The organism is Variovorax jilinensis (assembly GCF_030316885.1).
In the GTDB taxonomy this organism is placed as follows: domain Bacteria; phylum Pseudomonadota; class Gammaproteobacteria; order Burkholderiales; family Burkholderiaceae_C; genus Variovorax; species Variovorax jilinensis.
Window position 1 is genome coordinate 393,519 of record NZ_JASZYQ010000003.1, and the last position, 112,131, is coordinate 505,649.

Below are 112,131 nucleotides of genomic sequence, written 5' to 3' on the forward strand. Positions count from 1 at the left end.
AAGCCGAACATCACGAGCACGTAGGCACTGCTGCGCACCATGCGCGCCGAGATCCGGTTCTGCACGATGTGACGCTTCCAGAAATCGAGCGCGGCGGCCGGCATGCCGTGGCCTCCCTGGGTGGCACGGCCGGTGCGCGGCACGAAGGCGAGCGAGAACATGCAGGCGAGACGCTCCCACCACGGGAGCGCGCGGTCGACCGCGCGCTGCTCCGCGACCAGTTCGCGCCGCGTGCGGCCGAGCCGGAAGCGGCGGCTGATGTCGTCGAGGTTGCGGTCCAGCATGGTCCAGCAGCGCGACAGCAGATACAGGCACAGCAGCAGCGTGAACAGCCGGATGCCCTCGGTCGGCCACAGGCTGATGCCCTCGAAGGCGACCAGCGGCTTGCCGTCGCGCGTGAGCCAGTCGGCGAAGTCCTTCCATTGCGTTGCCATGCCGTACGGCAGCGCCACCTGCAGCAGCAGCAGCGCCACCGCCAGCGCGCCCCAGCGCAGCAGGCGCACGGACGGCTGGGGCGAACCGGTGAGAAAGCGCGCCAGGCCCGCGCGCCCGGCGCGATTGAAGAGCAGTGCCGGCGCCCACAGCGCGGCCACCGCGAGGCTCATCAGCAGCACGAGCAACGGCCGGCGCGGTTCGGGATAGCGCGGCGAGCCGCCCGGATGGATGCGTTCGCAGGCGACCCAGTCGCGCTCGACGCAGGGCCGGTCGTCGGGCTCGCTGAAGTCGAAGGCCGCGGTGCGGCCGATCTCGAAGATGCGCGGGCGCTCGAACCATTTGCGGACCTCGGCCTGCGAGATGCCGCCCTGCACCAGGTCGTCGGCGGCGCCGCCCGGCGCGCTGGCGCCCGCCCGCTGCGCATCGTCCATCGCGAGCCGGGTGGCAAAAAATGCCGAGGTCTGGTAGCTGTCGCGGAACGGCGGCGCGCCGCCCTGCAGGCGCGACACGAGGCCGAGCCCGAAGTTCGAGGCCACCAGCAGGTTGCGGGTCCAGGCCTGCTCGCGCGGATGCAGGAAGCGGGCATCGAGATCGGTGGTGAAGAAGATCGCGTTCGGAAATTCCGGCTGCAGGGCCTGCAGCACCAGCAGCTTGTCGTGCACGTCGTTGCCGAGCACGCCGATGGCGCGCAGGCCCAGGCCGTCGGAGCTGGTCTTGCGCACGCGCGCATCCTGCACGTGCATCTGCACCGCCAGCCGGCGCAGGTAGTCGAACTGGCTCTGGCCCTCGGCGCGCTCGACGAAGGTGCCGTCCTTGCGGCGCGTGGCGGCGTCCTTGTCGGACGGCGCCTTGGTGCCGTCGCCCTGCCCGGCTGCGGCATCGCCACCGCCGCTCGCGGGCAGCTGGCCGTCGAGGCCGCGCACGTAGTTGAAGCGCTCCACGCAGAAGCCGTTGCGCTCCTTCGTCGGCATGAAGGCGCGCCGCAGGCTGCGGCTGTAGAGCGTGTCCCACTCGGCCACCACCGCGATGTGGCTCGGCGCCGTGCCCTCGCGCGCGGTGCGGGGGCGGCAGACGGCCACGTAGCCGCCCGCGCTCTCGCCATTCGCATCGGGCTCGAGCGGGTGGGCCACGAGCCCGCGCTTCACCAGCTCGCGCGCCATGGCGTCGACCAGCCCGGCGTCGTCGCCGATGGTGCGCACCAGGGAAACGCCCTTGTCGGCCAGGTAGGAGGACACGGTGACGCCGACGCCGTCGGCGCGATGGTCGAGCAGGGTCCGGTCGGGGACGGTCGCATATTGCGAGTAGTAGCTGACCCGCATCGCGGCCGCCGCGGCGCGCTGGTGCTCGGGCTCGGAGACCTCCTCGATCATCGCCTTGAGACCGTCCGAGCCCCAGGGGCCGAGCACGCGCCAGCGCACCCGAGCCGGCTCGAAGGGTGCGGTCAGCGCCTTCATGCGCTGCAGCGGGCGCTCGGCGAAGGCCTCGCTCTGCAGCCACAGCACGAGCACCTTCGGGCGCGGCCTGTCGCCCGCGCGCGCGCGCATGTCGGCCGCGGGCTCGAACCACTCGTAGGGCACGACCTCCTGCTGGCGCTCGGCCGGGCCGGGGCCGGGGCGCGGCAGGAAGTAGCCCAGGTGCTCGTTGTCGAGCGGTGCATAGCCGCTCGCGTTGAGCCCCGCCAGCACCGCGTAGCGCGTGCGCCGGCGGCTCTCGACGTTCTCGGCATAGGGGCCGCTGCCGAGCATCACGGCAAGGATCTCGACGCTGCCCTTGCGCTGCCGGATCGCACCCGCCAGGTTCTCGGCCGTGCGCTCCAGGTCGGCGGTGGCGAGCTCGGCGGCGGGCTTCTTCTTCGCCGCCTCGGCGCGGCCCTTGGCGATGGCGCCGAAGGGGTCCTGCCACAGCCGTGCATCGATGTCCTGCAGCGAGAAATGCTGCTCGATGCGCTGGTCGCCCGCCGGTGGCCGGTTCGCCTCGAGCGGGATGTCGCGCACGAAGAAGGCGCCCGTGGCCAGCAGCAGTACTGCGATCAGGCCGTTGGCGGGCAGGCCGCCGGTGATGGATCTGGCCTCCTTGTCCATGGCTGTCCTCCCTGCATCGCGTGCGGAACGCTCCCATTTCACGATGCGGAGCCGGCGCGCGCATCCTCCATCGAGGCGAGCCCGTGCCCGGCCACAATCGGGCATGCCCATCGTCTACGACATCACCCACACCACCGTCTACCGCTACAAGACGCCGGTCAGCTTCGGGCTGCACCGCGTGATGTTCCGTCCGCGCGACAGCCACGACCTGCGCGTGCTGGCAACCGACCTGCAGGTGAGTCCCGAAGCCCACGTGCGGATGATCCAGGACCCGCACTCCAACTCGGTCGCGCTGGTGCAGCCGATGGGCGAGGCGACCGAGCTGCGCATCGTCTGCTCGTTCACGATCGAGCACGTGCCGACGCCGCCCGACGAACTGGCGCTGGACCCCTCGGCCGAGGTGCTGCCCTTCGCCTATTCGCTGGAGGAGAGGCTGGACCTCGAGCACTACCTGCGGCCCCATCACGACGACCCCGACGGCACGCTGATCCGCTGGGCCCACCAGTTCCTGCACACCGACCAGCCCAACAGCACGCGCGAGGTGCTCACGCGCATGAATGCGCACATCGGCCAGAGCCTGCGCTATGCCGCGCGCGACGAGGAAGGCACGCAGACGCCGCTGCAGACGCTCACGCTGGGCAGCGGCAGCTGCCGCGACTACGCGCTGCTCATGATGGAGGCGGCGCGCCGGCTCGGCATCGCCACGCGCTTCGTCTCGGGCTACCTCTACGATGCCGCGCTCGACACCGGCGAGGCCGAGGGCGGCGACGGCGCTGCAGCCGCTGCAGCCGAGCCCGGCCAGCCGGTCACGGGTTCGGGCAGCACCCACGCCTGGCTGCACGCCTACCTGCCCGGAGCCGGCTGGGTGGCCTTCGATCCCACCAACAACCTGATGTCGAGCACCCAGCTGATCCGGGTCGGCGTCGCGCGCGACCCCGCGCTGGCCGCGCCGATCTCGGGCAGCTGGTTCGGCGAGGCGGGCGCCTACGAGGGGCTGGAGGCCAGCGTGGCCGTGCGGCGCGTCTCGGGCTAGGCCTGTGGCACGCAGCTTGCGTGAAGCTGACAGATGCGCTTGTTCTTACCGCTTCAGACGCGTCACCTGTTCGATATAGGATGAAACCCTAAGTCCCGGAATCCAGGAGTCAGCCTTGAAAGTCGTTCCCATTGACCTCGCGCTTCAGGGAGGCGGCTCGCACGGCGCCTTCACATGGGGCGTCCTCGATCGCGTGCTCGAGGAACCCTCGGTGCGCATCGACGGCATCTCGGGCACCTCGGCCGGCGCGATGAACGCGGCAGCGCTGGTGTCGGGCTACGCGGCCGGCGGCGCCGAGGGCGCGCGCAAGTCGCTCGACGACTTCTGGCGCGGCGTCTCCGAGGCCGCCAGGTACAGCCCCTTCAAGCGGGCCTGGGTCGACATGATGACCGGCACCTGGAGCCTCGAGAACTCGCCGGCCTACATGGCGGCCGACCTCATGACGCGCCTGTGGTCGCCCTACGACCTCAATCCGCGCGGCATGAATCCGCTGCGCGGCATCCTGTCGGACCTGATCGATTTCGAGCGCCTCGCGGACTCGCCGATCAAGCTCTTCGTCACGGCCACCAACGTGCGCACCGGCCGTGGCCGCGTGTTCCGCAATGCCGAGATGACGCCCGACGTGCTGCTCGCCTCGGCCTGCCTGCCCACCATGTTCCATGCGGTCGAGATCGACGGCGATCCCTACTGGGACGGCGGCTATGCGGGCAATCCCACGATGACGCCGCTGATCCGCGAATGCCAGTCGAGCGACACCTTCCTGGTCCAGATCAATCCGATCGAGCGTCCCGGCCTTCCGCGCACGGCCAGCGAGATCGCCAACCGGCTCAACGAGCTGTCCTTCAATTCGCCGCTGCTCAAGGAGCTGCGCATGATCGCCCTGCTGCGCAAGGTGGCCGACCCGGGCCACGGCGAAGGCGCCGCCTGGGCCCGCATGCGCATCCATCGCATCGCCACCGACGCCATGCTGGATCTCGCCGCCTCGTCGAAGATGATTTCCGAGTGGCCCTTCCTGTGCAAGCTGCGCGACGAGGGCCGTCGCTCGGCCCAGGCCTTCATCGATGCCCACAAGGGCGACATCGGCAAGCGATCGACGCTCGACCTCGACGCCCTGCTCGAAGGGGTCTGAGCATGGGACTCGCCGGCATCTTCCTCGGCCTCGGCCTTCTCATCTGGCTCTCGTACCGTGGCTGGAGCGTGCTGGTGCTGGCGCCGATCGCAGCGCTGATCGCGGCGCTGTTCGCGGGCGAGCCGCTGCTGGCCCACTGGACCCAGACCTTCATGGGCTCGGCCGCCGGCTTCCTGGCCAGCTTCTTCCCGCTGTTCCTGCTCGGTGCGGTATTCGGCAAGCTGATGGACGACAGCGGCTCGGTGCAGACCATCGCGGCCTTCATGACCGAGAAGCTGGGCGCCAAGCGCGCGATGCTCGCGGTGGTGCTGGCTGGCGCGCTCGTCACCTACGGCGGCGTGAGCCTGTTCGTCGCCTTCTTCGTGCTCGCACCGATGGCGCAGGCGCTGTTTCGCGCCGCCAACATCCCGGCGCGCCTGATGCCGGCCGCGATCGCGCTCGGCACCTCGACCTTCACGATGTCCGCGCTGCCGGGAACGCCCGCCATCCAGAATGCGATCCCGATGCCCTTCTTCGGCACCACCGCCTTCGCGGCGCCCGGCCTGGGGCTGATCGCCTCGGCCATCATGCTGGGCTTCGGCATGTGGTGGCTGCAACGCGCCGAGGCCCGTGCACGTGCCGCCGGCGAAAGCTACGGCGTGGCGAGCGCCAACGCCTACGTCGAGGCCGCCGAAGACCCGGTGGTGCGCGAGCGCGCGACCACCGCGAGCACCTTCGACCCGGCCGAGATCGAGCACGGCGAGCATGGCGGCGGCACGCCCGGCATCGTCGTGGCGCTGGCGCCGCTGGTGGTGGTGGTGCTGGTGAACCTGCTGATGGCGCTGGTCGTGCTGCCCCGCATGGACACCGAATACCTGGCCGAGCCGCGCTTCGGCGGCATCACGCTGGCCAGCGTGGGCGGCGTCTGGGCCGTGCTGGTGGCGCTGGCCGCCGCGATGCTGGTGCTGGTGGCGCTGAACTGGAAGCGGCTGCCTTCGCTGCGGGCCACGGTCGATGCCGGCGCCAATGCGTCGGTGCTGCCGGTGGTCGGGGTGGCGAGCCTGGTCGGCTTCGGCGCCGTCGTGGCCGCCCTGCCGGCCTTCGAGCTGGTGCGCGAATGGGTGCTCGGCATCGAGGGTGGCCCGCTGGTGTCGCTGGCGCTGTCGACCAACATCCTGGCCGCGCTCACGGGCTCGGCCTCGGGCGGCCTCACGATCGCGCTCGATGCGCTGGGCGGCACCTTCATGGAACTGGCGGCCACCACCGGCCTCGACCCGGCCCTGATGCACCGCGTGGCGGTGATCGGCGCCGGCACGCTCGACAGCCTGCCGCACAACGGCGCGGTCGTGACCCTGCTCGCGGTCTGCGGCACCAAGCACCGCGAGAGCTACTTCGACATCGTGATGGTCGGCATCGTGGGCGCGCTGATCGCGCTGGTCGCGGTGATCGTGCTCGGCACCGCGTTCGGCTCGTTCTGACCTGCGGGCACCGTGCGGCGCCCGGCGCCCTTTCCTAGAATCGAGCGCCTTGCGCCGATTTCTCCCTTATCCGGAAATGCCTGTCGAACGCCCGCAAACCCGCATGGGGACTGGCGAATAAGCTTATCCGCATAAGGCGCGAATCAAAAAATAGTTTGTTTCCATAAGGCTCGCTTCTACATTCCACCCTCGTTTCGATGGGTGGACGCGCCTTTCTGCAACTGACACACGATGTACCAATACACAGATTTCGATCGCCAGTTCGTGCACCTGCGCGCGGCCCAGTTCCGCGACCAGCTCGAGCGCTGGCAGAGCGGCAAGCTCGCCGAGGACGAATTCCGCCCGCTGCGGCTGCAGAACGGCTGGTATGTCCAGCGTTACGCGCCGATGCTGCGCGTGGCCGTGCCCTACGGCGAACTGTCGAGCCGCCAGCTGCGCGTGCTCGCGAAGATCGCACGCGAGTACGACGAGCCCGAGGCCGAGGTCTACAAGACGGCCCTGGCCACCCAGGGCAAGCTGGGCACCCAGAAGCTGCCGACCCACTACGCCCACTTCACGACGCGCCAGAACGTCCAGTACAACTGGATTCCGCTGGCGAAGTCGGCCGACGTCATGGACCTGCTGGCCTCGGTCGACATGCACGGCATCCAGACCAGCGGCAACTGCATCCGCAACATCACGAGCGACGAACGCGCCGGCATCGCCGACGACGAGATCGCCGACCCGCGGCCCTTCGCGGAAATCATGCGGCAGTGGAGCACGCTGCACCCCGAATTCGCCTTCCTGCCGCGCAAGTTCAAGATCGCGATTACGGGCGCCACCGAGGACCGTGCCGCCACCGGCTGGCACGACGTCGGCCTGCACCTCATCAGGAACGAGGCCGGCGAACTGGGCTTCAGGGTCCAGGTGGGCGGCGGCATGGGCCGCACGCCGATCATCGGCACCGTGCTGCGCGAGTTCCTGCCCTGGAACCAGATCATGAATTACCTCGAGGCGGTGATCCGGGTCTACAACCGCTACGGCCGGCGCGACAACATCTACAAGGCCCGCATCAAGATCCTGGTCAAGGCCGAGGGCCAGCGCTATATCGACGACGTCGAGGCCGAATACAAGCAGGTCATCGAGCACGACGGCGCGCCGCACACCATCACGCAGGCCGAGCTCGACCGCGTGAGCGCCTCCTTCGTGCCGCCGACGCTCGCCACGCGCGTGTTCCGCAGCGCCGAGGAAACCGATGCCGATCTGCGCGCCCAGGCCACCGACGACGTGATGTTCGCGCGCTGGCTGGCGCGCAACGTGGCGGCGCACCAGAATCCCGCGCTGCGCGCGGTCACGCTGTCGTTCAAGCGCCGCCTGCAGGCGCCCGGCGACGCCTCGGCCGACCAGCTCGACATCGCTGCCTCGCTGGCCGACCGATTCAGCGCCGGCGAGGTGCGCGTCACGCACGACCAGAACCTGCTGCTGCCCTGGGTGCACGCCGAGGACCTGCATGCGCTGTGGCTCAACGCGCGCGAGGCCGGCTTCGCGAGCGCCAACGTGCACCTGCTGACCGACATGATCGCCTGCCCCGGCGGCGACTTCTGCGCGCTGGCCAATGCGCGCTCGATCCCGATCGCCGAAGCCATCACCGAGCGCTACCAGGACCTCGACGAGCTCGACGACCTCGGCGAGATCGACCTCCACATCAGCGGCTGCATCAACTCCTGCGGCCACCACCACAGCGGCCACATCGGCATCCTGGGCGTCGACAAGGACGGCAAGGAGTGGTACCAGGTCACGCTCGGCGGCTCCGACGGCTCGCTGCTCAGCGGTGCGCCGCAGGCCGGCAAGGCGGTCGGTCCGTCGTTCTCGGCGGCCGAGGTGCCCGACGTGATCGAGGCCGTGCTCACCACCTACCGCGACACGCGCCAGGCCGGCGAGACCTTCATCGACGCCCTGCGGCGGGTCGGCCCCGAACCCTTCAAGGCCGCCGCCAACGGCGCCCGCTTCAAGGTCGAGGTGTCGGCATGAACAAGACCCTGACGCTGGTCGCGGCCGAGGACCACATCGACAACGGCGAGCCGACCGTGCTGCAGCTGCCCAACGATGCCGATCCGCTGGCGATCGAGGTCTGCCTCGACGACATCGAGCGCATCGACCTCGACTTCCCGAAATTCACCGATGGCCGCGCCTACAGCCAGGCCTTCCTGCTGCGCCGCCGGCTCGGCTTCAAGGGCGACATCCGCGCCACCGGCGACGTGCTGATCGACCAGCTGGTGCAGATGCAGCGCACGGGTTTCTCGAGCGCGGTGCTGAAGGAAGGCGTGGACGCTTCCGCGGCGCAGCGCCAGTTCGACCGCTTCGCCGCGTTCTACCAGGGCGATGCGGTGCAGGCCACGCCGATCTTCAAGCGCGCCTGAGCGAATCGCCGACGAGCCGCCCCACCGGAACACCGCCCCATGAGCATCGATCTCGCACACGTCAACGCCACGCTCGGCCGCAACGCCGAGGGCCTCGTGGACTGGGCCGTCGGCCTGGGCCGGCCGGCGATCGTCACCACCAACTTCAGGCCCTTCGAGGCGGTGATCCTTCACATGGTCACGCGCGCGAATCCCCAGGTGCCGGTGGTCTGGATGGACAACGGCTACAACACCGAGGCCACCTACCGCTTCGCCGACGAGGTGACGAAGCTGCTGAAGCTGGACCTGCGCATCTTCGTGCCGCGGCGCTCGCGCGCCCATCGCGAAGCGGTCGAGGGCCCGACACCGGCGCTCGACGATCCGCGCCACGCTGCCTTCACCGAGGAGGTCAAGCTCGAGCCCTTCGCGCGTGCCCTGCGCAAGACGGCGCCGCAGGTCTGGTTCACCGCGCTGCGCGCCACCGACACCGCGGTGCGCGCGCAGATGGACCCGGTCAGCGTCAACCCCGACGGCCTGATCAAGGTCGCGCCGCTGCTGCACTGGTCCTCGAAGGACCTGCACGACTACTGCCAGGCCCACGGCCTGCCGAACAACTTCGACTACGTCGATCCGACCAAGGGCGAGGACAACCGCGAATGCGGCCTGCATCTCTCGCACTGACCACGTCTTCCGCCGCATTCCGAACATTTCCTGAGCGCCCCATTCCATGAACGCCCGCACCGAACCCGAGCTTCTGCATACCGCACAGTCGCTCGCGCGCCTGTCCAATACCCAGCTCGATGCGCTCGAGGAAGAGACCATCTTCATCCTGCGCGAGGTCGCGGCCTCGTTCGAGCGGCCGACGCTGCTGTTCTCGGGCGGCAAGGATTCGCTGGTGCTGCTCAAGTGCGCCGAGAAGGCGTTCGGCATCGGGCGCATTCCGTATCCGCTGCTGATGATCGACACCGGCCACAACTTTCCCGAGGTGACGGCCTTTCGCGATGCCCGCGCCGCCGAGCTCGGTGCCGAGCTGATCGTGCGCAACGTCGAGGATTCGATGAAGCGCGGCACGGTGCGCCTGGCGCACCCGGGCGAATCGCGCAACGTGCACCAGTCGGTCACGCTGCTCGAGGCGATCGAGGAATTCCGCTTCGACGCGCTGATCGGCGGCGCCCGCCGCGACGAGGAGAAGGCGCGCGCCAAGGAGCGCATCTTCTCGCACCGTGACAGCTTCGGCCAATGGCAGCCCAAGGACCAGCGCCCCGAGCTGTGGACGCTGTTCAACACGCGCCTCGCACCGGGCGAGCACTTTCGCGTGTTCCCGATCTCGAACTGGACCGAGCTCGACGTCTGGCAGTACATCGAGCGCGAGAACATCGCGCTGCCCTCGATCTACTACACGCACAAGCGCGAGGTGATCGAGCGCCGCGGCCTGCTGGTGCCGGTGACCGAACTCACGCCGCCGCGCGACGGCGAACAGGTCGAACTGCGCGACGTGCGCTTTCGCACCGTCGGCGACATCACCTGCACCTGCCCGGTGGAAAGCCTCGCGGCCGATGCGGGCGACGTCGTGATCGAGACGCTGGCCGCCGACGTCAGCGAGCGCGGCGCCACGCGCATGGACGACAAGACCTCCGAGGCGTCCATGGAAAAGAGAAAGAAAGACGGTTATTTCTGATGACGACCACGACTTCCCCGGCAGCATCCGGCCAGCAGGCCGAAACCGGCGCCGCGCTGCGCTTCATCACCTGCGGCAGCGTCGACGACGGCAAGAGCACGCTGATCGGGCGCCTGCTGGTCGACAGCAAGACCGTGCTGCAGGACCAGCTGGCCGGCGTGCAGCGCGGCGGCGAGACCGACCTGGCGCTGCTCACCGACGGCCTCTCGGCCGAACGCGAGCAGGGCATCACGATCGACGTCGCCTACCGCTATTTCTCGACCGCCAGCCGCAAGTTCGTGATCGGCGATGCGCCGGGCCACGAACAGTACACGCGCAACATGGTCACGGCTGCCTCGAGCGCCGACGCGGCCGTGGTGCTGGTCGACGCCACCAAGCTGGCCTGGGCCGGCGAGGTCGGCGATGGCGAGGTGGTGCAGCGTGCGCTGCTGCCGCAGACCCGCCGCCACACGCTGCTGTGCCACCTGCTGCGCGTGCAGTCGATCGTCTTCGCGGTCAACAAGCTCGACGCCATGGACGACGCCGAGCTGGCCTTCGAACGCATCTCGGGCGCGCTGGCCGACTTTGCCGAAGCCGCCGGCGTGCAGGTCGCGGCCACGGTGCCGATCTCGGCGCTCAAGGGCTGGAACGTGGCCTCGCGGCATCCGGCCTGGGCCGGCTATTCGGGCCCCAGCCTGCTCGAGCTGCTCGAAGGGCTGCCGGTCACGGCGCAGGACGAGGCCGTGCCCTTCGCCTTCCCGGTGCAGTGGGTCGAGAAGTTCTCGGCCTCGGCCGACACCTCGCGCGGCCGGCGCGTCTTCTGGGGCCGGGTGGCGAGCGGCCACGTCGAGCCGGGCCAGCGCATCTCGGTGCTGCCGGGCAACCAGCACGCCACCGTGGCCCAGGTGCTGAGCCACACGCGCGCCCCCAAGGCGGTGCATGCGGGCCACAGCGCGGGCATCGTGCTCGACCGCGAACTCGACGTCTCGCGCGGCGACTGGCTGCTGGCGCCCGACGCCTTCGAGCCGGTGCGCGAGATCACGGCCACGGTCGCCTGGCTCGACGACGAGCCGCTGGTGGCCGGCCGCGTGTACTGGGCGCTGCAGGGCCATCGCTGGGTCAAGGCCAAGGTGGCGCGCATCGTCGACCGGGTCAACATCACGACGCTCGAGGCCGAGCCGACCGACCAACTCGAGGCCAATGCCATCGGCGACGTGATGCTGGCCCTGCAGCAGCCGCTGGCCGTGCTGCCCTTCGCGCAGTCGCGCGCGCTGGGCTCGCTGATCCTGGTCGATACGGCCTCCCACCGGACCGCTGCTGCCGTGCTCGTGCGGCCTGCGGCCGCAAAGCTTTAAAATTCGGGGTTTTCCCGATCTTTTCCCTCGTTCCAGAAAATGACCCACGTCGTCTCCGAATCCTGCATCCGCTGCAAATACACCGATTGCGTCGACGTGTGTCCGGTCGATTGTTTCCGCGAGGGGCCGAACATGCTGGTGATCGACCCGGACGAATGCATCGACTGCGCGGTCTGCATTCCCGAGTGCCCGGTCAATGCGATCTACGCCGAGGAAGACCTGCCGGCCAACCAGCTCGCCTTCATCAAGATCAACGCCGAGCTGGCGCTGGCCGACGGCTGGAAGAGCATCACCAAGCGCAAGCCCGCCCTGCCCGACGCCGAGGAGTGGAAGGACAAGACCGACAAGATCGGGGAGTTGGTGCGCTGAGCACGCCGGCAGCCCCGATCGAGACCGATGCGCTGATCATCGGCGCGGGGCCCGTCGGCCTGTTCCAGGCCTTCCAGCTCGGCCTGCTCGAGATTTCCTGCCAGATCGTCGATTCGCTGCCGCGCGCCGGCGGCCAATGCGTGGCGCTCTACGGCGACAAGCCGATCTACGACATTCCCGGCACACCCGTCACCACCGGCCGCGGCCTCGCCGAAGCGCTGCTGCAGCAGGTTGCGCCGTTCAGGCCCGGCTTCCATCTCGAGCAGCAGGTTGCGACGCTGGCGCGCCAGGAAGACGGCCGGTTCCTGCTCACCACCACGCTCGACAGCGCCTTCCTGGCCCGCACGGTGTTCATCGCGGCCGGTGTCGGCGCCTTCGTCCCGCGGCGCATCGCGCTCGACGGCATCGAACGCCTCGAAGGCAGCCGGCTCTTCTATCACCCGGAGGCGCTCGAGCGCTTCGCAGGCCAGCAGGTGATCGTGCAGGGCGGCGACGATGCCGCACTGGCCACCGCACTGGCGCTGCTCCCGCTCGCGGGCCGGGTCACGCTGCTGCACCGGCGCGACGTCTTCCAGGCCGAGGAGGCCACGGTCGCCGAGATGCGCGCGCAGGTCGCGGCCGGCGCGCTGCAGCTCGCGATCGGACAGCCCACGGCCTTCGACGACAGCACGCTGCAGATCGCGACGCCCGACGCGGCGACACTCGGCCTGCCCTTCGATGCGCTGGTCGGCTGCCTGGGCATCTCGCCGCGGCTCGGGCCGATCGCCGACTGGGGCCTGGCGCTCGAGCGCAAGCAGGTCCCGGTCGACACCGAGAAGTTCGAGACCCGCGAGCGCGGCGTCTTTGCGGTCGGCGACATCAACACCTACCCGGGCAAGAAGAAGCTCATCGTCTGCGGCTTCCACGAAGCCACCCTGGCCGCCTGGGGTGCAGCGGCGCTGGTGTTCCCGGACAAGTCGATCCCCCTTCAATACACGACCACCAGCACGCGGCTGCACGCCCTGCTCGGCGTTGCACACTGATCCGATCCTGAACCCAGCGTGAACCGGGAGTTCATGCTGCCGACATGCGCGCTTCCTACGATCTGTTGCCATGCAGCAGGTCAACATCGCGCTCTTCCAGTGGCTTTCGGCGGGCCACGCACCGAGCTCGCCGTGGCTCTGGAGCGCCGGCCTCATCGTCGCCGCAGCCTCATGGCTGTGCGCGGGCCTGCTGGGCCTCGCCGCATGGCGCCAGCCCGCGCAACGCGGCTACGCGGTGGCCGTCCTGTGTGCAGCCGGGGTCGCCTCGCTCATGGCCCATGCACTGGCCGACGCCATCGCGATGCCTCGGCCCTTCATGGCCGGGCTGAGCCCGAACTACGGCGGCCACGGCGCCCGCGGATCGCTGCCCAGCGCGCACGCCAGCGTGATGTTCACGGTGGCGCTGGTGCTCTGTCTGCGCCCTGCCCTGCGCCGCACAGGTGTCGCCGTGTTCACGCTGGCGCTCGCCATGGGCTGGGCCCGCATCCACATGGGCATGCATTTCCCGCTCGACGTGGCGGCGGGCCTGCTGCTGGCCCTCGCCATCGCCGCATCGCGTTCCAGCTGCTGGCGCTCGCCTGGCGTCAGCTGAGCCGTCGGCGCGCGCGCGCCGGGCTTGCCCCGGCCGCCCTCGCGCCTACAATGCTCGCTCGCTAGGGGTGCGAGCCCGGTTCTGCCGGGCCCGCTGAGAAAACACCCTTTGAACCTGTTCGGCCGACGGCCTTTGCGCGCGCAAGCATGCGTCGCGAAGGGCGAAGGCCGGAGTTCCGCAAGGCCATGCCGCGCGGGGCTGAGTTAATCCTCGCGCAGGGAAGCCGGTCCGGTGATCGCCTCGTTCTCTCGCGCGGCACTTCTTTCGCCGGCCTCGCCCACCTGCCAAACATTTGCGTGGAGCAATTGGATGGCAATCACCAACGAAGACATTTCGGCGCCGACCGGCGCCAACGAAGCCCTGACGCCGCTGCGCGAATCGGCACGCGTGTTCCAGATGCGCGACCACATGGCGCTGTGGTTCAGCCTCGGCGTCGGACTGCTCGTGATGCAGATCGGTGCCTACCTGGTGCCCGCCGTGGGCACGCGCGACGCCCTGATGGCGATCGTGCTGGGGTCGGCCATCGGCGCCGGCCTGCTGGCCTGGACCGCGCGCGTCGGCTGCGAAAGCGGCCTGGCCAGCGCCGGCCTCATGAACGCCACCTACGGCAGCGCCTTCGCGCGCCTGCCCGTGCTGCTCAACATCGTTCAGCTGATCGGCTGGACCACCTTCGAGATCGTGATCATGCGCGAGGGCACGCAGGCCATCGGTGGCCAGGCCTTCGGCTGGCAGCTCGGCGGCCCGCTCGGCACGCTGGTGACGACGCTGCTGTGGGGCGCGGTGCTGCTGGCGCTGCTGGCCGGCTCGATGGTCAAGCTGGTGCGGCGCTTCGTGACCCGCTTCGGGCTGCCGCTGGTGGTGCTGTCGCTGGCCTGGCTCACCTGGCAGTTCGCGACCCGGCTGCATGCCAAGGGCCTGGAGGCCTTCTGGAGCCGGCCCGGTGACGGCAGCATGGGCATGTTCGGCGCGCTCGACCTGGTGATCGCGATGCCCGTGTCCTGGCTGCCGCTGGTGGCCGACTACGCACGCCACGGCAAGCGCAGCGCGGGCGGCCCGGGCGGTGCCTTCACCGGCACCTGGATCGGCTACGTGCTGGCCAATATCTGGTGCTATGCGCTGGGCGTGATGGTGGTGAGCGTGGCCGAACCGGGCACCAACCTGGTCGCCGCGCTGCTGCTGGCGCAGGGCGGGCTGGTGGCGCTGGGCCTGATTCTGATCGACGAACTCGACAACGCTTACGGCGACGTCTATTCGGGCTCGGTCTCGGCCCACAGCCTGCAGCCCCGCTGGAGCGTGCGGCGCTGGGGCCTGCTGCTGTGCACCGTCTGCATCGCCTTCGCGCTGGTGCTGCCTATGCATTCGCTCGAGCCCTTCCTGCTGCTGCTGAGCTCGGTCTTCGTACCGCTGTACGGCGTGATCCTCGGCCGCTTGGGCACGGGCAGCGCGCCGGTGCCGGTCGGCAGCCGTCGCATCGACTTCGCCGCCGCCGGCATCTGGATTGCCGGCATCGCGATCTATCACGGTTGCGCGGCCTGGGCGCCTCAGTGGGGCTCGGCGCTGCCCACGCTCGCGATCACCTTCGTGCTCGCCATGGTCACGCGGCCGCGAGCGGCAGGCGGACACTCGGCACTGGCGCAAAGCCGTGGTTGAGCGGACCGTGCCCGCGGCCCACCTGCACCTGCGCACCGGCCTCCATGGCGGCCACCACGTAGCCGCGCGCCCGCTCCACCGCCTGCGGCAGCGCGAGGCCCAGCGCCAGGTGGGCGGCGATGGCCGAAGACAGCGTGCAACCCGTGCCGTGCAGGTTGCGGCTCGCGATGCGCGCGGACGACAGCCGCAGGCGCTCGCCGCCGGCTTCGGCCAGCAGGTCGACCACGTCGTCGCCCGGCAGATGGCCGCCCTTGAGCAGCACCGCGCGGGCGCCCAGCGCCAGCAGTTCGCTGGCGGCGCCGTCGAGCGCATCGACGCCGTCGATCGCGTGCCCGACCAGCAGGGCCGCCTCGTCGAGGTTCGGGGTCACGACCACCGCGCGCGGAAACAGCTCGCGCACCAGCACGCTCACGGTGTCGGCCGCGATCAGCCGATCGCCGCTGGTCGCGACCATCACGGGATCCAGCACCACGTTGGGCAGCCGGTAGTGGTCGATGGCCCAGGCCACCACCTCGACCACCTCGGGCGCATGCAGCATGCCGAGCTTGACCGCGTCGACGCCGATGTCCTCCACCACGGCCTGGATCTGCGCCTTCAGGAAGGCCGGCGGCACGCCGTGGATGCCCGACACGCCCAGCGTGTTCTGCGCCGTGAGTGCCGTGATCGCCGTCATGCCGTAGCAGCCGAGAGCCGCGAAGGTCTTGAGATCGGCCTGGATGCCGGCGCCGCCGCCGCTGTCGGAGCCGGCGATGGAGAGCACGCGTGCGTAGCGGGACAATGCTTGGGTCATGACGAAAATTATCGACCACGCGCACGACGCCCGCGGCGCGCCCGTGCCTGAAGCCGCGATGAACGCCCTGCGCACCGATCTTCCGTTCCGCTCCGCGGCGGTGCTCGGCGCCGGACTCATGGGCCGGCTGATCGCTCTCGCGCTGGCGCGTTCAGGCTGCTCGGTCGACCTCTACGACGCCGCCGGGCCCGACGCCGAAGGCGCGGCCGCCCGCGTCGCGGCCGCGATGCTGGCACCGCTGGCCGAGTCGGCCGTCGCGCCGGCCTCGGTGGTGCGCATGGGGCATCACGCGCTCGACCGCTGGCCGGCCCTGATCGCCGAGCTCGCCGAGCCCGTGTTCTTCCAGCGCGAAGGCACGCTGGTGCTGTGGCACCGTCAGGATGCGGCCGAGGCCGCGCGGCTCGAGCGCGTGCTGGCGCGCACCGGCGACGCCGTGCCCGAGCTGCCGGCGATGCGCCCGCTCGACGGCGCCGGCATCGAGGCCATCGAACCGGCCCTGGGCCAGCGCTTTGCGCGCGGCCTGCTGCTGCCCGGCGAAGGCCAGCTCGACAACCGCGGGCTGCTGGGCTCGCTGCTCGCCACGCTGCAGTCCCTGCCGGCCGCGCTGATGCGGCTGCACTGGCATTCGCCGCGCAGCATCGACGACTTCGCGCCCGGCACCGCGGGCCAACCCGATCGCGTCATCGACTGCCGAGGCCTCGGCGCGAGGCCCCAGTGGCCAGCACTGCGCGGCGTGCGCGGCGAGGTGATTCGCGTGCATGCGCCCGAGGTGGCGCTGACCCGTCCCACGCGGCTCGTGCATCCGCGCTACCCGATCTACATCGCGCCCAAGCCCGATCACCTGTTCGTCATCGGCGCCACCGAGATCGAATCCGACGACATGTCGCCCGCCAGCGTGCGCTCCACGCTCGAGCTGCTGAGCGCCGCCTACGCGGTGCACAGCGGCTTCGCCGAGGCCCGCATCGTCGAGATCGCGACCCAGTGCCGCCCCACGCTGCCCGACAACCTGCCCGCCGTGCGCGAGCTGCGCCCGCACGTGTGGCAGATCAACGGGCTCTACCGCCACGGCTTCATGATCGCGCCGGCACTGCTCGATGTCGCGATGGAACTGCTCGCCGGCAAGAAAAGCGCGCTGGCCGAGCGCCTCGGGCTCGCATCGCAACGGGAGGCGACGGCATGAACGTGCTCATCAACGACATCCCGCGCACACTGCCGGCCGACACCACGCTCGCCGAGGCGCTGGCGCTGATCGAAGCCAGGCCGCCGTTCGCGGTCGCGATCAACCGCGAGTTCGTGCCGCGCTCGGGCTACGCCGATCGCCGGCTGCAGACCGACGACCGCATCGAAGTGATCCGCCCCGTCACCGGCGGCTGACGACGGACGGAGACAAAGGAAATGGAACACCGACCATGAACGCAACCGCATCCACGACCGATCCGATGGTTCTCTACGGCCAGAGCTTCCAGAGCCGGCTGCTGCTGGGCACCGCGCGCTATCCCTCGCCCGACCTGCTCGAGGCCGCGGTGCAGCGCGCGCGACCGGCGATGCTCACGGCCTCGCTGCGGCGCCAGACCGCGAGCCCCGGGGGCGCAGGCCCCGACAACGGCTTCTGGGAGCTGCTGCGCCGGCTCGACGTGCCGGTGCTGCCCAACACCGCGGGCTGCCACAGCGTTCAGGAGGTCATCGCCACCGCGCAGATGGCGCGCGAGCTCTTCGACACGCCCTGGATCAAGCTCGAGCTGATCGGCGACGACTACACGCTGCAGCCCGACACGCTGAACCTGGTGGATGCCGCATCGCAGCTGATCCGCGACGGCTTCCAGGTGCTGCCCTACTGCACCGAGGACCTGGTGCTGTGCCAGCGGTTGGTCGACGTCGGCTGCCAGGCCGTGATGCCGTGGGCGGCGCCAATCGGCACCGGTCGCGGGCCGGTCAACCCCTACGCGCTGCAGGTGCTGCGAGAACGGCTCAAGGTGCCGCTGCTGGTCGACGCCGGCCTCGGCCTGCCCTCGCATGCCTGTCAGGTGATGGAGTGGGGCTACGACGGCGTGCTGCTCAACACCGCGGTCGCTCTCGCGGAAGACCCGGTCGCGATGGCCGGTGCCTTCGCCGATGCCGTGCAGGCGGGACGCGCCGCGCATCGCGCCGGCGCCATGGCAGCGCAGCAATCCGCACAGCCCAGCACGCCGGTGCTCGGCACGCCGTTCTGGCACCACGCGGCTTCGCAATGAGGGCCCTGCATCCATGAACACCGCCACCCTCGATTCCGGCGCCATCGCCACGGCCATCGTCGAAGTGCATGCCTCGCGATTCGGGCAGGTGTCCGATGCCCGCGTCTCGTTCGACGGCAATGACGATCCGCTTCACCGCGGCGTGAAGCAGGGCTGCGCCGCGCTGGGCTTCATCGACATCGACGCCGAGTGCCTGGCGCGCGCATGGTGCGCGCAAACCGAACGCACGGGCGGTTTCGATGCCCGCGCCTGGCCCGCGAACCCGGTCGATTTCGGCTTGCGCCCCTTCCCGCCCACCGCGCGCGAGGATGCCTTCCCGCGCTGCCCGACCGCGCTCGGCCTCTACGCCGTGCTGCCCGATGCGCAATGGGTGGGCCGCATGGCAGGTGCGGGCGTGCCCACCGTGCAGCTGCGCTTCAAGTCCGACGATGCGCAGGCGATCGAGCGCGAGGTGGTGGCGGCGGTCGAGGCCGTGCGCGGCACCGATTCACTGCTCTTCATCAACGACCACTGGCAGCAGGCGATCGACGCCGGCGCGTACGGCCTGCACCTCGGCCAGGAAGACCTGGATGCGCTGTCGCCGGCGCAGCTGCAGGCGATCCGCGCCTCGGGCATGCGGCTCGGCGTCAGCACGCACGGCTACGCCGAGATGCTGCGCGCCGACCGCGCGAGCCCGAGCTACATCGCGATGGGTGCGGTCTACCCGACCACGCTCAAGCGCATGGCGACCGCGCCGCAAGGCGTGGCGCGCCTCGCGGCCTACGCGAAGCTGATGCACGGCTATCCGCAGGTCGGCATCGGCGGCATCGACGAGCAGCGCATGCCCGAGGTGGCAGCGACCGGCGTCGGATCGATCGCAGTAGTGCGCGCGATCGTCTCCGATCCGGATCCCGAGGCGGCGGCGGCGCGGTTGATGGCGATCTGCGGGCGCTGACGCGCTCCGGCGTGGCTCTGTCGACAGCGCCTTGTGCGCTGTGCAAGGACACCGCCAATAAAAAAAGCCAAGACGGTTCGCGGGGAACGATCTTGGCTTCTTCTGCCCGCAGCAACTTGCTGTCGTCAACGGGCTTCTTGTTCTGGCTCCTCGACCTGGGCTCGAACCAGGGACCTACGGATTAACAGGCCGTGCAATGACTTTCTGAAGGTGTGGAAACGTGACCAAGAATAGGCCATTTTCATTGGAGAAACTGTAAATATTAGTCCGTAGGAGTAAACTGTGGACACGGCCGAAAGTGGACACGGAAGTGGACACGAAAGGCCCCCTCGACCCTACGGACTACCGAACATGGCGACCGCTACGACCCCCACTGACCACATCAGAGCCATCCAAAACCTGCAACCCGGCAAAACTGCCAAGCTGATGAAAATCCTTCCCGTCGGCGCGCTGATCGCGCGCCGCGAGGCCAGCGGGCAAGTCGTCTTTAAGTGGCGTTACACGATCGATGTCGATGGCGAGCGTGTCGAGGGCCGGCCCTTGGTCGGGGTCTACGATCCGGCCGCGCCTGTGCGGTCGGTCGAGCCGACTGCAGACAGCGGCTTTAGCGTCCTGGCTGCTCAGCGCCGAGCTGAGCAGATGGCCGCGCAGCACCATCAGACGCGCGATCAAGGCGGACGCCCGGCAATCGAGCGAGCAGCGCGCGAGCGGCGACAGCAACAGAAGGCGAAGCAGGCCGCCGCTTCAGATCACACGCTCTCGAAGCTTTTGGCGGCCTACGTCACCGATCAAAAGAAACTGGAACGCACTTCATGGGCGGATGCCGAAGGCATCTTCAAGATGCACGTTGACGCGGCGCACCCTGAAATTGCGGGCAAGCCGGCGCGCGATGTGAGCCCGGCTGACATCGTCGCTCTACAGCGCACCCTCGTGGAAAACGACAAATTGCGGACGGCTGCAAAGCTGCGCAGCTACGTCGGCGCAGCCTACCGCCGCGCCATCGACGCTCCGATGACCGCGACGACATCCAGTGCCTTTACCGCGTTCGACATCAGCACGAACCCGGTCGCAAGCACCAAGCCCCCGGCAGGCGCTAACAAGGCGGACAAGAATCCCCTTGCCCTGCGCGAGCTGCAAGCCTATTGGCGCGCACTGAAGGCGACCGACACCCGCATCGCGGCCCTGCTGCGGCTGCACGTCGCGACTGGTGGTCAGCGCGTGCAGCAACTGGCGCGACTGAGAAATGCTGACATCGATGGCGATCACATTGCATTGTTCGATGGCAAGGGCCGACCGGGTCAGCCTGCGCGCAAGCATCTCGTTCCACTGACAAAAAACGCGCTGGCGGCGCTGGCCGCCTGCCGCAATACGGCCGGCGAATTCGCGCTATCGTCGGACGGCAAGAGCGTCCCCGATCACAATTTCGCGCGCCGCGCAGCCCAAGCGATTGCGGCCGAGGCGGGGCTCGCGGGCTTTACCCTGAAGCGCGTTCGCAGCGCCGTGGAGACCGCTCTCGCGCGTGCAGGCGTCAGCGAGGAACATCGGGGACACCTACTGAGCCATGGCCGGCAGGGCGTTCAGCAACGCAACTACAACGCCTATGAATTCGAGCGCGAGAAGCGCGCAGCTCTGGCGGTGCTGGACAAGCTGCTCAATGCGTCTGCCGGCAAGGTCGTGTCGCTGCCGGCTCGCCGCGCGTAGCTTGGGCGCCAAGCAAAAAATCATTTACACGGCTTTTCCTCGAGCTTACTATCTTGAACGTCCGTGCCATGACGTAAGAGCCCCGACCACTGCTTTTGCAAGTATCCCGAGAGTTCGACAAGTAGCCGCATCGACAAGACCCCTTCGCACTCCCCAGGGCGTGAGGGCAACTTGTTGACCGTTTCTAGTCGGGAGCCCTCATGGCAGCCACCCTCAAGACCACACGCGAGCCGCAGCGGCTCGGCGACGACGACCTTCGGGTCTTCGATATTTCCGCGCTCATGAGCGTTTTCGCGCTGAGCAAACCGAGCATCTACGGCCTCATTAAGTCCGGCCGCCTTCGCACCTTCATGGTCGGCCGCTCGCGCAGGGCCACGGGTCGCGCGATCCGCGAGTGCCAAGAGGCGCTTGAGGTTGCAGCCGCTGAGCAAGATGCGCACGGGCTGGCAAGCAACTTTCGCAAGAGCGCTGGACTGAAGGCCAATGCGTCGCACTCGGGCGATGTGGGCCAGCTGCCGGAACCTATCGGCGGTATCAGCCGCCACGTCCCGCGCAAGGCCCGCCGCGGTTCGGCGCCCAGCGTCAACCAGCCCAACTAAAAAACCCCGCGCCAGCGCTGCAGGCTGGGCGGGGTCTCTCGCGACTGATCGGTCGCACCCGGGAAGGTGCCGACACCTTACATCACGTCGCGGTGAGACCGAAAGCCCCCATCGCCTGCGCGCTGGTCAACCTCGAAGGGAAGACCGTATGCATACGAACCACGACGACGCCGCTGTCGACCTGAAGTGGGAATCGGCCCTGTGTGCGCGCGCCGCGCTGCGCGGCATTGCCGTGCATCGCAGCACCACGGATCGCGGTCAACCGTGCTGGATCGCGTCGCGCTGGAACCTCACGAAGGCGCTTGGCTCGCTGGCCGAGCTGAGTGCCTGGGTTGACCGGGTCGGGAGCGATCGCTCATGAGCGATAGCAGGCCGTTTCGTCGACTGCGCATCATCCGCGACCGCTCGGCCCATAGGGGCAGCGAGCTGCTCTTGCTTTACGCGCTCTTCAGTCACAGTGACGTGCACGGCTACTCTTACCCCGCAGTCGCGACCCTGGCCCGTGAGGCCCGCATCGGCTTGAGGCAGGCGAAGTATTCGCTCGGCAAGCTGAAGGCCTCGGGCGAGATCGACATCGAGAGCAAACGCGGCTTGGCTGGCACCAACCGCTACCGCATCAACTTCGATGTCATCGAGCAGCAGCCGACGGTGTCTGAGGGCTTGCCGGCTGACCCGGATGCCGCTGAGTCTGAGCACCTCGATGACACGAACAAAGTGCAGCCCACTGCACTTTCGAAAGTGCAGCCCACTGCACTTTCCGAGGCCAAAGAGCGCGACGGCAAGGTGCAGTTTCCGACAGTCAAAGTGCAATACAGCGTCAATCAAAGTGCAGTGGAGTGCACCCAATCTGCCAGAACAGCCGATAAGAACAGCCAAGGGGGAGCGCACGCGAGCGCGCACGCGCCCGCGCAAGTGCCCGCGCGAGACCTCATGAGTGCGTCGACGGCAGCGGGGCGCGCGCTTCCTTCCCGCCTCGACTTCGAAGGGGATCGCGATCGGGATCGGAAGCCGAAGACCGTCAGCAAGGCGGTACCCATGCCCGAGGACGTCGACCGGCAGACGTGGGACGACTGGCAGGCGCTGCGCAAGAGCAAGCGGGCGCCGATCACCGCAACGGTCGTGAAAGGCGCTCGGGCCGAAGCCGAGAAAGCCGGCATGTCGCTCGATGCGTTCTTGTGCGAATGGGTCACGCGCGGGTCGCAGGGCCTGAAGGCCGAGTGGCTCACGAAAGATTTCCGTGCAGCAGCATTCTCGGCCGGGCTCGCGCGCCCTCAGACATCGGGACCAAAGCCGGTCCGTGAGTACACGCCCGAAGAGGATGCCAAGTACGACGCAATTAACGATGCGATGAGCAACGGTGACCACTCCTACACCGTTCAGGAGTGTCGTGATGCCGTGCGCTGGTTTTTCGACGGTGGCCGCGACAGGATGCCGCGCAATCAAAGCAATGCGAAGGAGAGGACACCATGACGCCTTACATGACCACGACCCTTTCCCTGGCCCTGCGCCTGGGCCTGCCCCATACCCGGCTCGTGCGCGCCGTTGAACGCGCGAAGGCCGACTCACCTGACCTAGGAGCTCGTCACTTCGAGGCCTCGACCGGTGGACCTCTGCCGCCGTACTGGCGCATTCATGGCCTCGGCGGTGCCTACCTGATGGCGGGCGCCCCCTACCTGCCAAACACGAAAGCCGTGTGGCACTGGCGTCAGCAGATCGTCGAGGCCATGGGCAAGGCTCTCGACGAGGCCGGCGTCACCGATGCCCGGGTCTTCGGGGCGTGCGGGATTCCAACGCACGACGACGGCCACGGGACGCGCCAGCCTTGACCATGTTCGGGTTGGCCGAGCCGCGTCGCCGCTCGAGGGGGCGAGTGCCAGGTTCGGGGGGCTATATCTGAAAAGAGTCGAGTGCCTGCCGACCGAGCAGTGCTGACGGGCATACTTTTTCTATCGCGATCTTATTGGCTGGCCCCAGCTATTCGCCGGCTATATAAAGCTCCTAGCCCTCCCCACCGTTGCCCCCTGATGGACGCCTGATCGACGCTAACGCCGTCCGACCATCGCCTTTCCCGCGAGTCGGCGAGAAACGCCGTTGTGCTACTCTCTCAGCGCAAGTGTCGCAACGAAACTATATAAATCAAAAGAGGCGAAATTGGCTTTACAGACCCGAAATGTCTTCATAGATACTCAGTCGTTCGTGAAGGCAGGCCTAGATTTTCGCTCAAAGGCGATACGCGCATTTGCAGATGCTGCGGGTGATGACGAATTCAATCACTTGATGACGACGATCTCCGTTCAAGAAGTGAAAAATAAAATTCACGATGCGATCAAGGAAGGCCTGGGTCGTGTCATGGATTTCAGGCGCAAGGCAAAAATGCTGGAAACCTCCACTAATCCTGTAATTGCCGGATTCTTTGCCGCGTACGATCAAGCTAGTGTTCAGTCACATGCGCAAGATGTTTTTCAGGAATTTATCGATGACAGTAATGCGACAGTTCTCGACCTCTCAAAGGTAGATGCTAACGAGGTGTTCCGCAGATATTTCCAGCACGAGGCTCCTTTTCAGGAAGGCAAGAAAAAAGACGAGTTTCCCGATGCTTTCAGCATGCTGGCGATCGAGGCCAATCTCAAAAACGATGAGGAATGCTACGTTGTTTCCGAAGACTCTGACCTTATGGCGTTCTGCGCGGAAAACAAGAGATTCTTGCTTATCGAGGATTTGGCTAGTCTGTTGGACTTGTATAACAGTCACGATGAAGAGCGTGCTACGGCGATCAAAAGCTATCTGGCAATCCACGATGAGCAAATTCGAAAAGAAATTGCAGATGAAGTAGAGCGGGCGGAGTTCTACAACGTTTCAACTTGGGATGACGCCGAGGTCCACTCGCATACGGTAATCGGTGTCGACAACTTCGACCCCGACATTATTTCTATGGATGATGAAACGTGCCTCGTCTCATTCGACGTTGCTGTCCACTATGAAGTCGTTGTTGAAGGGCCAGATTTCATCAACGGATACTATGATAGAGAAGAGGACCGGATGTACGCCGCCGGAAAGTCCCGTCGGGAAGAGAGTTCGTCCCTCGATGTGTCGGTAGAAATTGAGATGTTCTTTGAGGTCCAAGAAAACAAATTTGTCATCACGGACATGATTGTCCAAGTGCCAAATCTGGGAAGTGGAATTGAGATAGCCGTCGAAGAAACAGAAAGTTATTACTAAGGACTATCGGATTGGTCATTCGGCTGGGCTGCAGTCTTGGAGATTTAACAGGAATCTTGCAATTTTTCGCGCACTGTTTATGCTGTGCTCATCTGTGCGACGGTGTTCGATTCGTTCGATTTAAACCCGGCACGTTTCTCTAGCTTGAGGGACTGCCGATGACATCGACCGCCGACACTCCGCGCTGCGACACCTCCCCCACCCTCGGCGAACTGCTGAGGGCAAGGCTCGCCGAACCCCGTGACCCCAACGCGCCCCTTACCGAGCTGGGTCGGCAACTGCGGGAGACGCTCGCCAAGCAGGAAGCGGCGCGGCTCGCGACCAAAGCGTCTACCGGCCTAGCGGCCGAAGGCTCGATGCTCAAAGTCATGGCCCTTTGCCGTCGGGGGCCGCAATGAGCGCCGTCCTGACCGACCTGCGCCCCGGTCCGGCCCAGGTTCGCGAAGCCCACGCCACCCGCGCCGCGCTGCTCGAAGCGGTCGCCATCATCACGCGCTGCGGCGCTCGCAATCGCGGGGTTGCCTCGGCACTGTCCGCGCTCGGCGACCACGAGCAGGGCGAGGCCTTGAAAACCGTCGTCGGCTTCGTGGCGCGTGCTGTGCAGGGTCCCGCGACGACCACGGCCCCAGCCTGGGCGGCCGAGCTGGCGCCGCAGACCGTGCTCGATTGGGTCGACCTGCTCGGCGACGAAGGCGGCGTCGTCGCTCGACTGCCGCTCGCACGTTTCGACCTCGACGGCGGCATCGTCAAGGTGCCGTATCGGACAACGCGCACGCTCGCCGCAGCATTTCGCGCCGAAGCCGCACCGATCCGCGTCGCAGGCGCCACGCTGGCCCTGCAGGCGCTCGAAGGCCGCTCGATGGGGGTCATTGCCACCTGCAGCGCTGAAGCGATCCTCGCGGCCTCTGACGCTGTTCTGCAGCGCTTGATTCGCACGGGCATGGTCAGCGACACGGCCGGCGCGCTTGATACCGCATTTTTCGATGCGGTGCCTCGCGACGCTATCCGCCCGGCAGGGATTCAAAACGGCATCGACCCTGCCGACACTGCCGCGTCATCGGGCGCGACGCTCGAAGACATCGTGAGCGACATGCGAGGCCGCCTCACGCAGCTGCACGCGCGCGGGCTCGGCGGCATCGCCTCGCGCGTCAGCTGGGTCATGCACGCCGACCTCGCCGCGTCGCTGCTGACGCTGTCCGACGAGCTTCGCCTTCGCGCCACCTTCCTCGGCCTGCCGGTCATCTCGTCGCTCACGGTACCGCCCGACGTGGTCTTTCTGCTCGACGGGAACGCCATCGGCTTTGCTGCTGATGTGCCGACCTTCGAGTCGTCGACCGAGGCCACGCTGCACGAGGATGACGGCGCGCCGAATGCCGATGAGAAAACCGGCGCGACGGTGCTGCCCCTGGCGACGGGATCGTCGGGTGCCGGCGCCATCACCGCCGCCCCGGTGCGCAGCTTGTTTCAAACCAATGTGACCGCGCTGAAGGGCGTTTGGCAAACCGACTGGGCCGTGCTTCGGCCCGGCGCGGTGCAGACCATCACCGGGGTCGCGTGGTGACCGCGCTCGCCTACCTCACCCGCGACCTTTCGCCCTCGTCGAGTCAAAAGGCCGGAAACCCGGCCTCTAAGCCGGGCGGCCCCGACATCGCGGTGCGCGACGGCGCCTTCGAGGTCCGGGACCGGCGCACCGGCCGTGTCGAGCGCATCTCGATGAGTCGTCCCGACATCGCGCGTCACATCGCCGCGCATGGCGCCCCCGGGCCGGCCGCCCGCCAGCGCACCGGGTTGACGATGTCAGCTATCAACGTCATCGGTGACGCCATCGGCGAGGCGCTCCGCCAGCGCGAAGCCCCGGACTGGCTGACGCTGACCGCTGCCGATGTCGAAGTGATTGCGACGGCCCTGAAGCAGCGCGACGCGCGCATCGTCGCGCTCGAATCGCGGATGGGCCGCAAGCCGACCGGCCGCATCGCTGGCGTCCTCGGGCGTGCAGCAGCATCCCTGGCGGCCGCCGACCGCGTCCTGCTGGGCTGAATGCGAAATCCGAGATTAGTCCGATGCTTTGCGCAGGCGAGCCGTTACAGCAACCAAACGAGCTGCGTCCGCGCATCCTCCTGGTACTGCTGAGCGCCACGGCAACGAACCCGCTCGCGCTGGAATTGCTGAAGGGGCCGGGGGCCTTCGTGGACAGGCCGATGGACGCTGTCGCGCGGCTGGCTGGCGGAGTCTTGAGCTGACAGCCGGCGGTCCCGGATCGGCCGCCTGGGACGCGATCGGCGCGCGAGGGTGCACTACCCCGCCCGAAGCGTTGCGTCGGCGCAGCGCCGCCGTCCTGGCGGGTGGTTCCCCCCGTTAGCAGGCTGGAGGTTCGCGGTTACGCTCTGTCACATGGCAGAAGAACCGATCCTCGAAATGGACTTCAGCAACAAGCTAGAGGTCACGATCAACAATAAGCGTCCGGTCATCTTGACCGACCTCACGCTTGCACTGCTCGGCGTCGGGCAGCAGTTCGAACGGTTCATCGAGAACGAGACGACAGATCAGCACGGCGTGGGCGCTGAGCTCTTTGTGAAGGATGTTCGGTCCGGCTCGATCATCTTCGACCTCGTCGCGCAGGCTATGCCGGTGGTGCCGTTGCTGTGGGCCGGTGGGTCGGTCAGCGAGTGGATCAACTACGCTAAGGATGTCCTTCTGTGGCTGAGCGGGAAGCTGAAGGACAAGCCCAAGGACTTGAGCAAGCAAGACCTCAAGCAGTGGAACAACATCTTGGAGCCGGTCGCGAAGGATGCAGGCTCGCAGATGACGTTCGGTCATGTCGAGGGCGGTGTCGTGATCACCCAATACATCGTGTCATCAGCCGAAGCGAACGCCGCGCAGAACTCGATCAAGCGCGAACTCGCAGCCTTGGACGAGCCGTCGGACAACGTGCACCGGAAGCGCGCAATGGTCTGGTATCAGACCCGCTTCGACGAGGACTCCCCGACGGGAAACAAGGCAGTGATCGAAAGCATCAGCAAGTCGCCCGTCAAGGTCATCTTCGAGAACAACGCGGACCGCAAGGCCATGCTCGAAGGCGACAAGCGATTCGAAAAGCCGTGGCACCTGCTCGCGTACATCGTCGACGTGAGCGTGCAGACGATTCAGGGCGTGCCCAAGGTCTACACGATTCTGAAGGTCTACGACGAAGACACCTTCGACCCGGACGAGTAGACCTTAGCTAGGAGCAAAAGTATGAATGGCCCTCTGAGCATCAAATTGGCGACACCTGTCGCGCTAGGTTTGGCGGTGCTGCTGACCGGTTGCGAAAAGCTGAAGGCAGTCGACGAACTCACGGCGCAGTCGGCGAGCAACAAGGAAGAAATCGACTCGCTCAAGAAATCGCTTGCGGACTCGCGCAAGGAAGCCGATGCACTTCGAAGTCAGGTCATCGGCATGTACGACCGCATTGCCGCCGTAGAAGCCGCGCAGGCCGCGCAAGCGAAAGCGACGAAGGCACCAGCCACGCCGTCACCACCTGAACCGTTGGGGCCGCAAGAGGTTGCCATCTTGAAGGCTGCTATCGAAGCCTGCGTGCAGGTCGGTCGTGCAGTACCACCGCCCCAATATTCGGACGGCGCGATGACCAAGGGCTTCGATGCCTACTACAACGCGATCACAGGCCGCGTGCAAAACAATGTTCGCTATCAAGGCGAGATGCCGGCCCTCTATGCTTTCAACAAATGCATGGTGGGCAAAGGCATCTCCGTCGGTTGAGTCGGCCTGATTCCGATGTTGGATGAATAAAAGAATGCCACCTTCGACCGTGCCGACGCAGGCGGCGCTGAGTCGCTACGCCAGCGCTATGACCGAAATCAACCTGCGGCTCGACGCGGTCGACACGCTCCACGCGCGCACGCTGCAAATGGACAACGTCGACCAGCCCCCCGAGTGGCTGTTCACGTGGGAACAGATTGCGGTGCACCTTCGCAAGGTCGTCGAACTGATCGTCTTCAGCAGCATGGTCGCGCATCAGGACAAGTACCGCGAGGTCTATCCCGACTTCGCATCGCATTGGAAGATCGGCAAGATTCTGAAGAAGCTAGAGACCATTCACCCGGCCTTCTTTCCGATCAGCACCAAGATCACGACCACCGCCGAGGGTGCACACCACGCGCCCATGAACGACGACCCGAAGGCAAGCCGCGCAGACCTCGAAGTGCTCTACGACAAGTGCTCGGACCTGATCCATGCCTTTCAGCCTTTCAAGTACGAGAGCGGCGCTGTGATCGATCTAATGTTCACGCCACCGCAATGGACGACGCTGATCCGAGGCCTGCTGCAAGAGCACTTCATCATGCTGTTTGGCAACCAGACTGCGTTCATGGTGCAGATGACGGCGCCGCCCGATGGGTTCGTGCGAGTCGCGCTGCTGCAGGCCGAGGGACCTGCCACACACGTGCCGTCGTCGGCTTCAGGGCAATCTAGTGTCGGAGGGTGAAGTGTTCGCAGATGTACTCGCAAAGCTTGGCGGTTGGGTGGCCGTGATCATCCTGGCGCTCACTGCCATTTGGCAGGTGTTCAAGCACCTTTCGAGCAAATGGCTAGACGGCAAGTTCGATGAAAAACTTAAGCGGCTTGAACAGCGTCACGAGCGCGCGCTGCGTCACCTTCAAAGTTCGATAGATCGCGAGTTAGACCGGGCGCGCAAGTTGAACGCGCAAGAATTCGACGCCCTTAGTGAAGGGTGGGCCGTGCTTCATGAGGCCTACTGGCGCGTGCGCGGCCTTACAGGGCGGACCCGTGGCGTCCATCATTTTGAGAGCATGAGCGCCGGGCAGGCAGCGGCCTTTATCGAATCGTCAGAACTTGCGCAGTGGCAAAAGCAAGAAATCACTGCGATCGACGTTGCAGCGGACCGGACGACTTACAACCGCAAGGCTATGGATTGGATCGGCCTTCGAAAAGGCAGGGCGGCACGGCAAGCACTGGTCGTATTCATCGATCGCAAAGCGATCTTCATGCTGCCCAACATTCGCCAGCTTTTCGACGCCCTAGAGGTCATGGTGAACGCAGCGCTTGCCGAGTTCAATATCCATTTGGAGATGCATGACGAGGGGCAGCGAAATTTCACCAAGCACGAGGTTTTGGCAACCGACGGCGAGGCCATCTACCGGGAGCTAGAAAGGCTTATTCGCGATCGTCTTTGGTCGGCGGTGCCGCTGACCACGCCGTTGATCGACGATGAGGGCGCAGCCGCAGCCGCCGCCAGCAACGCCTAGCGACGAGCACCAACTAGGCCGCGACCAGCGCCCAGGGTGGTCGGCGCGCATAATCACTTTCTCTGACTGAGCCGCGCACGCACGTCCTCGACGCGGTCGCCTACGTCGCGAACCGCGAGCTGCAGCTCGGCCTCGGAGCAGCCGAAGGTCAGCATCCAGTTGGCGGGGTCAGGAGAAACCTGAGCGATTGCGACCATTGGTGGTATGCCCGGCGCGGGTATCCTGCGCGCCATGGAGAAAGAAATTGGCGCCCCGCGCCACTACCACATCGAGGAATACAACGACGGTCCCCTGAAGACCTACGTAGTGTTTCTCGATACCACCGAGCCTGACGCCGAGAATGACGAACACGAGGGCGAGGTCATCAACGAGTTCTACACGCGCGAGGAGGCCGAGGCCTGCATTCAGGCGTTGATCGTAGGGCTGTCCTGAGCATGCTCACCTCGCTGCGACGGTGACCGTGACGCCCTGAAAGCATCGACCAGTAAAGTAGCGTCAGCCGAGGGCAGCGGGTGGAAACGTCAAAACGTGGACACCAAAGTGGACACGAGCGGGCAAAGAAAAAGAGCCTGCTACCAAATTAGTAGCAAGCTCTTTAGTGCCTGTAAGGCTTATAGTGGCTCCTCGACCTGGGCTCGAACCAGGGACCTACGGATTAACAGTCCGGCGCTCTACCAACTGAGCTATCGAGGAACAAGCCTCAGATTATAGCGTGGTTTTTTGGGGCTTCCTGACCAACGCGTTTCCGAGGACAAAGTTTTCGAAGTTTTTCTTCGATGGCCTCGACGCGGCAGCACCGTGTCGAAGCACAGCCGCGATTCTCGCAGATCACACGAGGGTGCGATCCGCGCCTTTCTGTCGCGCCGCGATGCCCCGCCGACGATGGGTCCAGAATGAGCGCCCCTTTCATCGGCGAGGCACCCGCACTGCCGGACAACGAAGAGCACATGAGCGAGCACCAAGAACACGACCCCGATCTCGTTCCCACGCACACGACCGCGGCCACTCAGCTGGATGTCTTCGAGGCGTGGCGAAGGGTCGACCTGCGCGCCTGATGGTCCGACGGCCTGCCGCCAAGGCGTGCCCGGGCCTTGGCACTTACAACGCGGCGCGTACGAGTTCCCATTCGTTGAAGCCGCCGTCGACGTCGTGGCGATGGAACACGATGGGTGCCAGCCCCTTCGGTTTCGTCGTCGATCCCGCAGCGGGCTCCTCCGAGTCCTCCGATGCACCTTGGGCATCAATGATTCCCGCCATCTCGGCAGCCTCGATCCTGGCGGCAATGCCGGCGTCGCGCGCCCTGACTTTCTCTTCGTAGAGCCTCTTCACCTGGGCCGACGCCACCACGTGATACTTGGGTGCAGCCTTGCCCACCTCCGCAAGCTCCGCGCGGGAGAAGGCCTTGGTCGGTTCCGGCAGATGCACGAATACCCAGACGACATGAGGCGCTGCGTTGAGCGCCTGCGCGCCGACGATCCATTCGTCGATCACGGCCGACTTGACCTCCACACGCGCCGCGCGACTGCCAGAGCCTGAAATGACGACGACGTCGGTGCTCTTGCTGTTGCCGTAGGTGATCGAAGCCTGAATCCGTCTTCGGAAGAGTTCCGACGCAACGCCGAACTCCCCGGCGAGTTGGATGAACTGTTTCTCTTCCTGGCTCTTTGCCATGCGCGCCTTGTGTCAATGGGATGCAGGGGCTCGAATCGTGCCACAGCGGGAGCCTTCGGGCGCCTGCGCTCTTCGGGTGTCTACCTATGGGCATCGAAGCCCGTCTCGATTAATTTCTCACCTAGAGAAATAAATTAATCCAGACGCGTGACCGACCCTCGAACCACCCGCGGCCAGGTGCTGGCCATGCTCCGCGACCAGGGCCCGATGCCCCGGGCCGAGATCGCGCGGCGGCTGGCCTTGTCGGCGACCACCATCACGCGGGTGGTGAACGAACTCGAGGCCGACCAGGTCGTCGCCGAAGGCCAGGCGGCCGCGGCCAACGGCGCCGGCCGGCCGGCGAACACGCTGCACATCCTGTCGGAGTCCTGCTGCGTGGGCGCGATCCAGCTCGGCATCGGGATCGTGCAGCTCGGCCTGTTCGATGCCATGGGCCGATGCCGCGCGAGCGACCAGTTCAGCTACGCGGTCGACAAGCCCGCCGACAAGGTGCTGCAGCTGATTGCCCGCGCGCTCGACCGCCTCTGCGCCAGCGCCGCGATCGACCGCGGCGCCCTGCTCGGCATCGGTGTCGCGGTTCCGGGGCCGGTCGATGCCGCGGGCCGTCGGCTGCTGATCTCGATCAACCTGCACTGGCAGGACATCGCGGTGGCCGAGATGCTGGAGAAGCTCACCGGGCTGCCGGTCACCGTGGAGCACAACGTGCGATCGATGGCGCTGGCCGAGGTGCGCTTCGGCCAGGGCAAGGGCATCGCGAGCGTGGCCTTCGTCTACCTGCGCACCGGCCTCGGCGCCGGCCTGGTGGTGGAGGGACAGCCGTTCTCGGGCGGCGTGCACGGCGCCATCGAGCTCGGCCACCTGCCGGTGATCCGCGACGGCGCGGCCTGCGTCTGCGGCGGCCGCGGCTGCGTCGAGACGGTGCTCTCGGAAGCGGCGCTGCGGGCCACGCTCGAACGGCTGGACATCGATCCCCAGCCCAACGCCCTCACAGCCCTCTGGACTGCCGCGCGCACGCGCCGCGACGCAGCGCGCGCGCTGGACGCTATCGTGAACCCGCTGGCGATGGGCCTCAGCGCCCTCACGACCCTGCTCAATCCCGAACTCGTGCTGCTGGGCGGTGCGCTCGCGGACATTCCCGACGAGCTCCTCGAACAGATCGTGCAGGCGTCCTGGCGCGGCGCCTTTCCCGCGATCCGCATGTCGATCCGCATGGAGCGTTCCCGCCTCGGCGCGGACGTCGGCCTTGCGGGTGCGGCCGCGGTGGCGCTCGATCGCTTCTTCTACGCCTGAACGGAGACCCCGATGCCTCTCACTCCTGCCCTGTCGACCTGCGCATGGAGCAGTCCATGACGCCATCGACCCTGGATCCCGCCGCCGCGATGGTCGAGTTGGACACGGCCGCGGACTCTCACGCGACCACCGACGGGCCACGGCGTCCGGCATCGATGCTGTGGCTCTATCTGACGACGCTCGCGCTGGGCCTCGGGCTGTGGTGGCTGGCGGCCGCGCGCTCGGGCAACGCGCTGGTGCCGAGCCCGGTGCAGGTCGCGATCGCAGCCTGGGAACTGGCGCTCGACGGCAGCCTGTTCGCCAACGCCGCCGCGAGCCTGGGCCGCGTGCTGACCGGCTTCGTGCTCGGCGTCGCGCTCGCCATTCCGGCCGGCTTCCTGATGGGCTGGTACCGGCTGGCGCGCGGGCTGGTCGAACCCTGGGTGCAGTTCATGCGCACCGTGCCGCCACTGGCGCTGATCCCGCTGGTGATCGTGATCCTCGGCATCGGCGAGGACGCCAAGGTGTTCGTGATCTTCCTGGCCTCGTTCCTGGCGTGCGTGCTCGCCACCTACCAGGGCGTGCGCAATGTCGACAACACGCTGGTCAACGCCGCGCGCGTGCTCGGCGCCGACGACTTCACGATCTTCCGCCGTGTCGTGGTGCCGGCCTCCACGCCCTTCATCTTCGTCGGCATGCGCGTGGCGCTCGGCTCGGCGTGGGCGACGCTGGTGGCCTCGGAACTCATCGCAGCGCCGACCGGCCTGGGCCGCATGATGCAGGTCGCCACCCAGTTCCTGCAGACCGACCGGATCGTGGTCGGCATCATCATGATCGGCCTGCTCGGCTTCGTGATGGACCGCTTGCTGCTGTGGGCCGAGCGACGACTGACCTCCTGGCAGGAGGTGCGCGGATGAACGCCGTTGCCACTCCGGCGAGCGCCGCCATCTCGGTGCGCAACGCCTCCAAGGTCTACGTCACGGAGCGCGGCCGCACGGTCAGCCTCGATCGCGTGAGCCTCGACATCGCGCGCGGCGAGTTCATCACGCTGGTCGGGCCCTCGGGCTGCGGCAAGTCGACCATGCTGAATCTCATCGGCGGCCTCCTGATGCCAAGTTCGGGCGAGGTGCTGGTCGACGGCCGCGCCGTCACCGGCCCGGGCCCGGACCGCGGCGTGATCTTCCAGCAGTACGCGCTGTTCCCCTGGCTCACCGCACAGCAGAACGTCGAGTTCGGGCTGCGCCTGCAGGGCCTCGGCAAGGCCGAGCGACACGAGCGCGCACGCCACTACCTCCGGCTCGTCGGGCTGCAGGACTTCGGCCACGCGCTGCCCAAGGAGCTGTCGGGCGGCATGAAGCAGCGCTGCGCGATCGCACGCGCCTACGCGGTCAACCCTTCGCTGCTGCTGATGGACGAGCCCTTCGGCGCGCTCGACGCGCTCACGCGCGTGCAGATGCAGGACGACCTGCTCGCGACCTGGGAGCAGGAGCGCAAGACGGTGGTCTTCATCACCCACGACGTCGACGAGGCGGTGTACCTCGCCAGCCGCGTGGTCGTGATGAGCCCGCGCCCGGGCCGCATCAGCGAAATCATCGACGTGCCCCTGCCCTATCCGCGCAACGACGAGCTGCGGCTGTCGCCCGAGTTCGCCGAGATCCGCGCCCGCGTCTGGCGCGGCGTGCACCACAAGAGCCACCCCGTTCACACACCCTGAGGAGACAACCGCCATGAAGAACGAGACCATCCAACGCCCGGACCGCCGGGCCGTGCTGGCGCGCTGCGCCATGGCCGGTGCGGCCACACTGGCCGGCAGCGCGGCCTGGCTCGCGCCGACGAGCCGGGCGCACGCTCAGGCGGCGGCACGGCCGCGCGTGAGCCTCACCGTGGGCTACATCGACACCAGCATCAATGGCGTCGGCGTGATCGCGGCCGCCAACAAGCTCGACCTCTGGGCCAAGAGCGGCATCGACGTCAAGCTGATCCCCTTCACCAACGGACCGACCCAGATCCAGGCCATGGCCGCGGGCTCGCTCGACATCGGCTACGTGGGCGGCGGCGCGATCTGGATGCCGGCCTCGGGCCAGGCGGTGCTCATCACGCCCAACGAGAAGACCTTCGGCGACTTCCTGCTGGCGCGCCCCGACAGCGGCATCAGGAGCGTGCAGGACATGCGCGGCAAGAAGGTCGGCGTGCCTGACGGCGGCTCGGGCGAGATGATCCTCACGCTCGCGCTCGAGGCGGCGGGCATGACCATGAAGGACATCCAGCGCATCCCGCTCGATCCGCCCAACGTGGTGTCGGCCTTCGTCGCGGGCCAGATCGACGTGGCCGCGATCTTCTCGCCCTTGGCGAACCAGATCCGCGAGCGCCTGCCGAACACGGTGGTGATCGCCAACAACAAGGACTTTCCCAAGACCGAGTTCATTGGCGCCTGGGTGGCTTCCAAGCAGGCGCTGGCCAGCAAGCCCGAGGCGGTGCAGCGCTTCCTCGAGGTCTGGCAGCAGGTGAACGACTACCGGCTCAAGAATCCGAAGGAAGTGGTGGCCTGGGCTTCGGCCGCATCGGGCGCTCCGGCAGCGCAGCTGCAGGGTCAGGTCGACGCTCTCGAATGGTTCCCGTCGAGCCAGATCCTGGCCGACAACAAGAGCGGCGCGACGCGCCAGCGCTTCGTGACGATGCAGGAGCTGTTCGTCAAGCTCGGCCGCATCAAGACGCCGGCGGCGCCCGACGCCTTCATCAACACCGATCTCTTCAACAAGGCCATGGAGAGCCGCAAGTGAGCCTGGCGCCGAAGCGTCCGCCGGTGCGCATCGCGATCCTCGGCGCCGGCTTCGTGGCCGACTTCTACCTGCGCGCGCTGCAGTACGTGCGCGGCCACGAGGTGGTGGTGCTGATGGCGCGTTCGGCCGAGAAGGGCCGCGCCCTGGCCGAACGCTACGGCGTGCCCGAGGTGGCGACGTCGGTGGCCGAGGCGGTGGACCGGGCCGACGTCGACCTGGTGCTGGTGGCGCTGCCGCACGACCTGCACCTGGACGTGGTGCGCCAGATCGCGGCCGCGCGCAAGGCCCTCGTGTGCACCAAGCCGCTGGGCCGCAACGCGGCCGAGGCCACCGCGATCCTGCAGTTCGTGCGCGAAGCCGGCGTCTGGCACGGCTATGCCGAGACCGAGGTCTTCGCGCCGGGCCTGGTCAAGGCCAAGCAGCTGGCCGACAGCGGCGCCATCGGCCGCGTCCTGTCGGTGCGCGCGCGCGAGGCGCATGGCCATCCGCATGCGCATGCGCGCGTGGCCGAGCGCATGGGCGGCGGTCCGCTGCGCGGGCTGGGCTGCCACTGCGTGGCCATCGGACGCTGGTTCCTGGGGCCCGACAATCCGCCGCTCGAGGTCATGGCCTGGGGCGACCGCCTGCACCGCGAGGACGTCACTTCCGAGGACAACGCGGTCGCGATCGTGCGCTTCGCCGACGGCCGCATCGCGCAGATCGAGGCCGGCTGGACCCACATGGCCGGGCTCGACGTGCGCAACGAGATCCACGGCAGCCACGGCTGGATCGGCACCGACGAGACCGGCTCCACGGGCGTCCATGCCTTTGCGGGCCGCGACGCAGGTTATGTGGTCGAGAAGGCCGGCGCGGCCACGGGCTGGATCACGCCGGTGGCCCAGGAACCCTGGGTCTACGGCTATCACGGCGAGCTGGCGCATTTCATCGAATGCTTCGCGGCCGGCACGACCCCGCGCCAGACGCTCGATGATGGCCTGATCGACAACGCCGTGATCGATGCCGCCTACCGCTCGATGCAGTCGCGCACCTGGGAGCGCATCGATCTCTCGGGCCTCGACGCCCTTCCCCATTCCGCTACCGAGTCCACCTGAGAAACCGGCCATGCCTGCGCAACGTCGCCCCAACATCGTCTTCATCCTGACCGACGACCACGCCTCCCATGCCATCGGGGCCTACGGCTCGGCGGTGAACAGCACGCCGCGCATCGACGAACTGGCCGCGCATGGCGTGCGCTTCGACAACTGCTTCGCGACCAACTCGCTCTGCACGCCGAGCCGGGCCAGCCTGCTGACCGGCACCTACAGCCATGTCAACGGCGTGTCGACGCTGGTGACGCCGATCGACGCCAGCCAGACCACCTTCATCTCGCAGCTCAAGGCCGCCGGCTACCGCACCGCGATGGTCGGCAAGTGGCACATGGGCGACGGCCCGGGGCACGATCCGCAAGGCTTCGACTACTGGGACGTGCTCATCGAGCAAGGGGAGTACCACGACCCGCGCTTCCTGAGCGCAGACGGCCTGCGCACGGTCGAGGGCTATGCCACCGACCTGATCACCGATCTGTCGCTGGCCTGGGTCGAAGGCCTCGAGGGCGATGATCCCTGGGCCATCCTGATCTGGCACAAGGCGCCGCACCGCCCGTGGCAGCCGCATCCGCGCCATGCCGAGCTCTACAAGGACCCGATCCCGCTGCCGCGCACCTGGGACGACGACTACGCCACCCGCAGCTCGTCGGCCCGCCGCGCCGCGATGCGCATCGCCGAGCACCTGAGCGCCGAGGACCTCAAGCAGAACCCGCCCGAGGGCCTGAGCTACGAGGACGAGGCGCTCTGGAAGTACCAGCGCTACATGGAGGACTACCTGAGATGCGTGGCCGCGGTCGACGACAACGTGGGCCGCGTCATCGACTGGCTGCGCGCGCGCGGCGACTTCGACGACACGGTGCTGCTGTATGCCTCGGACCAAGGCTTCTTCCTCGGCGACCACGGCTGGTTCGACAAGCGCTTCATGTACGAGCAGTCGCTGCGCATGCCGCTGCTGATGTCCTATCCGCGCAAGGTGGCGGCCGGCCAGGTGCACGACGGCATCGTGACCAACGTCGACTACGCGCAGACGCTGCTCGAGTTCGCGGGCGTCGAGAGCCATCCGCGCATGCAGGGCCGCAGCTTCGCGGGCGACCTGGTGGGCAAGCCGACTTCGCCGCCGGCCGAGGGCATGTACTACCGCTACTGGGAGCACGACGACGTCTTCCACAAGGCGCCGGCCCACTACGGCTGGCGCGACACGCGCTACAAGCTCATCTACTTCTACAACGACGGCATGGGCATCCCGGGCACCGGGGGCTTCACGTACCCCGGCGAGTGGGAGCTCTACGACCTCGAGGCCGACCCCGACGAGCTGCGCAACGTTTTCCATGCCCCCGAATACCGCGCCGTGCGCTCGGCGCTGCAGATCAGGCTCTGGCGCGCGCAGCAGGCCCTGGGCGATGAGCCGCACCCGAGCCAGGCGCGCCCCGAGGCGGTCTGACACCGCCTCGCCCTTCGACTTCGCTGTCGGACGAAGCCCCGCGCGCCGCACCGCCGCGGGACTACTTGCACGTGTCGCGCTGCGTGTTAGGGTGCAGCGATGCACAGGATCCTCATCAGCCTCGTGATCGGCCTGGCGGCCGCCGCACCGGCGTTCGCGGAAGAAGAGCCCAAGCTTCCCCTGAAGACCGACGACGGCGGCAGCCTCTACGTGGCGCCCAAGGTCGCGCCGACCGAGAAGTCGGCCGATACCAACGGCGCCACCGTCGGCGTGCAGAAGCCGGACGGCAGCGGCCGCTACATCGGCGTCGACACCAGCGGCACACGCCCGACCTACTCGCTGGGCGGCAGCACCGCGGGCGACCTCTCCTACTCGGCGGGCGTGTTCTCCGACGGCAAGGAGAACAAGGGCGTCAAGGCCGGCGTGACCATCAAGTACTGACGCCTTCGGTTCGTTCGCACCGCGCCATGGGCAGAATGCGCGCATGACGAAGACACGAAGAATCGCCGCGGCCACCGTGCTGGCCGCCCTGCTGCTCGCGCTCGGTGCGTACTGGTACTGGTCACCGTTGCTCGCGGTGCGGGAACTCCAGAGCGCCGCGCAACAGGGCGATGCCGAGCGCTTCAACGCGCATGTCGACTACACGAAGCTGCGCGAGAGCTTCAAGGGCCAGTTCGCGGCGCGGCTGGCGCAGAAGCTCGGAACGCCCAAGGATGGAGATGCGCTCTCGGCGCTCGGCAGCATGATCGGCCTGGGCCTCATCAATCAGCTGGTCGACGCCATGGTGCGGCCCGAGACGGTGATGGCCGCGATGCAGAGCGGCAGCCTCGGCAATGCCAGGTCGCGGCGCGGCGACGCCGCCGTTCCAGTGCCCTCCACGCCGCCGGCGACGCCACCCGACGCTGCCGCCGGCCCGCAGTCCGCACCATCCGCACCACCCGCAACGCCCGAGCCGGCGCCCGACGCAGCGAAGTCGCGCTGGGTCATCGATCGTCAGGGCGCAAGCCGCATGACGGCCTATGCGGTCGACCCCGCCCGACCCAACGAGCCGGACGCCGACCGCCTCGGGCTGGTCTTCGAGCGCAGCGGCTTCGCCGACTGGAAGCTCACCGACATCCGCCTGCCTGCCTCGACCTTCAGGAGGTGACGCCGGCGGGCGCCGATGCGGCAGACGCCGGTGCGCCTGCACCCGCGCCGCGCGGCAGGAAGTTCATCGCCATCGCGCCCGAACTGGCGGCGCGGACCACGCGGTGGATGAAGTCCAGCTTCTCGATCACGGGCGGGACGATCACGAACGGGTAGCTGTCGTGCGCGCCGAGGCTGCGGTCCATGGCGTTGATGAACTGCGACACCGGCAGCCACTGGTCGATGACCGTGTTCCTGATCGTCTCGGCCGAGGTGTCGACGCTGCGCGCCGCCAGTGCCGGCCCGCCGGGCAGCACCTGGTCCAGGCGCATGCCCCAGGAAGCGGCGGTCTCGAGGCCATCGACCATGTGCAGATAGTGGGCCCAGGTCTCGGCCCAGTCTTCCCAGGGATGCGAGCTCGCGTAGACGCTGATGAAGCGCTGCGGCCAGTCGTTCGGCGGCGAGGCGTAGTGGATCTTGAGCGCCTCGGCATAGTCGGCGCGCTCATCGCCGAAGAGCTGCCGGTACTCGTCGATCCACGGCGTGCCGCGCACCAGCCGGTCCCAGTAGTAGTGGCCGATCTCGTGGCGGAAGTGCCCGAGCAGCGTGCGGTAGGGCTCGTGCATCGACAGGCGGATGCGCTCGCGCTGCGCATCGTCGGCCTCAACGATGTTGAGCGTGATCACGCCTTCGTCGTGGCCGGTCAGCACGTGCTGCTGCGGCTCGACCTGTTCGAGGAATTCGAAGGACACGCCGTTGTCGGGGTCCTCGAGCTTGTTCGGCGTCGGCAGCACCAGCTCGTGCAGCGTGTAGAACAGCCGGCGTTTGGCCTGCTCGAGCGCGGCCCAGTACTGGTGGTTCTCGGGCTTCGTCAGCTCGGGAATGGTGTGCGTGGTGCGGCAGGACAGGCAGTGATGGTGCGTGCTGTCGGCGGCCAGCATCCAGTTGCAGACCTGCTGCGACCGGTTCACGCAGGGCCGCTGGTCGGGCCCTGCCGGGCCCAGGCGATGCCAGGCGACCTCGGGCCCCTGGTCGGTGGCGGCCTCGAAGGCCAGCATGCATTGCTCTTCGGGCGAATAGCCGAGCGTGGCGGCGCAGTTGCCGCAGCTCAAATTCTCGAAGAAGACGCGATGGCCGCAATTGGAACAGGTGAGCAGCTTCATGATCTTCCGCGTTGTGTTGCGATGCAGCATGACAGGTCGGCGTCCTGCGCGCACGCCTCACGAGTGTCCGACCGCGTGTAGGCGGAAGCCGATGCGGGCGCAATCGGCCTCGTTTCCCTGCCCGGCGTGTCAGTCAGCCGTCGATGGCCTGCTGCAGGGCGCGGTCGACGCGCCCGACCTCGCGCTCCAGCTGCGCAACGGCGCTTTCCATCCCCTCGGTCGCCCCGTCGCGCCACAGGGTCTCGAGATGCCTGGCAAGGGCGGCGGCCCGATGGGCACCGATGCTGCCGAGCGCGCCCTTGAGCGCATGCACCTGCTCCTGCCCGCCGGTCGCGTCGCCCACGGCCAGCGCCGCCCCGATGGCCTGGCGCCGCTGCGCCATGTCGCTGCGCATCGCGACCGCGATCTCGCTCACCGCCGCGAGGTCGCCGCCCAGCGTGCGCACCAGCTGCCGCATGTCGACCGGCGGCGGCAGGTCGGCTTCGGCGTCTACCTCGGCATCTGCTTGGGCCTCGACGGCCGCTTGGGGCGCCAGGACTTCCACTGCCGCAGGCCGCACCGGCGCGGCCTGGACAGCCGGAACCCCGAACGCAGGCTGTTCGGATCGGCGGCCGATGGTGCTGAAGTCCATCTCGCCGAACGCCTCGTCGCCCTCGTCCTGCGCCGGCCGGCAGCGCGCCCGGGCCACCTGGATCGCCTGGGTCAGCAGGCCCGGCGACACCGGCTTCGACACATAGGCGTCCATGCCGGCCGCAAGGCAGCGTTCGCGGTCTCCCGCCATCGCATGCGCGGTCAGCGCGACCACCGGCGTGTGGCCGCGGCGCGGCTCGGCGTCCTCGAGCCGGCGGATCTCGGCCACCGCGTCGAGCCCGCTCATCACCGGCATCTGGACGTCCATGAGCACGAGGTCGAAGGGCCGATCCTTCCATGCCTGCAGCGCCTGGGCGCCGTTGCGCGCCACCTGGAAGGTGCAGCCCATCTGCATCAGCAGCTTGCGCATGAGCAGTTCGTTGACCTCGTGGTCCTCGGCCAGCAGCACGTGCAGGCCCTGCAGCGAGCTGACCTCGAGCGGCGCGGGCTCGGTCAGCACGCTCATCTCGTCGGCCGCCTGCTCGAAGACCGCGGTGAAGCGGAAGGTGCTTCCTTCGCCGGGCCGGCTCAGCAGGTTCAGCGACCCGCCCATCATCGCGACCAGCCGGGCGCAGATAGCGAGCCCGAGGCCCGTGCCGCCATAGCGCCGGGTGATCGAGGCGTCGGCCTGCGTGAAGGCCTCGAAGATGTGCTCCTGCTTTTCCTGCGGAATGCCGATGCCGGTGTCGCGCACCGTGAACAGCAGGCGCAACTCGTCGCGCCGGAGCTCGGCCTGGTTGGGCGCCAGACGCACCGTGACCGAGATGCGGCCGAAGTCGGTGAACTTGACCGCATTCGAGACCAGGTTCGAGATCACCTGGCGCAGCCGTCCCGGATCGCCAGCGAGCTTCCAGGGCACGTCCTGGCCGATCTCGAGCTCGACCTTGAGGCCCTTCTTCTCGGCCAACGGCCGGTGCAGGGCGACCGCCTCGCGGACCCAGCGGCCGACATCGAAGCGCACCTGCTCGAACACCAGCTTGCCGGCCTCGATCTTGGACAGGTCGAGCACGTCGTTGAGCAGGGCCAGCAACGAGGTGGCCGAACTGTCGATCAGCTCCAGGTGCTGACGCTGCTCCTCGTCGAGCGACGACTGGTGCAAGAGCCGCGTGAGGCCCATCACGGCATTGAGGGGCGTGCGCACCTCGTGGCTCATGTTGGCGAGGAATTCGCTCTTGGCGCGGTTGCTGGCCTCGGCCTGCGCCCGCGCCTGCTCGATCTCGGCATGCATGGTGCGCCGCGCCGTGATGTCGGCATTGAAGCCGGTCAGACGCAGCGGCTTGCCCTCGGCGTCGCGCTCCGTGACCATGCCGATGCTCTCGATCCAGATCCAGCCGCCCGCGGTCGACACCCGATGCTCGGCGATGTAGCGGTCGGCCTTGCCGCTCACCGCATCCTTGAAGGCCTGCTGCACCACGGGCAGGTCGTCCGGATGCACGCGCGACATCAGCGTGTCGAGGTCCCAGTGGCGGTCCTGCGCGACCTCGCCGATCATCTTTTCCCAGCGTCCGCCGAGCTGGACCTTGTGGCCGGAAAGATCCCATTCCCACTGCGCCATGCGCGCTGCCTCGGCCACCATCAGGTGACGCTTGGCCGCCACCAGCACCCGGTGCGATGCCTCGAGTTCGGCAGCCTGCTGCCGTGCGCGGGCCTCGAGCTTGTCGCGCTCTGCAGTGAGCGATATCACCCGGCGCAGCAGTTCGAGGTGGCGCTGCTGCGAGGCTTCGAGGCGGGCGCCCAGTTCCTGCTGGCCGTCATCGGCTGCCGGCGGTGTCGTGTTGTCGAATGCTGCCATCCAGTGGGCCTTTGTCCGGGCGGTTTGCGAGCCGTGATAATGGCAGCGGCTCGTACTCCGTCACCATGGCACGTCACCCGATCACCGCCGCGCTTCCCGATGCACTTTTCGCCTTGGCGATCATCGTCCGATGAGTATGCCCGGGAAAGCGATGCCCTCCGCCCCGGACGCTGAGGCCCAGGACGCGGTCACGGTGCTGCTGGTCGACGACCAGCCCGTGATCGCGATGATGGTGCGCAAGATGCTCGCGGTCGACCCGGCCATCGCAATGCACGTCTGCTCCGAAGCCGACGCGGCGGTGGCGCAGGCCTGCGCAGTGCGTCCGACCGTGATCCTCCAGGACCTGGTCATGCCGGGCGCCAACGGGCTCGAACTCGTCACGGCCTACCGCGAGCACCCCGATACGCGCGACATCCCCATCATCGTGCTGTCCTCCAACGACGAGCCCGAGATGAAGAAGTCGGCCTTCGCCATGGGCGCCAACGACTATCTCGTCAAGCTGCCGGAGCCGATCGAGCTGATCGCGCGCATCCGCTACCACTCGCGGGCCTACACCACGCTGGTCGAGCGCGACAACGCCTATCGCGCGCTGCGCCTGAGCGAGCAGCAGCTGCTCGCGAGCAACCTCGAACTGCAGCGCCTGACCAATTCCGACGGCCTCACGGGCCTGCCGAACCGGCGCTCCTTCAACGACTGCATGGCACGGGAATGGGACAGGTCCAGGACGGAGGGCACGCCGCTGTCGCTCCTAATGATCGACGTCGACTATTTCAAGAGCTACAACGACAACTTCGGCCATCTGGCCGGCGACGATGCCCTCCGGTGCGTGGCCGAGGCGATCCGCGATGCCCACGCCGATCCGACCTGCCTGGCAGCCCGCTTCGGCGGCGAGGAGTTCGCGGTCGTGCTGCCCGGCCTCGAGGCGGCCCGGGCCGCCGAGGTCGCCGAGCAGATTCGCCTGAGCGTCGAGGCCACCACGCTGCCTCACCCGGCGCCCGAGGCGCGACAGGTGACGGTCAGCATCGGCGTCGCGACACGGGTGGCAACGTCCAGGGCCTCGCCGGACCTGCTGATCGCCGCTGCCGACGCCCGGCTTTATCAGGCGAAGTGCGAGGGCCGCAATCGCATCGTCGCCGCTTGAACTTCCGTATTGCATCCGCACGACAAACGTTGCCGCCTTTGTTGTCAATCAGGGGTCACGCCGTGACAATCGCCGAAGCGGGTGCTCATGACAGATCAAGATAATTTCCTCAGCTACTACCAACGCAGCACGTGCTCTGCTCAATGGATGGAATTCAACCGCGCGCTGGCCGCGGAATTGAGTGCCGGCCTGCCTCCTGAGGACGTCCGCCAGCTGTTCCGACGGATCGGCGAGCGCGTCGCAACGGCGCTGCCGATCGAGCGCTGCGACACGATGGAGCAGCTGACCGCCGGCTTCAATATCCGCTGGGAAGCCATCGACTGGGGCTTCGCCACGCTGCAGGAAGAGGGCGACCACCTGCGCATCGTTCATTCGTGCAGCCCGCTCGCCATGGCCTTCGGCCCCGAAAGCGGGGACTGGGCCGGCGGCTTCTTCGAAGGCGCCTATCAGGCCTGGTTTGCGGCCCAGGGCACGCCGGCCGAGCTGCACGTGCGCGCCGAGGGCGCGGACGCGCGCGGCCTGCCCCAGCTGGTGCTACGGCTCGAAAGGAGCAACGGATGAGCGAAGAAGACCGCGAAGCCGAAGACGTGACCGGCCTGTTCCGCAAGTTCGGCGGCGATGCCAGCGGTTATCGTGAATTCGAACCCGTACTCGACCCAGCCGCGCCGCCGGCCGCCTGGCCGCTGATCCCGGGCTCGCGCGCAGCCGCAGCACCGGCGCAACCGCAGCCGCCGACATCGCCTCGGGCAGCGGCGCCGCAGCCGACCCCGGTGCCGGCCGCCGCCATACCTTCACCCGTCCAGCCGTCCTCGGCCTCACCCACTCACGCATCGAGAGCGGCACCGGTGACCGCGCCCCTCGCTGCTGCGGTCACGGCTGCCCCGCACGCCCTGCCTACTGCCCTGCCCGCCGCCTGGGCCGCGTCGCCGCCAGTCGTCGGGGCACGCGCGGGAGAACCGCGCGAACTCGACCTGCTCTTCGCACGGCTGGCCGGCCAGCCACGACCGGCGGTCGACGGCGGCCACGGCCTCATGTCCCGATGGCGGAAGCCGACCTGACGATGCCCGTGATCGCGGTCATCGGGGCCAAGGGCGGTGTCGGCAAGACGACGGTGGCCGCCAACCTCTGCACGACGCTGGCGCAAGCAGGACACCGGGTCCTGGCCGTGGACCTCGATCCGCAGAACGCACTGCGCTTCCATCTCGCCCTCGACCGCGACGCCTGCGAGATCGGCCTGGCCGGCGTGCTGGCGGGCGCCGCTTCCTGGACCCAGGCCATGCAGCCGGCGCGTGGCGGCGTGGTGCTGCTGCCCTTCGGCTTCATCGACGACGAGGCGCAGATCGCGCTCGAACGCCATCTGGCCGACGAGCCCGACTGGCTCGCCCGCACGCTGGCGCGCTTCCAGCTGCCGCCCGATACCCTCGTGGTGCTCGACACGCCGCCCGGGCCGTCGGTCTACCTGCAGCAGGCGCTGCGCGTGGCGCAGCTCGCCATCACCACCCTGCTGCCCGACGCGGGCTCCTTCGCGACCCTGCCGCTGATCGACCGGATGGTCGACAAGTACTGCCTGCCGCGCGCCGACTTCATGGCCAGCGTCTACGTGGTGAACCAGGCCGATGCCGGCAGGCGGCTCAATCGCGACGTGCTGCAGACGCTGCGCGAGGCGCTCGGCGACCGCCTGCTGGGCGTGGTGCACCAGGATCAGGCCGTGAGCGAGGCACTGGCCAGCGCGGTCGACGTGCGGCGCTATGCCCCGCACAGCCAGGCCGCCGAGGACTTCGAGCAGTGCGCACGCCAGTTGCTGCGCCGCCTGCACCCCCCCATGCCCTTCGCGGAGACCCGCCGACCATGACCTCTCCTGCCTCCGCGCCGCCCGAAGAGTCCGCCGCCGCCGCCCCCCCCAGCCGCCGGCTGTTCCGCTTCGTGTCGTGGGCCATCGTGCTGGCCGTGCTGCCGGTGGTGATCATCACGCCGATGACGCTGCACCAGCAGCTCACGCTATCGGTCGTGCTCTTCATCGCGGCGCTGGTGCTGAATCGCTTCCCGGGCCGCATTCCGACCCTGGCGATGATCTTCCTGTCGGTGGTGGTCTCGTCGCGCTACATGTACTGGCGCGTGACCGAGACCATGTACATGGACAACCTGCTCGACCTGGTGCTGGGCAGCGGCCTGCTGGCGGCCGAGATCTACGCCTTCGTGGTGCTGCTGCTGGGCTACATCCAGACCGCCTGGCCGCTGGAGCGCAAGCCGGTGCCGCTGCCGGCCGACCCGCGCGACTGGCCCACGGTCGACATCTTCATCCCGACCTACAACGAGCCGCTGTCGGTCGTGCGGCCCACGGTGCTCGCTGCGCAGTCGATCGACTGGCCGCCCGACAAGATCAGGATCTTCGTGCTCGACGACGGCCGGCGCGAGGAGTTCCGCGCCTTCTGCGAAGGCGTCGGCGTGCACCACGTCACGCGCGACAACAACCGCCATGCCAAGGCCGGCAACATCAACGCCGCGCTCAAGAACACCGACGGCGAGTTCGTCGCCATCTTCGACTGCGACCACACGCCCACGCGCTCCTTCCTGCAGATCGCGATGGGCTGGTTCGGCCGCGATCCGAAGCTCGGCATGGTGCAGACGCCGCACTACTTCTTCTCGGCCGACCCGTTCGAGAAGAACCTCGGCACCTTCGGCACCGTGCCCAACGAGGGCGAGCTCTTCTATGGCCTGATCCAGGACGGCAACGACCTCTGGAACGCGACCTTCTTCTGCGGCTCCTGCGCCGTGCTTCGGCGCACCATCTGCGAGGAAGTCGGCGGCATCGCGGTCGAGACCGTGACCGAGGACGCCCACACCGCGCTCAAGATGCACCGGGCCGGCTACAACACGGCCTACCTGGCCCTGCCGCAGGCCGCCGGCCTGGCGACCGAGAGCCTGTCGAGCCACGTCGGACAGCGCATCCGCTGGGCCCGCGGCATGATCCAGATCTTCCGCACCGACAACCCGCTGCTGGGGCGCGGGCTGACGTGGGCCCAGCGGCTGTGCTACGTCAACGCGATGCTGCACTTCCTGTACGGGCTGCCGCGCATCATCTATCTCACGGCGCCGCTGGCCTACCTGGTGTTCGGCGCCAGCGTGATCCATGCCTCGGCACCGATGATCTTCGCCTTCGCACTGCCGCACATCTTCCACGCCAACCTCACCAACAGCCGGATCCAGGGACGCTTTCGCTATCTGTTCTGGAACGAGGTCTACGAGGCCGTGCTCGCCTGGTACATCTTCCGTCCCACGCTGGTGGCGCTGATCAATCCGAAGCTCGGCAGCTTCAACGTGACGGCCAAGGGCGGCCTGATCCAGGAGCGCTACTTCGACACCCAGATCGCCAAGGCGAGCCTGTTCCTGCTGGCGCTCAACTTCATCGGGGTGGCGGCAGGCATCTGGCGCCTGACCTGGGTCGACTCGGAGAACATCCTCACGGTCTGGCTCAACCTGGCCTGGACCTTCTACAACCTCGTGATCCTCGGCGCCTGCGTGGCCGCGGCCAACGAATCGCGCCAGGTGCGCGGCGCCCACCGCGTGACGCTCGACGTGCCGGCCACGCTCTACTTCGCCGACGGTCATTCGATGCGCTGCAACACCTTCGACTTCTCGAGCGGCGGCCTCGGCATCCAGCTGCCGGCGGAGGTCGCGCTGGCCCAGGCGGCGCCGCTCGAGGTGGCGCTCTACCGCGGCGACGTCGAGCATCGATTCCCGGCCACGGTGCGCTTCAACCGCGGCAAGCGCATGGGGCTGCAGTTCGATCCGCTGGACTTCGCGCAGGAGCGCGCGCTGGTCCAGTGCACCACCGCACGCGCCGACATCTGGGCCGCGCGCTGGGGCAACCATCCGCGCGTGCCGGCCCATCGGGTCATCGGCCACATCGCCCGCATCAGCATGGTCGGCTTTCGCGACATGTTCGCCCACTACGCACGCGCCGCGGCGCGCAAGGTGCGCCCGGCATCGGCCGCCGCGCGCGCCGTCCCTGCAAAGGAACCCACGTGACATCGGCCCTCCATCGCAAACGAGCGGGCGCCGTCGCGCTCGCGCTGCTGGCCCTGGCCGCAGGCCCTGCCCTGGCCCAGGGCCGGACCACCCCAGCGCCGACCGCGCGGGCACCGGCCCAGCCGGCCGCCGCACAACCGGCAACCGCGGGCGATTCCACCACGGTCCAGATGACGCTCGCCCAGCTCGGCATCGACTTCGCGATCAACCTGCGCGGCACCCGCGGCACCATCGGAATCCCGTTCAGCGTGCGCGCGGACGAACTGGTCACCAGCGCCTCGTTCAGGCTCAACTACGCCTATTCGCCGGCACTGATCCCCGAGCTGTCGCACCTCAAGGTCAGCGTCAACGACGTGCTCGTGACCACGCTGCCGGTGGTGCGCGGCGAAGGCGGCAAGCCCCAGACCGCCGACATTCCGATCGACCGCCGCCTGATCACCGACTTCAACCGCATCAACATCGAGCTGGTCGGCCACTACACGCGCGAGTGCGAGGACCCGGCCCACAGCAGCCTGTGGGCCACGGTCGACGCTTCGAGCACGCTGCGGCTCGATGTCCAGATGCTCAACGTGGCGGCCGACCTCGGCATGCTGCCGCAGCCCTTCTTCGATCGCCGCGACGTGCGGCGCGCGAGCATTCCCTTCGTGCTCGGCAGCGGCGCGGGTTCGCCGACCCTCGAGGCCGCGGGCATCGTGTCCTCGTGGTTCGGCCTGCTGGCGGGCTACCGCGGCGCGGTGTTCCCGGTCACCACCGGCGCGCTTCCGCCCGCGGCCCATGCAGTGGTGTTCGCGACGCCCGAGACCGCGATCGACGGGCTCGCGCTGCCCGACATCCAGGGCCCGACGCTGGCGGTGGTCGACCATCCGCGCAATGCGGCCTTCAAGCTGCTGCTCGTGATGGGCCGCACGCCGGCAGAGATGCGAACCGCGGCCGCGGCGCTGGCCGTCAACAGCCGCGCCATGGCAGGCGGCACGGCGACGCTGTCGAACTTCCAGGAGCCGCCGCCGCGACGCCCCTACGACGCGCCGCACTGGCTCGCCGACGACCGGCCCGTGAAGCTCGGCGAACTGGCACCGGCATCCGACTTCACCGTCGTGGGCTACACGCCCGACGTGATCCGGGTCAACCTGCAGCTCGCACCCGACCTGTTCACCTGGCGCAGCCGCGGTTTTCCGCTCGACCTGCGCTACAACTACACGCCGCGTGTGCGCCCCGACCAGTCGACGCTGAACCTGAGCCTCGACAACTCCTTCGTCGCCTCGCTGCCGCTGCGTGCAGCCAACGCCGCCACCGACCGCTGGTGGAGCCCGCTGATGCTCAAGCTGCTGCCCGACGGCACCGTGAGCCAGGACTCGGACCTGCTGCTGTCACCGCTGCTGCTGGGCTCGCGCAGCCAGCTGCGCATGCACTACTACTTCCAGCCGGCCGGCGGCGACTGCAAGCCGCTGCTCGACAACGTGCGCGGCAACGTCGATCCGGCGTCGACCATCGACGTCTCCCGGCTGCCGCACTACATCGCGATGCCCGAGCTGGCAGCCTATGCCAACAGCGGCTTCCCGTTCTCGCGGCTGGCCGACCTGTCCGAGACCGCGGTGGTGCTGCCCGACCAGCCCGACACGGGCGACATCCAGACCTATCTCGCGCTGCTCGGGCACCAGGGCAATGCCACCGGCTATCCGGCGCTTCGCCTGACGGTCGGCCGCGCCGCCAACGTGTCGCAGTTCGCGGCCAAGGATCTGCTCGTGATCGGCAACCTGCAGAACCAGCCGCTGTTCACGCAGTGGTCCGACCGCATGCCGCTCAAGCGCAAGGCCGACGCCAAGGAGTTCCGCCTGGGCAGCTGGATCGACGACACGCTGAACCTGATCACCGGCACCCGGCAGCGCCAGGACCTGCCCGCCACCACGCAGATGACGGTGGCCGAGGACGGCAGCGACGCGGTGCTCGCGGGCTTCGAATCGCCGCTCGCCAAGGAGCGCAGCGTTGTCGCGGTCGTGGCCGGCTCGGCCTCGCAGCCGGCGCTGCTCAATGCGCTCATGAGCCCGAGCCTGGTGCGCAACATCCAGGGCAGCACATCGTTCGTGCGCGGCAACCAGGTCAGCAGCCTGCTGACCGGCGACACCTACTACGTGGGCAAGCTGCCGCCCGTGATGTGGCTGCAGTGGAACCTCTCGCGCAGCCCGCTGCTGCTGGCCGCGGCAGTGATCGCCCTGGCGCTGCTGGGCGCCGCCGCGGCTTACGTGAGCCTGCAGCTGCGCGCGCGTCGCCGCCTGCGCTCAGACCCGTCATGACCGAGTCCATGCACTCGCACCTGCCCGTCGGCGCCGCTGCCGTGCCCGTGCCACCGCTGGGCCGACGCCGGCTGCTTGCCGGCCTGGCGCTCGCGCCGCTCGCAGCGGCCCTGCCGGCCGTGGCACAGCAGGCCAGCACGGCCTGCCTGCCGACCACCGACTGGACCTCCTTCGCGGCGCGCCACCTGCAGGCCGACGGCCGCATCGTCGATCTCGATACCAAGACCCAGCATTCGACCTCGGAGGGCCAGTCCTACGGCCTGTTCTTCGCGCTGGTCCACAACGACCGCGCGGCCTTCGCGCGCGTGCTCGACTGGACCGAGAAGAACCTCGCGGCCGGCAACCTGGCGCAGCGCCTGCCGGCCTGGCAATGGGGGCGCAAGCCCGACGGCAGCTGGGGCGTGCTCGACGACAACCCGGCCTCGGACTCCGACCTCTGGATCGCCTATTCGCTGCTCGAGGCCGGCCGGCTCTGGAACGAGCCGCGCTACCGCAGCCTCGGCCGTGCGGTGCTGGCGATGGCCGCGCGCGACGAGGTCGTCACGCTGCCGGGCCTCGGCCGCATGCTGCTGCCCTGGCCGGCCTCGATCGCCAAGGGACCGCTGTGGCGGCTCAACCCGAGCTACCTGCCCCTGCAGTTGCTGCGCCGCTTCGAGGACCTGGACCCGGCAGGCCCCTGGGGCGAGGTCGCAGCCAACACCGTGCGCATGGTGGCCGCCGTGACGCCGCAGGGCTTCGCGCCCGACTGGTGTGCCTGGTCCACCGCCGACGGCGCCTTCGCCACCGATCCTGAGAAGGGTGCGGTCGGCAGCTACGATGCGATCCGCGTCTACCTGTGGGCCGGCATGATGCACGCGTCCGATCCGGCGCGCGCACCGTTGCTCAAGGCGCTCTACGGTCCGCGCCGCCTGCTCGAGCAGAAGCAGCCGATGCCCGAGTACGTCGACACGCAGACCGGGGTCGCGCGCGGCACCGGGCCGGTCGGCTTCTCGGGGGCGCTGCTGCCCTACCTGAAGGCCCAGGCCCTGCCGAAGCTGCTCGACATCGAGCTCGCGCGCGTACGCGCCCGCGTCGGGACGCCGGCCCAGCCCGCGCCCCAACCGCTTCCCTACTACGAGCGCATGCTCCTTCTCTTCGGACAAGGCTGGCTCGATGGCCGCTACGCCTTCACGCGCAACGGCCAGCTGCAAACACATTGGAGACTGCTATGCCCCGCCACCCAACTCGCCTGAGTTCGACCCCGGGCCGCCTGCTGGCCTGCCTGGGCCTGATCGGCGCGCTGCATGCCGGCGCACCTGCCCACGCCCAGGACGCCAAGGCGGCGCTGATCGAACAGGGCAACTACTGGCAGAGCATGGGCCGCACCGACCTGGCCGAGGAAAGCTGGCAGAAGCTGCTGCGCGTCGACCCGCAGTCGGCCGACGCCCTGTACGGCATGTCGCAGGTCGAGCTCGCGCGCGGCAAGGCCGAACCGGCGCGCGACTGGCTCGCGAAGCTGCGCGCTGCCCATCCCTCCGACCCGCGCGCCAGCACGGCCGTGCAGACCCAGGGCGGCACGCCGCAGACCGACCTGCAGCGCGCCCGCGCCGCCTCCAAGGCCGGCCGCACGGCCGAGGCCATCGCGCTCTATCGCGCCGTGTTCGGCGCCAACCGCACGCCGCCCGAGCCACTGGCGGTCGAGTACTACCAGCTGCTGAGCGGCACGCCGCAGGGCTGGGAAGAAGGCCGCAAGGGGCTCGAACAGCTGGTCAAGGACAAGCCCGACAACGCCGCCTACAGGCTCGCGCTGGCGCAGCTGCAGACCTACCGGGAACCGACCCGCCGCGAAGGCATCCGCAGCCTGGCCGAGCTGTCGAAGCAGCCGGGCGTCGGCGCGGCCGCCACCGCGAGCTGGCGCCAGGCGCTGATCTGGCTGGACGCCCGCGAAGCCGATTCGGCGCTCTACGACGATTACCTCTCGACCCATCCCGACCCGGCGGTGCAGGCCCGGCTCGACAGCCTGCGCGCCGCGCGCACCGCGGCAGCCACCGCATCGCCCGCGGCCCAGCCGCTCGGCGAGGGCTACAAGGCCCTGGACCGCGGCGACGCGGCCACGGCCGAGCAGCGCTTCCAGCAGGCGCTGCGCGCCGAGCCCGGCGATCCCGAAGCGCTGGGCGGACTGGGCCTGATCCGCCTGCGGCAGGAGCGCTTCGCCGAGGCGCAGCAGCTGCTCGAGCAGGCCTCCAGGGGCGCGGGCGGACGCAAGTGGGCCTCGGCGCTGCAGAGCGCCACCTACTGGAACCTCGTGCGCCAGGCCAACGTCGCGCGCGACAAGGGCGACGCACGCAGCGCCCAGGCTCTGCTGGAGCGCGCAGTCAAGGCCGACCCGCGCGAACCCGTGGGCCAGATCGCCCTTGCCGAGCTGCAGCTGGCCAACGGCAACCTCGCGGCCGCCGAACAGGGATTCCGGCAGGCGCTCGAAGCCAAGCCCAGCGACCCGCAGGCGCTGCGCGGAATGATCTCGGTCTACACGCGCCAGGGACGCAACGACGAGGCCGCGACGCTGACCCAGAAGCTCTCGCCCGATCAGCTGCGCCAGCTCGGCAACCTGCAGGACGTGCGGGTCGAGGCCGCGCGCGCCAAGGCCCGCGCACAGACCGACGCCGGCGACGTGGCAGGCGCCCAGCGCACGCTCGAGGACGCCATGCTGGCCGCGCCCGACAGCCCGTGGGTGCGGCTCGATCTCGCCAACCTCTACCGCCGCCAGGGCATGACGGCCCAGGCGCGCGGCGTCATGGACGGGCTGCTGATGTCGCAGCCCGACATGCCCGACGCCCTGTTCGCGAGCGCCCTGCTTGCTTCGGAGGCCGGCGACCCGGCCGCCGGACTGCAATACCTCGACCGCATCCCGGCCGCCTCGCGCACCCGCGACATGACGCAGCTGCAGCGCCGGCTGTGGGCTGCGGGACAGGCGCAGCAGGCCCAGGCGCTCGCACGCCAGGGCCAGGTCGCGGCAGCGCGCGGCGTGCTGGCCCAGACCGAGGCCGCGCTCGGCAACGACATGCCGCCCGAGCTGTGGGGCCAGCTGGCCAGCGCCTATGCGGACATCGGCGACGCCCCGCGCGCGCTCGCGATGAGCCGGCAGCTGCTCGCGCGCAGCGCGAATCCAGGCGTCGGCGACCGCCTGCTGTACGCGACCGTGCTGCTCAAGACCCAGCAGGACGTCGAGCTCACGGCCGTGCTGCGGCAGCTGCAGCAGGCCAACATGACGACCGCCCAGCGGGCCGACTTCGAGCGCCTCAACATTGCCCTCGCCCTGCGCCAGACCGACGCGCTGCGCGAGGCCGGCAACCTCGAGGCCGCCTACAACGCGATGGCGCCCGTGCTGGCCGCACGCCCCGACGATCCGCAGGTGCTGGCCGCGCTGGCGCGCCTCTATGCCGCCGCGCGCGACGAGAAGCAGGCGCTGGCGCTCTACCAGCGCATCCTGCAACGCAGCCCGACCGACCTCGACACGCTGCTCGCGGCCGCCTCGAGCGCCAGCGCGTTGCGCGCCCACGGCGACGCCGAAAGCTACGTGCAGGCCGCGCTCAAGCAGGCGCCCGACCAGTCGCGCGTGCTGGCGGCCGCGGGCCGCGTCTACCGCAATGCCGGCGACAACGCCCGCGCCGAGCAGTACCTGCGCGCCGCGGTCGCAGCCGACAGCCGGGCGGCCGGCGGCGCGGTGACCGCGCGGCCCGGCGCGGTGCCCGTGGCGCCGTCCAATCCCTTCGCCGGCATGACCGGCGGCGCGGCCGCCGCGGGTGCGCCCTTCGGCGCCACGCTGCAGCCGGTGGGGCTGCCGGCGGGAGCCTATCCGGCCACGGCCGCTGCGGCGGCTTCGCCTTTCGCGGGCATGCGCGGCGGTGCCGCGGCGCCGGTCGCGGCCCTGCCGCCGCTTCCTGCCGTCCCGGCTGCACCGGCCTATGCCGCCGCACCAGGCTACCCCGCACAGCCGGCCTACCCGGCTTACCCCGGCGCCCCCGCCTACGCCGGCGCCGCCGCGATGCCGCAGGCCAACCTGCCGTGGGGCTCGGGCGGCAACACGGCCGCGCTGCCGGCCGGCCAGACGGCCGCGCGCACCGCGACCCGCAGCAGCACGAGCACCAGCGCCACGCAGACCCGCCGCACCGGAAGCAAGGGCAGCCAGGCCGAGGCCGGCCCGAACGCGCCGGCGACCTCGCAGCCGCTGGCACCCGTCGCAGCGCAATACGCGCAAGCCTATCCGCCGACCTACCCGCAGAGTGCCTACCCGCAGCCGGCCTACCCCGGACAGAATGCCGGGCAGCCGCTCTACCTGCCGGCGCCCGCGCCAGGCAGCAGCCTGGCCAGCGAAACCACCTGGAACACGGCACCGATCGGCACCGCGCCCGCGAACCCGCTGCTGGCCGAATTGCAGGACCTGCAAGCCGAACGCAGCACCACGATCGACATCGGCAGCGTCTACCGCAACCGCGACGGCGAATCGGGCCTGAGCCGGCTGCAGGACCTCCAGGTGCCGATCGAGGCGCGCTTCCCGGCCGGCAGCGGCAAGGTGGTGGTGGGCATCACGCCCACGGTGCTCGACAACGGCGCGATGGCGCAGGACTACGGCACCACGAGCCGCTTCGGCGGCGGGCCGCAGGCCGCGATCGACCAGCTCGCGGGCCGGGTCACGGGCACCGACGGCCAGAATGCCAGCGGCGTCGGCCTCAGCGTCGGCTACGAGGGCAAGAACCTCAACGCCAGCATCGGCACCACGCCGCTGGGTTTCCAGGAGACCAACGTGGTCGGCGGCGTGAGCTACGGGGGCGCACTGTCCGACACGGTCACGATGAAGGGCGAGCTGTCGCGCCGCGCGGTCACCGACAGCCTGCTGTCGTTCGCGGGCACGGAGGACCCTCGCAACGGCGACCGCTGGGGCGGCGTGGTGGCCACCGGCGGCAGGCTCGACGTCACGCGCGACGACGGCACCTACGGCATCTACGGCTACGGCCTGGCGCACTCCATCACGGGCCGCAACGTCGCCGACAACAGCCGCTACGAACTCGGCGGCGGCATGTACGTGCACCTGCTCAAGAAGCCGGGCTCGTCGCTCACGGTGGGCATGAACGTCGACCTGCTGGGCTACGACAAGAACCTCAGCTACTTCACCTACGGCCAGGGCGGCTACTTCAGCCCCGAGTCGTACGTGAGCGTGGCCTTCCCGGTCGACTGGACCGGTCGCGACGACCGACTGTCTTGGCGGCTCAATGCATCGCTCGGCATCCAGTCGTTCACGCAGGACGCCTCGCCCTGGTTCCCGACCGATCCGGCGCGCCAGGCGCAGGCCGCGAGCGCGGTCGCGCAGGCCACCGGACTGGGCCTGAACCGCGCGCCGTTCACGGGCTACTACATCGGCAGCAGCCATACGGGCGTGGCCTACAACCTGGCCGGGGTGGTCGAGTACCAGGTGGCGCCGCAGCTCTTCCTGGGCGGCGCGATGGCTTTCAACAACGCCCAGAACTACCGCCAGATCTCGGTCAGCGCCTATCTGCGCTACATGCTCGGCAACAGCGGCCGCTATGCCTCGCCGGGCAGCGGCTCGACGCTCAAGCCGGTCAGCTCGCCCTACACGCCCCTGCTGTAGGGGCGCGTCGCCGGCGAGAACCTCGGCCGGCGAGGCTCAGCAATCGGCGGCGCGGCCCCAGGGGGGCGCCTGCTCGAAACCCGCGATCCAGGCCGGCACCTCGGCCGCGGCGAGCGGCTTGGCGATGCCGTAGCCCTGGCCGAGCGTGCATCCCAGCGCCAGCAGCGCGCTGCCGTGGGCGATCGACTCCACGCCTTCGGCGATGGTCTGGCGACCGAAGCCGCGCGCCATCACGAGAATGCCGCGGATGATGGCCTCGTCCTCGGGGTCGTCGAGCATGCCGCGCACGAAGGACTGGTCGAGCTTGAGCGCCGACACCGGCAGGCGGCGCAGGTAGGTGAGCGAGGAATAGCCGGTGCCGAAGTCGTCCATCACGACCGGCACGCCGAGCGCCGAGCAGGCGCCGATGAACGCCGACACCGCGGCGAAGTCCTTGATCGCCGTCGTCTCGAGGATCTCGAGCTCGAGCACGCCGGGCTGCAGCTGCGGATGGCGCGCGAGCTGAACGCCCAGCCGCTCGATGAAGCCGGGCCGCAACAGGTGGCGCGGGCTGATGTTCACGCTGACCGAAGTCCGCACGCCGGCGGCCTGCCATTCGGCCGCCTGGCGCAGCGCCTCGCCGATGGCCCAGTCGCCGAGCTGCTCGACCACTTCGTAGTCGTCGATCTGCGCCACGAAGGCGCCCGGCTGCAGCAACCCGCGCGTCGGATGATGCCAGCGCACCAGCGCCTCGAAGCCGATCACGCGGCCGCAGCGCATGTCGACCTTGGGCTGGAAGGCGAGCAGGAACTCGTGCCTGGCGAGGCCGGCCACGATCTGCTGGCGGATCGCGACGCCCTCCTCGTCCTCGCGCGCCTGCCCGGCGTCGAAGAAATGCACCTGGCTGCCGCCCGCGCGCTTGGCGAAGAAGACCGCATGGCGCGCATGCTGCAGCATGACCTCGGTCGGCTGCTCGCCGCGCGGCATCAGCGCCACGCCCACGCTGGTGCGCAGCTGCGCCGAGCCGTCCTGCAGCCTGAAGGGATGAGCGAGCCGCGCAAGCACCTGCGCGAGCAATTCCTCGGCCTGTGCCTTGTCGTCGACCGCCAGAAGCAGCGCGAATTCGTCGCCCCCGACACGCGAGACGCTTGCATTGCCGGGCACCCCGGCCTTGAGCCGGCGCGCCACTTCGCGCAGCACCGCATCGCCTTCGAGCGGACCGAACTTGTCGTTGATGTCGCGAAAGCGGTCGAGGTCCAGATAGCAAACGGCCAGCAGCGGCCCGCCGGCCCTCGCGAGCGGGGTGGCCGGTGCCAGCTCCTGTGTCGAAGGCACGCGGTTGGGCAGCCGGGTGAGCGCGTCGTGGCGTGACAGCAGATCGAGCCGCTCGCCGCGCGCACGAACCGCCGTCGGCGTGAAGGACCACAGCGCGCAGCGATCTTCCATGCGCTCGCCGCGCAGGTCGGCCTGCACGTCGCGGCCGTTCCGGCCCTTGAGCCCGACCCGGCGGCCGTCGACCGCGCCGCGCGCAGGCAGCTTGAGCGACCGGATCACGGAGACGGGAAGGATGTCTTCGAACGGCATGTCCGTCAGGGCGCCCGACGGGTATTCCAGCAAGGTGTGGGCATCTTCGTCGGCCCAGAGGATCAGTCCGTCGCAGATCTTGAGATGTCCGACGAGGGTGCGGGTTGGCATGCCGCTATTGTTCCCTCAAAAGCGGCGCCGAATCGCCGGCGGAGCCGGCGCGCGACACTTTCAGCGCAGCGAGGCGCCGCGGATGGTGTCTGCCGACTTCTTGATCTGGTTGACCATCTGGCGCTGCAGAGGAGAAGGCGAGCGATGGCTGAGCACATCGATCAGCCACCCTCCGGCCACCACGATTGCCAGTACGCCAAGGGTCACGACCTCTGAGTCCATGATGCGCTCCCGAATTCAAACGAGTCCACACTTTGCGCTCATGACGCGCGCAAGGGAATCGGCCGAATGGCGGGTGTTGCAAGCCGACTGAAATGTGACTTAGTTCCTTGGCGGAATGCCGCCCGCGACTGCGGGCCGGCCTCAGGACTTGCCGCCCAGGCGCTGCAGGTCGATGTCGGCGAGCTTGCCCGGGACCGTCACGAGTCGCAGCGCCTCGGCGGCTGCGATCGGACTGCCGCGCGCCAGGAAGCGGATCTGGTAGTTGCCGATGCGGATCTCGTCGCCGTTGTAGAGCACCGTGGCCTCGATCCGCTGGCCGTTCACGAAGGTGCCGTTGTGGCTCTCGAGATCACGGATGGACATGCCGTCGCCGGCCGCCTCGAACACCGCATGGGAGCGGCTCACCAGCGGATTGTCGAGCACCAGGTCGCAGCTGTCGGCCCGGCCGACCACGAAAGGCGTTGCCGTGATGTTGATCTGCTTGGCCGAGCCGCTCTTTTGCAGCACGATCAGTCTTGTCATTCTTCTTCCTCCAGCTTCAGGGAGCGCAACCTCGTCCGGATCCATGAGCACGTTCCGGGCCGCAGTCTCATCCATCCGCTCTATGCCGCTCTGGGGAGCGTGCGCATCATCCGATATTGTGTCGCAGCCGCGACTGCATTGGCGACGCCGCTAGAAGGCCGGCAGGTCGGTGGTGAACATGCAGGAGTCGGGTTCGTTGGGGGACGAGGAAGCGGCGCCGGTCCAATAGTCGGCCGGGCCGCTCTCTCCGATGCCGACGGGCGCCAAGGGCCGGCCGAACGGCGCGACGCCCTGTAGCACCCGCAACGCCGCCGCACCCTGGATGAGGGCCTCGGCGTAGTCGGAAAGGCCCCGGGTCGAGCAGTCGATCGGGCGAAATCCCAGGCACATCTCGGATTCGACGGCAGTTGCCTCCATCAGGACCCAGTGGAATTCACCGGGCTCCAGTTCGAGAACAGTCAGCGAAACATCACGAAGTGCCACCGAAAAACCTTTGCAAGCAAGATGGCCGTGATTGTTGGTGGCAGGCAGCAAAACGCCAAGGCACTTTTGCACGGTGCCTTGGCGCTGCGGTTTGCGGGAGCGGCACTAAGTCTCGGCCGGCCGCCCTGCGGGCGTCTTCGATCAGCCCAGTCGGACCGGCACGAAGATCTTGTTGCCGTCGCGCTGGATCAGCAGGGCCACGGTCTTGTCGGCCTTGGCCACCGCCTCGCGCACCTGTTCGACGCTCTTGGCCGGCGTGCCGTTGATGGCCAGCAGCACGTCGCCGGTCTGTACGCCCGCGATGGCGGCCGGGCCGCCGACGTCGGCGATCAGCAGGCCGCCATCGACCGCCGCTTCACGCTGTTCCTGCGGCTGCAGCGGACGCAGCGCGAGGCCCAGCTTGCCCTGGTTGGCGCCGCTCTCCTCGTTCTTGGCCACGGTCTTGCTCTTTTCCTCGGCATCTGCGAGCTTGGCCGAGACTTCCTCGCGCGAACCCTGGCGCCAGATCTCGAGCGTCACCTTGCTGCCCGGCTTGCGCTGGCCGATCATGGCCGGCAGGTCGCCCGAGGCCACCACGGCTTCGCCATCGACCTTGCGGATCACGTCGCCCGAGCGCAGGCCGGCCTGGTCTGCCGGGCCGCCCTTCTCGACGTTCGACACCAGCGCGCCTTCGGGCTTGTCGAGCTTGAAGGAATCGGCGAAGGCCTGGTTCACTTCCTGCACCGCGACGCCCAGGCGCGCATGCGTGGCACGGCCGGTGGCGACGATCTGGTCCTTGATGTTCATCGCGACCTCGATCGGGATCGCGAACGACACGCCCTGATAGCCGCCGCTGCGGCTGTAGATCTGGGAGTTGATGCCCACGACTTCGCCGCGCGTGTTGAGCAGCGGGCCGCCCGAGTTGCCCGGGTTGATCGCCACGTCGGTCTGGATGAAGGGCACATAGCCGTCGTCCGGCAGCGAACGGCCCTTGGCGCTCACGACGCCGGCGGTCACGGTGTTCTCGAAGCCGAACGGCGAGCCGATCGCCAGCACCCATTCGCCGGCCTTCAGCTGCTTGGTGCTGCCGACGGCGAGGACCGGCAGGTTCTTGGCCTCGATCTTGAGCACGGCGACGTCGGTCTTGGCGTCGGAGCCCAGCACCTTGGCGCTGAATTCGCGGCGGTCGGTCAGCTTGACCGTCACTTCCTTGGCGTCCTTCACGACGTGGGCGTTGGTCAGGATGATGCCGTCGGCGCTCAGGATGAAGCCCGAGCCCTGGCCGCGCACGGGCATTTCACGCTGCTGCTGCGGCTGCTGGCCGCGCGGGCCCTGGCCGCCGCCGAAGCGACGGAAGAATTCGTTCATCGGATCGTCCGGATCCATCTGCGGGCCGCCCTGGGCGCCGGCGGTCTTGGTGCTGCCGGTGACGCTGATGTTGACCACGGCCTGGCCATCACGCGCCGTGATGGTCGAGAAGTCGGGCATGGTGACGAGGGGGGTCGCGGCGCCGGAGACGGCAGCGGCGGACTCCGCCGGCGCGGCAACGGCGCGGGCGCTGGTATAGGCCCCGGTGCCGACGGCACCGATCACGCCGGCGGCAGCCAGCGAAAGCACGAGGGCGCGAGGCGAGGTCAAACCGGTTTTCATCAGGAATCCTTTCGAGGGTAAGAGAAGAGCACGAAAGGAATGTCGGTCCCGCGCCTTAAGCGCGGCTTAAAGCGCCCGACGGGCTTCAGGTCGGGAAGCGCACCACCACCCGCAGGCCGCCGAGGGTCGAGCGGTCGAGCGAGAGCGCCGCCCCGTGCAGGTCGGCGATCGACTTGACGATCGACAGGCCCAGGCCGCTGCCGGGGGCCTTGGCGTCGGCGGAGCGGTAGAAGCGGTCGAGCACGCGCCCGCGCTCGCTCTCGGGCAGGCCCGGCCCGCTGTCGTCGACGCTGAGCTCGGCCACGCCGGCCCCGGCCATGATGCCGACATCGACCCGGCCGCCGACCGGCGTGAACTTGATCGCGTTCTCGAGCAGGTTGCGCAGCAGCATCCGCAAGGCCTCGGCCTGGCCCCGCACCAGGAGCGTGTCGTCGTCGTGCGCGATGCCGATGTCGATGCCGCGCGCCTGTGCGGCGGCGACCGTGTCCGAGATCGCGAGCCGTGCCACCTCGCTGAGCCGCACCGGCCCGGGCAGCGCACCGGACGCGGCGCTCGCCTCGTGCCGCGCCAGCGCGAGCATCTGCTCGACCAGCCGGGTCGCGCGGTCGATGCCGGCGGCCAGCCGGGTCGCGGCCAGCTCGCGCGCGGCATCGTCGCCTGCTCTCTGCAGGCCCTGCACCTGCAGCTTGAGCGCGGCCAGCGGCGAGCGCAGCTCGTGGGCGGCATCGGCGACGAAGTGCTTCTGCGCCTCGAAGGCGTGCCGCACGCGCGCGAACAGCAGGTTGAGCTCGCGCACCAGCGGGCGCACCTCCTCGGGCAGATCGGCCTCGCTGAGCGGCGACAGGTCGTCGGCCTGGCGCGCCGCCACCTGCCGCCGCACCCGCGCCACCGGCGCCAGCGACAGGCTCACGACGAGCCACACCACCAGCATCAGCAACGGCGCCGCGAGCACGATCGGACCCACCGTGCGCAAGGCCAGCGTGCCGGCCATGCGCTGGCGCGCGCGCATGTCCTGCGCCACCTGGATCACGAGTGCGCCGGTGGCCATCGAGAACACGCGGTAGGTGGTGCCGCGCGCCTGCACGGTCGAGAAGCCGAGCACCGCGCGTTGCGGCAGCGCCGCCTGCGCTGCCGACTCGAAGATCCGGACGCCGTCGAGGGTCCAGACCTGCACGATGAACTCGAAGTTGTCCTCGCCGCCGCCGAGCCCACCGACCGCCGAACTCGGTGGCAGGCCGGCGCGCAGCGACATCGCCATCTGCTGCATGTGGTGGTCGAAGATGTCGTCGGCCTCGTCGAGCACCGCGCGGTAGGCCACGAAGGCCTGGGTGCCGGCGGCCAGCACGATGGCCGCGAGCAGGAACCACAGCAGCCGCGCCCGGAGCGACTTCATTCCTTGGGAACCATGTAGCCCACGCCGCGCACGTTGCGGATCAGGTCGGCCCCGAGCTTCTTGCGCAGGCCATGGACATAGACCTCGACCGCGTTGCTGCTGATCTCGTCCTTCCAGCTGTAGAGCTTTTCCTCGATCTGGGCGCGCGACAGCACCATGCCCGGCCGGGCCAGCAGCGGCTCGAGCACCGCCCATTCGCGCGCCGACAGCATGACCGGCTGGCCGCCGACCGTGACTTCGCGCGTGGCGGGATTGATGCTCACGCCCAGGTGCTCGTAGACCGGCTCCGCCCGGCCGGCCGCGCGCCGCAGCAGGGCCCTGATGCGGGCCAGGAGTTCGTCGAGGTCGTAGGGCTTGAGCACGTAGTCGTCGGCGCCCGCGTCGAGGCCCTCGATGCGCTGCTGCACCGAATCGCGGGCGGTGGCGATGAGCACCGGCATGCGCTGCTTGCGGGCGCGCAGCGAACGCAGCACGTCGAGGCCGTCGCGCTTGGGAACGCCGAGGTCGAGCAGCACCAGGTCGTACTGCTGCGTGCGCAGCGCGGTGTCCGCCGCCTCGCCGTCCTTGACCCAGTCCACCGCGTACTGCTCGGCGCGCAGCAGGTCGAGCACGGCTTCGCCGATCATGAGGTCGTCTTCGAGCAGCAGAAGTCGCATGTTGGAGTCGTCCGGGAAGGGGCGGTGACGATGGTAGCGGCGAATCGGGCGCCGCTCACAGCAGCGAACGCAGTTCGCGGGCGGCTTCGAACAGCAGGGGCAGCAGGTCGCGGCGCAGCGCTTCTTCCTGGTGGCGGCCCCCCGAGAGCACCACGTTGAGGGCGGCCACGGTGCGCCCCTGCATGTTGCGCAGCGGCACCGCGAGCGCCTGCACGCCGATCTCGTGCTCCTCGCTGGCAAAGCAGAAATCGTCCTTGCGCGCCTGCGCGATGCGCTGGCGCAGCGCCCGCGCCTGGGTCACGGTCTGGGGCGTCAGGCGCGACAACCGGCCCGCCTTGAGCCACTGCGTGAGCTCGGCCGGCGTCAGCGCCCCGAGCAGCACGCGGCCGGTGGAGGTGGCGTGCGCAGGCAGGCGAGCGCCCAGGTGCAGCCCGTAGGCCAGCACGCGCGTGGGCGCGCCGTAGCTGCCGCTGCGCGCGACGATGACCACTTCCTCGCCGTCCAGCACCACGGCCGAGAACGACTCCTGGGTCTGGGCCGCGAGCCGGTTCAGCGTCGGCTGCAATGCCCGCGGCAGGCGCGACGACGCCAGGTAGCTGCCCGAGAAGCGCAGCACCTTGGGCGCCATCCAGAAATAGCTGCCGTCGGTCTCGAGATAGCCCAGGTGGGCCAGCGTCAGCAGGTGGCGCCGGGCGGCCGCGCGCGTCAGTCCGGCGCGCTCGGCCGCCAGCGTGGCATTGAGGCGCTGGCGCTCGGTGTCGAAGCTCTCGAGCACGGCCATGCCCTTGGCGATGCCTTCGATGAAGTCCGGCTTGGCGATGGTCATTGAATGCGGGTTGCGGCTGCGAACTGCTGCGCGATCATCGCGCAGAAGCTCCCATGATCGCACAACGCGCGCCGGCCGACCCCCACCAGGCAGCCCCATCGCCCTAAGCTGCGCACTCCACACAACGAGAGACGAGAACATGCGAACCCAGGTAGCCATCATCGGAGCCGGCCCGGCGGGCCTCCTGCTCGGCCAGCTGTTGCACAAGGCCGGCATCGACAACGTGATCGTCGAGCGCCAGAGCGGCGACTACGTGCTCGGGCGCATCCGCGCCGGTGTGCTGGAACAGATCACGATGGACCTGCTGGCGCGCGCCGGCGTCGACGCGCGGGCCCGCGCCGAAGGGCTGCCGCACGAGGGCATCGAGTTGCTGTTCAAGGGTGCGCGCCACCGCATCGACCTGCACGGCCTGACCGACGGCAAGCAGGTCACGGTCTACGGCCAGACCGAGGTCACGCGCGACCTGATGGAAGCGCGCCAGGCCGCCGGCCTCGTCACCATCTACGAGGCCGGGTCGGTCAGCCTGCACGACTTCGACTCCGCCAGGCCGCGCGTGCGCTACCAGAAGGACGGCGCCAGCCACGAGATCGAATGCGACTTCGTCGCGGGCTGCGACGGCTACCACGGCGTCAGCCGCGCCAGCGTGCCGGCCGACGCGCTGCGCACCTACGAGAAGGTCTACCCCTTCGGCTGGCTCGGCGTGCTGGCCGACGTGCCACCGGTGTCGCACGAGCTGATCTACGCAAACACCCAGCGCGGCTTCGCGCTGTGCAGCATGCGCAGCGAGACGCGCAGCCGCTACTACGTGCAGGTTCCGACCGACGAGAAGGTCGAGAACTGGAGCGACGACGCGTTCTGGAACGAGCTGCGCCTGCGGCTCGACCCCGAGGCGCGCGAGCGGCTCGTGACCGGGCCTTCACTCGAGAAGAGCATCGCGCCGCTGCGCAGCTTCGTGGCCGAGCCGATGCGCTTCGGCAGCCTGTTCCTGGCCGGCGACGCCGCCCACATCGTGCCGCCGACCGGCGCCAAGGGCCTCAACCTGGCGACCGCCGACGTGGGCTACCTGTCGCGCGCGCTGGAGATCTTCTATGCCGACAAGTCGGCCTCGGCGCTCGACCGCTACTCCGACCTCTGCCTTCGCCGGGTCTGGAAGGCCGAGCGCTTCTCCTGGTGGTTCACCTCGCTGATGCACCGCTTCCCGGACACCGGCGACTTCGGCCAGAAGATCCAGGAAGCCGAGCTCGACTATCTGGTGCACTCGCGCGCAGCCTCGACCTCGCTGGCGGAGAACTACGTCGGATTGCCGCTGGAAGATTTCTGAGACTTTGCGGGACAGACCAAGAATCGCGCAGCGGTTTTTGCTCTGTCCCCAACTGATCAAGATTGCGGGACAGCCCAGAAGGTGCGCAGCGCCTCTTGCTCCGTCCCCCTCTGACTAGTCAGCCGCCATCAGCTTCCACATCCGGTCCGCCGTCAGCGGCATGTCCAGGTGCGGCGTCCGGGCCGCCATGCCGTTGCGCGCCAGCGCATCGGCCACCGCATTGACCACGGCCGGCGTGGCGCCGATGGTGCCGAGCTCGCCCACGCCCTTGACGCCCAGCGGGTTGTTCTTGCACGGCGTCGATTCGTCCATCTCCATGCGGAACATGGTGGCCAGGATGTCGGCGCGCGGCGCCGCGTAGTCCATCAGGCTGCCGGTCAGCGGCTGGCCGGTCTCGGTGTCGTAGACCACGCGCTCGCACAGCGCCTGGCCGATGCCCTGCACGGCACCGCCCTCGAGCTGCCCGCGCACGATCAGCGGATTCACGACCCGGCCGACGTCGTTGACCGACGCATAGGTCAGCACGCTGATCTCGCCGGTCGGCGGATCGACCTCGACCTCCGCGATATGGCAGCCGTTGGGCCAGGTGGGGCCGGACACGGTGCTGGTGGAGTCGACGAAGATCTGGCCTTCGGGTTGCTTGCCGGCCAGCGTGAACAGATCGAGCTTCAGGTCGGTGCCCGCCACCTTGAAGACGCCGGCCGCATATTGGATGTCCTCGGCCGCCACCTCGAGTTCGGCGGCCGCCAGTTCGCGGCCCTTGTCGATGGTGCGTTCGGCACCCACGCGCACCGCCGAGCCGCCCGTGAACAGCGATCGCGAGCCGGCGCTGCCGAAGCCGTCGCCGCGGTCGGTATCGCCCAGCACGATCTGCACCTGCTCGATCGGCACGCCGAAGGCATCCACCACCAGTTGCGCCAGCGTGGTCGCGATGCCCTGCCCCATCGCGTTGACGGCCGAGAAGACCTCGATGATGCCGTCGGGCCGCACCGCGACCGTCACCCGCTCCTCGAACACGTTGCCGCCCGTCCACTCGAGGAAGGTCGCGATGCCGAGGCCGCGAAGGCGTCCGGCCTTCTTCGACTCGGCCGCGCGTGCGTCGAAGCCATGCCAGTCGGCCAGCGCCAGCGCCTGGTCCATCACCGACTCGAAGGCGCCGGTGTCGTAGACCTGCTGCATCGGGTTCTTGTAGGGCATCTGCGCCGGACTGATGAAGTTGCGCCGGCGCAGCTCGATGCGGTCGATGCCGGTCTGGCGCGCAGCCTCGTCCATCAGCCGCTCGATCGTGTAGATGGCTTCGGGGCGCCCGGCGCCACGGTAGGCGCCGGTGGGCGCCGTGTGGCTCAGCACGGCCTTGAAATGGAAATCGATGGTCTGGATGTCGTAGACGCTGGTCTGCACCCAGGGGCCGATCAGCAACTGGATCGCGACGCCGGTGCCCGTGGCGTAGGCGCCGACGTTCGCATGGGTCCTGATGCGCAGGCCGAGGATCTTGCCCTGGTCGTCGAGCGCGAGCTCGGCCCGGGCCTCGATGTCGCGACCGTGCGAGCTCGAGAGGAACTCCTCGCTGCGATCGGCCACCCACTTGACCGGTCGTTGCAGCGCGCGGGCGGCGTAGGCGACCGCGATGTCCTCCGGATAGGCGCCGGTCTTCATGCCGAAGCCGCCGCCGACGTCGCCGACCACGACGCGCACTTTTTCCTTCGCGAGCCCGATGGCGGCACAGACCGAATCGCGCACGCCCGAAGGCATCTGGGTGCTCATGCGGATCGTGATGCGTTCGGACGCCGTGTCGAAGTCGGCCAGCACGGTGCGCGGCTCGATCGTGAGCGCCACCACGCGCTGATTGACGAAGTCGAGTGCCACCACGTGGGCGGCCTTGGCGAAGGCCGCGGCCGTGGCTTCGGCATTGCCGTGGCGCATCTCGGCGGCAATGTTGCCCGTGGCCGGCGCCCAGACCTGCGGTGCGTCATCGGCGATGGCGCCCGGCAGGTCGACCACCATCGGCAGCGACTCGTAGTCGATCAGCACGGCCTCGGCCGCATCGCGCGCCTGGGCCATCGATCCGGCGATCACCATCGCCACCGGTTCGCCCACGAAGCGGACGGTGTCGAGCGCCAGCACATGGCGCGGCGGGGTCGCGCAGTCGCTGCCGTCGGCGCGCTTGAAGCCCGCGGCGCCCGGCATGGGCTTGACGTTCGCGGCGTTCAGGTCAGCACCGGTGTAGATGCCGAGCACCCCGGGCATGGCCGCTGCCGCCGAGGTGTCGATCGACCCCACACGCGCGTGCGGGTACGGCGAGCGCACGAAGCACAGCCAGGCCTGGCCCGGAAGCGAGAAGTCGTCGGTGTAGCGGCCGCCGCCTTCGAGCAGCTTCTCGTCCTCGAGCCGTCGAACGGCCTGTCCGCTGCCGAAGCGCATGGGATTCGTCTCAGTTGTCACCGTGGTCCTTTGGAGTCTTGATCGTGGGCGCCGAGAGCGCACCGACGACTATAGGGATTTCCGGGCCATTCGGCAGATCGCGCCGGGCCGAACCCGAAGCCGTGTATACCTCCAGCCATGCAACTTCCATGGCTCGACCCCGGCGATCCGCTGCCCGACGCCGCGCTCGCCTGGGGCGAATCCGACCCCGTGCCCGGCCTGCTGGCTGCGGGCGGCGGACTCGACGTGAGCAGCCTGCTGCAGGCCTACGGCAACGGCATCTTTCCGTGGTTCAGCGAGGGCCAGCCGATCCTCTGGTGGAGCCCCGATCCGCGCATGGTGCTCGAGACGTCGCGCTTCACCCTGCATCGATCGCTGCGCCGCGCGCTCGTGAATTTCCGCCAGACCGAAGGCTGCGAGATCCGCTTCGACCATGCCTTCGAGAGCGTGATCGCGGCCTGCTCGGGTGCGCCCAGGGTCGGCCAGGCGGGCACCTGGATCCTGCCCGAGATGGTGGCCGCCTACGGCGCGCTGCATCGCGCCGGCCATGCCCATAGCGTCGAGACCTGGATCGACGGCGAACTGGCGGGCGGCCTCTACTGCGTCGCCATCGGCCGCGCCGTGTTCGGCGAATCGATGTTCACCCGCCGCACCGATGCGTCGAAGATCGCGCTGGCGGCGCTGGTCGCCTTCTGCCGCAGCTACGGCATCGTCCAGATCGACTGCCAGCAGAAGACCGGCCACCTCGCCAGCCTCGGCGCGCGCGAAATGCCGCGCGCGCGCTTCCTGGCGCAGGTCGCGCAGGCACGCACGGAGCCGGGGCCTGCGTGGCGCTTCGAGCCCGTATACTGGAACGAACTCCTGCCCGCGCGAACCTCCCTTCCGACGTGACGCACCTCAAGGACCTCCCGCTCCACACGCTGCAGTTCTACGCGACGGCACCCTATCCGTGCAGCTACCTGCCGGACCGGCAGGCCCGCTCGCAGGTCGCGACGCCCAGCCACCTGATCCACAACGACGCCTACTCGGACCTGGTCCTGAGCGGCTTCCGGCGCAGCGGCATGTTCACCTACCGCCCCTACTGCGACGGCTGCAACGCCTGCGTGCCGCTGCGCGTGCTGGCCAACGCGTTCAAGCCCGGACGCAGCCAGCGCCGCGCGATGGCCCGTCACAGCGACCTGCAGGCGCGCGTGCTCAAGCTGTGCTTCGTGCCCGAGCACTACCAGCTCTACCTGCGCTACCAGAACGGCCGCCATTCGGGCGGCGGCATGGACCACGACAGCATCGACCAGTACACCCAGTTCCTGCTCCAGAGCCGGGTCAATTCGCGCCTGGTCGAGTTCCGCGAGACGCTGCCGGACGGCAGTGCCGGTGCGCTCAAGATGGTGTCGATCCTCGACGTGCTCAACGACGGCCTGTCGGCGGTCTACACCTTCTACGAGCCCGAGCCCGGGGCGGGCTACGGCAACTACAGCGTGCTGTGGCAGATCGAGCAGGCACGCAAGCTCGAACTGCCTCACGTCTACCTCGGCTACTGGATCGAGGGCAGCACCAAGATGAACTACAAGGCCCGCTACGCACCCCACGAAGTGCTGATCGATGGCCGCTGGCAACCGTCCGGTCATTTCACCAAGTAAAATGGCAACCGGTCTCCCACCGCGTTGCACATGAGAAAACCACAATCCGACGTTCCAGCCACGCCCGTGATCCAGGTCATCGAGCGGATGTTCGCCCTCATCGACGTGCTGGCTTCGCGTGAAGAAGCGATCTCGCTCAAGGAGATCAGCGAAAAGACGGGCCTGCACCCGTCGACCACCCACCGCATCCTCAACGACCTGGCCGTCGGCCGCTTCGTCGACCGACCCGAGGCCGGCAGCTACCGGCTGGGCATGCGCCTGCTCGAGCTCGGCAACCTGGTCAAGGGCCGGCTCAACGTGCGCGATGCGGCGCTCACGCCCATGCGCGAGCTGCACAAGCTGACCCAGCAGCCGGTGAACCTCAGCATGCGCCAGGGCGACGAGATCGTCTACGTGGAGCGCGCCTACAGCGAGCGCTCGGGCATGCAGGTGGTGCGCGCCATCGGCGGCCGGGCGCCGCTGCATCTCACCTCCACCGGCAAGCTGTTCCTCGCGGTCGACGAGCCGCAGCGCATCCGCAGCTACGCCACCCGTACTGGGCTGGCCGGCCACACGCGCAACAGCATCACCCAGTTGCCGGCACTCGAACGGGAGCTGTCGAAGGCGCGCCAGTACGGCATCGCGCGCGACAACGAGGAACTGGAACTGGGCGTGCGCTGCATGGCCGCCGGCATCTACGACGACCAGGGCAAGCTGGTGGCCGGGCTGTCGATCTCGGCGCCGGCCGACAGGCTCGACGAAGGCTGGCTGCCCAAGCTGCAGGCGACCGCGAACGAGATTTCCGGCGCGCTGGGCTACAAGGCTGAGCAGGCGGCGGCGGCCTGATCCAACGAAAAACGCCGCCCTGAAGGCACAACGAAAAACGCCGCCCTGAAGGCGGCGTTCCGGGTGCGATGTGCAGCCTCCTAGCTCGCGGCGTGCACGTAGGCAGCCTGCTGCAGTCCGTTGGGATGAGCCATGTGATTGGCTTCGACCCAGCGGCGGACGCGCTCGGCATCGCCGATGCGGCTGAACTTGCCGGCCGAATCCAGGAACACCATGATCAGCTTGCGGCCCGCGATCTTGGTCTGCATCACGAGGCACTGGCCGGCCTCGGAGATGTAGCCGGTCTTCTGCACGCCGATGTCCCAGTCGGGGCTCTTGACGAGTCGGTTGGTGGTGTTGAACTGCAGCGTCCGGTTGCCGACCTCGACCTGGTATTCCGGCGAAGTGGAAAGCTGGCGCACCGTCGCGTCGGCGTAAGCGGCGTTGACCAGCAGCGCCAGGTCCTGCGCGCTCGACTGGTTGCGGCTCGACAGGCCGGTGGGTTCGACGTAGCGGGTGTCCTTCATGCCGAGCATCTTGGCCTTGGCGTTCATCACGCTCACGAAGGTGGCGAGGCCGCCGGGATAGGTGCGGCCCAGTGCGTGGGCGGCGCGGTTCTCGCTGGACATCAGCGCCAGGTGCAGCAGTTCGCCGCGCGGGAGCGTGCTGCCCACGGTCAGGCGCGAGCGGCTGAACTTCTCGGTGTCGACGTCGTCCTGCGTGATCATGATCATCTCGTCGGCCGGCAGCCGCGCCTCGCTGATCAGCAGGCCGGTCATGAGCTTGGTCAGCGATGCGATCGGCAGCACCGCGTGGTCGTTCTTGCTGAACAGCACTTCCTGCGTGTCCTGGTCGATCACGAGCGCCACGCTCGACTTGAGGTCGAGCGCATCCTCGGTGCTGTGCAGGCCGGCCATCTGGCCGAAGGACTGGCGCGCCGGCGCCTCGGCCACCCGCACGATCGAGCGACGCTGCACCGCGACCACGGTCTTGCCGTTCTTCTGGCGGATGGTGGCCACCACGTTGCGGCCGCCGCTCACGCTCTTGTCGGCCTTGTCGGCCTTGCCGGCCCTGGACGTCTTGTCGCCTGCCGAGGTGCCGCGCTTCGAAGCCGGCGCTGCCGCCGTCTTGCTGCCCTTGCCCTTGGCGTCCGCGCTCACCGCGGTCTTCTTGGCGCCGGAGGCCTTCTTTTCGGCCGCCGCATGGGCGCCGGGCAAGAAAAACGCCGTGGCGCAGAGCACGACGGCGGCGAGGCGAAAGGCGGGAAGAAACCGCTGGCTGGAAACTCGGTAGAAACGGGCTTCAGGCATCAAAAACTCTCCAGCGGCGATAAAAGGTGACCGCAGTGTAAACGAAATCGAAAAAGACACGCAATATCAGTTACTTGCGCTCTTTTCTTCGATCAAAAGCAAGCAGCGCCCTGAAACCTAACCTTGTGCAGCCACTCTCTCAGCTTGGCTCTGTAACTTGTTGAGAGCACTTAAGTATGCTTTTGCCGACGCCACCACGATGTCGGGATCGGCCCCCACACCGTTGACCACGCGGCCGGCATTCTGCAAGCGCACCGTCACCTCGCCCTGGCTCTCCGTCGATCCGCTGATCGCATTGACCGAATAGAGCACCATCTCGGCCCCGCTCCGGACGTGGGCCTCGATGGCTTTCAGCGAGGCATCGACCGGACCGTTCCCTTCGGACTCGCCGGTCACTTCCCTGCCCTGCACCGTGAACACGATCCGGGCCTGGGGCCGCTCGCCGGTTTCACTGTGTTGCGACAAGGAGACGAAGCCAAACTGCTCTGCAACGTGCGAGAGCTCCTCCGCGCTGACCAGCGCGAGGATGTCTTCGTCGAAAATCTCGCTTTTCCGGTCGGCCAGCTCCTTGAAGCGAGAAAAGGCCGCGTTGATGTCCGCCTCGCTCTCCATGGTCACGCCCAGGTCCTGCAGCCGCTGCTTGAAGGCGTTGCGGCCGCTGAGCTTGCCCAGCACGATCTTGTTGGCGGTCCAGCCCACGTCCTCGGCCCGCATGATCTCGTAGGTGTCGCGTGCCTTGAGCACGCCGTCCTGGTGGATGCCCGAGGCATGGGCGAAGGCGTTGGCGCCCACCACGGCCTTGTTGGGCTGCACCACGAAGCCGGTGGTCTGGCTGACCATGCGGCTGGCCGCCACGATGTGCCGCGTGTCGATGCCCATCTCGAGGCCGAAGTAGTCCTTGCGGGTCTTGACCGCCATCACGATCTCTTCAAGCGAGCAGTTGCCGGCCCGCTCGCCGAGGCCATTGATGGTGCATTCCACCTGCCGTGCGCCGCCGATCTTGACGCCGGCCAGCGAATTGGCCACCGCCATCCCGAGGTCGTTGTGGCAGTGCACCGACCAGATCGCGCGGTCGCTGTTCGGGATGCGCTCGCGCAGTGACTTGATGAAATTGCCGTAGAGCTCGGGAATCGCGTAGCCGACCGTGTCGGGCACGTTGATGGTGGTCGCGCCCTCGGCGATCACGGCCTCGAGCACGCGGCACAGGTAATCGGGGTCGCTGCGGTAGCCGTCCTCGGGGCTGAACTCGACGTCGGCCACGAGGTTGCGCGCGAAGCGCACCGCCAGCTTCGCCTGCTCGAACACCTGGTCGGGCGTCATGCGCAGCTTCTTCTCCATGTGCAGCGGCGATGTCGCGATGAAGGTGTGGATGCGGCCGTTGGCCGCGCCCTTGAGCGCCTCGGCGGCACGCGAGATGTCGCGGTCGTTGGCGCGCGACAGCCCGCAGACGGTCGACTCCCTGATCGCGCTGGCAATCGCGCTGACGGCGTCGAAGTCGCCGTTCGAGCTGGCCGGGAAGCCGGCCTCGATCACGTCGACCCGCAGCCGCTCCAGCTGGCGCGCGATGCGCAGCTTCTCGTCCTTGGTCATGGACGCACCGGGCGACTGTTCGCCGTCGCGCAGGGTGGTGTCGAAAATGATCAGCTTGTCGGTCATCGTGGTCTCCTTCGAATGCGCCCGGGCGGCCGACGGTGCGGGTCCGTTGGCCGCCCGGGCGTGGGCGCCTGTGCGTTGCGTCCGTTGCTTATGCGGGCTCGGCCACCGATTGTGCGCTGCGCGCGCCCTGCCCCCGGGACCGGATCAGGCCCGAGACGATCGCCTTCAGCGAGGCCGAGATGATGTTCGCGTCGATGCCGACGCCGAACAGCGTCACCGCCTCGTCGACGCGCAGCTCGAGGTAGGCCACCGCGCGCGCGTCGGCGCCGGCGCCGATCGCATGCTGGTGGTAGTCGATCACGCGCACCGCGTGACCCGTCGCACCGGCCAGCGCATGGATGAAGGCATCGATCGGCCCGTTGCCGCGGCCCTCGATCGGGCGCATCTTGCCGTCCCAGGGCAGCTCGGCTCGCAGTTGAACGGTTGCCGTGGCGCCCTCGCCCTGCTCTTCGAGCACCTGGTGCTGCGGGCCGTTGCCGTCGCGGATGCCGTATTCGCGCTCGAACAGCGCGTAGAGATCGGCCGCCGTGAGTTCCTTGCCGGCGACGTCCATCACGCGCTGCACGGTCTGGCTGAACTCCATCTGCAGGCGGCGCGGCAGCTCGAGGCCGTACTCGCTCTCGAGCAGGTAGGCGATGCCGCCCTTGCCGGACTGGCTGTTGACGCGGATCACCGCCTCGTAGCTTCGGCCGACGTCCTTCGGATCGATCGGCAGGTAGGGCATGTCCCAGATGTCGCCGTCCTTGCGGGCGCCGAAGGCCTTCTTGATCGCATCCTGGTGCGAGCCGGAGAACGAGGTGTAGACCAGGTCGCCCACGTAGGGATGACGCGGATGCACCGGCAGCTGATTGCAGTGCTCGACGATGGCGCGGATCTCGTCGATGTTGGAGAAGTCGAGCCCGGGCGAGACGCCCTGCGTGTAGAGGTTGAGCGCGACGTTCACGAGGTCGAGGTTGCCAGTGCGCTCGCCGTTGCCGAACAGGCAGCCTTCGAGTCGGTCGGCACCGGCCATCACCGCGAACTCGCCGGCCGCCGTCCCGGTGCCGCGGTCGTTGTGGGGATGCACCGACAGCACGATCGAATCGCGGCGCGCGAGGTTGCGATGCATCCACTCGATCATGTCGGCGAAGACATTCGGCGTCGAATGCTCGACGGTCGACGGCAGGTTGACGATGCACTTGCGCTCGGGCGTCGGCGCCCAGACCTCGGTCACCGCATCGACCACGCGCTTGGAGAAGGCCAGGTCAGTGCCCGAGAACATCTCGGGCGAATACTGAAAGGTCCACTGCGTGCCCGGCTGCTTCGCGGCGATCGTGTTGAACATGCGCGCATGGGTGGTCGCGAGCTCGACGATCTGGTCCTCGTCCATGCCGAGCACCACGCGGCGCATGATGGGCGCCACCGCGTTGTAGAGATGCACGATCGCCCGCGGCGCGCCCTGCAGGGCCTCGAAGGTGCGCTCGATAAGGTGGTCGCGCGCCTGCGTGAGCACCTGGATCGTGACGTCGTCCGGGATGCGGTCTTCCTCGATCAGCTTGCGCACGAAGTCGAACTCGACCTGCGAGGCCGAGGGGAAGCCGACCTCGATCTCCTTGAAGCCGATCGCCACCAGCGCCTCGAACATCTTCATCTTGCGCGCGATGTCCATCGGCTCCACCAGCGCCTGGTTGCCGTCGCGCAGGTCGGTCGACAGCCAGATCGGCGCCCGGGTCAGCACGGCATCGGGCCAGGTGCGGTCCTTCAAGGCAATCGGGGCGAAGGCGCGGTACTTGCGGTCGGGTTGCTTCAACATCTTGGATTTCTCGCTGTGGTTGGGAATCCACCAGCAACCCCAAACAAAACGGCCCGTTGCTGGTGCGAACGGGCCGAGGTGAGGGATTTGCGCGCGCGCTCTACCGTCTCCGCCCGAAGGGGATCAGTAGTAGGGCCAGCGAAATCTTGTTCATGGAAGGAGCGACTTTAGCACAGGCCGGGCTCAGTTGTGCAGTCCGCGTTCGTCGGGCTCGTCGGTGGAAATACTGATCACGCTCACCTGCTGCCCCTTGGCCTTGCGCCAGGCATAGACCACGAAGCCGCTCAGGCCGTAGGCCACGAAGCAGCCGAAGAGCACGGTCGGCGGATGGATGTTGATGACCGCGATGCCGAGCGCGATCAGCACGATCACGGCAAAGGGCACGCTCTTCTTCATCTGCACGTCCTTGAAGCTGTAGAACGGCGCGTTGGTCACCATCGAAAGGCCGGCGTAGAGCGTGAAGGCGAAGGTGATCCAGGTGATCTGGGTCCACGACAGGTACAGCACCTCGCCGCCGCGCTTGCCCCATTCGGTCATGAGCCAGATGAAGCCCGCCACCAGCGCAGCCGCCGCGGGCGACGGCAGGCCCTGGAACCAGCGCTTGTCGACCACGCCGGTGTTGACGTTGAAGCGTGCCAGCCGCAGCGCCGCGCAGGCACAGTAGACGAAGGCCGCGATCCAGCCCCAGCGGCCCAGGCCCTTGAGCGACCATTCGTAGGCGATCAGCGCCGGCGCGGCGCCGAAGGACACCATGTCCGAAAGGGAATCCATCTGCTCGCCGAAGGCGCTCTGGGTGTTGGTCATGCGCGCCACGCGACCATCGAGGCTGTCGAGGATCATCGCCGCGAAGACGCCGAGCGCGGCGAGATCGAAGCGCGCGTTCATGGCCATCACGACCGAGTAGAAGCCGCCGAACAGCGCCGCCAGCGTGAACAGGTTGGGCAGGATGTAGATGCCCTTGCGCCGCTTGCGCGTGGGGACTTCGTCGGGGAGCGTGTCGTCATGCATGGGCTCGGCCTCCGGTCTGAAAGGCGGGCGGATTCGAGGCAGGACGGAGGGTTGCGGACATCGGTGGCAGTGTAGTTCAGGCGCCAGCTGGCGCCGCCATGAAAAAGGGCCACCGCAGGGTGGCCCTTCGCGACGGGACGAGCCCGATCAGTTGCGGGTCTGGTCGACCAGCTTGTTCTTCTTGATCCAGGGCATCATCGCGCGCAGCTGCTCGCCGACGACCTCGATCTGATGCTCGGCATTGATGCGGCGGCGGCTGATCAGCGCCGGCTGGCCGGCAGCGGCCTCGAGCACGAAGCTCTTCGCGTATTCGCCGGTCTGGATGTCCTTCAGGACCTGCTTCATGACCTTCTTGGTCTCTTCGGTCACGATGCGCGGGCCCGTGACGTACTCGCCGTATTCGGCGTTGTTCGAGATCGAGTAGTTCATGTTGGCGATGCCGCCTTCGTAGATCAGGTCGACGATCAGCTTGAGCTCGTGCAGGCATTCGAAGTACGCCATCTCGGGCGCGTAGCCGGCTTCCACCAGCGTCTCGAAGCCGGCCTTGATCAGCTCGACGGTGCCGCCGCACAGGACGGCCTGCTCGCCGAACAGGTCGGTCTCGGTCTCTTCGCGGAAGTTGGTCTCGATGATGCCGGCCTTGCCGCCGCCATTGGCGGTGGCGTAGCTCAGGGCCAGGTCGCGCGCCTTGCCGGACTTGTCCTGGTGAACGGCCACGAGGTGGGGCACGCCGCCGCCCTGCGTGTAGGTGCTGCGCACGGTGTGGCCCGGGGCCTTGGGCGCGACCATCCAGACGTCGAGGTCGGCGCGCGGCTGCACGAAGCCGTAGTGCACGTTGAAGCCGTGGGCGAAGACCAGCGAGGCGCCTTCCTTGATGTTCGGCGCGACGTCGTTCTTGTAGACGCTGGCGATCTGCTCGTCGGGCAGCAGGATCATGACGACATCGGCGGACTTCACCGCGTCGGCCACTTCGGCGACCTTGAGGCCGGCCTTGCCGACCTTGTCCCAGGAGGCGCCGCCCTTGCGCAGGCCGACCACGACCTTCACGCCGCTGTCGTTGAGGTTCTGCGCGTGCGCATGGCCCTGGCTGCCGTAGCCGATGATCGCGACGGTCTTGCCCTTGATGAGGCTGAGGTCGGCGTCCTTGTCGTAATAAACCTTCATGAGAGTGCTCCTTCGTTGATCCGGTGGTGGTGTGTGTGGATGGGTTGGGTTCAGACGCGCAGGATGCGCTCGCCGCGGCCGATGCCGCTGGCGCCGGTACGGACCGTCTCGAGGATCGCCGCGCGGTCGATGGCTTCGAGAAAGGCGTCGTTCTTGCCGTGATCGCCGGTGAGCTCGATGGTGTAGCTCTTGTCGGTCACGTCGATGATGCGGCCGCGGAAGATCTCGGCCATGCGCATCATCTCTTCGCGCTCCTTGCCGACCGCGCGCACCTTCACCATCATGAGCTCGCGCTCGGTGTAGGCGCCTTCGGTCAGGTCGACCACCTTGACGACCTCGATCAGCCGGTTCAGGTGCTTGGTGATCTGCTCGATCACGTCGTCCGAGCCGGCGGTGACGATGGTCATGCGCGAGAGGCTCGGATCCTCGGTCGGCGCGACGGTCAGCGATTCGATGTTGTAGCCGCGGGCCGAGAACAGGCCGACCACGCGCGAAAGTGCTCCGGGCTCGTTCTCGAGCAGCACCGCGATGATGTGTTTCATGTCGTATGGACTCCTCTTTTCGCCGCCCTCCCCCGTGCACGGTAATGCGCGGGCTCGACGGACAATAGATTCGCCAGAAGTAGGTGGATGAGGGGCCGGCCCAGGCAATGGACCGGCGTCGTTCGTAAGGCCTAGAGATCCTCGGAGCCGAGCAGCATCTCGGTGATGCCCATGCCGGCCTTGACCATCGGGAACACGTTCTCGGTCGGGTCGGTGCGGAAGTCCATGAACACGGTGCGGTCCTTGAGCTTGCGCGCCTCGCGCAGCGCCGGTTCGACGTCCTGCGGGCGTTCGATCAGCAGGCCGACGTGCCCGTAGGCCTCGGCCAGCTTCACGAAGTTCGGCAGCGCGTCCATGTAGCTGTGGCTGTAGCGGCCCGAATACTCGATCTCCTGCCACTGCCGCACCATGCCGAGGTAGCGGTTGTTGAGCGAGCAGATCTTGATCGGGGTGTTGTATTGCAGACAGGTCGACAGTTCCTGGATGTTCATCTGCACCGAGCCTTCGCCCGTGATGCAGAACACCTCGGACTCGGGCTTCGCGAGCTTGATCCCCATGGCGTAGGGAATGCCCACGCCCATGGTGCCCAGGCCGCCGGAGTTGATCCAGCGCCGCGGCTCGTCGAAGCGGTAGTACTGCGCGGCCCACATCTGGTGCTGCCCGACGTCGGACGTGACGTAGGTATCCGCGTCCTTGGTCATGTTCCAGAGCGTCTCGACCACGTACTGCGGCTTGATGACGTCCTTGTTGCCGCGGTCGTACTTCAGGCAGTCCTTGCTGCGCCAGGCCTCGATGGTTTCCCACCAGTTCGCGAGCGCGCCGGCGTCGGGCCGGGTCGTGCTTTCGCGGATCATCGAGATCAGCTCGGTCAGCACGTCCTTGACGTCGCCCACGATCGGGATGTCGACCTTCACGCGCTTGGAAATGCTCGACGGATCGATGTCGACGTGGATGATCTTGCGTTCGTTCTGTGCGAAATGCTTCGGGTTGCCGATCACGCGGTCGTCGAAACGGGCGCCGACGGCCAGCAGCACGTCGCAGTTCTGCATCGCGTTGTTGGCTTCGATGGTGCCGTGCATGCCCAGCATGCCGAGGAACTTGCGGTCGCTGGCCGGGTAGGCGCCCAGGCCCATCAGCGTGTTGGTGACCGGATAGCCCAGCATGTCGACCAGCGTGCGCAGCTCGTTGGTGGCATTGCCGAGCAGCACGCCGCCGCCGGTATAGATGTAGGGCCGCTTGGCGGCCAGCAGCAGCTGAAGCGCCTTGCGGATCTGCCCGCCATGGCCCTTGCGCACCGGGTTGTACGAGCGCATCTCGACCTTGTCGGGGTAACCGCTGTAGGGCGTCTTCTTGAAGGAGACGTCCTTTGGCACGTCGACCACCACCGGGCCCGGACGGCCGGTGCGTGCGATGTGGAAGGCCTTCTTCATCGTCATCGCCAGATCCTTGGGATCCTTGACGAGGAAGTTGTGCTTGACGATGGGCCGCGTGATGCCGACCGTGTCGCATTCCTGGAAGGCGTCGAGGCCGATGGCGGCGGTCGGCACCTGGCCCGAGATGATCACCATCGGGATCGAATCCATGTAGGCCGTCGCGATGCCGGTGACCGCGTTGGTCAGCCCGGGACCGGAGGTGACCAGCGCCACGCCGACTTCGCCGGTCGCGCGCGCATAGCCGTCGGCCGCGTGCACCGCTGCCTGCTCGTGCCGGACCAGCACGTGCTGGATGGTGTCCTGCTTGTAGAACGCGTCGTAGATGTAGAGAACCGCGCCGCCCGGGTAGCCCCAGACATAGTTGACGCCTTCGGCCTGCAGTGCCTTGACCAGCACTTCGGCGCCCATGAGTTCTTGGGTTTGGTTGCCCATCCCGGAGGATGCAGCGGCTGCGGAAGCGATTTCCGCCTTGGAGATTTCCATGATGAACCTTTGTGTTTTTTCGGGAACGAAAAACCTTGGGTGCCCCTTCGCCAGCTCTTTTGAAGCCGCGTCGGGACTTGAGGCCAAAGCCATGGGCGGATGAGTGATACCGCCGGACCTTGACCCGTTTGCCTTTTGACTTGCAAGGCGGATTATGACATCTCCCGGACCCGTTCCTGCCCCAACCGAGTCCCGCACGGCTCGGAGGCATAATTCGCGGCGATAAAAATCGAATGTCGCAGAGACACTTTCCCCACGTGGCGCAGCACCTGCGCCGGACTCCGCCGGACTCGCTTGGCAACTGAAAAAGAACTTTCCGATTTCCTGAAAAGCGTCGAACGACGGGCCTTCAAGCGCTCCGTCTACCACGTTCGGGACGAGGAAGCGGCGCTCGACATCGTGCAAGACAGCATGATGAAGCTCGCCGAGCACTACGGCGACAAGCCGGCCAACGAGCTGCCGATGCTGTTCCAGCGCATCCTGTCGAACTGCACGCTCGACTGGTTCCGGCGCCAAAAGACCCGCCGCGCGCTGTTCTCCAACCTGAGCGACTTCGAATCCATCGACGACGATGGCGATTTCGACCTGCTCGAGCACGTCAACGTGCCCGCCGACACTCGCCAGAGCGAGAGCGCCGAGGACACGACCCGCCGGGCCCAGGTGTTCCGCGAGATCGAGGAAGAGATCGCAGCCCTTCCCGGGCGTCAACGCGAGGCCTTCCTGATGCGTTACTGGGAAGAAATGGACGTCGCCGAGACTGCCGCCGCCATGGGTTGCTCCGAAGGGAGCGTCAAGACCCACTGTTCGCGCGCCGTGCATGCCTTGAGCAAGGCGCTCAAAGCCAAGGGAATTTCGCTATGAACACGACCACACCTGCCCCGGATGGCGCAGCCGCTGCTTTCGAGGAGCGGTTCGGACGCCGGGTTGCCGCTCGCCTGACGGCCGGCAGCCTCGAGTTGCCGCACGAGTTCGGCGAACGGCTGCGCGCCGCCCGCATGCAGGCGATCGCCCAGCGCAAGACCGTGCCCCAGTTGCGCACGGCCCCGGCGGTCGTGCCCAGCGGCGGCGCCGCTGCACTCGGCGGTGGGGGCTGGTGGTGGACCCGCATCGGCGCCGTCGTGCCGCTGGTGGCCCTGGTGGCGGGATTGATGGCGATCAGCGCGATCCAGGACGACCGCCGCACCAACGAGCTCGCCGAAGTCGATTCGGCGCTGCTGACGGACGACCTGCCGCCGGCCGCCTACACAGACCCCGGCTTCGCCCAGTATTTGAAGACCAACGATTCCGCCGGACGCTGATACTCCTGCGCATGCCGAGCCAACTCCCCTTCATCGCGCCATCCCGGCCGCCGGCGTCGAAACCCGCGCCCTGCGGGCTCATGGCGCTCGCCGGACTGCTGGCGATGGCCACGGCCGGTGCGCTGCTGGCCGCCACGGGGGCCCAGGCGCAGCAACAGAGCGCTTCCCCCAAGGCCGCAGCCAACGTCGCGGCGAAGCCCACCACCATCGCCAAGCCGGCCTGGCGCGACCTCGGAGCCCCGCAGCAGAAGGCCCTCGAGCCGCTGGCTTCGACCTGGGACGACCTGACCGAACCGCACAAGCGCAAGTGGCTCGTGATCGTGCGCGACTACGACGGAATGTCGACCTCGGACCAGGAAGTCCTGCACAGCCGCATGAAGGCCTGGGCCCGCCTCAGCAACCGCGAGCGCGACCAGGCCCGCCTCAACTTCGGTGCCGCCAAGCAACTGCCTGCCGACGAGCGCAAGGCCAAGTGGGAGGCCTACCAGGCACTCAGCGACGAGGAGAAGGGCAAGCTCGCAGCGCGTGCCGGCCCGGTCGCCGCGCCCGGAGCGGCCGCCACGATCCGCCCGGTGCCGGCACAGAAGCTGGCGCCGGTCCCGACCGCCGGCCCCGACGCGCAACACACGCCGCGCATCCTGCTCGCACCGCCGGTCGTGGCCGCACGACCGCAAGCGCCTGCCGCGTCGGCACCGGTCTCCGCCGAGGCCCAGGTGCCCCCGCCGGCACCGAGCACGCCCGCGGGTGAGGCCCCGACAGCCTCGTCCACGCTGCGCCACAACGACGCGGCCGCCCCGGTGCCTGCTTCGGCCCCCTGACGCTTCGAATGGCATCCCGCATCTCCCGTCGCGCCGCGGCGCCACCGGCCGTCGCCAGCGACGACTCCGCATCCACCACCACCGCCGTCACCGATCCGCGCACGCCCGGCCTCTGGCGCCGCATGGCCTGCTGGCTGTACGAAGGCATGCTGCTGTTCGCCGTCGTGTTCGTGGCCGGCTGGCTGTTCAGCACGCTGGGCCAGATGCGCGACGCCATGGATTCGCGCCGCCACCTGCTGCAGGCCTTCCTGTTCGTGGTCTTCGGCGTCTACTTCGTCTACTTCTGGACTCGCGGCCAGACCCTGGCCATGAAGACCTGGGGCATCCGCGTGGTCGATCGCGCCGGCCGGCCGGTCGGCCAGGGCCGCGCCCTGCTGCGCTACCTCTTGAGCTGGCTCTGGTTCCTGCCGCCGCTGGCGCTGATCGCGCCCTTCCGCCTCGGCGGCGGCGAGGCCGTGGTGCTGGTTCTCGGCTGGGTCGCGGTCTGGGCACTGCTCGCGCGCTTTCATCCCGAACGCCAGTTCTGGCACGACGCCCTGGCCGGGACGCGGCTGATCGCCTCGCCGCCGATGAGCCGTCGGTGACCGGCGACCGATCCGTGCGCGAAGCCGATTCCGCCAATCCGCAGGCCTTGAGGCGCGGAATCGTGCGCATCTGGCATGCGACGCTGATCTCGCTCAACGGCTTTCGCGCCGCCTGGCGCGAGGCCGCCTTCCGCCAGGAAGTGCTGTGCGCCATCGTGATGATCCCGGCCGCGTTCTGGGTCGGCCGCGCCTGGGTCGAGGTGGCGCTGCTGATCGCGACCGTCGTCCTGGTGCTGGTCGTCGAACTGCTCAACAGCGCAGTCGAGGCCGCGATCGACCGCATCGGCCCCGAATGGCATGCGCTGTCGAAGGCCGCCAAGGACATCGGCAGTGCCGCGGTGCTGCTGTCGATCCTGCTGTGCAGCGGGATCTGGCTGACAGCGCTGTGGCAGCGCTTCGCGGCATGATCGACACATGACAACTCCCGATTTCTCGATTTGCGTCTATTGCGGCTCGCGCCCGGGCGAGCGCCCCGAACACACGGCGCTGGCCCGCACGGTCGGCCGCTGGATCGGCGAACGCGGCGGCCAACTGGTCTACGGCGGCGGCCGCACCGGCCTGATGGGCACGGTGGCCGAGGCCACGCGTGAAGCCGGCGGCCGCGTCGTCGGCATCATTCCCAAGGCGCTGGTCGACCGCGAACTGGCCAACCGGCTGAGCGACGAACTGCACGTGGTCGACACCATGCACGAGCGCAAGGCCATGATGGGCGAGCGTGCCGACGCCTTCCTCGCCCTGCCGGGCGGCATCGGCACCTTCGAGGAGCTGTTCGAGATCTGGACCTGGCGCCAGCTCGGCTATCACGACAAGCCGGTCGGCATCCTCAACGCCGGCGGCTACTACGACGGCATGCTGGCATTCCTCGCCCACAGCGTCGCCGAAGGCTTCATGAGTGATTGGCAGATGGGCCTGGTACGCACCGGCACCGATGCAATCCCGCTGCTCGAGGCCCTGGAAGAAGAGGCCCGGCAGCACCCCGGTGGAGACAAGCTAGGCGAGGTCCTATAGGGAAAAGGGCCGGCGCAGCCAGGCCATGTTCGCGAGACACCGCGGAACTGGCTCCGCCAGGCCGCAGGTGTCGCCCCCGGAAGGGGGTGGGCGGCTACACGAAGTGAGCCAACCTGGGGGCGAACCTACACAGCCGCTTCGTCTTCCTCACCGGTGCGGATGCGCACCACGCGCTCCACGTTGGTAACGAAGATCTTGCCGTCGCCGATCTTGCCGGTGCGCGCGGCACTCACGATGGCATCGACGCAGCGCTCGACGTCGGCCTCGTTGACCACGACCTCGACGCGCATCTTGGGCAGGAAGTCGACGACGTATTCGGCACCCCGGTAGAGCTCGGTGTGACCCTTCTGCCGGCCGAAGCCCTTGACCTCCGTCACCGTGAGGCCGGTGACGCCGACCTCGGCCAGCGCCTCGCGCACGTCGTCGAGCTTGAAGGGTTTGAGGATGGCTGTGATTTGCTTCATGAGGTCTTTCTCCCGACGGTTGCATTGATTATGTCATCGGCCTTGCACACGAGTGGCTTGCAAGCCCCACGCCACGCGCTGTCGCGCGGACTGTTACCCTCGGCAAGCGATGCGCCAAGGTTCTTCTCTCACCGGTCTTTTCGACTCCGTCTTTCCCGGGCCCCGGGCACAGGCCTACCTGCTGCTGGTGTTCACGACACTGATCTGGGGCGCCAATGCGGTCGCTGCGCGGCTCGCGGTCGGCGAGATCTCGCCGATGACGCTGACCTTCGCGCGCTGGATCGTCTGCTGCGCGGCGCTGTACTTCGCAGCCCGGCAGCAGATCGCCCAGCACTGGCGCTCGCTGCTGCCCTCCTGGCGCTCGATCGCGCTCATGGGCGCACTCGGCTTCACGGGCTTCAATGCGCTCTTCTATGCAGCCGCGCACCATACGACCGCGATCAACATCGCGATCATCCAGGGCACCATTCCGGTGCTGGTGCTGATCGGCAGCGTGCTGCTCTTCTCGACCCGCGTGTCGGCGCTGCAGATCCTGGGCGTGCTGATCACGCTCGGCGGCATCGCGGTGGTTGCGTCGCAGGGACAGGTCTCGCGGCTCGCCGGTCTGGAGTTCAACATGGGCGACGTCTGGATCGTCGTCGCCTGCCTTCTCTACGCCGGCTATGCACTGGGGCTGCGGCGGCGTCCGGCAGTGCCGGCCATGGTCTTCTTCGCTGCCACGGCTGCCGTGGCCTGCATCGTCTCGCTGCCACTGGTCGCGGCGGAAATCGCGCTCGGGCATTTCGTCGTGCCGACCGCCAAAGGCCTGGCGCTGGTCGTGTTCGTCGGCCTGCTGCCGAGCTTCATCTCGCAGATCACCTTCATCCACGCCGTGACCCTGATCGGGCCGGCCCGGGCCGGCGTATTCCTGAACCTGGTGCCGGTCTTCGGGCCGCTGCTCGCGGTGCTGATCCTCGGCGAGCCGCTCTCCGCCTACCACGCGCTAGCACTCGCGCTGGTGCTGGGCGGCATCTACATCGCCGAGTCCTTCGGACCCCGGTCATCGCCGACTCCACGACCTTGACCGCCCCGACCCTGCGCATCCACAGTTCGCCCGCCGAGATCGACGCCGGCGCCTGGGACCGGCTGCTCGCGCTGCAGCCGGCGCCCTCGCCTTTCATGCGCCACGCCTACCTCGACGCGCTCGACGCCAGCGGCAGCGCATCGCCCGCGAGCGGCTGGACGCCGCAGTTCCTCACGCTGTGGCGCGGCAGGACGCTGATCGCGGCCTGTCCGCTCTACCTCAAGGACCACTCCTACGGCGAATACGTGTTCGACTGGGCCTGGGCCAATGCCTACGAGCAGCACGGCCTCGCGTACTACCCGAAGGCCGTGGCCGCGGTGCCGTTCACGCCGGTGCCCGGCGCGCGGGTGCTGGCCCGCGACGCAGAGAGCCGCGCTCTCATGGTGCGGGCCGCGATCGCCTGGTGCAAGGAGCAGCAGCTCTCTTCGCTGCACCTGCTGTTCGGTGCCGACGAGGACATCGCCGCCTGTACGGATGCCGGCCTGATGGTGCGCCATACGGTGCAGTTCCACTGGACGAACACGGCTCCGGCCCCGGGCACCGACGCTGGCCCGCTGCCCACCGAGGCGACGCGATCCCCACCCGAGTCGCGCGGCGCCGCTTCGGGTTGGGCAGATTTCGAAGGCTTCCTCGCGAGCCTCTCCCACGACAAGCGCAAGAAGATCCGCCAGGAGCGGCGCAAGGTCCGCGATGCCGGCGTGACCTTCCGCTGGGCGCGCGGCAGCGACATCGAAGCCGCCGACTGGGACTTCTTCTATCGCTGCTATGCACGCACCTACCGCGAGCACGGCAACGCGCCCTACCTGCAGCGGGACTTTTTCCATCGCATGGCAGCCACCATGCCCGAGGCCTGGCTGCTGTTCGTCGCCGAGCGCGAGGGCCGGCCGATCGCCAGCAGCCTCATCGCGCTGTCGGCCGGCGCGGGCGGCGACGCCGGCGATGCGCAGCCGTCGGTGGCCTACGGCCGCTACTGGGGCGCGCTCGAGCGCGTCGACTGCCTGCACTTCGAGGCCTGCTACTACCAGCCGCTCGAGTGGTGCATCGCGCATGGCGTCGGGCGCTTCGAGGGCGGCGCGCAGGGCGAGCACAAGATGGCACGCGCGCTGATGCCGGTGCGCACCACGAGCGCCCACTGGCTCGCGCATCCGGCGTTTGCCGATGCGGTCGAACGCTTCCTGGAGCGCGAAGGCGAAGGCATCGGGAACTACATGGACCACCTGGGTGAGCGCAGCCCCTTTCGCCACAGCAGCGCAGCGGATCCGAAAGCCGCGTCGGACGCGCCATGAAAGCAGAACGCCCCGCGGCAGCAGCCGCGAGGCGTGTCGATCGAGCCGGCGGCGCCTACTTCTTGAAGTTAGCGATGCCGTCCATGATCTCCTTCTTGGCGGCGTCGATGCCTTCCCAGCCCAGCACCTTGACCCACTTGCCGGCCTCGAGGTCCTTGTAGTGCTCGAAGAAGTGCGTGATGGCCTTCAGGCGCATCGGGTTCACGTCCTCGACCTTCTTCCAGTGGCTGTAGATCGGCAGCACCTTGTCCGTCGGCACGGCCAGCACCTTGCCGTCGACACCGGCCTCGTCTTCCATCATGAGGATGCCGATCGGGCGGCACGGCACGACCACGCCGGGCACCAGCGCCCAGGGCGTGATCACGAGCACGTCGACCGGGTCGCCGTCGCCCGACAGCGTCTGCGGCACGTAGCCGTAGTTGGTTGGGTAATGCATCGCGGTGGTCATGAAGCGGTCGACGAAGATCGCGCCCGATTCCTTGTCGACCTCGTACTTGATCGGGTCGGCGTTCATCGGGATCTCGATGACGACGTTGAAGGCTTCTGGAGCGTCTTTGCCGGGGGAAACTTTGCCGAGGGACATGGTTTGTCTGGGTGTAGTTGAAAGTGGTTACCGGGATGCGGACAAACCCGAAGTTTACTTTCCATGTCACGGCACGGTCGCACACGAAGTCGCTTTTGCCTGTAAATTGCCCACGTTGGCCAATCGGTTTCGAGCACTTCGCGGCTCGGAGCTTCGAGGAAGCAACGCGGCGGAAGCACTTTCCCGTACGCGTTGCGCACAGGGTCGGGCTTTCGTCTCCATTAGTTACAACGAACGAACTGGAGAAGCAAAGGCATGACTGGCAACACCCCTCTCGTCCTCGCCATCGTCTGCGGCCTCGTGGCCGTCGGCTATGGTTTCTGGGCGCGCAGCTGGATCCTCGCGAAAGACCCGGGCAACGCCCGAATGCAGGAGATCGCGGCCGCGATCCAGACTGGCGCAGCGGCCTATCTCGCGAAGCAGTACCGCACGATCGCCGTCGTCGGCCTGGTGCTCGCGATCCTGATCGCCATCTTCCTCGACTTCACGACCGCGGTCGGCTTCGTGATCGGCGCGGTGCTGTCGGGGGCCTGCGGCTTCATCGGCATGAACGTTTCCGTGCGGGCCAACGTGCGCACCGCGCAGGCCGCCACGCAAGGCATCGGGCCGGCCCTGGATGTCGCCTTCCGCGGCGGTGCCATCACCGGCATGCTGGTGGTCGGCCTCGGCCTGCTCGGCGTGTCGGCCTTCTACTGGTACCTGGTCGGGAGCGGCGCGGCGGCGGCCGGCAAGGGTCTGTCGGCGATGCTGAATCCGCTGATCGGCTTCGCCTTCGGCTCCTCGCTGATCTCGATCTTCGCCCGCCTGGGCGGCGGCATCTTCACCAAGGGCGCGGACGTCGGCGCCGACCTCGTGGGCAAGGTCGAGGCCGGCATTCCCGAGGACGATCCGCGCAATCCGGCCGTGATCGCGGACAACGTGGGCGACAACGTCGGCGACTGCGCCGGCATGGCGGCCGACCTGTTCGAGACCTATGCCGTGACGCTGATCGCGACCATGGTGCTCGGCGCCCTGATGGTCACCGCGGCGCCGGTCAACGCGGTGCTGTATCCGCTCGCGCTGGGCGGCGTGTCGATCATCGCGTCGATCATCGGCTGCTTCTTCGTCAAGGCGTCGCCGGGCATGGTCAACGTGATGCCGGCGCTCTACAAGGGTCTCGCGGTGGCGGGCATCCTGTCGCTGATCGCGTTCTGGTTCGTCACCAGCTGGCTCATTCCCGACAACGCGATCGCGCCCACGGGCAGCCAGATCAAGCTGTTCGGCGCCTGCTTCGTCGGCCTGGCACTCACGGCGGCACTGGTCTGGATCACGGAGTACTACACCGGCACCCAGTACAAGCCGGTGCAGCACATCGCGCAGGCGTCCACCACGGGCCATGGCACGAACATCATCGCGGGCCTCGGCGTGTCGATGCGCTCCACCGCCTGGCCCGTGATCTTCGTCTGCATCGCGATCCTGGCCTCCTACATGATGGCCGGCCTCTACGGCATCGCGGTGGCCGCCACCGCCATGCTCAGCATGGCCGGCATCGTGGTCGCGCTCGACGCCTACGGCCCGATCACCGACAACGCCGGCGGCATCGCCGAGATGTCGGAACTGCCGGCCAGCGTGCGCGACATCACCGACCCGCTCGATGCGGTCGGCAACACCACCAAGGCCGTCACCAAGGGCTATGCGATCGGCTCGGCCGGCCTCGCAGCGCTGGTGCTGTTCGCCGACTACACGCACAAGCTCGAAGGCTACGGCCTCAACATCGACTTCAACCTCAGCGATCCGATGGTGATCGTGGGCCTGTTCATCGGCGGGCTGATCCCCTATCTGTTCGGTGCCATGGCGATGGAGGCCGTGGGCCGCGCCGCCGGCTCGGTGGTCGAGGAAGTGCGGCGCCAGTTCCGCGAGATCCCCGGCATCATGGAAGGCACGGCCAAGCCCGAATACGGCCGCGCCGTGAGCATGCTGACCGGTGCGGCGATCAAGGAAATGATGATCCCGTCGCTGCTGCCGGTGGTGGTGCCGATCCTGGTCGGCCTGCTGCTCGGGCCGAAGGCGCTCGGCGGGCTGCTGATGGGCACGATCGTCACGGGCCTGTTCGTCGCGATCTCTATGTGCACCGGCGGCGGCGCCTGGGACAACGCCAAGAAGTACATCGAGGACGGCCACCACGGCGGCAAGGGCTCCGAGGCCCACAAGGCGGCGGTCACGGGCGACACGGTCGGCGATCCCTACAAGGACACGGCCGGCCCGGCGGTCAATCCGCTGATCAAGATCATCAACATCGTGGCGCTGCTGATCGTGCCGCTGGTGGTCAAGTTCCACGGTGGCGATGCGGCAACGATGGCAGCACCCCCTGCGGCGGCGCCGCCAGCGGTCAGCGCGCCAGCGGCAGCGGCAGTTGCACCGGCAGTTGCAGCGGCGCCGGCGGCCGCACCCGTGGTCGCGGTCGAGGCCGGCTCGATCAGGACCGAAGGCGGCGTCGTGAAGTTCTACTTCGCGAGCAGCAGCGCCGAGGTGCCGGCCGGCTCGAGCCAGGCGCTGGCCGACATCGTGAAGTCCGTGCAAAGCGGCGGCCGTGTGCTCGTGAGCGGCTACCACGACACGACCGGCGATCCGGAAAAGAACGCCGAACTGGCCAAGCAGCGCGCACTCGCAGTGGGCGCTGCGCTCAAGGCCGCGGGCGTGCCCGACGACAAGGTCGAACTCGCGAAGCCGGCGCAGGCCGAGGCTTCGGGACCGGCGGCCGAGGCACGCCGGGTCGAGGTCAAGCTGCAGTAGCGGCTGCCATGCCCTCGGCCGCGACGCTCGAAGCCTTCATCGCCGCGGTCGAGAGCGGGCGGCACGACCAGGCGATCGAGGATTTCTACACCGAGGACGCCACCATGCGCGAGAACCAGGCCGAGCCGCGGCGCGGCCGCGCTTTGCTGGTGGCGCACGAGCGCGCCGTGCTGGGGCGGACCGCCTCGGCCGCTTCGACCTGCGTGCGGCCCGTGCTGGCGAACGGCGACCATGTCGTGATCCGCTGGATCTTCGATTTCCGCTTCACCGACGGGCGCCGGATGCACATGGAGGAGCTGGCCTGGCAGCGCTGGGAAGGCGAGCGCATCGCGCAGGAAGAGTTCTTCTACGATCCGGCGCAGATGAGGCCGGTGTCCGACTGATCGCGCCCGGGTCCGCGGCCCGCCCGGGAAGCCGGGCAGCGCGCAGATGCGGCGGAATCAGTTCAGGTTGATTCCGCGCGCCGCTGTCAATGCGCCCTGCTCCGTGCGCAACGGCACGCCCTGCAGGGTGTCGAAATCGGAGGGCGCCTCGGGCACGCGCATCACCTCGAGTTCGTGCAGCGAGGCCACCCAGCGGCCGGCCGCCGATTCGGCCGGTTCGTCGTTGGTGAAGATCCCGTCGCGGATATAGAAGGTCTCGCCGGCGGGCCGCTCCATGTGGAGTTCGATCAGGCGCGCGATCGGGAAGGTGTAGGTGACCAGCTTTTCCTTGGTCTTGCGATCCTTGGCGCCGCAGTTGAAGAAGCCTTCGGCGGCAATCACGATGCAGGAACCCTCGACCGAGCTGTCGACGTCGCCGCCGCAGCGCCAGATGGCGGTCGGCAGGCGCACGCGCACCTTGTCGATGACCAGGTCGCGCTGCTTGTTGAGCGCGTTGAGCGGCGGCACGAGCGAGCGCAACTGGCGCAGGCGCTCGGCGAAGTTGTCGTCGATGCAGAACTCGACATGGTGGGTCGCGCCGCCCGAGCGCTTGACCACCTGCATGATGACGTGACGCACCTGACTCACTGGAGCCACCCTTTCGAATGCCCGCGACACCGCTCCGACATCTCGGTATTCGGTCTCTTCATCGGGCTGATTTGAACTACGTTAATTAGAACTTTGGTATTGATTTAATTGCACCAACACCAATTGTTTCTGGACTGTAGTTGGAACGGCGAAAAAAAGGTAGGTGGCACGAAGTATTAAATTGATGAAATCAATTCGACTTCGATTCCTGATAGAGGCCGACCTCAGGCCGATCCGCCCGCTTCCACCAGCTCGTCGAGCGCCTTGCAGTTGGGTGCGCACACCGTCTGCGACTTGCCGAGCAGCTGCCGGGTGCGCATCTGGGAGCGCACGCGGTGCTTGCCGCACATGAAGCAGGACATGGTGGCGCCGCTGAACGAGGCCGAGGCCCTGAACGGGGAACCCGGCGTCTTGGCCTTGTAGCGCAGGCCGTCGGCGACGACGGCGGTCTTGACCTCGCCCTTACTCATGCGCTGCGTCCGGCTTGGCGTGACCCATGGCGGCCTCGATCGCCTTGCGCGCGGCCAGCTCGGCGGCCACGGCGGTGTCCAGGGCGGAGCGCGACAGCCCCGCATGCTGGTAGTTGAGGTTCTCGTAGAGCTGCGATGCCGCCGGATAGGCGTCGAGCAGGCGGCCGAGTTCGGCGTCGTATTCGACGTCGCGGAACTGCTCGACCAGGTGCAGGACAACCGAGCGGTACTGCTCCGGGCCGACCGGCACGGCGCTGTGCTCCAGCCGCTCCAGGAGCTGGGCCAGGACGTGCGTGACGGCCAGATCGGCCTTGTGGGCTGGGGTGTGGGTAGCGTTCATGCACAGCATGTGGGGCGGTGCGGCGCTTTTGCAAGGAGAGGTTAGGACCATCCCCATAGCCTACAACAGGCTACAAGAGCGCCTCCGGCACGATCGGCGCGATGAGGGAGTTGTAGAAGCGCTTGAAGAACCCCGATTCGGGCTCGGAGGTCAGGATCATCTCCTTTTCCCCATCGTTGGTGAGCCATTCGATCGAGCCGGTGGCCTTGTCCAGCCGCAGCCGGTAGGAATTCTGCAACTTGCTGATGTTGATCACGCGCAGCATCTCGCGCGCCAGCTGCGGGCTGTCGGCCACCACGCCCATCTCGGTGTTCTGGGTCGCCGAGCGCGGATCGAGGTTCATCGAGCCGATGAAGATGCGCTGGCGGTCGATGGCGGCCGTCTTGGCATGCAGGCGGCCCAGCGACTTGCCGAACATGTCGAAGCGCTTGTTGGCCGTGGTGCGCTCCGGACTCAGTTCGTAGAGATCGGCGCCGCTGGCCAGCAGGCGCGTGCGGTAGCGCGCATAGCCGGTGTGGACCAGCGGCTCGTCATTGGCGGCCAGCGAATTCGTCAGCAGCGTGAGCTTGACCTGGCGCCGCCGAAGGTCCTCGAAGGCGGCCATGCCTTTCTCGCCGGGCACCAGGTAGGGAGAAGTCAGGTCGACCTCGGTCCGGGCGTCGAGCAGCAGGCCCCAGACCTTCATCGTCACGCTGGTGGCCAGCGCCTCGTCGGCGCTCATGGTGGCGGGCTTGGTCGGCGGGTCGGCGATGGCGTGGGCCTCCCCCCACAGCAGCCCCATGCGACCGCCATCGAGCTCCTCGCCGATAGGGCCGTAACCGAGCACGTCCGAGGGCGGCAGCGCCAGCCGGGGCGGCGGCGAGCTCATGCCGATCCAGGCATCGAAGTCGCCGTCGCCTGGCAACCGGGCGCCGGGGCCGCGCACGATCTCGGCGATCGGCCACACCTGCTCGGCGTTCCAGTAGGCATCGAAGATGGTCTCGAGCTCGGCCACGACGCGGCCCACCACGAGCGCATCCATGTCGATGAAGTTCTGTGCCTCGCTGAGCACGAAATACTCGTCCGAGATGTTGCGACCGCCCACCACCGCGACCACGCCGTCGGCGATGAACAGCTTGTTGTGCATGCGATGGTTGAGCCGCGCGATGTCCTGCGGCGACGCCGCGAAGCGCGAGACGAAGCCGCCGCGCCCGCAGCAGAAGGGATTGAACAGCCGCACCTCGACGTTCGGCGTCTGGGCGAGCGCCAGCAGCGGCTGCTGGCTGTTGGCGGTATAGAGGTCGTCGACCAGCACCCGAACCTTGACGCCGCGCGCGGCGGCTTCACGCACCGCGCGCATCAGCAGCCGCCCGGTCGCGTCGTTCTCCAGCTGGTAGTACTGCACCACCAGCGATTGCCGGGCCCGCCGGGCCAGCTGGATGCGGGCATCGAGCGAATAGACGCCGAGCGGCATCAGCCGAAAGCCCGAATGCTCGCCGGGCGGGGTCGAGGCGGCGACGATCCCGGCGAGCGGCGTGCCGGGATCGGGTGTCGCCGCACGGGCCTCGGGGCGTTGCTGCGCCACCGGCAGCGAGCCGCAGGCTCCGAGCAGCGCAATGCCGGCCGCGGCGAGCCACAGTCGCAGCGATCGGGCGATGGGAATCTTCACGAGGGTGTTCTCCGTTCGATGCCTGGGGGCGCGGCACGCGCGGCCCATGCAGTCCTAGAATTCGGAACGCCTTGACCTGGGGTTACAACATCATGCTCTCAGCCGCCGTGCGGGCCGCCTTCGTCGCCGGTGGCCTGGCCCTCCCCCTTGCCGGCCCGGCCTTCGCCGCCCTCGACGTCGGCGAACCCGCGCCGCGTTTCACCGCCACGGCGGCGCTCGGCGGCAAGACCTTCCGCTATTCGCTGGCCGACGCGCTGGCCAAGGGCCCCGTGGTGGTCTATTTCTTCCCCGCGGCCGATTCCGCCGACTGCTCGATCGAGGCCCATGCCTTCGCCGAGGCGATCGACGAATTCGCCGCACTGGGCGCCAGCGTGATCGGGGTCTCGGCGGACGACATCGACACGCTCGCCAGGTTCTCGGTCAAGTCCTGCCAGAGCCGCTTCCCGGTGGCCTCGGACGCCTCCAAGACCGTGATCGAGGGCTTCGATGCGCTGATGCAGACGCGGCCCGATTTCGCCAACCGGCTGTCGTACGTGATCGCACCCGACGGCCGCATCGCCTACTACTACCAGAACCTCAACCCCGACAAGCACGTCCAGCGCATGCTGGGCGCGGTGCGTGCGCTGCCCAGGCCGGCGCCACCCCGCTGAGGGCGGACCATTAGCATCCAGACCATGCAACTCAACTACATCGGCAACGAGAACGTCGTCTCTTCCTCCGGTCGCACGCTGCCCGTGATCGACCCTTCCGACGGCCAGACCTTCGACGAACTGCAGCGCAGCAACGCGAGCGACATCGACGCCGCGGTGCAGGCCGCACGCCACTGCTTCGAGATCGGCTGGCAGAAGGTCAGTGCGGCGGAGCGCGGCCGGCTGCTCTATCGGCTGTCGCAGAAGATCGCCGAGAACGTCGACGAACTCGCACTGATCGAGCAGCGCGACTGCGGCAAGCCAAGCAAGCAGGCCCGTGCCGACGCGCTCGCGCTGGTGCGCTACTTCGAGTTCTATGCCGGCGCCTGCGACAAGCTGCACGGCGACACGATTCCCTACCAGGACGGCTACAGCGTCTTCACCTGGCGCGAGCCGCACGGCGTCACGGGCCACATCATTCCGTGGAACTACCCGATGCAGATCTTCGGCCGCAGCGTGGGCGGAGCGCTGGCCGCGGGCAACGTCTGCGTCGTGAAGCCGGCCGAGGACGCCTGCCTGTCGCTGATCCGGGTTGCCAAGCTGGCGGCCGAGGTCGGCTTTCCGCCCGGGGCGATCAACATCGTGACCGGCTATGGGCACGAGGTCGGGGACGCGCTGGCACGCCATCCGGGCATCGACCACATCAGCTTCACGGGCAGCCCCTCGGTGGGGACCCTGATCCAGCAGGTGGCGGCCGAACGCCACTGCCCGGTCACGCTCGAACTCGGCGGCAAGAGCCCGCAGATCGTGTTCGCCGATGCAGACCTGGGCGCTGCCATTCCGGTGCTGATCAATGCCATCGTGCAGAACGCCGGCCAGACCTGCTCGGCCGGATCGCGGCTGCTGGTGCAGCAGGACATCTACGAGCCGCTGCTGCAGCGCCTGGGCCATGCCTTCGAGGCCCTGCGGGTCGGGCCGGCCGCGATGGACCTCGATGTCGGCCCGCTGATCCGCCAGACCCAGCAGCAGCGCGTCTGGGATTTCCTGTCGGACGCCCAGGTGGCAGGCATCCCGATGGTGGCGCAGGGCGTGGTGGTCGACGAGGCGCCCGAGTCCGGCTTCTACCAGGCGCCGACGCTGCTGCGCGACGTGCCGGTCGACCATCGTCTAGCCCAGGAAGAGGTATTCGGCCCGGTGCTGGCCGCGATGTCCTTCCGCGACGAGGACGAAGCGGTCGCGCTCGCCAACGCGACCCGGTTCGGACTGGTCGCGGGCGTCTGGACGAACGACGGTGCGCGCCAGTTCCGCATGGCCAGGCGCCTGCGGAGCGGCCAGGTGTTCATCAACAACTACGGCGCCGGCGGCGGCGTCGAGCTGCCCTTCGGCGGCGTCAAGTCGTCGGGCTACGGGCGCGAGAAGGGCTTCGAGGCGCTGCACGGCTTCACCACGCTCAAGACCGTGGCGGTCAGACACGGCTGACGGGCGAAGCAACCCGCGTGGATGAGTTAAATTGGCCTCCCCCATGAGCCAGCACATCGTCCACCTGTCGGATATCGGCCGCCCGAGCCGCACGGTGGAGGCGTATCCGATCGCGCCCACCGGCCTGCTGCTCGATCGCCTGGCCCGGCCGCTGACCGACCTGCGCATCAGCGTCACCGACCGCTGCAACTTCCGCTGCAGCTACTGCATGCCCAAGGAAGTCTTCGACAAGGACTATCGCTACCTGCCGCACGCCGCGCTGCTGAGCTTCGAGGAAATCACGCGCCTGGCGCGCATCTTCGCTAGCCACGGCGTGCGCAAGATCCGGCTCACGGGCGGCGAACCGCTGCTGCGCAAGAACATCGAGGTGCTGATCGAGCAGCTGGCCGCGCTGCGCACGCCCGACGGCCAGCCGCTCGACCTCACGCTGACCACCAACGGATCTCTGCTCGCGCGCAAGGCCGCGGCTCTGAGGTCGGCCGGCCTCAACCGCGTCACCGTGAGCCTCGACGGCCTCGACGACACCGTGTTCCGCCGCATGAACGATGTCGACTTCCCGGTGGCGCAGGTGCTGGCTGGCATCGAGGCTGCGCGCGCTGCGGGGCTGGGCCCGATCAAGGTCAACATGGTGGTCAAGCGCGGCACCAACGACCAGGAAATCCTGCCGATGGCACGCCATTTCCGAGGCACCGGCGTGGTGCTGCGCTTCATCGAGTACATGGACGTCGGCGCCACCAACGGGTGGCGCATGGACGAGGTCCTGCCCTCGGCCGAGGTGGTGCAGCGCATCGAGGCCGAGTTCCCGTTGGTGCCGCTCGAGGCTGCCAGCGCCGGCGAGACCGCGCAGCGCTGGGCCTATGCCGACGGCGGTGGCGAGATCGGCGTCATCAGCAGCGTCACCCAGGCCTTCTGCCAGGACTGCAGCCGGGCCCGGCTGTCGACCGAGGGCAAGCTCTACCTGTGCCTGTTCGCCAGCCAGGGCCAGGATCTGCGCCCGCTGCTGCGCGGCGACGCCGACGATGCCGCGATCGCCTCCGCGGTCGGCCACATCTGGCAGGCCCGCGGCGACCGCTATTCCGAGCTGCGCGCCCTGCGCGCGCCCGAGGCAGCCGATGCCGGCGCCGCGCGCCGGGTCGAGATGAGCTACATCGGCGGATGACCTCCTCGCCGCGCATCGACCGCAGCGAGATCACCGGTCTCGTGCTGGCCGGCGGTCGCGGCACACGCATGGGCGGCATCGACAAGGGCCTGCAGACCTTTAACGGCACGCCGCTCGCGCTTCATGCGCTGCGGCGGCTGGCGCCCCAGGTCGGCCCGGTGGCAGTGAACGCGAACCGCCATCTCGCAGCCTACGAGGCCTTCGGCGTGCCGGTCTGGCCCGACGGGCTGGCCGACCATCCGGGCCCGCTGGCCGGCTTCCTGACCGGACTCGAGCGCTGCGGCACGCCTTACCTGCTGACCGTGCCCTGCGACACGCCGCTGTTCCCGACCGATCTCGCGAGCCGGCTGGCGGCCGCGCTCGCTTCCGGCGACGCCGAGATCGCCATGGCGAGTGCCTCCGAGCCGGCCGATGACGGCGTCGCGTCCGTCCTGCGCGCGCAACCCGTGTTCTGCCTGCTTCGCATCGCAAGCCTGCGCGAGGGCCTCGTTCGATTCATGCAGGCCGGCGGTCGCAAGGTCGGCGCCTGGACTGCGCAGCACCGCAACGTGCGCGTCGCCTTCGACCATCCCGGCGATGCCGCGGACGCGTTCCTCAACGCCAACACGCTGGCCGAGTTGCACGCCCTCGAATCGCGGGCCCCTTGTTGAAGCGATCGTCGACATGACCCGCATCGCGCAGATCGCCGCCACGCTGGCCGGCGGCTACGACCCGGAAGACCTGAGCATCGACGCCGTCCGGGCCTTCCTGGACCGGCTGGTGGAGCCTGCCGTGGTCGATGCGGTCGAACGCGTCGCGCTGCGCGACGCGCTGGGCCGCGTGCTGGCCGAGGACATCGTCTCGCCGGTCAGCGTGCCGCCGCACGACAACTCGGCCATGGACGGCTATGCCTTCGACGGCACGCTGCTCGAGGCCGCCGACGATGCCATGCTCGTCTTGCGCGTGGTCGGCACCGCAAGGGCCGGCGCTCCCTGGCATGGCAGCGCGGACCCGGGCGACGCCGTGCGCATCATGACCGGCGCGATGATGCCGGCCGGCCTCGACACCGTGGTGCCGCAGGAACTGTGCGAATGCGACGGCGACCAGTTGCGCTTTCCGGCGCGCGTGCTGCGGCGCGGCGACAACCGCCGCTTCGCCGGCGAGGACCTCATGCAGGGCCAGCCTGCCCTGCGCCGCGGCCAGCTCGTGTCGCCCGCGGCGCTCGGCATGGTCGCGAGCCTCGGGCTGCCCATGCTGCCGGTGCTGCGCCGATTGCGCGTCGCCTATTTCTCGACCGGCGACGAGATCCTGAGCCTGGGCGAGCTGCCGCGCGAAGGCGCGGTCTACGACAGCAACCGCTACACCGTGTTCGGGCTGCTCACCCGGCTGGGTTGCGAGGTGATCGACCTCGGCCTGGTGCGGGACGATCCCGCTGCGCTCGAATCCGCGCTGGCGCGCGCCGCGCGCGAAGCCGACGCCATCCTCACCAGCGGCGGCGTGAGCGCGGGCGAGGCCGACCACACGCGCGCCGTCATGCAGCGGCTGGGCGAGATGGCGTTCTGGCGCGTCGCGATGCGGCCCGGCCGGCCGCTGGCGGTCGGCCTGGTCGGGCGCCCCGGCGATGGCCGGCCGCCGGCCGTGCTGTTCGGCCTGCCCGGCAATCCGGTGGCCGTGATGGTGAGCTTCCTGGCCTTCGTGCGCCCGGCCCTGCTGCGCATGATGGGCTGCAATGCGGTCTGCTCGGCCCCGCCGCCGCTGCTGCGCGCGACCAGCATCCTGCCGATCCGCAAGAAGCCCGGGCGCACCGAATACCAGCGCGGCCGCGTGCGCGCGGTGGCGGGTGCGCTGCCCGAGGTGCGCATCGAACCCAACCAGGGCTCGGGCGTCCTCAGTTCGATGGTGGAGGCCAACGGCCTGGTGGTGCTGCACCACGACCAGGGCAGCGTGGCCGCGGGCGAAACGGTCGACGTGATGGTGTTCGACGGCGTGGTGTAAGGTCGCTTGCCGCCCCAGGCCCAGGGAGTAGCGCATGACATCGATGCGGATCGAATTGATGCAGCAGATGCCGATCTTCGGCGCCATCGACGCCCAGACGCTGGCCTTCCTGCTGGAACCGGCACCCGTGGTCGAGGTGGCGGGCGGCGACTACTTCTTCCGCGAGGGCGATCCGCCGCGCGCCATGTTCGTGCTCGAGAGCGGCCGGGTCACGATCCTCAAGAGCTGGAAATCGCACGCGCTCGCGCTGCGCCACCTGGGCGCCGGCGACTGCTTCGGCGAGATGGCCCTGCTGGACCTGTTTCCGCGCAGTGCCTCGGTGCGGGCCGACACCGACTGCCGCGCGATCGAGCTGCTTCCCGACAACCTGCTGCGGCTCTACGAGCACGACGTCGAGCAGTTCGCGCTGATCCAGATGAACATCGCGCGCGAGATGAGCCGGCGCCTGCGCATCACGGGCGACCTGCTGTTCCGCGCCCAGCGCGGCGAGCAGCTCGACGAGCCGGGGCACGTCGAGCCGTAGCGGGGCCGGCAGCGCAAGCGCCAGGCTAGATGCGCCCCAGCGCGCGGTCGACGCCCTTGTTGGCGAGCGCATCCGCGCGCTCGTTGCCCGGGTCGCCCGAGTGGCCCTTGACCCAGCGCCACTCGATCTGGTGGCCACCCTCGGCCACCAGCTTGTCGAGCTGCTGCCAGAGCTCGACGTTCTTCACGGGCTGCTTGGTCGAGGTACGCCAGCCCTTGGCCTTCCAGCCACGGATCCATTCGGTGATGCCCATCCGCACGTACTGGCTGTCGAGGTAGAGCACGACCTTGCACGGCCGCTTCAGGGCGCCCAGGCCCTCGATGACGGCCTGCAGCTCCATGCGGTTGTTGGTGGTGTTGAGCTCGCCGCCGAAGAGCTCCTTCTCGGTCTCGCCGGATTTCAACCATGCGCCCCAGCCGCCGGGTCCGGGATTGCCCTTGCAGGCGCCGTCGGTGTAGATCTGTACTTCGTTCAAAAACCGTTTCCTTCTCGATCCACCCGATTGTCGCCCGCGCGGTGCACCTTGCCCGCGATCGGCACCGGCGCGCTCGCGCGCGAAGCCGCCCGGCGCCAGTCGGCGCTCAGGAGGCGCAGCCCGCGCACCCGCTTCACCGCCACCAGGAAATAGACCGCGCCGAAGATCGGCCACCAGCGCTCGCCCGCGCGGTCGAGCCAGCGGCAGCGCTCCAGCCAGGCCTCGCTGTGCACGGCAGGCCGGTAGATGCCGAAGCGGCCCGATTCGACCTCGAAGCTCAGGAGCCGCAGCCAGTCGCGCATGCGCCGGTAACCGATGAAATCGCCCGTCTCGGGCAGGAACAGTTCGCCGAAGCCGAGCCGGCGATAGAGATGCGCGCGGCGCTGCCGCATGCCCCACAGGCTGGCCGGGTTCAGGCCGCAGATCACGATCCGGCCCTCGGGCACCAGCACGCGCTCGACCTCGCGCAGCGTCGCGTGCGGATCCGGGCTGAGCTCGAGCGCATGCGGGAGCACCACCAGGTCCAGGCTGTTGGCCGGGAACGGCAGCGCCGAAAAGTCGGTCACGAGCGTGCTTCGGGGCGCCTGGGCGGGGTCGGACAGCGCCAGCCAGCGGTGGGGCATGCGGTTGGTGCGAAGGCCCTCGACCTCGGTCAGGCCCAGCTGCAGCGCGTGATAACCGAAGATGTCGGCCACGGCCTGGTCGAACTGGGCCTGCTCCCAGGCCAGCAGGTAGCGGCCGGGGGCGGTCTCGAACCAATCGTGCAAACCTATAATTTGTCCGCTCATGACCCTCGTTCCGCTGCCCGCCTATGCCGACAACTACATCTGGATGTTGCAGGTCGGGCACGACGCGATCGTGGTCGACCCGGGGGATGCCCAGCCGGTGTTCCACGCACTCGGACGTGGCAATCTGCAACTGGCCGCGATTCTAGTCACGCACCATCACCCCGATCACACCGGCGGCGTGGCCGCGCTGCACGCAGCCACGGGAGCGACCGTGTACGGCCCGGCGCGCGAGCGCATCCCCGAGCCCTTCACACCGCTCGCGCAGGGCGACCATGCCGAGGTGCTGGGCCTTCGCTTCGAGGTCATCGACATTCCTGGCCACACGGCCGGCCACATCGCCTTCTTCCTGCCGACCGGTGCGCCCCATGGCGCAGGCGCCGGCACCGCGCCGCTGCTGTTCTGCGGCGACACCCTGTTCTCGGGTGGCTGCGGGCGCCTGTTCGAGGGCACGCCGGCCCAGATGCTGGACTCGCTCGAGGCGCTCTCGGCGCTGCCCGACGACACCCGCGTCTGCTGCGGCCACGAATACACACTTGCTAACCTGCGATTCGCGCAAAGCGTGGAACCGACCAACGCCGCCCTCACTCAGTACACGGCGCACTGCGAAGCCTTGCGTGCGCACGGCGAGCCGACGCTGCCTTCCCAACTGGGCACGGAACGCCGTATCAACCCTTTTCTTCGCAGCCGCGAAGCCTCCGTCAGCCGGGCCGTCAGGGCCCACGCCGGCCTGCCCGAACAGGCACCGCCGGTCGAGGTCTTCGCCGCGCTGCGCCAATGGAAAAACGAGTTTCGATGAAATTTCTCCTCACCGCCTGCCTTGCCGCCACCCTGTTCCTCGCAGGTTGCGCGACCGGCACCGGCACCACGCCCGACGCCGCTCCGGGCGCTGCGACGCAGAGCGCGACGCCGGTCTATCCGGCCGGCACGCTGAAGCCGATCACCTCGGGCGACACCAAGTCGCGCCCCGTCGTCACGCTGGCACCGCCCACCGACATGTGGGACCGCATCCGCCGCGGCTTCAAGATGCCCGACCTCGACAGCGACCTGGTGCGCGACCGCGAGCAGTGGTATGCGAGCCGGCCCGACTACATCCAGCGCATGACCGAGCGCTCGAACCGCTACATCTTCCATATCGTCGAGGAACTCGAGCGGCGCGACATGCCGACCGAGATCGCGCTGCTGCCCTACATCGAGAGCGCATTCAATCCGCAGGCCGTGTCGAGCGCGCGCGCCGCCGGCATGTGGCAGTTCATGCCGGCCACCGGCACCGACTACGACCTCAAGCAGAACATCTTCCGCGACGACCGCCGCGACGTGATCGCCTCGACGCGCGCCGCGCTCGACTACCTGCAGCGGCTCTACGGCATGTTCGGCGACTGGCAGCTCGCGCTGGCCGCCTACAACTGGGGCGAGGGCAACGTCGGCAAGGCGATCGCGCGGAACCAGCGCCTGGGGCTGCCCACCACCTACAGCGACATCAACATGCCGGCCGAGACCCGGCTCTACGTGCCCAAGCTGCAGGCGGTCAAGAACATCGTGGCCAATCCGGCGCGCTTCAACGTCGACCTGCCGCTGATCGCCAACCATCCCTACTTCCAGACCGTGGTGCTCAAGCGCGACCTCGACGTGGCACTGGCGGCCAAGCTGGCCGACGTCCAGATCGAGGACTTCCGCGCCCTCAATCCTTCGGCCCACAAGCCGGTGCTGCTGGCCGCGGGCACGCCCGAGATTCTTCTGCCGTGGGACAACGCGGCGGTGTTCCAGCGCAACTTCGAGGCCTACACCCAGGGCCAGTACGCGAGCTGGACCGCCTGGACCGTCACTTCCACCATGACCGTGGCCGACGCCGCGCAGCGCTCGGGCATGAGCGAGGCCGACCTGCGCGCGATCAACAACGTGCCGCCGCGCATGCTGATCAAGTCCGGCTCCACCCTGATCGTGCCGCGCTCGGCACGCGTGCAGGAAGACGTGGCTGCTGCAGTGGCCGACACCGGCCAGCTGAGCTTCCAGCCCGAGATCGTCACGCGCCGCACGGTGGTCAAGGCCGGCCGCAGCGACAGCGTCGCGAGCATCGCGCGCCGCTACCGGCTGAGCCCGGCGAGCGTCGCCGAATGGAACGACGTCAAGACGACCCACGCCTTCCAGCGCGGCTTTGAGGTGGTGGTCTACCTGCCGGTGCGCGCAGCGCGCACGGCGACCGTCGGCTCCGGCGCGGGCGGCCCGCGCAGCACGGCCCCCGTCGCGCCGAAGGCCACGGGCAAGGCCGCGCGCGGCGGCGCTTCCAACAGCAGCAAGGCCGCACCCGCCAAGGTCAGCAAGACGCCGGCCGCCAGCAAGCCGGTGGCGCGCGAGAAGCGCGGCGGCACGCCGTCGAAGCAATCGCGCTGACTGCGTCCCGAGTCGGGCCTGACGCGCAGCCTAGAGCTTCTCGGTCTCGCCGCTGCGCGGCTGCCACTTCATGAGCCGCTTCTCGACCACGCCGACGATGGCGTCCAGCACCAGCGCGCAGGCCGTGAGCAGCACGATGCCGGCGAACACCGTGTTGACGTCGAAGGTGCCCTCGGCCTGCAGGATCAGGTAGCCCACGCCGCGCGCCGAGCCCAGGTACTCGCCCACCACCGCGCCCACGAAGGCCAGACCGACCGAGGTGTGCAAGCTCGAGAACACCCAGCTGGTGGCGCTCGGGAGGTACACGGTGCGCAGCAGCTGGCGCTGGTTGGCGCCCAGCATGCGCGCATTGGCGAGCACCACGGGGCTCACCTCGCGCACGCCCTGGTAGACGTTGAAGAACACGATGAAGAACACCAGCGTGACCGCCAGCGCCACCTTGCTCCAGATGCCGAGTCCGAACCAGAGCGCGAAGATCGGCGCCAGGATCACGCGCGGCATCGAATTGGCGGCCTTGATGAAGGGATCGAGGATCAGGCTCGCGGTCGGCGCCAGCGCGAGCCAGAGCCCGCAGGCCAGGCCCAGCACGGTGCCGATCACGAAGGCCAGCAGGGTCTCGAGCAGCGTGGTCCCCAGATGCAGGTAGATGTTGGCATTGCCCGCCAGCCCGTCGGGAAACAGCGGATTGGGCGGGATCGCGAACGGCATGAACCAGCTCCAGAGCCGGCCGGCGACCTGGATGGGTTCGCCCACGAAGAAGGCGAACTGCTGGTTGCGCGATGCCAGCTGCCAGGCGAGCAGCACCAGCACCAGCACGGCGATCTGCCAGACGCGCGCATTGCCCTGGTTGGGACGCAGTGCCATGGCTCAGGCCGCCTTCCGGAGCTGCTGGGCGTAGCCCTTGAGCACTTCGTCGCGCAGCACGTTCCAGATCTGCGTGTGCAGTTCCACGAAGCGCGGATGGGTGCGCACCTCGGCCACGTCGCGCGGGCGCGGCAGGTCGATCGCGAACTCGCCGATCGGATGCGTGGCCGGGCCGGCCGAGAGCACCACCACGCGATCGCTCATCGCGATGGCTTCGTCGAGGTCGTGCGTGATGAACAGCACCGCCTTGCGCTTGGCCGCCCACAGCGCGAGCACCTCGTTCTCCATCAGCTGCCGCGTCTGGATGTCGAGCGCGCTGAAGGGCTCGTCCATCAGGATGATGTCGGGGTCGAGCGCCAGCACCTGGGCCAGCGCCGTGCGCTTGCGCATGCCGCCCGAAAGCTGGTGCGGATAGCGGTCGCCGAAGCCCGCGAGGCCGACCCGCGCGAGCCAGGCCTCGGCCTGCGCGCTCGCCTCTGCATCGGGCACGCCGCGGTACTGCAGGCCCACCATCACGTTGTCTAGCGCGCTGCGCCAGGGCATCAGCGCCTCGCTCTGGAACATGTAGCCGGCGCGCGCATTGATGCCCGCAAGCGGCTGGCCGAACACCCGCACCGTGCCCGACGAAGGCGCGAGCAGCCCCGCGCCGATGTTGAGCAGTGTCGACTTGCCGCAGCCCGTGGGGCCGACCACCGAGACGAATTCGCCCGCAGCGACATGCAGCGTGGTGTGGTCCACCGCGGTGTAGCGCTGGCTCTGGTCGTCCTTCGAGCGGAAGGTGCAGCGGATGTCGATCAGTTCGAGGGCGTGGTCGGCCATGTCATCGGAAGAAAAAACCCGGCCGGAGCCGGGTTGCAGGGATGCCGCGGTCAGGCTTTGAACCTGTCCTTGGCACGCCGCGCAAAATCGTTGGTGTAGAGCTTCGCGAGATCGATCTTGTCGGCCTTCACCGTGGGATCGAAGCTCACGATCGCGTCGAGTGCGGTCTTCGGGCCCTCGGCAGGCACCAGGCCGTCGATCGCGATCGATTCGCGCACCTTGTCGAACGAGGCCAGGTACAGCGCGCGATCGCCGAGCAGGTAGGTCTCGGGCACGGTCTTGATGATGTCGCTCGGACCCGCGGTCTGCAGCCACTTGAGGCCGTGCACGATCGCGTTGGCGAGCGCCTGGCAGGTGTTGGGATTCTTCTGCACGAAGTCGGCCGAGGCGTACAGGCAGGCTGCCGGCATCAGGCCGCCGAAGACCTGCTGCGTGCCCTTGAGCGTGCGCGTGTCGCTGATGATCTTCACGTCGCCCTTCTGCTCGAGCATGGTCATCACCGGATCGGTGTTGCTGATCGCGTCGATCTGGCCCGAGCGCAGCGCGGTCAGCGCGCCGGCCGCGACGCCGACGCCGATGAAGCTCACGTCGCTGGCCTTGACGCCGCCACGCGAGAGCACCAGGTTGGCCACCATGTTGGTCGACGAGCCGGGTGCCGAGACGCCGATCTTCTTGCCCTTGAGGTCGGCGATGCCCGCGTAGTTGGGCATGTTCTTGGTCGACACGCCGATCGCGATCTGCGGCGCGCGGCCCTGCAGCACGAAGGACTGGAAGAACTGGTTCTTGGCCTGCAGGTTGATCGTGTGCTCGAAGGCACCCGAGCAGACGTCGGCCGAACCGCCGACCACGGCCTGCAGCGCACGGGCACCGCCGGCGAAGTCGGAGATCTCGACGTCGAGCCCCTCGGACTTGAAGTAGCCGAGCTGCTCGGAGATGGTGAGCGGCAGGTAGTAGAAGGCGGCCTTGCCACCGACCGCGATCGATACCTTGGTTTTCTCGAGCTTCGGCTGGCTATGGACCAGCGGAGCCCCGATGGCGGCGGCGCCCAGTGCCGCGGCGACGGAGAAGGTTCTGCGATTGAGCATGGGTGGCCTGGGACGCTTGGATTCGATGGATTCGAATCGAGCTTAGGGGCGGCCCCCTGCCCCTGCATCGGGGACATCCCGTGCGGGTTTCCACGTAACGCGAAGCGCCTAGCGGCCCGCGAACAGGATCGCGATGTTGACGATGAAGCCGAGTGCCCAGACTGCGCTGCGCAGCGAGCTGCGGCCCGCCACGTACATGCCGATGTAGACGATGCGAAGCAGCACGTAGGCGATAGCGAGCTGGTCGATCCGTTGCTGCGCAGCGCCGAGCTGGTGCGCGATGATCACCGCGCCGATGAAGAAGGGCAGCCCCTCGAAGCCGTTGGCCTGGGCGCTGTTGGCGCGCGCGCGCCAGCCCCCGAGGTGCGCGCTCCATTGCCGCGGCGCCGCGTTGTCCGAAGGTCCGAAGGCCCCGGCCTTGGCGATGTAGGAGCTCGCATAGGGCAACAGTGCCGCGACCAGCACGCACCAGTAGGCCCAGGTCAGTGGAGGAATGCTCATGCTGCAAGTCTACGAGGTGGTTTCATTCGGGAGCTCAGCGGCGATCGACCAGTGCATGCGCGATGGTGCCGAGGTCGACGTATTCGAGCTCGCTGCCGGCCGGCACGCCGCGCGCGAGCCGCGTCACCGACAGGCCGCGCTGCTTGAGCGCATCGCCGATCACGTGGGCCGTCGCCTCGCCCTCGGCCGTGAAGTTGGTGGCCAGGATCACCTCGGCCACCGTGCCGTCGAGCGCGCGCTCGAAGAGCTTGGCCAGGCCGATGTCATTGGGTCCGATGCCGTCGAGCGGACTCAGCTTGCCCATCAGCACGAAGTAGTAACCGCGAAAGACGCCCGTGCGTTCGAGCGCGGCCTGGTCCGCCGGCGTCTCGACCACGCAGAGCTTGGTCGCATCGCGCCTCGCATCGAGGCACACGCTGCAGATCGCGCCTTCGGTGAAGGTGTTGCAGCGTTCGCAATGACGCACGTTGCTGGCTGCCTGCTGCAGCGCCCGCGCAAGCATCTGGGTGCCTTCGCGGTCGTGCTGCAGCAGGTGGAATGCCATGCGCGAGGCCGACTTGGCACCGACGCCGGGCAGCCGGCGCAGCGCCTCGACCAGCGCGTCGAGCGAGCTCGAATCTGCCATCGGGTGCTGGCGCAGGCTCAGAAAGGCAGCTTCATGCCGGGCGGCAGGCCGGGCATGCCGGCCGTCAGCTTGCCCATCTTCTGCTCGCTGGTCTCCTCGGCCTTGCGCACGGCGGCGTTGAAGGCTGCAGCCACCAGGTCCTCGAGCATGTCCTTGTCGTCGGCCAGCAGGCTGGGATCGATCGTGATGCGCTTGACGTCGTGCTTGCAGGTCATCACGACCTTGACCAGGCCGGCGCCCGATTCGCCCTCGACCTCGATGGTGGCCAGTTCTTCCTGCGCCTTCTTGAGGTTGTCCTGCATGGCTTGCGCCTGCTTCATGAGGCCGGCCAGTTGTCCTTTGTTGAACATAGTGAGTCCTGTCGAATCGTTGGTTTGAAAAAGAGTTGAGGGTGTGTCTGGACAGTTGGAGGCCGCGCAAGGTCTCACGCGGGGCGCAGGGTCCCCGGCACGATCTTCGCGTCCCAGTCGCGCATCATCGCCTGCACGTCGGGGTCGCTGCGGATCGCTTCCTCGGCCACGCGCTGGCGTTCTTCTGCGGCCTGCCGGTTGCGGCGCGCCGGGCTGTCGACCACCGGGCCGATCTCGATCGCGATCCGGATGCCATGGCCCATCGCGGCGAGCGCACCCTGCAGCTTCTCGCGGCTGCTGGTCTGGTTGAGCGACTCGCGCTCGACGCGCAACAGCCACTGGTCGACATCGCGCGCCACCAGCTGCGACTGCAGCGCCAGCTCGCGCGCCAGCGCGTTGATCGCCTCGGCCACCACCATCTGCGTCACGGTGGCATGCCAGAAGTCGCCCTCCTCGCTGGGCGGGATCGGGGCCGCGGGCGCACGCGCCTCGCCTTCGCGCGCGCCCGGGGGCGGCTGCATGCGCACGGGCATCGCCATCAGGGGCGCGGATGCCGATGCGGGCACGTCGCCCGCCGCGGGACGCGGGGCGGCAGCAGCGTCGCGCATCGAAGGCGTGTCGACCACCGACAGGCGCTGGCCCGGTGGCCTGGCGGCGACGGGCTGGCGCTCCGGCTCGGGGGCGCCCGGCGCGCCGGCCGCGGTCGCGATCTCGGTCGCGGTCTCGGTCGACATCGGCCGGGGCGTCGGCGCCTCGGTCGTCGTCGCGGCGGGCGATGCGATCGCGCGCGGCGCCGCGGCCGGGGTTTCAATCAGAGTTTTTTTTTCCGCGATGGCCGCGCCGGCCGGCTTGAAGGCCAGCAGTCGCAGCAGCACCATCGTGAGCGCCGCGTACTCGTCGGGCGCCAGGCCCAGTTCGCCGCGGCCATGCAGGCACAGGCTGTAGAGCAGCTGCGTCTCGTCGGCCGGCAGCAGCGCGGCGAGGCGCACGGTCTCGGCCGCGTCGGGATCGGCGGCATCGCGCGCCTCGGCGCGGGCGGGCACGGCCTGCAGCACGGCCATGGCCTGCAGCACGGTGCTCATCTCCTCGAGCGTGGAGGCGGCCGAAAGTCCGTCGCGGCGCAAGCCTTCGGAGGTCTCGACGACGGTCTTGCCGTCGCCCTGCGCAAGCGCCTCGATCAGGCGGAACACATGGCCGCGATCGACGCTACCGAGCATCTGGCGCACACCGGTCTCGAGCAGTTCGCCGTTGCCGAAGGCGATCGCCTGATCGGTCAGCGAGAGTGCATCGCGCATCGAGCCGCGGGCGGCGCGCGCGATCAGGCTCAGCGCGCGGGGCTCAGCCGGAACGGCCTCGGTCTGCAGCACCTGCACGAGATGCTCGAGCACGGTCTCGGGCGCCATCGGCCGCAGGTTGAACTGCAGGCAGCGCGACAGCACGGTGACCGGCACCTTCTGCGGATCGGTGGTGGCCAGCACGAACTTGAGATATTCGGGCGGCTCCTCCAGCGTCTTGAGCATGGCGTTGAAGGCATGGCCGGTAAGCATGTGAACTTCGTCGATCATGAAGACCTTGAAGCGGCCCTGCACAGGCTTGTAGACCGCCTGCTCGAGCAGCGCCTGGACCTCGTCGACGCCGCGGTTCGAGGCCGCGTCGAGTTCTGTGTAGTCGACGAAGCGACCGCTGTCGATGTCCTTGCACGCCTGGCATATGCCGCAAGGCGTGGCGGTGATGCCGCCCTGACCGTCGGCACCCTGGCAATTGAGCGACTTGGCGAGGATGCGCGAGACCGTGGTCTTGCCGACGCCGCGCGTGCCCGTGAACAGGTAGGCGTGGTGCAGCCGCTGCGAGGTGAGCGCATTGGTCAGCGCCTGGACGACGTGCTCCTGGCCCACCATCTCGCTGAAGGTCTTGGGGCGGTGTTTGCGAGCGAGCACGAGATAGGCCATCGGCGCATTTTAGGTCGAGCCGCGAAGCGCCCCGGCACCGCACTAGGCCATCTTGCAGATGGCTTTCGCGCCCTGCGCGCCTAGCATGGAAAAAAAGGCTTCCCGAGGAGATCGACATGTCCACCGCTCCCCGCAAGACGGCCGCTTCGGCCGCGGCCCGCAAATCCCGCAGCGCCGAGGCCGCAAGTCCGCGGCGCTATTGCTCGCAGCCGATCCAGCAGCCACGCCACTTCGAGGTCGGCGTCGCCGCCGGCCGCGCGCGTGCCATCATCGCCTCGGGCAAGAAATGGGTGATCGGCACGCAACTCACCTACTACTGCTTCAAGCGCGGCGATTCGGTGCCGGCCGCATGGCATGGCAGCAGCGCGGACATCGGCGTGGTGGACAGTTCGTTCGAGGCCTGGGCCAAGCTCGGCATCGGCATCACGTTCCGGCGCGTGGATGTGCCCGAGGACGCCATGGTGCGCATCGGCTTCGATCCGCAGGACGGCTCGTGGTCGTACGTGGGGCGCGACGTGCTGCTCACCCGCTCGTCGCACGAGCGCACCATGAATTTCGGCTGGGCGCTGACCACGGCCTACGGCCACGACACCGCGCTGCACGAGATCGGCCATACCCTGGGCCTCGAGCACGAGCACCAGAACCCGAATGCCGGCATCACCTGGAACCGCGAGGCCGTGCTGAGCTACTTCAGGGGTCCGCCCAACAACTGGGAGGATTCACAGATCGAGTGGAACATCCTGCGCAAGATCCCGGTTTCGGAGATCAAGGGCACGACCTGGGATCCGGATTCGGTCATGGAATACCAGTTCGACGCCGGCCTCATCACCGCACCCGAAAAATACAAGGCCGGGCTGGCGCCCAAGGGCGGGCTGTCGAATGCCGACAAGTCCTGGGTGGTGGAGGCGTATCCGGGTGCCAAGGCGCCGGCCATGGCCACGCTCAAGGTCGGACTGTCGCAACTGCTGAAGCTCAAGGCCGGCGAGACGCGCAGCTTCGAGTTCAAGCCGACCCGCACGCGCACCTACAACATCGGCACCTTCGGGACCTCGGACACGGTGCTGGTTCTGTTCGAGGTCACGCCCGCCGGCAACGTGCAGATCGCGGGCGCCGACGACAGCGGCACCGACCTCAACGCCAAGGTCAGCATGCGTCTGCAGAAGGGGCGTCGCTACCAGGTCGGGGTGCGCCTCTACTACGCCGACGCAGCGCTCGAAACCTCGTTGATGGTCTGGTGACGCGAAGGGTCGCCCGCTCTCGCCTACAATCCTCCACTGACGGGCCTCCCCGCATGGTGAAGTGGCCAACCGGGTCAGGTGGGGAACCAAGCAGCCCTAACTGCGTAGTCAGTGCCGGGGGTAAGGCTCGTCAACCTCACAACGAAGAACGCACGTGGCGCCCTATCAATGGGCGCCACGCTGCCCATCATCCCCCACGCCATCCGCGAGCGCCAGCGACAGGTAATGACGCAGGTAGCGCGCCCTCGCCTCGCAGCCCCACGAGGCGCCGAGCACGACCACGTGTGAAAGGCGGACGCAGTTCAGGTTCTCGTGCGGTCCGGCCACGGCGCCGTCCGCGATGCGCGCCACGGGCAAGGTCCTCGTGAGCGGCGGACTCGTGTCGATGGCAATGCCCTGCCGCCTGCCGCGCGCCAGTTCGTCGGCCGAAGGCTGCAACGCGTCATGCACGTCCGACACGGGCAGCCAGACCTTCCCTCGGTAGGGAAGTACGCGGATGCGCGGCCGTGAGGCAAAACCCGTTTCCCATTGCGAATCGATGCAGATCGGCGCCAGCGGCGTGCGCGGCATGCTGGGCTGCTTCCAGGGGGCGGCCCAGGCCAGGAGCTTGTCGAACATGACCGGTCCCCAGGCCTGCGCGCTCAGCCCCGGTCGGCTTTGGAACGGGCTTCGATCGCGATGCGTTCGAGTTCGTCCGCGATCGCCCAGGCCTCGTCGTCCTGGCCCTCGAGCGCCTCGGCCATCAGTTCGATGGCGAAGTCGAGCTGCAGCGGCGTGAAGAAGGTCGCGACCATGCCCAGCACGCGCTTGGCATCGCCTGCGGGTTGCGGCGCCGACACCGCGGCCAGATGCAGGGCCCGGATCAGGTTGAGCTGTGCATGGCTCAGGGGCTGCTCGCCCGAGGCGGCCAGGTGCGCGCTGAGGGCACGCGCGGCGCGCTGGCAGGCGGCGACGGTTTCGGGGTCCAGGGATGCGGCGCGCGCGGCGGCTTCGCCGGCCAGCTTTGCAGCGGCGGCATTCGGAAGGTTCGAGTTCATGCGAGGGTCTTGGAGTGAAAGTGGCGATCGACGCCGCGTGCGGCAGGCCACGCCGATGGATCGTCCGGACGGGCTGCTGCACTGCCGCCTGCGGCGAGGGGATGCATCGCGTCGGCCAGCGTGGCCTGGAAGTCATGCGGATCGAGCGCGAGCAGCTGAGCGACGCACTCCGCCTGCGGCGGCGAGAAGCGGTGGGGCGTCCATGCGTCGAGCAACAGCGCAGCGCCGGCGGGCACCTTTCGCTGCAGGCAGCGAAGTTCGCGGATCAGCGCGGCCTGCTCGCCATCGAAGCTGGCCGGGATTCCGGACAGCGTCGACGCCACCGCGTCCGTATCGGACGTGGTGGCGATGGAAAAGAGGCTCGTTGCACAGCGCATGCCCCGAGCTTCGCCGGCCTTGCTGAGGCCAGCCTTAAGGCGAAAGACCTAGCGTGCGGAAAGAACGCCGCGTGCTGCAGCAACGCCACAGGCCATCGATGCGGTCAGCAGGTAGCCCCCCGTAGGCGCCTCCCAATCGAGCATCTCCCCCGCGAAATGGACGCCGGGCAAGGCAGTGGCCATCAGCGATTCGTCGAGCGCATCGAAGCGCACGCCGCCGGCCGTGCTGATCGCCTCGTCGATCGGACGCGTGGCCAGCAGGCGCAGCGGCACGGCCTTGATGGTGGCCGCCAGCTTGTCGGGGTCGTGCATCTCCTCGCGCGTGAGCACCTCGTGCAGCACGCCGGCCTTGATGCCCTCGAGGCCCAGGCGACTCTTGAGGTGGCTGGCAAGCGAACGCGCGCCGCGCGGATGCAGCACTGCGGCACGCACCTGGTCGACGCTGCGGTCGGGCAGGAGGTCGAGCCGCAAAGTGGCGCTGCCGTGGGCCGCGATCTCGTCGCGCAGCAGCGCCGAAGCGGCATACACGAGGCTGCCCTCGATGCCGGTGGCCGTGGCCACGAACTCGCCCTTGCGCGCGAAGCTGCGGCCCTGCGAGTCATGCACCGAGATCGCCACCGACTTGAACGGCACGCCCGCGAAGCGCTCGCGAAAGTGCGGCGTCCACGACAGGTCGAAACCGCAGTTGGCCGGCAGCAGCGGCGCGATCTCGACGCCGCGCTCCGCCAGCCAGGGCGTCCAGGCGCCATCGGAGCCGAGCCGCGACCAGCTCGCGCCGCCGAGCGCCAGCAGCACGGCATCGTGGGCGATGTCGACCTCGCCGTCCGGCGTCGCGAAGTGCAGCGTGGTGGCCGGCATCGATGCATCGGGCCAGCCGAGCCAGCGATGGCGCATGTGAAAACGCACGCCGGCCTGCCGCAGCCGATGCAGCCAGGCGCGCAGCAGCGGCGCCGCCTTCATGTCCTTCGGAAAGACCCGGCCCGAAGTGCCGACGAAGGTCTCGATGCCGAGCCCATGGGCCCAGGCCCGGAGCGCATCGGGCCCGAAGCCGCGCAGGAGCGGCTCGAGCACTCCGCTGCGCTCGCCGAAGCGGCCCTTGAAGATGTCGAAGGGTTCCGAATGCGTGAGGTTCAATCCGCCGCGCCCCGCCAGCAGGAACTTGCGGCCCACCGAGGGCATGGCATCGTAGACATGGACCTGGACGCCCGCGAGCGCGAGCGTCTCGGCAGCCATCAGTCCCGCAGGGCCGCCGCCGACCACCGCGACTTTCATTTCTTGATTCATGCGCCGAGTGTCACCGCTCCGGCGGCACGGCCTTTGGCTATCGATGCCATAGCCTTGCCATCGACGACCCCGCTACTTGGTTTCTGTCACAATGACCCGCACTTTGGCTGCACCGAAACTCATCCGCGCAGAAGGAAAAACCCCATGGCCAGCGACCTCATCAAACACATCTCCGATTCCTCCTTCGAGGCCGACGTGCTCAAGTCCGGCAAACCCGTGCTGGTCGACTACTGGGCCGAATGGTGCGGCCCCTGCAAGATGATCGCGCCGATCCTGGACGAAGTCTCGACCACCTACGAAGGCAAGCTCCAGATCGCCAAGATGAACGTCG

The 112,131-nt window shown here is 68.3% G+C and carries 112 protein-coding genes, 1 tRNA gene and 1 other RNA gene (2 of these 114 running past the window's edge); 72 read left to right on the top strand and 42 right to left on the bottom strand.

All coding sequences use genetic code 11. The annotated features are described in order from the left end of the window. Positions 1-2,516 carry the 5' portion of a hypothetical protein gene (locus QTH87_RS13345; protein ID WP_286609609.1) on the bottom strand. The gene continues 721 nt to the left of window position 1, outside the view, so the window shows 2,516 of its 3,237 coding nt (coding positions 1-2,516); it begins with the start codon at positions 2,514-2,516; its stop codon lies beyond the left edge, outside the window. Positions 2,517-2,619: 103 nt separating this feature from the next. On the opposite strand from QTH87_RS13345, the gene QTH87_RS13350 reads away from it, so the two are divergent. The 12 genes from QTH87_RS13350 to QTH87_RS13405 all read left to right on the top strand — a co-directional run bounded on the left by QTH87_RS13350 (position 2,620) and on the right by QTH87_RS13405 (position 15,158). Beyond that, positions 2,620-3,549: a transglutaminase family protein gene (locus QTH87_RS13350; RefSeq protein ID WP_286609610.1), complete on the top strand. Its 930-nt coding sequence runs from the start codon at positions 2,620-2,622 to the stop codon at positions 3,547-3,549. Positions 3,550-3,664: 115 nt separating this feature from the next. Continuing rightward, positions 3,665-4,678 (top strand): patatin-like phospholipase family protein, encoded by a 1,014-nt coding sequence (locus QTH87_RS13355; RefSeq protein ID WP_286609611.1) that lies wholly within the window; start codon positions 3,665-3,667, stop codon positions 4,676-4,678. A gap of 2 nt (positions 4,679-4,680) precedes the next feature. Next, positions 4,681-6,135 carry a GntP family permease gene (locus tag QTH87_RS13360; RefSeq protein WP_286609613.1) on the top strand — a complete coding sequence of 485 codons (1,455 nt, stop codon included), beginning with the start codon at positions 4,681-4,683 and terminating at the stop codon, positions 6,133-6,135. A 231-nt stretch (positions 6,136-6,366) separates the two neighbouring features. Beyond that, on the top strand, positions 6,367-8,145 hold the full coding sequence (locus tag QTH87_RS13365; RefSeq protein WP_286609615.1) for a nitrite/sulfite reductase: 1,779 nt from the start codon (positions 6,367-6,369) through the stop codon (positions 8,143-8,145). Next, positions 8,142-8,534 (top strand): DUF934 domain-containing protein, encoded by a 393-nt coding sequence (locus QTH87_RS13370; protein WP_286609616.1) that lies wholly within the window; start codon positions 8,142-8,144, stop codon positions 8,532-8,534. The genes QTH87_RS13365 and QTH87_RS13370 overlap by 4 nt, the downstream gene beginning before the upstream one ends. Positions 8,535-8,573: 39 nt before the next feature. Continuing rightward, positions 8,574-9,194 carry a phosphoadenosine phosphosulfate reductase domain-containing protein gene (locus QTH87_RS13375; RefSeq protein ID WP_286609618.1) on the top strand — a complete coding sequence of 207 codons (621 nt, stop codon included), beginning with the start codon at positions 8,574-8,576 and terminating at the stop codon, positions 9,192-9,194. A gap of 46 nt (positions 9,195-9,240) precedes the next feature. Beyond that, entirely contained in the window at positions 9,241-10,191 is a 951-nt protein-coding gene (gene cysD, locus QTH87_RS13380; protein WP_286609619.1) for a sulfate adenylyltransferase subunit CysD, read from the top strand. After that, positions 10,191-11,525: a sulfate adenylyltransferase subunit 1 gene (locus QTH87_RS13385; protein WP_286609621.1), complete on the top strand. Its 1,335-nt coding sequence runs from the start codon at positions 10,191-10,193 to the stop codon at positions 11,523-11,525. Before cysD ends, QTH87_RS13385 begins: the two co-directional genes overlap by 1 nt. Positions 11,526-11,564: 39 nt before the next feature. Continuing rightward, complete coding sequence (gene fdxA, locus QTH87_RS13390; RefSeq protein WP_286609623.1) at positions 11,565-11,894, top strand: ferredoxin FdxA; 330 nt, start codon at positions 11,565-11,567, stop codon at positions 11,892-11,894. Beyond that, entirely contained in the window at positions 11,852-12,916 is a 1,065-nt protein-coding gene (locus tag QTH87_RS13395) for an NAD(P)/FAD-dependent oxidoreductase (RefSeq protein ID WP_286609624.1), read from the top strand. Before fdxA ends, QTH87_RS13395 begins: the two co-directional genes overlap by 43 nt. A gap of 70 nt (positions 12,917-12,986) precedes the next feature. Then, positions 12,987-13,508, top strand: coding sequence for a phosphatase PAP2 family protein (locus tag QTH87_RS13400; protein WP_286609625.1), 522 nt, complete (start codon positions 12,987-12,989; stop codon positions 13,506-13,508). A 309-nt stretch (positions 13,509-13,817) separates the two neighbouring features. Continuing rightward, positions 13,818-15,158, top strand: a complete 1,341-nt coding sequence (locus QTH87_RS13405; RefSeq protein ID WP_286609627.1) for a purine-cytosine permease family protein — start codon at positions 13,818-13,820, stop codon at positions 15,156-15,158. On the opposite strand, the gene thiD is transcribed toward QTH87_RS13405, so the two are convergent. Continuing rightward, a complete protein-coding gene (gene thiD, locus QTH87_RS13410; RefSeq protein WP_286609629.1) occupies positions 15,103-15,948 on the bottom strand; it encodes a bifunctional hydroxymethylpyrimidine kinase/phosphomethylpyrimidine kinase in 846 nt (281 codons plus the stop codon). The two genes, QTH87_RS13405 and thiD, sit on opposite strands and share 56 nt — an antisense overlap. Positions 15,949-16,006: 58 nt before the next feature. Between thiD and QTH87_RS13415 the strand changes: the two genes are divergently transcribed. The 17 genes from QTH87_RS13415 to QTH87_RS13495 all read left to right on the top strand — a co-directional run bounded on the left by QTH87_RS13415 (position 16,007) and on the right by QTH87_RS13495 (position 29,893). After that, a complete protein-coding gene (locus QTH87_RS13415; RefSeq protein ID WP_286610395.1) occupies positions 16,007-17,128 on the top strand; it encodes an FAD-dependent oxidoreductase in 1,122 nt (373 codons plus the stop codon). Beyond that, positions 17,125-17,322: a sulfur carrier protein ThiS gene (gene thiS, locus QTH87_RS13420; protein WP_286609631.1), complete on the top strand. Its 198-nt coding sequence runs from the start codon at positions 17,125-17,127 to the stop codon at positions 17,320-17,322. Before QTH87_RS13415 ends, thiS begins: the two co-directional genes overlap by 4 nt. Positions 17,323-17,357: 35 nt before the next feature. Further along, positions 17,358-18,179 (top strand): thiazole synthase, encoded by an 822-nt coding sequence (locus QTH87_RS13425; protein WP_286609633.1) that lies wholly within the window; start codon positions 17,358-17,360, stop codon positions 18,177-18,179. A gap of 13 nt (positions 18,180-18,192) precedes the next feature. After that, entirely contained in the window at positions 18,193-19,113 is a 921-nt protein-coding gene (locus tag QTH87_RS13430) for a thiamine phosphate synthase (protein ID WP_286609635.1), read from the top strand. Positions 19,114-19,464: 351 nt separating this feature from the next. Continuing rightward, on the top strand, positions 19,465-20,814 hold the full coding sequence (locus tag QTH87_RS13435) for a site-specific integrase (protein ID WP_286609637.1): 1,350 nt from the start codon (positions 19,465-19,467) through the stop codon (positions 20,812-20,814). A 200-nt stretch (positions 20,815-21,014) separates the two neighbouring features. Next, positions 21,015-21,413, top strand: a complete 399-nt coding sequence (locus QTH87_RS13440) for a MerR family transcriptional regulator (RefSeq protein WP_286609639.1) — start codon at positions 21,015-21,017, stop codon at positions 21,411-21,413. A gap of 148 nt (positions 21,414-21,561) precedes the next feature. Beyond that, positions 21,562-21,774 (top strand): hypothetical protein, encoded by a 213-nt coding sequence (locus QTH87_RS13445; protein WP_286609641.1) that lies wholly within the window; start codon positions 21,562-21,564, stop codon positions 21,772-21,774. Beyond that, positions 21,771-22,883 (top strand): phage replication initiator YdaU family protein, encoded by a 1,113-nt coding sequence (locus QTH87_RS13450; protein ID WP_286609643.1) that lies wholly within the window; start codon positions 21,771-21,773, stop codon positions 22,881-22,883. Before QTH87_RS13445 ends, QTH87_RS13450 begins: the two co-directional genes overlap by 4 nt. Then, positions 22,880-23,239 carry a hypothetical protein gene (locus QTH87_RS13455; RefSeq protein ID WP_286609645.1) on the top strand — a complete coding sequence of 120 codons (360 nt, stop codon included), beginning with the start codon at positions 22,880-22,882 and terminating at the stop codon, positions 23,237-23,239. The genes QTH87_RS13450 and QTH87_RS13455 overlap by 4 nt, the downstream gene beginning before the upstream one ends. A gap of 325 nt (positions 23,240-23,564) precedes the next feature. Beyond that, positions 23,565-24,632 carry a PIN domain-containing protein gene (locus tag QTH87_RS13460; protein ID WP_286609646.1) on the top strand — a complete coding sequence of 356 codons (1,068 nt, stop codon included), beginning with the start codon at positions 23,565-23,567 and terminating at the stop codon, positions 24,630-24,632. Positions 24,633-24,790: 158 nt separating this feature from the next. Beyond that, positions 24,791-25,030, top strand: a complete 240-nt coding sequence (locus tag QTH87_RS13465; RefSeq protein ID WP_286609648.1) for a hypothetical protein — start codon at positions 24,791-24,793, stop codon at positions 25,028-25,030. Next, on the top strand, positions 25,027-26,193 hold the full coding sequence (locus tag QTH87_RS13470) for a hypothetical protein (RefSeq protein ID WP_286609650.1): 1,167 nt from the start codon (positions 25,027-25,029) through the stop codon (positions 26,191-26,193). The genes QTH87_RS13465 and QTH87_RS13470 overlap by 4 nt, the downstream gene beginning before the upstream one ends. Then, positions 26,187-26,669 carry a hypothetical protein gene (locus QTH87_RS13475; protein ID WP_286609652.1) on the top strand — a complete coding sequence of 161 codons (483 nt, stop codon included), beginning with the start codon at positions 26,187-26,189 and terminating at the stop codon, positions 26,667-26,669. The genes QTH87_RS13470 and QTH87_RS13475 overlap by 7 nt, the downstream gene beginning before the upstream one ends. Before the next feature lie 354 nt (positions 26,670-27,023). Further along, on the top strand, positions 27,024-27,845 hold the full coding sequence (locus QTH87_RS13480; RefSeq protein ID WP_286609654.1) for a hypothetical protein: 822 nt from the start codon (positions 27,024-27,026) through the stop codon (positions 27,843-27,845). Positions 27,846-27,866: 21 nt separating this feature from the next. Continuing rightward, on the top strand, positions 27,867-28,388 hold the full coding sequence (locus tag QTH87_RS13485; RefSeq protein ID WP_286609656.1) for a hypothetical protein: 522 nt from the start codon (positions 27,867-27,869) through the stop codon (positions 28,386-28,388). Positions 28,389-28,437: 49 nt separating this feature from the next. Then, the gene (locus QTH87_RS13490) at positions 28,438-29,112 is read left to right on the top strand and encodes a hypothetical protein (protein WP_286609658.1); all 675 of its coding nucleotides are present in this window, start codon (positions 28,438-28,440) and stop codon (positions 29,110-29,112) included. A gap of 37 nt (positions 29,113-29,149) precedes the next feature. Further along, complete coding sequence (locus QTH87_RS13495; RefSeq protein WP_286609659.1) at positions 29,150-29,893, top strand: hypothetical protein; 744 nt, start codon at positions 29,150-29,152, stop codon at positions 29,891-29,893. 53 nt (positions 29,894-29,946) lie between these two features. Here the strand turns inward: QTH87_RS13495 and QTH87_RS13500 are convergent, their stop codons facing one another. Then, on the bottom strand, positions 29,947-30,090 hold the full coding sequence (locus QTH87_RS13500) for a DUF3606 domain-containing protein (protein WP_286609663.1): 144 nt from the start codon (positions 30,088-30,090) through the stop codon (positions 29,947-29,949). A gap of 7 nt (positions 30,091-30,097) precedes the next feature. Between QTH87_RS13500 and QTH87_RS13505 the strand changes: the two genes are divergently transcribed. Further along, positions 30,098-30,325, top strand: a complete 228-nt coding sequence (locus QTH87_RS13505; protein ID WP_286609666.1) for a hypothetical protein — start codon at positions 30,098-30,100, stop codon at positions 30,323-30,325. Positions 30,326-30,510: 185 nt separating this feature from the next. On the opposite strand, the gene QTH87_RS13510 is transcribed toward QTH87_RS13505, so the two are convergent. After that, positions 30,511-30,586: transfer RNA gene (locus QTH87_RS13510), tRNA-Asn, on the bottom strand. Positions 30,587-30,786: 200 nt separating this feature from the next. Between QTH87_RS13510 and QTH87_RS13515 the strand changes: the two genes are divergently transcribed. Beyond that, positions 30,787-30,948 carry a hypothetical protein gene (locus QTH87_RS13515; protein WP_286609667.1) on the top strand — a complete coding sequence of 54 codons (162 nt, stop codon included), beginning with the start codon at positions 30,787-30,789 and terminating at the stop codon, positions 30,946-30,948. A 43-nt stretch (positions 30,949-30,991) separates the two neighbouring features. On the opposite strand, the gene QTH87_RS13520 is transcribed toward QTH87_RS13515, so the two are convergent. Continuing rightward, positions 30,992-31,564 carry a hypothetical protein gene (locus tag QTH87_RS13520; protein WP_286609669.1) on the bottom strand — a complete coding sequence of 191 codons (573 nt, stop codon included), beginning with the start codon at positions 31,562-31,564 and terminating at the stop codon, positions 30,992-30,994. Positions 31,565-31,711: 147 nt separating this feature from the next. Between QTH87_RS13520 and QTH87_RS13525 the strand changes: the two genes are divergently transcribed. The 8 genes from QTH87_RS13525 to QTH87_RS13560 all read left to right on the top strand — a co-directional run bounded on the left by QTH87_RS13525 (position 31,712) and on the right by QTH87_RS13560 (position 39,286). Beyond that, positions 31,712-32,854, top strand: coding sequence for an ROK family transcriptional regulator (locus QTH87_RS13525; RefSeq protein ID WP_286609671.1), 1,143 nt, complete (start codon positions 31,712-31,714; stop codon positions 32,852-32,854). Positions 32,855-32,910: 56 nt separating this feature from the next. Then, on the top strand, positions 32,911-33,750 hold the full coding sequence (locus QTH87_RS13530; RefSeq protein WP_286609673.1) for an ABC transporter permease: 840 nt from the start codon (positions 32,911-32,913) through the stop codon (positions 33,748-33,750). Beyond that, positions 33,747-34,547 (top strand): ABC transporter ATP-binding protein, encoded by an 801-nt coding sequence (locus tag QTH87_RS13535; protein WP_286609675.1) that lies wholly within the window; start codon positions 33,747-33,749, stop codon positions 34,545-34,547. Before QTH87_RS13530 ends, QTH87_RS13535 begins: the two co-directional genes overlap by 4 nt. Positions 34,548-34,560: 13 nt before the next feature. Then, on the top strand, positions 34,561-35,613 hold the full coding sequence (locus QTH87_RS13540) for an aliphatic sulfonate ABC transporter substrate-binding protein (RefSeq protein ID WP_286609677.1): 1,053 nt from the start codon (positions 34,561-34,563) through the stop codon (positions 35,611-35,613). Next, positions 35,610-36,704 carry a Gfo/Idh/MocA family protein gene (locus tag QTH87_RS13545; protein ID WP_286609678.1) on the top strand — a complete coding sequence of 365 codons (1,095 nt, stop codon included), beginning with the start codon at positions 35,610-35,612 and terminating at the stop codon, positions 36,702-36,704. Before QTH87_RS13540 ends, QTH87_RS13545 begins: the two co-directional genes overlap by 4 nt. A 10-nt stretch (positions 36,705-36,714) precedes the next feature. Further along, positions 36,715-38,139 (top strand): sulfatase family protein, encoded by a 1,425-nt coding sequence (locus QTH87_RS13550; protein ID WP_286609680.1) that lies wholly within the window; start codon positions 36,715-36,717, stop codon positions 38,137-38,139. Positions 38,140-38,238: 99 nt separating this feature from the next. Beyond that, positions 38,239-38,580 carry a hypothetical protein gene (locus QTH87_RS13555; RefSeq protein ID WP_286609681.1) on the top strand — a complete coding sequence of 114 codons (342 nt, stop codon included), beginning with the start codon at positions 38,239-38,241 and terminating at the stop codon, positions 38,578-38,580. Between the two features lie 43 nt (positions 38,581-38,623). Further along, a complete protein-coding gene (locus QTH87_RS13560) occupies positions 38,624-39,286 on the top strand; it encodes a DUF2939 domain-containing protein (RefSeq protein ID WP_286609682.1) in 663 nt (220 codons plus the stop codon). Here QTH87_RS13560 and QTH87_RS13565 read toward each other — a convergent pair. After that, complete coding sequence (locus QTH87_RS13565; protein ID WP_286609684.1) at positions 39,276-40,427, bottom strand: zinc-binding metallopeptidase family protein; 1,152 nt, start codon at positions 40,425-40,427, stop codon at positions 39,276-39,278. The genes QTH87_RS13560 and QTH87_RS13565 overlap by 11 nt on opposite strands. 133 nt (positions 40,428-40,560) lie before the next feature. Next, on the bottom strand, positions 40,561-42,849 hold the full coding sequence (locus tag QTH87_RS13570) for an ATP-binding protein (RefSeq protein WP_286609685.1): 2,289 nt from the start codon (positions 42,847-42,849) through the stop codon (positions 40,561-40,563). 151 nt (positions 42,850-43,000) lie between these two features. Between QTH87_RS13570 and QTH87_RS13575 the strand changes: the two genes are divergently transcribed. From QTH87_RS13575 to QTH87_RS13610, 8 genes are all read left to right on the top strand, one after another. After that, the gene (locus tag QTH87_RS13575; RefSeq protein WP_286609687.1) at positions 43,001-43,990 is read left to right on the top strand and encodes a GGDEF domain-containing response regulator; all 990 of its coding nucleotides are present in this window, start codon (positions 43,001-43,003) and stop codon (positions 43,988-43,990) included. 87 nt (positions 43,991-44,077) lie between these two features. Next, positions 44,078-44,551 (top strand): cellulose biosynthesis protein BcsD, encoded by a 474-nt coding sequence (bcsD, locus tag QTH87_RS13580; RefSeq protein WP_286609688.1) that lies wholly within the window; start codon positions 44,078-44,080, stop codon positions 44,549-44,551. Further along, complete coding sequence (locus QTH87_RS13585; protein WP_286609690.1) at positions 44,548-45,048, top strand: hypothetical protein; 501 nt, start codon at positions 44,548-44,550, stop codon at positions 45,046-45,048. The genes bcsD and QTH87_RS13585 overlap by 4 nt, the downstream gene beginning before the upstream one ends. Next, a complete protein-coding gene (gene bcsQ / locus QTH87_RS13590; RefSeq protein WP_286609692.1) occupies positions 45,030-45,842 on the top strand; it encodes a cellulose biosynthesis protein BcsQ in 813 nt (270 codons plus the stop codon). Before QTH87_RS13585 ends, bcsQ begins: the two co-directional genes overlap by 19 nt. Further along, entirely contained in the window at positions 45,839-48,019 is a 2,181-nt protein-coding gene (gene bcsA, locus QTH87_RS13595) for a UDP-forming cellulose synthase catalytic subunit (RefSeq protein ID WP_286609694.1), read from the top strand. The genes bcsQ and bcsA overlap by 4 nt, the downstream gene beginning before the upstream one ends. Continuing rightward, positions 48,016-50,310, top strand: a complete 2,295-nt coding sequence (gene bcsB / locus QTH87_RS13600) for a cellulose biosynthesis cyclic di-GMP-binding regulatory protein BcsB (protein ID WP_286609696.1) — start codon at positions 48,016-48,018, stop codon at positions 50,308-50,310. Before bcsA ends, bcsB begins: the two co-directional genes overlap by 4 nt. Beyond that, positions 50,307-51,542 (top strand): cellulose synthase complex periplasmic endoglucanase BcsZ, encoded by a 1,236-nt coding sequence (bcsZ, locus tag QTH87_RS13605; RefSeq protein ID WP_286609697.1) that lies wholly within the window; start codon positions 50,307-50,309, stop codon positions 51,540-51,542. Before bcsB ends, bcsZ begins: the two co-directional genes overlap by 4 nt. Then, entirely contained in the window at positions 51,518-55,936 is a 4,419-nt protein-coding gene (locus tag QTH87_RS13610; protein WP_286609699.1) for a cellulose biosynthesis protein BcsC, read from the top strand. Before bcsZ ends, QTH87_RS13610 begins: the two co-directional genes overlap by 25 nt. A gap of 36 nt (positions 55,937-55,972) precedes the next feature. Here QTH87_RS13610 and QTH87_RS13615 read toward each other — a convergent pair whose 3' ends face one another. From QTH87_RS13615 to QTH87_RS13650, 8 genes are all read right to left on the bottom strand, one after another. Beyond that, a complete protein-coding gene (locus tag QTH87_RS13615; protein ID WP_286609701.1) occupies positions 55,973-57,610 on the bottom strand; it encodes a putative bifunctional diguanylate cyclase/phosphodiesterase in 1,638 nt (545 codons plus the stop codon). Positions 57,611-57,670: 60 nt separating this feature from the next. Beyond that, entirely contained in the window at positions 57,671-57,832 is a 162-nt protein-coding gene (locus tag QTH87_RS13620; protein WP_286609703.1) for a hypothetical protein, read from the bottom strand. A 141-nt stretch (positions 57,833-57,973) separates the two neighbouring features. Continuing rightward, the gene (locus tag QTH87_RS13625; protein WP_286609704.1) at positions 57,974-58,354 is read right to left on the bottom strand and encodes an FHA domain-containing protein; all 381 of its coding nucleotides are present in this window, start codon (positions 58,352-58,354) and stop codon (positions 57,974-57,976) included. 150 nt (positions 58,355-58,504) lie between these two features. After that, positions 58,505-58,888: a hypothetical protein gene (locus QTH87_RS13630; RefSeq protein ID WP_286609705.1), complete on the bottom strand. Its 384-nt coding sequence runs from the start codon at positions 58,886-58,888 to the stop codon at positions 58,505-58,507. 90 nt (positions 58,889-58,978) lie between these two features. Then, positions 58,979-60,466, bottom strand: a complete 1,488-nt coding sequence (locus QTH87_RS13635; protein WP_286609707.1) for a Do family serine endopeptidase — start codon at positions 60,464-60,466, stop codon at positions 58,979-58,981. Positions 60,467-60,551: 85 nt separating this feature from the next. After that, positions 60,552-61,859 (bottom strand): ATP-binding protein, encoded by a 1,308-nt coding sequence (locus QTH87_RS13640; RefSeq protein WP_286609708.1) that lies wholly within the window; start codon positions 61,857-61,859, stop codon positions 60,552-60,554. After that, positions 61,856-62,515: a response regulator gene (locus QTH87_RS13645; protein WP_286609710.1), complete on the bottom strand. Its 660-nt coding sequence runs from the start codon at positions 62,513-62,515 to the stop codon at positions 61,856-61,858. Before QTH87_RS13645 ends, QTH87_RS13640 begins: the two co-directional genes overlap by 4 nt. 55 nt (positions 62,516-62,570) lie before the next feature. After that, positions 62,571-63,341, bottom strand: a complete 771-nt coding sequence (locus QTH87_RS13650; RefSeq protein WP_286609711.1) for an IclR family transcriptional regulator domain-containing protein — start codon at positions 63,339-63,341, stop codon at positions 62,571-62,573. Between the two features lie 139 nt (positions 63,342-63,480). On the opposite strand from QTH87_RS13650, the gene pobA reads away from it, so the two are divergent. Beyond that, positions 63,481-64,662, top strand: a complete 1,182-nt coding sequence (gene pobA, locus QTH87_RS13655) for a 4-hydroxybenzoate 3-monooxygenase (protein ID WP_286609713.1) — start codon at positions 63,481-63,483, stop codon at positions 64,660-64,662. Between the two features lie 114 nt (positions 64,663-64,776). Here the strand turns inward: pobA and QTH87_RS13660 are convergent, their stop codons facing one another. Next, positions 64,777-67,104: a xanthine dehydrogenase family protein molybdopterin-binding subunit gene (locus QTH87_RS13660; protein ID WP_286609716.1), complete on the bottom strand. Its 2,328-nt coding sequence runs from the start codon at positions 67,102-67,104 to the stop codon at positions 64,777-64,779. 117 nt (positions 67,105-67,221) lie between these two features. On the opposite strand from QTH87_RS13660, the gene aat reads away from it, so the two are divergent. Genes aat through QTH87_RS13675 form a run of 3 tightly spaced genes read left to right on the top strand, consistent with a single transcriptional unit; the run spans position 67,222 to position 69,545 of the window. Continuing rightward, positions 67,222-67,974 (top strand): leucyl/phenylalanyl-tRNA--protein transferase, encoded by a 753-nt coding sequence (gene aat / locus QTH87_RS13665; protein WP_286609717.1) that lies wholly within the window; start codon positions 67,222-67,224, stop codon positions 67,972-67,974. After that, entirely contained in the window at positions 67,971-68,720 is a 750-nt protein-coding gene (locus QTH87_RS13670) for an arginyltransferase (RefSeq protein WP_286609719.1), read from the top strand. The genes aat and QTH87_RS13670 overlap by 4 nt, the downstream gene beginning before the upstream one ends. A 30-nt stretch (positions 68,721-68,750) precedes the next feature. After that, positions 68,751-69,545, top strand: a complete 795-nt coding sequence (locus QTH87_RS13675; protein ID WP_286609721.1) for an IclR family transcriptional regulator — start codon at positions 68,751-68,753, stop codon at positions 69,543-69,545. A gap of 80 nt (positions 69,546-69,625) precedes the next feature. Here the strand turns inward: QTH87_RS13675 and QTH87_RS13680 are convergent, their stop codons facing one another. The 7 genes from QTH87_RS13680 to QTH87_RS13710 form a co-directional block, all read right to left on the bottom strand. Then, entirely contained in the window at positions 69,626-70,834 is a 1,209-nt protein-coding gene (locus QTH87_RS13680; protein ID WP_286609723.1) for a serine hydrolase, read from the bottom strand. 117 nt (positions 70,835-70,951) lie between these two features. Further along, a complete protein-coding gene (locus tag QTH87_RS13685) occupies positions 70,952-72,490 on the bottom strand; it encodes a 2-isopropylmalate synthase (protein WP_286609724.1) in 1,539 nt (512 codons plus the stop codon). A gap of 88 nt (positions 72,491-72,578) precedes the next feature. Further along, positions 72,579-74,282 carry a 2-isopropylmalate synthase gene (leuA, locus tag QTH87_RS13690; RefSeq protein ID WP_286609725.1) on the bottom strand — a complete coding sequence of 568 codons (1,704 nt, stop codon included), beginning with the start codon at positions 74,280-74,282 and terminating at the stop codon, positions 72,579-72,581. Positions 74,283-74,465: 183 nt separating this feature from the next. Beyond that, a complete protein-coding gene (gene pssA / locus QTH87_RS13695) occupies positions 74,466-75,290 on the bottom strand; it encodes a CDP-diacylglycerol--serine O-phosphatidyltransferase (RefSeq protein ID WP_286609726.1) in 825 nt (274 codons plus the stop codon). A 147-nt stretch (positions 75,291-75,437) separates the two neighbouring features. Further along, entirely contained in the window at positions 75,438-76,454 is a 1,017-nt protein-coding gene (gene ilvC, locus QTH87_RS13700; protein WP_286609728.1) for a ketol-acid reductoisomerase, read from the bottom strand. Between the two features lie 50 nt (positions 76,455-76,504). Then, positions 76,505-76,996 carry an acetolactate synthase small subunit gene (ilvN, locus tag QTH87_RS13705; RefSeq protein WP_158722722.1) on the bottom strand — a complete coding sequence of 164 codons (492 nt, stop codon included), beginning with the start codon at positions 76,994-76,996 and terminating at the stop codon, positions 76,505-76,507. Between the two features lie 131 nt (positions 76,997-77,127). Next, complete coding sequence (locus tag QTH87_RS13710; RefSeq protein WP_286609731.1) at positions 77,128-78,912, bottom strand: acetolactate synthase 3 catalytic subunit; 1,785 nt, start codon at positions 78,910-78,912, stop codon at positions 77,128-77,130. Positions 78,913-79,206: 294 nt separating this feature from the next. On the opposite strand from QTH87_RS13710, the gene QTH87_RS13715 reads away from it, so the two are divergent. The 6 genes from QTH87_RS13715 to QTH87_RS13740 all read left to right on the top strand — a co-directional run bounded on the left by QTH87_RS13715 (position 79,207) and on the right by QTH87_RS13740 (position 82,620). Next, positions 79,207-79,773, top strand: coding sequence for an RNA polymerase sigma factor (locus QTH87_RS13715; RefSeq protein WP_286609733.1), 567 nt, complete (start codon positions 79,207-79,209; stop codon positions 79,771-79,773). Beyond that, positions 79,770-80,210 (top strand): DUF3619 family protein, encoded by a 441-nt coding sequence (locus tag QTH87_RS13720; protein WP_286609735.1) that lies wholly within the window; start codon positions 79,770-79,772, stop codon positions 80,208-80,210. Before QTH87_RS13715 ends, QTH87_RS13720 begins: the two co-directional genes overlap by 4 nt. 11 nt (positions 80,211-80,221) lie before the next feature. Then, positions 80,222-81,028: a DUF3106 domain-containing protein gene (locus tag QTH87_RS13725; protein ID WP_286609736.1), complete on the top strand. Its 807-nt coding sequence runs from the start codon at positions 80,222-80,224 to the stop codon at positions 81,026-81,028. A 122-nt stretch (positions 81,029-81,150) separates the two neighbouring features. Further along, a complete protein-coding gene (locus QTH87_RS13730) occupies positions 81,151-81,612 on the top strand; it encodes an RDD family protein (RefSeq protein WP_286610396.1) in 462 nt (153 codons plus the stop codon). Continuing rightward, positions 81,609-82,019, top strand: coding sequence for a diacylglycerol kinase (locus tag QTH87_RS13735; RefSeq protein WP_286609738.1), 411 nt, complete (start codon positions 81,609-81,611; stop codon positions 82,017-82,019). The genes QTH87_RS13730 and QTH87_RS13735 overlap by 4 nt, the downstream gene beginning before the upstream one ends. Positions 82,020-82,026: 7 nt before the next feature. Beyond that, the gene (locus QTH87_RS13740; RefSeq protein ID WP_286609740.1) at positions 82,027-82,620 is read left to right on the top strand and encodes an LOG family protein; all 594 of its coding nucleotides are present in this window, start codon (positions 82,027-82,029) and stop codon (positions 82,618-82,620) included. Positions 82,621-82,745: 125 nt separating this feature from the next. On the opposite strand, the gene QTH87_RS13745 is transcribed toward QTH87_RS13740, so the two are convergent. Next, positions 82,746-83,084 carry a P-II family nitrogen regulator gene (locus QTH87_RS13745; RefSeq protein WP_286368035.1) on the bottom strand — a complete coding sequence of 113 codons (339 nt, stop codon included), beginning with the start codon at positions 83,082-83,084 and terminating at the stop codon, positions 82,746-82,748. A gap of 109 nt (positions 83,085-83,193) precedes the next feature. Between QTH87_RS13745 and QTH87_RS13750 the strand changes: the two genes are divergently transcribed. Both QTH87_RS13750 and QTH87_RS13755 read left to right on the top strand, forming a co-directional pair. After that, positions 83,194-84,147, top strand: a complete 954-nt coding sequence (locus tag QTH87_RS13750) for a DMT family transporter (RefSeq protein ID WP_286609742.1) — start codon at positions 83,194-83,196, stop codon at positions 84,145-84,147. Continuing rightward, positions 84,144-85,433, top strand: coding sequence for a GNAT family N-acetyltransferase (locus QTH87_RS13755; RefSeq protein ID WP_286609743.1), 1,290 nt, complete (start codon positions 84,144-84,146; stop codon positions 85,431-85,433). Before QTH87_RS13750 ends, QTH87_RS13755 begins: the two co-directional genes overlap by 4 nt. Before the next feature lie 55 nt (positions 85,434-85,488). On the opposite strand, the gene ppa is transcribed toward QTH87_RS13755, so the two are convergent. Continuing rightward, a complete protein-coding gene (gene ppa, locus QTH87_RS13760; RefSeq protein ID WP_286368039.1) occupies positions 85,489-86,016 on the bottom strand; it encodes an inorganic diphosphatase in 528 nt (175 codons plus the stop codon). A 255-nt stretch (positions 86,017-86,271) separates the two neighbouring features. Here ppa and QTH87_RS13765 point away from each other — a divergent pair, with 255 nt between their 5' ends. Further along, entirely contained in the window at positions 86,272-88,788 is a 2,517-nt protein-coding gene (locus QTH87_RS13765) for a sodium-translocating pyrophosphatase (protein ID WP_286609744.1), read from the top strand. Positions 88,789-88,796: 8 nt separating this feature from the next. Beyond that, a complete protein-coding gene (locus QTH87_RS13770; protein ID WP_286609746.1) occupies positions 88,797-89,171 on the top strand; it encodes a nuclear transport factor 2 family protein in 375 nt (124 codons plus the stop codon). 57 nt (positions 89,172-89,228) lie between these two features. Here the strand turns inward: QTH87_RS13770 and QTH87_RS13775 are convergent, their stop codons facing one another. The 4 genes from QTH87_RS13775 to QTH87_RS13790 all read right to left on the bottom strand — a co-directional run bounded on the left by QTH87_RS13775 (position 89,229) and on the right by QTH87_RS13790 (position 92,256). After that, positions 89,229-89,798 carry a hypothetical protein gene (locus tag QTH87_RS13775; protein WP_286609747.1) on the bottom strand — a complete coding sequence of 190 codons (570 nt, stop codon included), beginning with the start codon at positions 89,796-89,798 and terminating at the stop codon, positions 89,229-89,231. A 224-nt stretch (positions 89,799-90,022) separates the two neighbouring features. After that, positions 90,023-90,268 (bottom strand): hypothetical protein, encoded by a 246-nt coding sequence (locus QTH87_RS13780; RefSeq protein WP_286609748.1) that lies wholly within the window; start codon positions 90,266-90,268, stop codon positions 90,023-90,025. Further along, positions 90,261-90,608 carry a hypothetical protein gene (locus QTH87_RS13785; protein ID WP_286609749.1) on the bottom strand — a complete coding sequence of 116 codons (348 nt, stop codon included), beginning with the start codon at positions 90,606-90,608 and terminating at the stop codon, positions 90,261-90,263. Before QTH87_RS13785 ends, QTH87_RS13780 begins: the two co-directional genes overlap by 8 nt. 70 nt (positions 90,609-90,678) lie before the next feature. Beyond that, complete coding sequence (locus QTH87_RS13790; RefSeq protein WP_286609750.1) at positions 90,679-92,256, bottom strand: phospholipase D family protein; 1,578 nt, start codon at positions 92,254-92,256, stop codon at positions 90,679-90,681. Between the two features lie 92 nt (positions 92,257-92,348). On the opposite strand from QTH87_RS13790, the gene QTH87_RS13795 reads away from it, so the two are divergent. The 6 genes from QTH87_RS13795 to QTH87_RS13820 are packed head-to-tail and all read left to right on the top strand — an operon-like array spanning position 92,349 to position 98,020. Continuing rightward, entirely contained in the window at positions 92,349-92,906 is a 558-nt protein-coding gene (locus QTH87_RS13795; RefSeq protein ID WP_286610398.1) for a peroxiredoxin, read from the top strand. Between the two features lie 24 nt (positions 92,907-92,930). Continuing rightward, the gene (locus QTH87_RS13800) at positions 92,931-94,364 is read left to right on the top strand and encodes an aldehyde dehydrogenase family protein (protein WP_286609751.1); all 1,434 of its coding nucleotides are present in this window, start codon (positions 92,931-92,933) and stop codon (positions 94,362-94,364) included. 43 nt (positions 94,365-94,407) lie between these two features. Next, a complete protein-coding gene (moaA, locus tag QTH87_RS13805) occupies positions 94,408-95,523 on the top strand; it encodes a GTP 3',8-cyclase MoaA (RefSeq protein ID WP_286609753.1) in 1,116 nt (371 codons plus the stop codon). Beyond that, positions 95,520-96,173, top strand: a complete 654-nt coding sequence (gene mobA, locus QTH87_RS13810; RefSeq protein WP_286609755.1) for a molybdenum cofactor guanylyltransferase MobA — start codon at positions 95,520-95,522, stop codon at positions 96,171-96,173. The genes moaA and mobA overlap by 4 nt, the downstream gene beginning before the upstream one ends. A 13-nt stretch (positions 96,174-96,186) precedes the next feature. Further along, positions 96,187-97,497, top strand: coding sequence for a molybdopterin molybdotransferase MoeA (moeA, locus tag QTH87_RS13815; RefSeq protein WP_286609756.1), 1,311 nt, complete (start codon positions 96,187-96,189; stop codon positions 97,495-97,497). Positions 97,498-97,531: 34 nt separating this feature from the next. Continuing rightward, positions 97,532-98,020 carry a Crp/Fnr family transcriptional regulator gene (locus QTH87_RS13820; protein ID WP_286609758.1) on the top strand — a complete coding sequence of 163 codons (489 nt, stop codon included), beginning with the start codon at positions 97,532-97,534 and terminating at the stop codon, positions 98,018-98,020. 25 nt (positions 98,021-98,045) lie between these two features. On the opposite strand, the gene rnhA is transcribed toward QTH87_RS13820, so the two are convergent. Further along, a complete protein-coding gene (gene rnhA, locus QTH87_RS13825; protein WP_286609760.1) occupies positions 98,046-98,495 on the bottom strand; it encodes a ribonuclease HI in 450 nt (149 codons plus the stop codon). Continuing rightward, the gene (locus tag QTH87_RS13830; RefSeq protein ID WP_286609762.1) at positions 98,492-99,283 is read right to left on the bottom strand and encodes a class I SAM-dependent methyltransferase; all 792 of its coding nucleotides are present in this window, start codon (positions 99,281-99,283) and stop codon (positions 98,492-98,494) included. Before QTH87_RS13830 ends, rnhA begins: the two co-directional genes overlap by 4 nt. On the opposite strand from QTH87_RS13830, the gene gloB reads away from it, so the two are divergent. Continuing rightward, the gene (gene gloB, locus QTH87_RS13835; protein ID WP_286609764.1) at positions 99,282-100,079 is read left to right on the top strand and encodes a hydroxyacylglutathione hydrolase; all 798 of its coding nucleotides are present in this window, start codon (positions 99,282-99,284) and stop codon (positions 100,077-100,079) included. The two genes, QTH87_RS13830 and gloB, sit on opposite strands and share 2 nt — an antisense overlap. Beyond that, a complete protein-coding gene (locus tag QTH87_RS13840; protein ID WP_286609766.1) occupies positions 100,076-101,671 on the top strand; it encodes a transglycosylase SLT domain-containing protein in 1,596 nt (531 codons plus the stop codon). Before gloB ends, QTH87_RS13840 begins: the two co-directional genes overlap by 4 nt. A 30-nt stretch (positions 101,672-101,701) precedes the next feature. Here the strand turns inward: QTH87_RS13840 and QTH87_RS13845 are convergent, their stop codons facing one another. From QTH87_RS13845 to dnaX, 7 genes are all read right to left on the bottom strand, one after another. Further along, positions 101,702-102,535: an ABC transporter permease gene (locus tag QTH87_RS13845; protein ID WP_286609768.1), complete on the bottom strand. Its 834-nt coding sequence runs from the start codon at positions 102,533-102,535 to the stop codon at positions 101,702-101,704. Between the two features lie 3 nt (positions 102,536-102,538). After that, positions 102,539-103,354, bottom strand: coding sequence for an ABC transporter ATP-binding protein (locus QTH87_RS13850; protein ID WP_286609770.1), 816 nt, complete (start codon positions 103,352-103,354; stop codon positions 102,539-102,541). Positions 103,355-103,404: 50 nt separating this feature from the next. Next, positions 103,405-104,439, bottom strand: coding sequence for an ABC transporter substrate-binding protein (locus QTH87_RS13855; RefSeq protein WP_286609771.1), 1,035 nt, complete (start codon positions 104,437-104,439; stop codon positions 103,405-103,407). Between the two features lie 108 nt (positions 104,440-104,547). Then, positions 104,548-104,940: an MAPEG family protein gene (locus QTH87_RS13860; RefSeq protein WP_286609773.1), complete on the bottom strand. Its 393-nt coding sequence runs from the start codon at positions 104,938-104,940 to the stop codon at positions 104,548-104,550. A 34-nt stretch (positions 104,941-104,974) separates the two neighbouring features. Further along, positions 104,975-105,565: a recombination mediator RecR gene (gene recR, locus QTH87_RS13865; protein ID WP_286609774.1), complete on the bottom strand. Its 591-nt coding sequence runs from the start codon at positions 105,563-105,565 to the stop codon at positions 104,975-104,977. A 17-nt stretch (positions 105,566-105,582) separates the two neighbouring features. Then, positions 105,583-105,915 carry a YbaB/EbfC family nucleoid-associated protein gene (locus QTH87_RS13870; RefSeq protein ID WP_012747441.1) on the bottom strand — a complete coding sequence of 111 codons (333 nt, stop codon included), beginning with the start codon at positions 105,913-105,915 and terminating at the stop codon, positions 105,583-105,585. Positions 105,916-105,989: 74 nt separating this feature from the next. Further along, positions 105,990-107,864, bottom strand: a complete 1,875-nt coding sequence (gene dnaX / locus QTH87_RS13875; RefSeq protein ID WP_286609776.1) for a DNA polymerase III subunit gamma/tau — start codon at positions 107,862-107,864, stop codon at positions 105,990-105,992. A gap of 116 nt (positions 107,865-107,980) precedes the next feature. Here dnaX and QTH87_RS13880 point away from each other — a divergent pair, with 116 nt between their 5' ends. Beyond that, entirely contained in the window at positions 107,981-109,102 is a 1,122-nt protein-coding gene (locus QTH87_RS13880; protein WP_286609777.1) for a M12 family metallopeptidase, read from the top strand. Between the two features lie 38 nt (positions 109,103-109,140). Then, positions 109,141-109,237: signal recognition particle sRNA small type (ffs, locus tag QTH87_RS13885), an RNA gene on the top strand. Between the two features lie 30 nt (positions 109,238-109,267). Here ffs and QTH87_RS13890 read toward each other — a convergent pair. Genes QTH87_RS13890 through QTH87_RS13905 form a run of 4 tightly spaced genes read right to left on the bottom strand, consistent with a single transcriptional unit; the run spans position 109,268 to position 111,800 of the window. After that, complete coding sequence (locus QTH87_RS13890) at positions 109,268-109,720, bottom strand: hypothetical protein (protein ID WP_286609779.1); 453 nt, start codon at positions 109,718-109,720, stop codon at positions 109,268-109,270. A gap of 23 nt (positions 109,721-109,743) precedes the next feature. Further along, complete coding sequence (locus QTH87_RS13895; protein WP_286609781.1) at positions 109,744-110,139, bottom strand: hypothetical protein; 396 nt, start codon at positions 110,137-110,139, stop codon at positions 109,744-109,746. Then, positions 110,136-110,516, bottom strand: coding sequence for a hypothetical protein (locus tag QTH87_RS13900; protein WP_286609783.1), 381 nt, complete (start codon positions 110,514-110,516; stop codon positions 110,136-110,138). Before QTH87_RS13900 ends, QTH87_RS13895 begins: the two co-directional genes overlap by 4 nt. Positions 110,517-110,564: 48 nt before the next feature. Beyond that, positions 110,565-111,800, bottom strand: a complete 1,236-nt coding sequence (locus QTH87_RS13905) for a TIGR03862 family flavoprotein (protein ID WP_286609784.1) — start codon at positions 111,798-111,800, stop codon at positions 110,565-110,567. A gap of 144 nt (positions 111,801-111,944) precedes the next feature. Between QTH87_RS13905 and trxA the strand changes: the two genes are divergently transcribed. Next, positions 111,945-112,131, top strand: the 5' portion of a protein-coding gene (gene trxA, locus QTH87_RS13910) for a thioredoxin TrxA (RefSeq protein WP_286563654.1). The gene runs 146 nt beyond the window's last position; 187 of the gene's 333 nt are visible here — the first part of the coding sequence; the start codon lies at positions 111,945-111,947; its stop codon lies off the right edge, out of view.

Bases quoted from the DNA above. Each gene is read 5' to 3' on its own strand.
- fdxA (WP_286609623.1), top strand. From the start codon at position 11,565: ATGACCCACGTCGTCTCCGAATCCTGCATCCGCTGCAAATACACCGAT.
- QTH87_RS13795 (WP_286610398.1), top strand. From the start codon at position 92,349: ATGCTCTCAGCCGCCGTGCGGGCCGCCTTCGTCGCCGGTGGCCTGGCC.
- QTH87_RS13845 (WP_286609768.1), bottom strand. From the start codon at position 102,535: ATGGCACTGCGTCCCAACCAGGGCAATGCGCGCGTCTGGCAGATCGCC.
- QTH87_RS13800 (WP_286609751.1), top strand. From the start codon at position 92,931: ATGCAACTCAACTACATCGGCAACGAGAACGTCGTCTCTTCCTCCGGT.
- QTH87_RS13385 (WP_286609621.1), top strand. From the start codon at position 10,191: ATGACGACCACGACTTCCCCGGCAGCATCCGGCCAGCAGGCCGAAACC.
- QTH87_RS13360 (WP_286609613.1), top strand. From the start codon at position 4,681: ATGGGACTCGCCGGCATCTTCCTCGGCCTCGGCCTTCTCATCTGGCTC.
- QTH87_RS13405 (WP_286609627.1), top strand. From the start codon at position 13,818: ATGGCAATCACCAACGAAGACATTTCGGCGCCGACCGGCGCCAACGAA.
- QTH87_RS13530 (WP_286609673.1), top strand. From the start codon at position 32,911: ATGACGCCATCGACCCTGGATCCCGCCGCCGCGATGGTCGAGTTGGAC.
- QTH87_RS13520 (WP_286609669.1), bottom strand. From the start codon at position 31,564: ATGGCAAAGAGCCAGGAAGAGAAACAGTTCATCCAACTCGCCGGGGAG.
- QTH87_RS13895 (WP_286609781.1), bottom strand. From the start codon at position 110,139: ATGAACTCGAACCTTCCGAATGCCGCCGCTGCAAAGCTGGCCGGCGAA.
- QTH87_RS13730 (WP_286610396.1), top strand. From the start codon at position 81,151: ATGGCCTGCTGGCTGTACGAAGGCATGCTGCTGTTCGCCGTCGTGTTC.
- QTH87_RS13480 (WP_286609654.1), top strand. From the start codon at position 27,024: ATGGCAGAAGAACCGATCCTCGAAATGGACTTCAGCAACAAGCTAGAG.
- QTH87_RS13770 (WP_286609746.1), top strand. From the start codon at position 88,797: ATGCCCTCGGCCGCGACGCTCGAAGCCTTCATCGCCGCGGTCGAGAGC.
- QTH87_RS13570 (WP_286609685.1), bottom strand. From the start codon at position 42,849: ATGGCAGCATTCGACAACACGACACCGCCGGCAGCCGATGACGGCCAG.
- QTH87_RS13650 (WP_286609711.1), bottom strand. From the start codon at position 63,341: ATGACCATCGCCAAGCCGGACTTCATCGAAGGCATCGCCAAGGGCATG.
- QTH87_RS13765 (WP_286609744.1), top strand. From the start codon at position 86,272: ATGACTGGCAACACCCCTCTCGTCCTCGCCATCGTCTGCGGCCTCGTG.
- QTH87_RS13820 (WP_286609758.1), top strand. From the start codon at position 97,532: ATGACATCGATGCGGATCGAATTGATGCAGCAGATGCCGATCTTCGGC.
- QTH87_RS13445 (WP_286609641.1), top strand. From the start codon at position 21,562: ATGCATACGAACCACGACGACGCCGCTGTCGACCTGAAGTGGGAATCG.
- leuA (WP_286609725.1), bottom strand. From the start codon at position 74,282: ATGTTGAAGCAACCCGACCGCAAGTACCGCGCCTTCGCCCCGATTGCC.
- ilvC (WP_286609728.1), bottom strand. From the start codon at position 76,454: ATGAAGGTTTATTACGACAAGGACGCCGACCTCAGCCTCATCAAGGGC.
- QTH87_RS13465 (WP_286609648.1), top strand. From the start codon at position 24,791: ATGACATCGACCGCCGACACTCCGCGCTGCGACACCTCCCCCACCCTC.
- mobA (WP_286609755.1), top strand. From the start codon at position 95,520: ATGACCTCCTCGCCGCGCATCGACCGCAGCGAGATCACCGGTCTCGTG.
- QTH87_RS13440 (WP_286609639.1), top strand. From the start codon at position 21,015: ATGGCAGCCACCCTCAAGACCACACGCGAGCCGCAGCGGCTCGGCGAC.
- QTH87_RS13435 (WP_286609637.1), top strand. From the start codon at position 19,465: ATGGCGACCGCTACGACCCCCACTGACCACATCAGAGCCATCCAAAAC.
- QTH87_RS13840 (WP_286609766.1), top strand. From the start codon at position 100,076: ATGAAATTTCTCCTCACCGCCTGCCTTGCCGCCACCCTGTTCCTCGCA.
- QTH87_RS13610 (WP_286609699.1), top strand. From the start codon at position 51,518: ATGCCCCGCCACCCAACTCGCCTGAGTTCGACCCCGGGCCGCCTGCTG.
- QTH87_RS13505 (WP_286609666.1), top strand. From the start codon at position 30,098: ATGCCCGGCGCGGGTATCCTGCGCGCCATGGAGAAAGAAATTGGCGCC.
- QTH87_RS13585 (WP_286609690.1), top strand. From the start codon at position 44,548: ATGAGCGAAGAAGACCGCGAAGCCGAAGACGTGACCGGCCTGTTCCGC.
- pssA (WP_286609726.1), bottom strand. From the start codon at position 75,290: ATGCATGACGACACGCTCCCCGACGAAGTCCCCACGCGCAAGCGGCGC.
- dnaX (WP_286609776.1), bottom strand. From the start codon at position 107,864: ATGGCCTATCTCGTGCTCGCTCGCAAACACCGCCCCAAGACCTTCAGC.
- QTH87_RS13860 (WP_286609773.1), bottom strand. From the start codon at position 104,940: ATGAGCATTCCTCCACTGACCTGGGCCTACTGGTGCGTGCTGGTCGCG.
- QTH87_RS13375 (WP_286609618.1), top strand. From the start codon at position 8,574: ATGAGCATCGATCTCGCACACGTCAACGCCACGCTCGGCCGCAACGCC.
- QTH87_RS13830 (WP_286609762.1), bottom strand. From the start codon at position 99,283: ATGAGCGGACAAATTATAGGTTTGCACGATTGGTTCGAGACCGCCCCC.
- QTH87_RS13425 (WP_286609633.1), top strand. From the start codon at position 17,358: ATGAACGCAACCGCATCCACGACCGATCCGATGGTTCTCTACGGCCAG.
- QTH87_RS13905 (WP_286609784.1), bottom strand. From the start codon at position 111,800: ATGAATCAAGAAATGAAAGTCGCGGTGGTCGGCGGCGGCCCTGCGGGA.
- QTH87_RS13785 (WP_286609749.1), bottom strand. From the start codon at position 90,608: ATGAACGCTACCCACACCCCAGCCCACAAGGCCGATCTGGCCGTCACG.
- QTH87_RS13880 (WP_286609777.1), top strand. From the start codon at position 107,981: ATGTCCACCGCTCCCCGCAAGACGGCCGCTTCGGCCGCGGCCCGCAAA.
- QTH87_RS13680 (WP_286609723.1), bottom strand. From the start codon at position 70,834: ATGCCTGAAGCCCGTTTCTACCGAGTTTCCAGCCAGCGGTTTCTTCCC.
- cysD (WP_286609619.1), top strand. From the start codon at position 9,241: ATGAACGCCCGCACCGAACCCGAGCTTCTGCATACCGCACAGTCGCTC.
- QTH87_RS13455 (WP_286609645.1), top strand. From the start codon at position 22,880: ATGACGCCTTACATGACCACGACCCTTTCCCTGGCCCTGCGCCTGGGC.
- gloB (WP_286609764.1), top strand. From the start codon at position 99,282: ATGACCCTCGTTCCGCTGCCCGCCTATGCCGACAACTACATCTGGATG.
- aat (WP_286609717.1), top strand. From the start codon at position 67,222: ATGCAACTTCCATGGCTCGACCCCGGCGATCCGCTGCCCGACGCCGCG.
- QTH87_RS13870 (WP_012747441.1), bottom strand. From the start codon at position 105,915: ATGTTCAACAAAGGACAACTGGCCGGCCTCATGAAGCAGGCGCAAGCC.
- pobA (WP_286609713.1), top strand. From the start codon at position 63,481: ATGCGAACCCAGGTAGCCATCATCGGAGCCGGCCCGGCGGGCCTCCTG.
- QTH87_RS13635 (WP_286609707.1), bottom strand. From the start codon at position 60,466: ATGAAAACCGGTTTGACCTCGCCTCGCGCCCTCGTGCTTTCGCTGGCT.
- QTH87_RS13535 (WP_286609675.1), top strand. From the start codon at position 33,747: ATGAACGCCGTTGCCACTCCGGCGAGCGCCGCCATCTCGGTGCGCAAC.
- QTH87_RS13615 (WP_286609701.1), bottom strand. From the start codon at position 57,610: ATGCCAACCCGCACCCTCGTCGGACATCTCAAGATCTGCGACGGACTG.
- ppa (WP_286368039.1), bottom strand. From the start codon at position 86,016: ATGTCCCTCGGCAAAGTTTCCCCCGGCAAAGACGCTCCAGAAGCCTTC.
- QTH87_RS13745 (WP_286368035.1), bottom strand. From the start codon at position 83,084: ATGAAGCAAATCACAGCCATCCTCAAACCCTTCAAGCTCGACGACGTG.
- QTH87_RS13675 (WP_286609721.1), top strand. From the start codon at position 68,751: ATGAGAAAACCACAATCCGACGTTCCAGCCACGCCCGTGATCCAGGTC.
- moaA (WP_286609753.1), top strand. From the start codon at position 94,408: ATGAGCCAGCACATCGTCCACCTGTCGGATATCGGCCGCCCGAGCCGC.
- QTH87_RS13485 (WP_286609656.1), top strand. From the start codon at position 27,867: ATGAATGGCCCTCTGAGCATCAAATTGGCGACACCTGTCGCGCTAGGT.
- QTH87_RS13365 (WP_286609615.1), top strand. From the start codon at position 6,367: ATGTACCAATACACAGATTTCGATCGCCAGTTCGTGCACCTGCGCGCG.
- recR (WP_286609774.1), bottom strand. From the start codon at position 105,565: ATGGCAGATTCGAGCTCGCTCGACGCGCTGGTCGAGGCGCTGCGCCGG.
- QTH87_RS13415 (WP_286610395.1), top strand. From the start codon at position 16,007: ATGAACGCCCTGCGCACCGATCTTCCGTTCCGCTCCGCGGCGGTGCTC.
- QTH87_RS13855 (WP_286609771.1), bottom strand. From the start codon at position 104,439: ATGCTCAATCGCAGAACCTTCTCCGTCGCCGCGGCACTGGGCGCCGCC.
- QTH87_RS13575 (WP_286609687.1), top strand. From the start codon at position 43,001: ATGCCCTCCGCCCCGGACGCTGAGGCCCAGGACGCGGTCACGGTGCTG.
- QTH87_RS13550 (WP_286609680.1), top strand. From the start codon at position 36,715: ATGCCTGCGCAACGTCGCCCCAACATCGTCTTCATCCTGACCGACGAC.
- QTH87_RS13560 (WP_286609682.1), top strand. From the start codon at position 38,624: ATGACGAAGACACGAAGAATCGCCGCGGCCACCGTGCTGGCCGCCCTG.
- QTH87_RS13720 (WP_286609735.1), top strand. From the start codon at position 79,770: ATGAACACGACCACACCTGCCCCGGATGGCGCAGCCGCTGCTTTCGAG.
- thiS (WP_286609631.1), top strand. From the start codon at position 17,125: ATGAACGTGCTCATCAACGACATCCCGCGCACACTGCCGGCCGACACC.
- QTH87_RS13450 (WP_286609643.1), top strand. From the start codon at position 21,771: ATGAGCGATAGCAGGCCGTTTCGTCGACTGCGCATCATCCGCGACCGC.
- bcsQ (WP_286609692.1), top strand. From the start codon at position 45,030: ATGGCGGAAGCCGACCTGACGATGCCCGTGATCGCGGTCATCGGGGCC.
- QTH87_RS13370 (WP_286609616.1), top strand. From the start codon at position 8,142: ATGAACAAGACCCTGACGCTGGTCGCGGCCGAGGACCACATCGACAAC.
- QTH87_RS13645 (WP_286609710.1), bottom strand. From the start codon at position 62,515: ATGCGACTTCTGCTGCTCGAAGACGACCTCATGATCGGCGAAGCCGTG.
- QTH87_RS13470 (WP_286609650.1), top strand. From the start codon at position 25,027: ATGAGCGCCGTCCTGACCGACCTGCGCCCCGGTCCGGCCCAGGTTCGC.
- QTH87_RS13725 (WP_286609736.1), top strand. From the start codon at position 80,222: ATGCCGAGCCAACTCCCCTTCATCGCGCCATCCCGGCCGCCGGCGTCG.
- QTH87_RS13625 (WP_286609704.1), bottom strand. From the start codon at position 58,354: ATGACAAGACTGATCGTGCTGCAAAAGAGCGGCTCGGCCAAGCAGATC.
- thiD (WP_286609629.1), bottom strand. From the start codon at position 15,948: ATGACCCAAGCATTGTCCCGCTACGCACGCGTGCTCTCCATCGCCGGC.
- bcsD (WP_286609688.1), top strand. From the start codon at position 44,078: ATGACAGATCAAGATAATTTCCTCAGCTACTACCAACGCAGCACGTGC.
- bcsZ (WP_286609697.1), top strand. From the start codon at position 50,307: ATGACCGAGTCCATGCACTCGCACCTGCCCGTCGGCGCCGCTGCCGTG.
- QTH87_RS13740 (WP_286609740.1), top strand. From the start codon at position 82,027: ATGACAACTCCCGATTTCTCGATTTGCGTCTATTGCGGCTCGCGCCCG.
- QTH87_RS13400 (WP_286609625.1), top strand. From the start codon at position 12,987: ATGCAGCAGGTCAACATCGCGCTCTTCCAGTGGCTTTCGGCGGGCCAC.
- QTH87_RS13685 (WP_286609724.1), bottom strand. From the start codon at position 72,490: ATGACCGACAAGCTGATCATTTTCGACACCACCCTGCGCGACGGCGAA.
- QTH87_RS13350 (WP_286609610.1), top strand. From the start codon at position 2,620: ATGCCCATCGTCTACGACATCACCCACACCACCGTCTACCGCTACAAG.
- QTH87_RS13750 (WP_286609742.1), top strand. From the start codon at position 83,194: ATGCGCCAAGGTTCTTCTCTCACCGGTCTTTTCGACTCCGTCTTTCCC.
- moeA (WP_286609756.1), top strand. From the start codon at position 96,187: ATGACCCGCATCGCGCAGATCGCCGCCACGCTGGCCGGCGGCTACGAC.
- QTH87_RS13540 (WP_286609677.1), top strand. From the start codon at position 34,561: ATGAAGAACGAGACCATCCAACGCCCGGACCGCCGGGCCGTGCTGGCG.
- QTH87_RS13565 (WP_286609684.1), bottom strand. From the start codon at position 40,427: ATGAAGCTGCTCACCTGTTCCAATTGCGGCCATCGCGTCTTCTTCGAG.
- QTH87_RS13780 (WP_286609748.1), bottom strand. From the start codon at position 90,268: ATGAGTAAGGGCGAGGTCAAGACCGCCGTCGTCGCCGACGGCCTGCGC.
- QTH87_RS13850 (WP_286609770.1), bottom strand. From the start codon at position 103,354: ATGGCCGACCACGCCCTCGAACTGATCGACATCCGCTGCACCTTCCGC.
- QTH87_RS13430 (WP_286609635.1), top strand. From the start codon at position 18,193: ATGAACACCGCCACCCTCGATTCCGGCGCCATCGCCACGGCCATCGTC.
- QTH87_RS13900 (WP_286609783.1), bottom strand. From the start codon at position 110,516: ATGCGCTGTGCAACGAGCCTCTTTTCCATCGCCACCACGTCCGATACG.
- QTH87_RS13555 (WP_286609681.1), top strand. From the start codon at position 38,239: ATGCACAGGATCCTCATCAGCCTCGTGATCGGCCTGGCGGCCGCCGCA.
- QTH87_RS13890 (WP_286609779.1), bottom strand. From the start codon at position 109,720: ATGTTCGACAAGCTCCTGGCCTGGGCCGCCCCCTGGAAGCAGCCCAGC.
- bcsA (WP_286609694.1), top strand. From the start codon at position 45,839: ATGACCTCTCCTGCCTCCGCGCCGCCCGAAGAGTCCGCCGCCGCCGCC.
- QTH87_RS13620 (WP_286609703.1), bottom strand. From the start codon at position 57,832: ATGGACTCAGAGGTCGTGACCCTTGGCGTACTGGCAATCGTGGTGGCC.
- QTH87_RS13500 (WP_286609663.1), bottom strand. From the start codon at position 30,090: ATGGTCGCAATCGCTCAGGTTTCTCCTGACCCCGCCAACTGGATGCTG.
- QTH87_RS13710 (WP_286609731.1), bottom strand. From the start codon at position 78,912: ATGGAAATCTCCAAGGCGGAAATCGCTTCCGCAGCCGCTGCATCCTCC.
- QTH87_RS13515 (WP_286609667.1), top strand. From the start codon at position 30,787: ATGAGCGCCCCTTTCATCGGCGAGGCACCCGCACTGCCGGACAACGAA.
- ilvN (WP_158722722.1), bottom strand. From the start codon at position 76,996: ATGAAACACATCATCGCGGTGCTGCTCGAGAACGAGCCCGGAGCACTT.
- QTH87_RS13640 (WP_286609708.1), bottom strand. From the start codon at position 61,859: ATGAAGTCGCTCCGGGCGCGGCTGCTGTGGTTCCTGCTCGCGGCCATC.